General features: G+C 70.8%; 108 protein-coding genes and 9 pseudogenes (2 of these 117 cut by a window edge). 51 read left to right on the top strand and 66 right to left on the bottom strand.

Features of this window, described 5'->3' with window-relative positions:
• From KME66_RS34300 to KME66_RS32500, 16 genes and pseudogenes are all read left to right on the top strand, one after another.
• A protein-coding gene (locus KME66_RS34300; protein ID WP_253208540.1) for a hypothetical protein crosses the window boundary here: on the top strand, positions 1-423 show its end. 852 nt of this gene lie to the left of the window's left edge; only the last 423 of its 1275 coding nucleotides appear in the window; the start codon falls outside the window, past its left edge; it ends in the stop codon at positions 421-423.
• A gap of 187 nt (positions 424-610) precedes the next feature.
• A pseudogene (locus tag KME66_RS32560) lies at positions 611-2396 on the top strand (type IV secretory system conjugative DNA transfer family protein).
• 228 nt (positions 2397-2624) lie between these two features.
• Positions 2625-2882 (top strand): hypothetical protein, encoded by a 258-nt coding sequence (locus tag KME66_RS32555; protein WP_253208539.1) that lies wholly within the window; start codon positions 2625-2627, stop codon positions 2880-2882.
• A complete protein-coding gene (locus KME66_RS32550) occupies positions 2879-4048 on the top strand; it encodes a DnaB-like helicase N-terminal domain-containing protein (RefSeq protein WP_216328682.1) in 1170 nt (389 codons plus the stop codon). The genes KME66_RS32555 and KME66_RS32550 overlap by 4 nt, the downstream gene beginning before the upstream one ends.
• Before the next feature lie 39 nt (positions 4049-4087).
• Positions 4088-4669, top strand: a complete 582-nt coding sequence (locus tag KME66_RS32545) for a hypothetical protein (RefSeq protein ID WP_216328679.1) — start codon at positions 4088-4090, stop codon at positions 4667-4669.
• A 1-nt stretch (position 4670) separates the two neighbouring features.
• Positions 4671-4853 (top strand): annotated as a pseudogene (locus KME66_RS34295) (DNA cytosine methyltransferase); the annotation flags it as partial.
• Positions 4854-4974: 121 nt separating this feature from the next.
• A pseudogene (locus tag KME66_RS34290) lies at positions 4975-5199 on the top strand (DNA cytosine methyltransferase); the annotation flags it as partial.
• 441 nt (positions 5200-5640) lie between these two features.
• Positions 5641-5871 (top strand): hypothetical protein, encoded by a 231-nt coding sequence (locus KME66_RS34285; RefSeq protein WP_253208538.1) that lies wholly within the window; start codon positions 5641-5643, stop codon positions 5869-5871.
• A gap of 93 nt (positions 5872-5964) precedes the next feature.
• A complete protein-coding gene (locus KME66_RS32535) occupies positions 5965-6564 on the top strand; it encodes a DUF4913 domain-containing protein (protein WP_216328677.1) in 600 nt (199 codons plus the stop codon).
• On the top strand, positions 6561-7328 hold the full coding sequence (locus KME66_RS32530) for a glycosyl hydrolase (protein ID WP_216328675.1): 768 nt from the start codon (positions 6561-6563) through the stop codon (positions 7326-7328). The genes KME66_RS32535 and KME66_RS32530 overlap by 4 nt, the downstream gene beginning before the upstream one ends.
• On the top strand, positions 7325-7795 hold the full coding sequence (locus KME66_RS32525) for a hypothetical protein (RefSeq protein ID WP_216328674.1): 471 nt from the start codon (positions 7325-7327) through the stop codon (positions 7793-7795). The genes KME66_RS32530 and KME66_RS32525 overlap by 4 nt, the downstream gene beginning before the upstream one ends.
• A complete protein-coding gene (locus KME66_RS32520) occupies positions 7792-8460 on the top strand; it encodes a hypothetical protein (RefSeq protein ID WP_216328672.1) in 669 nt (222 codons plus the stop codon). The genes KME66_RS32525 and KME66_RS32520 overlap by 4 nt, the downstream gene beginning before the upstream one ends.
• Positions 8457-9281, top strand: a complete 825-nt coding sequence (locus KME66_RS32515) for a large ATP-binding protein (RefSeq protein WP_216328670.1) — start codon at positions 8457-8459, stop codon at positions 9279-9281. Before KME66_RS32520 ends, KME66_RS32515 begins: the two co-directional genes overlap by 4 nt.
• A gap of 23 nt (positions 9282-9304) precedes the next feature.
• Positions 9305-10147: a helix-turn-helix domain-containing protein gene (locus tag KME66_RS32510; RefSeq protein ID WP_216328668.1), complete on the top strand. Its 843-nt coding sequence runs from the start codon at positions 9305-9307 to the stop codon at positions 10145-10147.
• Positions 10148-10271: 124 nt separating this feature from the next.
• Positions 10272-11216 carry a DUF317 domain-containing protein gene (locus tag KME66_RS32505; RefSeq protein ID WP_216328666.1) on the top strand — a complete coding sequence of 315 codons (945 nt, stop codon included), beginning with the start codon at positions 10272-10274 and terminating at the stop codon, positions 11214-11216.
• Between the two features lie 59 nt (positions 11217-11275).
• Positions 11276-11767, top strand: coding sequence for a hypothetical protein (locus KME66_RS32500; RefSeq protein ID WP_216328665.1), 492 nt, complete (start codon positions 11276-11278; stop codon positions 11765-11767).
• Between the two features lie 4 nt (positions 11768-11771).
• On the opposite strand, the gene KME66_RS32495 is transcribed toward KME66_RS32500, so the two are convergent.
• Positions 11772-12062, bottom strand: a complete 291-nt coding sequence (locus KME66_RS32495; RefSeq protein ID WP_216328663.1) for a hypothetical protein — start codon at positions 12060-12062, stop codon at positions 11772-11774.
• Positions 12063-12277: 215 nt separating this feature from the next.
• Between KME66_RS32495 and KME66_RS32490 the strand changes: the two genes are divergently transcribed.
• The 5 genes and pseudogenes from KME66_RS32490 (at position 12278) to istA (ending at position 15971) form a co-directional block, all read left to right on the top strand.
• Positions 12278-12625, top strand: coding sequence for a DUF317 domain-containing protein (locus KME66_RS32490; protein ID WP_216328661.1), 348 nt, complete (start codon positions 12278-12280; stop codon positions 12623-12625).
• Positions 12626-12736: 111 nt separating this feature from the next.
• Positions 12737-13096, top strand: a complete 360-nt coding sequence (locus KME66_RS32485) for a winged helix-turn-helix domain-containing protein (RefSeq protein WP_253208537.1) — start codon at positions 12737-12739, stop codon at positions 13094-13096.
• 110 nt (positions 13097-13206) lie between these two features.
• Positions 13207-13419 (top strand): hypothetical protein, encoded by a 213-nt coding sequence (locus tag KME66_RS32480; protein WP_215103341.1) that lies wholly within the window; start codon positions 13207-13209, stop codon positions 13417-13419.
• A gap of 89 nt (positions 13420-13508) precedes the next feature.
• Positions 13509-13838 (top strand): esterase, encoded by a 330-nt coding sequence (locus KME66_RS32475; RefSeq protein ID WP_216328657.1) that lies wholly within the window; start codon positions 13509-13511, stop codon positions 13836-13838.
• Positions 13839-14490: 652 nt separating this feature from the next.
• Positions 14491-15971 (top strand): annotated as a pseudogene (gene istA / locus KME66_RS34280) (IS21 family transposase).
• On the opposite strand, the gene KME66_RS32455 reads toward istA, so the two are convergent.
• On the bottom strand, positions 15951-16241 hold the full coding sequence (locus KME66_RS32455; RefSeq protein WP_216328650.1) for a hypothetical protein: 291 nt from the start codon (positions 16239-16241) through the stop codon (positions 15951-15953). The pseudogene istA and the gene KME66_RS32455 overlap by 21 nt on opposite strands.
• A 132-nt stretch (positions 16242-16373) precedes the next feature.
• Here KME66_RS32455 and istB point away from each other — a divergent pair, with 132 nt between their 5' ends.
• Positions 16374-17165, top strand: a complete 792-nt coding sequence (gene istB / locus KME66_RS32450; protein ID WP_216329776.1) for an IS21-like element helper ATPase IstB — start codon at positions 16374-16376, stop codon at positions 17163-17165.
• A gap of 475 nt (positions 17166-17640) precedes the next feature.
• On the opposite strand, the gene KME66_RS32445 is transcribed toward istB, so the two are convergent.
• The 9 genes from KME66_RS32445 to KME66_RS32405 form a co-directional block, all read right to left on the bottom strand.
• On the bottom strand, positions 17641-18045 hold the full coding sequence (locus KME66_RS32445; RefSeq protein WP_216328648.1) for a hypothetical protein: 405 nt from the start codon (positions 18043-18045) through the stop codon (positions 17641-17643).
• A 106-nt stretch (positions 18046-18151) separates the two neighbouring features.
• Entirely contained in the window at positions 18152-19924 is a 1773-nt protein-coding gene (locus tag KME66_RS32440; protein ID WP_216328645.1) for a relaxase/mobilization nuclease domain-containing protein, read from the bottom strand.
• Positions 19924-20589 carry a MobC family plasmid mobilization relaxosome protein gene (locus KME66_RS32435; RefSeq protein WP_216328643.1) on the bottom strand — a complete coding sequence of 222 codons (666 nt, stop codon included), beginning with the start codon at positions 20587-20589 and terminating at the stop codon, positions 19924-19926. The genes KME66_RS32440 and KME66_RS32435 overlap by 1 nt, the downstream gene beginning before the upstream one ends.
• Entirely contained in the window at positions 20586-20810 is a 225-nt protein-coding gene (locus KME66_RS32430) for a hypothetical protein (RefSeq protein WP_216328641.1), read from the bottom strand. Before KME66_RS32430 ends, KME66_RS32435 begins: the two co-directional genes overlap by 4 nt.
• Before the next feature lie 102 nt (positions 20811-20912).
• Entirely contained in the window at positions 20913-21974 is a 1062-nt protein-coding gene (locus KME66_RS32425) for a DUF2637 domain-containing protein (protein WP_216328639.1), read from the bottom strand.
• A complete protein-coding gene (locus KME66_RS32420) occupies positions 21971-22537 on the bottom strand; it encodes a WhiB family transcriptional regulator (protein ID WP_216328637.1) in 567 nt (188 codons plus the stop codon). The genes KME66_RS32425 and KME66_RS32420 overlap by 4 nt, the downstream gene beginning before the upstream one ends.
• A gap of 119 nt (positions 22538-22656) precedes the next feature.
• Positions 22657-23364, bottom strand: coding sequence for an ATP-binding protein (locus tag KME66_RS32415; RefSeq protein ID WP_216328635.1), 708 nt, complete (start codon positions 23362-23364; stop codon positions 22657-22659).
• On the bottom strand, positions 23364-24383 hold the full coding sequence (locus KME66_RS32410) for a hypothetical protein (RefSeq protein WP_216328634.1): 1020 nt from the start codon (positions 24381-24383) through the stop codon (positions 23364-23366). Before KME66_RS32410 ends, KME66_RS32415 begins: the two co-directional genes overlap by 1 nt.
• 1 nt (position 24384) lies before the next feature.
• Positions 24385-24711 carry a transcriptional regulator gene (locus tag KME66_RS32405; RefSeq protein ID WP_216328632.1) on the bottom strand — a complete coding sequence of 109 codons (327 nt, stop codon included), beginning with the start codon at positions 24709-24711 and terminating at the stop codon, positions 24385-24387.
• Between the two features lie 391 nt (positions 24712-25102).
• Here KME66_RS32405 and KME66_RS32400 point away from each other — a divergent pair, with 391 nt between their 5' ends.
• A complete protein-coding gene (locus KME66_RS32400; RefSeq protein WP_216328630.1) occupies positions 25103-25996 on the top strand; it encodes a helix-turn-helix domain-containing protein in 894 nt (297 codons plus the stop codon).
• A 56-nt stretch (positions 25997-26052) separates the two neighbouring features.
• On the opposite strand, the gene KME66_RS32395 is transcribed toward KME66_RS32400, so the two are convergent.
• The 17 genes and pseudogenes from KME66_RS32395 to KME66_RS32320 all read right to left on the bottom strand — a co-directional run bounded on the left by KME66_RS32395 (position 26053) and on the right by KME66_RS32320 (position 41976).
• The gene (locus KME66_RS32395) at positions 26053-27240 is read right to left on the bottom strand and encodes an amidohydrolase family protein (protein ID WP_216328628.1); all 1188 of its coding nucleotides are present in this window, start codon (positions 27238-27240) and stop codon (positions 26053-26055) included.
• The gene (locus KME66_RS32390) at positions 27234-28382 is read right to left on the bottom strand and encodes an MAB_1171c family putative transporter (protein WP_216328626.1); all 1149 of its coding nucleotides are present in this window, start codon (positions 28380-28382) and stop codon (positions 27234-27236) included. Before KME66_RS32390 ends, KME66_RS32395 begins: the two co-directional genes overlap by 7 nt.
• Before the next feature lie 3 nt (positions 28383-28385).
• The gene (locus KME66_RS32385) at positions 28386-28889 is read right to left on the bottom strand and encodes a hypothetical protein (protein ID WP_253208536.1); all 504 of its coding nucleotides are present in this window, start codon (positions 28887-28889) and stop codon (positions 28386-28388) included.
• A gap of 1206 nt (positions 28890-30095) precedes the next feature.
• A complete protein-coding gene (locus KME66_RS32380) occupies positions 30096-30974 on the bottom strand; it encodes a glycosyltransferase family 2 protein (protein ID WP_216328622.1) in 879 nt (292 codons plus the stop codon).
• Positions 30975-31013: 39 nt separating this feature from the next.
• A complete protein-coding gene (locus KME66_RS32375) occupies positions 31014-31820 on the bottom strand; it encodes a nucleoside phosphorylase (protein ID WP_216328621.1) in 807 nt (268 codons plus the stop codon).
• On the bottom strand, positions 31817-33622 hold the full coding sequence (locus tag KME66_RS32370) for a radical SAM protein (RefSeq protein ID WP_216328619.1): 1806 nt from the start codon (positions 33620-33622) through the stop codon (positions 31817-31819). Before KME66_RS32370 ends, KME66_RS32375 begins: the two co-directional genes overlap by 4 nt.
• Complete coding sequence (locus KME66_RS32365; protein WP_216328617.1) at positions 33622-34842, bottom strand: DegT/DnrJ/EryC1/StrS aminotransferase family protein; 1221 nt, start codon at positions 34840-34842, stop codon at positions 33622-33624. The genes KME66_RS32370 and KME66_RS32365 overlap by 1 nt, the downstream gene beginning before the upstream one ends.
• 18 nt (positions 34843-34860) lie before the next feature.
• The gene (locus KME66_RS32360) at positions 34861-35388 is read right to left on the bottom strand and encodes an RpiB/LacA/LacB family sugar-phosphate isomerase (protein ID WP_253208535.1); all 528 of its coding nucleotides are present in this window, start codon (positions 35386-35388) and stop codon (positions 34861-34863) included.
• Complete coding sequence (locus tag KME66_RS32355; RefSeq protein WP_216328615.1) at positions 35385-36092, bottom strand: transferase; 708 nt, start codon at positions 36090-36092, stop codon at positions 35385-35387. Before KME66_RS32355 ends, KME66_RS32360 begins: the two co-directional genes overlap by 4 nt.
• Before the next feature lie 116 nt (positions 36093-36208).
• Positions 36209-37300 (bottom strand): NAD(P)-dependent oxidoreductase, encoded by a 1092-nt coding sequence (locus KME66_RS32350; RefSeq protein ID WP_253208534.1) that lies wholly within the window; start codon positions 37298-37300, stop codon positions 36209-36211.
• A 214-nt stretch (positions 37301-37514) separates the two neighbouring features.
• Positions 37515-37703, bottom strand: a complete 189-nt coding sequence (locus KME66_RS32345) for a hypothetical protein (RefSeq protein ID WP_073821820.1) — start codon at positions 37701-37703, stop codon at positions 37515-37517.
• An 82-nt stretch (positions 37704-37785) separates the two neighbouring features.
• Complete coding sequence (locus tag KME66_RS32340) at positions 37786-38229, bottom strand: DUF6082 family protein (RefSeq protein WP_216328611.1); 444 nt, start codon at positions 38227-38229, stop codon at positions 37786-37788.
• 339 nt (positions 38230-38568) lie between these two features.
• The gene (locus KME66_RS32335) at positions 38569-39486 is read right to left on the bottom strand and encodes an endonuclease/exonuclease/phosphatase family protein (protein WP_216328609.1); all 918 of its coding nucleotides are present in this window, start codon (positions 39484-39486) and stop codon (positions 38569-38571) included.
• 50 nt (positions 39487-39536) lie between these two features.
• Positions 39537-39962: a hypothetical protein gene (locus KME66_RS32330; protein ID WP_216328607.1), complete on the bottom strand. Its 426-nt coding sequence runs from the start codon at positions 39960-39962 to the stop codon at positions 39537-39539.
• Positions 39963-40191: 229 nt separating this feature from the next.
• Positions 40192-40554: pseudogene (locus tag KME66_RS34640) on the bottom strand (MvdC/MvdD family ATP grasp protein); the annotation flags it as partial.
• Positions 40551-40712, bottom strand: a complete 162-nt coding sequence (locus KME66_RS32325) for a hypothetical protein (RefSeq protein WP_216328605.1) — start codon at positions 40710-40712, stop codon at positions 40551-40553. The pseudogene KME66_RS34640 and the gene KME66_RS32325, both read right to left, overlap by 4 nt.
• Before the next feature lie 625 nt (positions 40713-41337).
• Positions 41338-41976 (bottom strand): ATP-binding protein, encoded by a 639-nt coding sequence (locus KME66_RS32320; RefSeq protein ID WP_216328603.1) that lies wholly within the window; start codon positions 41974-41976, stop codon positions 41338-41340.
• Between the two features lie 198 nt (positions 41977-42174).
• On the opposite strand from KME66_RS32320, the gene KME66_RS32315 reads away from it, so the two are divergent.
• From KME66_RS32315 to KME66_RS32305, 3 genes and pseudogenes are all read left to right on the top strand, one after another.
• Positions 42175-43602: a helix-turn-helix transcriptional regulator gene (locus KME66_RS32315; protein WP_216328601.1), complete on the top strand. Its 1428-nt coding sequence runs from the start codon at positions 42175-42177 to the stop codon at positions 43600-43602.
• Between the two features lie 27 nt (positions 43603-43629).
• Positions 43630-44816 (top strand): annotated as a pseudogene (locus KME66_RS32310) (dihydrofolate reductase family protein).
• Positions 44817-44881: 65 nt separating this feature from the next.
• Positions 44882-45711 (top strand): IS5 family transposase gene (locus KME66_RS32305; protein ID WP_253208629.1). Its coding sequence is split into 2 segments (ribosomal slippage): positions 44882-45221 and positions 45221-45711, totalling 831 coding nucleotides; the frame shifts between segments, so codons are not numbered across the junction.
• A gap of 27 nt (positions 45712-45738) precedes the next feature.
• Here KME66_RS32305 and KME66_RS32300 read toward each other — a convergent pair.
• The 7 genes from KME66_RS32300 to KME66_RS32270 all read right to left on the bottom strand — a co-directional run bounded on the left by KME66_RS32300 (position 45739) and on the right by KME66_RS32270 (position 52338).
• On the bottom strand, positions 45739-46872 hold the full coding sequence (locus KME66_RS32300) for an IS630 family transposase (RefSeq protein ID WP_216328599.1): 1134 nt from the start codon (positions 46870-46872) through the stop codon (positions 45739-45741).
• 76 nt (positions 46873-46948) lie between these two features.
• Positions 46949-47680, bottom strand: coding sequence for a dienelactone hydrolase family protein (locus KME66_RS32295; protein ID WP_216328597.1), 732 nt, complete (start codon positions 47678-47680; stop codon positions 46949-46951).
• Positions 47681-47932: 252 nt separating this feature from the next.
• Entirely contained in the window at positions 47933-49765 is a 1833-nt protein-coding gene (locus KME66_RS32290; RefSeq protein WP_216328595.1) for an AarF/ABC1/UbiB kinase family protein, read from the bottom strand.
• Positions 49762-50949 carry an MFS transporter gene (locus KME66_RS32285; RefSeq protein ID WP_216328593.1) on the bottom strand — a complete coding sequence of 396 codons (1188 nt, stop codon included), beginning with the start codon at positions 50947-50949 and terminating at the stop codon, positions 49762-49764. The genes KME66_RS32290 and KME66_RS32285 overlap by 4 nt, the downstream gene beginning before the upstream one ends.
• Positions 50946-51569: a TetR/AcrR family transcriptional regulator gene (locus KME66_RS32280; protein ID WP_216328591.1), complete on the bottom strand. Its 624-nt coding sequence runs from the start codon at positions 51567-51569 to the stop codon at positions 50946-50948. Before KME66_RS32280 ends, KME66_RS32285 begins: the two co-directional genes overlap by 4 nt.
• Positions 51566-51847 (bottom strand): hypothetical protein, encoded by a 282-nt coding sequence (locus KME66_RS32275; RefSeq protein WP_216328589.1) that lies wholly within the window; start codon positions 51845-51847, stop codon positions 51566-51568. Before KME66_RS32275 ends, KME66_RS32280 begins: the two co-directional genes overlap by 4 nt.
• Positions 51844-52338, bottom strand: coding sequence for a hypothetical protein (locus tag KME66_RS32270; RefSeq protein WP_216328587.1), 495 nt, complete (start codon positions 52336-52338; stop codon positions 51844-51846). The genes KME66_RS32275 and KME66_RS32270 overlap by 4 nt, the downstream gene beginning before the upstream one ends.
• Positions 52339-52388: 50 nt before the next feature.
• Here KME66_RS32270 and KME66_RS32265 point away from each other — a divergent pair, with 50 nt between their 5' ends.
• Together KME66_RS32265 and KME66_RS32260 are read left to right on the top strand one after the other, a co-directional pair.
• The gene (locus KME66_RS32265; protein WP_216328585.1) at positions 52389-53339 is read left to right on the top strand and encodes a heme A synthase; all 951 of its coding nucleotides are present in this window, start codon (positions 52389-52391) and stop codon (positions 53337-53339) included.
• Positions 53336-53704: a hypothetical protein gene (locus KME66_RS32260; protein WP_216328583.1), complete on the top strand. Its 369-nt coding sequence runs from the start codon at positions 53336-53338 to the stop codon at positions 53702-53704. The genes KME66_RS32265 and KME66_RS32260 overlap by 4 nt, the downstream gene beginning before the upstream one ends.
• A 714-nt stretch (positions 53705-54418) precedes the next feature.
• Here KME66_RS32260 and KME66_RS32255 read toward each other — a convergent pair.
• The 6 genes from KME66_RS32255 to KME66_RS32230 all read right to left on the bottom strand — a co-directional run bounded on the left by KME66_RS32255 (position 54419) and on the right by KME66_RS32230 (position 61057).
• Complete coding sequence (locus KME66_RS32255; RefSeq protein WP_216328582.1) at positions 54419-55309, bottom strand: cytochrome c biogenesis CcdA family protein; 891 nt, start codon at positions 55307-55309, stop codon at positions 54419-54421.
• 6 nt (positions 55310-55315) lie between these two features.
• Positions 55316-55900, bottom strand: coding sequence for a redoxin domain-containing protein (locus KME66_RS32250; RefSeq protein ID WP_216328580.1), 585 nt, complete (start codon positions 55898-55900; stop codon positions 55316-55318).
• A gap of 276 nt (positions 55901-56176) precedes the next feature.
• Positions 56177-56674 (bottom strand): DUF4383 domain-containing protein, encoded by a 498-nt coding sequence (locus KME66_RS32245; protein ID WP_216329765.1) that lies wholly within the window; start codon positions 56672-56674, stop codon positions 56177-56179.
• A gap of 690 nt (positions 56675-57364) precedes the next feature.
• Positions 57365-58657 (bottom strand): DUF2254 family protein, encoded by a 1293-nt coding sequence (locus KME66_RS32240; protein WP_216328570.1) that lies wholly within the window; start codon positions 58655-58657, stop codon positions 57365-57367.
• Between the two features lie 110 nt (positions 58658-58767).
• Positions 58768-59064: a DUF202 domain-containing protein gene (locus KME66_RS32235; RefSeq protein WP_216328568.1), complete on the bottom strand. Its 297-nt coding sequence runs from the start codon at positions 59062-59064 to the stop codon at positions 58768-58770.
• Positions 59065-59179: 115 nt separating this feature from the next.
• Complete coding sequence (locus KME66_RS32230; RefSeq protein WP_216328566.1) at positions 59180-61057, bottom strand: alkyl sulfatase dimerization domain-containing protein; 1878 nt, start codon at positions 61055-61057, stop codon at positions 59180-59182.
• A gap of 218 nt (positions 61058-61275) precedes the next feature.
• On the opposite strand from KME66_RS32230, the gene KME66_RS32225 reads away from it, so the two are divergent.
• Positions 61276-62400, top strand: a complete 1125-nt coding sequence (locus KME66_RS32225) for a PP2C family protein-serine/threonine phosphatase (RefSeq protein WP_216328565.1) — start codon at positions 61276-61278, stop codon at positions 62398-62400.
• A 157-nt stretch (positions 62401-62557) separates the two neighbouring features.
• A pseudogene (locus tag KME66_RS32220) lies at positions 62558-63350 on the top strand (transposase); the annotation flags it as partial.
• An 8-nt stretch (positions 63351-63358) separates the two neighbouring features.
• Here KME66_RS32220 and KME66_RS32215 read toward each other — a convergent pair.
• The gene (locus KME66_RS32215) at positions 63359-64162 is read right to left on the bottom strand and encodes a class I SAM-dependent methyltransferase (protein ID WP_216328563.1); all 804 of its coding nucleotides are present in this window, start codon (positions 64160-64162) and stop codon (positions 63359-63361) included.
• Between the two features lie 224 nt (positions 64163-64386).
• Here KME66_RS32215 and KME66_RS32210 point away from each other — a divergent pair, with 224 nt between their 5' ends.
• The 8 genes from KME66_RS32210 to KME66_RS32175 are packed head-to-tail and all read left to right on the top strand — an operon-like array spanning position 64387 to position 72823.
• Positions 64387-65796 carry an FAD-dependent oxidoreductase gene (locus KME66_RS32210; RefSeq protein WP_216328561.1) on the top strand — a complete coding sequence of 470 codons (1410 nt, stop codon included), beginning with the start codon at positions 64387-64389 and terminating at the stop codon, positions 65794-65796.
• Complete coding sequence (locus tag KME66_RS32205; protein ID WP_216328560.1) at positions 65793-66251, top strand: MauE/DoxX family redox-associated membrane protein; 459 nt, start codon at positions 65793-65795, stop codon at positions 66249-66251. Before KME66_RS32210 ends, KME66_RS32205 begins: the two co-directional genes overlap by 4 nt.
• Positions 66251-67678: a radical SAM domain-containing protein gene (locus KME66_RS32200; RefSeq protein ID WP_216328558.1), complete on the top strand. Its 1428-nt coding sequence runs from the start codon at positions 66251-66253 to the stop codon at positions 67676-67678. The genes KME66_RS32205 and KME66_RS32200 overlap by 1 nt, the downstream gene beginning before the upstream one ends.
• 26 nt (positions 67679-67704) lie before the next feature.
• Entirely contained in the window at positions 67705-68493 is a 789-nt protein-coding gene (locus tag KME66_RS32195) for an MTAP family purine nucleoside phosphorylase (RefSeq protein ID WP_216328556.1), read from the top strand.
• The gene (locus KME66_RS32190; RefSeq protein ID WP_216328554.1) at positions 68490-69167 is read left to right on the top strand and encodes a TIGR04282 family arsenosugar biosynthesis glycosyltransferase; all 678 of its coding nucleotides are present in this window, start codon (positions 68490-68492) and stop codon (positions 69165-69167) included. The genes KME66_RS32195 and KME66_RS32190 overlap by 4 nt, the downstream gene beginning before the upstream one ends.
• Positions 69164-69892, top strand: a complete 729-nt coding sequence (locus KME66_RS32185) for a TIGR04283 family arsenosugar biosynthesis glycosyltransferase (RefSeq protein ID WP_216328552.1) — start codon at positions 69164-69166, stop codon at positions 69890-69892. The genes KME66_RS32190 and KME66_RS32185 overlap by 4 nt, the downstream gene beginning before the upstream one ends.
• A gap of 46 nt (positions 69893-69938) precedes the next feature.
• Positions 69939-71615, top strand: coding sequence for a radical SAM protein (locus KME66_RS32180; protein ID WP_216328550.1), 1677 nt, complete (start codon positions 69939-69941; stop codon positions 71613-71615).
• 23 nt (positions 71616-71638) lie between these two features.
• Positions 71639-72823: an NAD(P)-binding domain-containing protein gene (locus KME66_RS32175; RefSeq protein ID WP_216328548.1), complete on the top strand. Its 1185-nt coding sequence runs from the start codon at positions 71639-71641 to the stop codon at positions 72821-72823.
• A gap of 210 nt (positions 72824-73033) precedes the next feature.
• On the opposite strand, the gene KME66_RS32170 is transcribed toward KME66_RS32175, so the two are convergent.
• Both KME66_RS32170 and KME66_RS32165 read right to left on the bottom strand, forming a co-directional pair.
• On the bottom strand, positions 73034-73396 hold the full coding sequence (locus KME66_RS32170) for a hypothetical protein (RefSeq protein ID WP_216328545.1): 363 nt from the start codon (positions 73394-73396) through the stop codon (positions 73034-73036).
• 225 nt (positions 73397-73621) lie between these two features.
• Complete coding sequence (locus tag KME66_RS32165; protein ID WP_216328543.1) at positions 73622-74008, bottom strand: metalloregulator ArsR/SmtB family transcription factor; 387 nt, start codon at positions 74006-74008, stop codon at positions 73622-73624.
• A gap of 152 nt (positions 74009-74160) precedes the next feature.
• Between KME66_RS32165 and KME66_RS32160 the strand changes: the two genes are divergently transcribed.
• The gene (locus tag KME66_RS32160; protein ID WP_253208628.1) at positions 74161-76083 is read left to right on the top strand and encodes a heavy metal translocating P-type ATPase; all 1923 of its coding nucleotides are present in this window, start codon (positions 74161-74163) and stop codon (positions 76081-76083) included.
• Positions 76084-76764: 681 nt separating this feature from the next.
• On the opposite strand, the pseudogene KME66_RS32155 reads toward KME66_RS32160, so the two are convergent.
• Positions 76765-77420: pseudogene (locus tag KME66_RS32155) on the bottom strand (fasciclin domain-containing protein).
• A 561-nt stretch (positions 77421-77981) separates the two neighbouring features.
• Between KME66_RS32155 and dhaK the strand changes: the two are divergent.
• The 4 genes from dhaK to KME66_RS32135 all read left to right on the top strand — a co-directional run bounded on the left by dhaK (position 77982) and on the right by KME66_RS32135 (position 80638).
• A complete protein-coding gene (dhaK, locus tag KME66_RS32150) occupies positions 77982-78974 on the top strand; it encodes a dihydroxyacetone kinase subunit DhaK (RefSeq protein ID WP_216328539.1) in 993 nt (330 codons plus the stop codon).
• 43 nt (positions 78975-79017) lie between these two features.
• Positions 79018-79629 (top strand): dihydroxyacetone kinase subunit DhaL, encoded by a 612-nt coding sequence (dhaL, locus tag KME66_RS32145; protein WP_073224071.1) that lies wholly within the window; start codon positions 79018-79020, stop codon positions 79627-79629.
• The gene (locus KME66_RS32140; RefSeq protein WP_073224072.1) at positions 79626-80036 is read left to right on the top strand and encodes a PTS-dependent dihydroxyacetone kinase phosphotransferase subunit DhaM; all 411 of its coding nucleotides are present in this window, start codon (positions 79626-79628) and stop codon (positions 80034-80036) included. The genes dhaL and KME66_RS32140 overlap by 4 nt, the downstream gene beginning before the upstream one ends.
• Positions 80037-80134: 98 nt before the next feature.
• Complete coding sequence (locus KME66_RS32135) at positions 80135-80638, top strand: NUDIX domain-containing protein (protein ID WP_073224073.1); 504 nt, start codon at positions 80135-80137, stop codon at positions 80636-80638.
• Here the strand turns inward: KME66_RS32135 and KME66_RS34635 are convergent.
• From KME66_RS34635 to KME66_RS32110, 6 genes and pseudogenes are all read right to left on the bottom strand, one after another.
• Positions 80572-80757: pseudogene (locus KME66_RS34635) on the bottom strand (ABC transporter ATP-binding protein); the annotation flags it as partial. The gene KME66_RS32135 and the pseudogene KME66_RS34635 overlap by 67 nt on opposite strands.
• A gap of 56 nt (positions 80758-80813) precedes the next feature.
• Positions 80814-81854, bottom strand: a complete 1041-nt coding sequence (locus KME66_RS32130; protein WP_216328537.1) for an NAD(P)-dependent alcohol dehydrogenase — start codon at positions 81852-81854, stop codon at positions 80814-80816.
• Between the two features lie 96 nt (positions 81855-81950).
• Complete coding sequence (locus tag KME66_RS32125; RefSeq protein WP_216328535.1) at positions 81951-82799, bottom strand: SDR family NAD(P)-dependent oxidoreductase; 849 nt, start codon at positions 82797-82799, stop codon at positions 81951-81953.
• The gene (locus KME66_RS32120) at positions 82796-83491 is read right to left on the bottom strand and encodes a TetR family transcriptional regulator (RefSeq protein WP_216328533.1); all 696 of its coding nucleotides are present in this window, start codon (positions 83489-83491) and stop codon (positions 82796-82798) included. The genes KME66_RS32125 and KME66_RS32120 overlap by 4 nt, the downstream gene beginning before the upstream one ends.
• A 67-nt stretch (positions 83492-83558) precedes the next feature.
• Positions 83559-84704 carry a PP2C family protein-serine/threonine phosphatase gene (locus KME66_RS32115; RefSeq protein ID WP_216329763.1) on the bottom strand — a complete coding sequence of 382 codons (1146 nt, stop codon included), beginning with the start codon at positions 84702-84704 and terminating at the stop codon, positions 83559-83561.
• Between the two features lie 210 nt (positions 84705-84914).
• Positions 84915-85658 (bottom strand): GNAT family N-acetyltransferase, encoded by a 744-nt coding sequence (locus KME66_RS32110; protein ID WP_216328531.1) that lies wholly within the window; start codon positions 85656-85658, stop codon positions 84915-84917.
• Positions 85659-86228: 570 nt separating this feature from the next.
• On the opposite strand from KME66_RS32110, the gene KME66_RS32105 reads away from it, so the two are divergent.
• The 5 genes from KME66_RS32105 (at position 86229) to KME66_RS32085 (ending at position 90889) form a co-directional block, all read left to right on the top strand.
• Positions 86229-87101: an RNA polymerase sigma factor SigF gene (locus KME66_RS32105; RefSeq protein WP_216328529.1), complete on the top strand. Its 873-nt coding sequence runs from the start codon at positions 86229-86231 to the stop codon at positions 87099-87101.
• Positions 87102-87246: 145 nt separating this feature from the next.
• Complete coding sequence (locus KME66_RS32100) at positions 87247-88248, top strand: TetR family transcriptional regulator C-terminal domain-containing protein (protein WP_216328527.1); 1002 nt, start codon at positions 87247-87249, stop codon at positions 88246-88248.
• Positions 88249-88328: 80 nt separating this feature from the next.
• On the top strand, positions 88329-89222 hold the full coding sequence (locus KME66_RS32095; protein ID WP_178379064.1) for a 3-keto-5-aminohexanoate cleavage protein: 894 nt from the start codon (positions 88329-88331) through the stop codon (positions 89220-89222).
• 54 nt (positions 89223-89276) lie between these two features.
• Positions 89277-90284 carry a 3-hydroxyacyl-CoA dehydrogenase NAD-binding domain-containing protein gene (locus tag KME66_RS32090; RefSeq protein ID WP_216328525.1) on the top strand — a complete coding sequence of 336 codons (1008 nt, stop codon included), beginning with the start codon at positions 89277-89279 and terminating at the stop codon, positions 90282-90284.
• Positions 90281-90889, top strand: a complete 609-nt coding sequence (locus KME66_RS32085) for a thioesterase family protein (protein WP_216328523.1) — start codon at positions 90281-90283, stop codon at positions 90887-90889. The genes KME66_RS32090 and KME66_RS32085 overlap by 4 nt, the downstream gene beginning before the upstream one ends.
• A gap of 69 nt (positions 90890-90958) precedes the next feature.
• On the opposite strand, the gene KME66_RS32080 is transcribed toward KME66_RS32085, so the two are convergent.
• A complete protein-coding gene (locus KME66_RS32080) occupies positions 90959-91669 on the bottom strand; it encodes an adenosylcobinamide amidohydrolase (RefSeq protein ID WP_253208533.1) in 711 nt (236 codons plus the stop codon).
• A 283-nt stretch (positions 91670-91952) separates the two neighbouring features.
• On the opposite strand from KME66_RS32080, the gene KME66_RS32075 reads away from it, so the two are divergent.
• Positions 91953-92999, top strand: a complete 1047-nt coding sequence (locus KME66_RS32075; RefSeq protein ID WP_073224083.1) for a PRC and DUF2382 domain-containing protein — start codon at positions 91953-91955, stop codon at positions 92997-92999.
• Positions 93000-93255: 256 nt separating this feature from the next.
• Here KME66_RS32075 and KME66_RS32070 read toward each other — a convergent pair whose 3' ends face one another.
• The 9 genes from KME66_RS32070 to KME66_RS32030 form a co-directional block, all read right to left on the bottom strand.
• Positions 93256-94479: a beta-ketoacyl synthase gene (locus KME66_RS32070; protein ID WP_216328521.1), complete on the bottom strand. Its 1224-nt coding sequence runs from the start codon at positions 94477-94479 to the stop codon at positions 93256-93258.
• Entirely contained in the window at positions 94476-94751 is a 276-nt protein-coding gene (locus KME66_RS32065; protein ID WP_073224085.1) for an acyl carrier protein, read from the bottom strand. The genes KME66_RS32070 and KME66_RS32065 overlap by 4 nt, the downstream gene beginning before the upstream one ends.
• 96 nt (positions 94752-94847) lie before the next feature.
• On the bottom strand, positions 94848-96872 hold the full coding sequence (locus tag KME66_RS32060; RefSeq protein WP_216328519.1) for an acyl-CoA dehydrogenase: 2025 nt from the start codon (positions 96870-96872) through the stop codon (positions 94848-94850).
• A gap of 61 nt (positions 96873-96933) precedes the next feature.
• On the bottom strand, positions 96934-98190 hold the full coding sequence (locus tag KME66_RS32055) for a beta-ketoacyl synthase (protein ID WP_216328517.1): 1257 nt from the start codon (positions 98188-98190) through the stop codon (positions 96934-96936).
• Complete coding sequence (locus tag KME66_RS32050; protein WP_216328516.1) at positions 98174-99208, bottom strand: beta-ketoacyl-ACP synthase 3; 1035 nt, start codon at positions 99206-99208, stop codon at positions 98174-98176. The genes KME66_RS32055 and KME66_RS32050 overlap by 17 nt, the downstream gene beginning before the upstream one ends.
• 181 nt (positions 99209-99389) lie before the next feature.
• A complete protein-coding gene (locus KME66_RS32045) occupies positions 99390-100322 on the bottom strand; it encodes a carbohydrate kinase (protein WP_216328513.1) in 933 nt (310 codons plus the stop codon).
• Positions 100323-100533: 211 nt separating this feature from the next.
• Positions 100534-101931, bottom strand: coding sequence for an MFS transporter (locus KME66_RS32040; protein ID WP_216328512.1), 1398 nt, complete (start codon positions 101929-101931; stop codon positions 100534-100536).
• Entirely contained in the window at positions 101928-102587 is a 660-nt protein-coding gene (locus tag KME66_RS32035) for a winged helix-turn-helix domain-containing protein (RefSeq protein ID WP_216328510.1), read from the bottom strand. Before KME66_RS32035 ends, KME66_RS32040 begins: the two co-directional genes overlap by 4 nt.
• Before the next feature lie 80 nt (positions 102588-102667).
• A complete protein-coding gene (locus KME66_RS32030) occupies positions 102668-103243 on the bottom strand; it encodes a PadR family transcriptional regulator (RefSeq protein ID WP_216328507.1) in 576 nt (191 codons plus the stop codon).
• Positions 103244-103362: 119 nt separating this feature from the next.
• Between KME66_RS32030 and KME66_RS32025 the strand changes: the two genes are divergently transcribed.
• Positions 103363-103788: a nuclear transport factor 2 family protein gene (locus tag KME66_RS32025; RefSeq protein ID WP_073224093.1), complete on the top strand. Its 426-nt coding sequence runs from the start codon at positions 103363-103365 to the stop codon at positions 103786-103788.
• A gap of 30 nt (positions 103789-103818) precedes the next feature.
• Here KME66_RS32025 and KME66_RS32020 read toward each other — a convergent pair whose 3' ends face one another.
• Complete coding sequence (locus KME66_RS32020; protein ID WP_216328505.1) at positions 103819-104691, bottom strand: ABC transporter substrate-binding protein; 873 nt, start codon at positions 104689-104691, stop codon at positions 103819-103821.
• A 219-nt stretch (positions 104692-104910) separates the two neighbouring features.
• Between KME66_RS32020 and KME66_RS32015 the strand changes: the two genes are divergently transcribed.
• A complete protein-coding gene (locus KME66_RS32015; RefSeq protein WP_216328503.1) occupies positions 104911-105759 on the top strand; it encodes a M12 family metallo-peptidase in 849 nt (282 codons plus the stop codon).
• A 24-nt stretch (positions 105760-105783) separates the two neighbouring features.
• Here KME66_RS32015 and KME66_RS32010 read toward each other — a convergent pair whose 3' ends face one another.
• From KME66_RS32010 to KME66_RS31995, 4 genes are all read right to left on the bottom strand, one after another.
• On the bottom strand, positions 105784-106761 hold the full coding sequence (locus tag KME66_RS32010) for a YihY/virulence factor BrkB family protein (protein WP_253208532.1): 978 nt from the start codon (positions 106759-106761) through the stop codon (positions 105784-105786).
• A gap of 140 nt (positions 106762-106901) precedes the next feature.
• Positions 106902-107219 (bottom strand): cupin, encoded by a 318-nt coding sequence (locus KME66_RS32005; protein WP_216328501.1) that lies wholly within the window; start codon positions 107217-107219, stop codon positions 106902-106904.
• A complete protein-coding gene (locus KME66_RS32000) occupies positions 107183-108307 on the bottom strand; it encodes a LacI family DNA-binding transcriptional regulator (protein ID WP_253208531.1) in 1125 nt (374 codons plus the stop codon). The genes KME66_RS32005 and KME66_RS32000 overlap by 37 nt, the downstream gene beginning before the upstream one ends.
• 125 nt (positions 108308-108432) lie before the next feature.
• Positions 108433-112350, bottom strand: partial view of a discoidin domain-containing protein gene (locus KME66_RS31995; RefSeq protein WP_216328500.1) — the 3' portion only. 372 nt of this gene lie beyond the right edge of the window; the window shows 3918 of its 4290 coding nt (coding positions 373-4290); its start codon lies off the right edge, out of view; the stop codon is at positions 108433-108435.

The raw sequence follows: 112350 nt of genomic DNA, 5'->3' as shown, positions 1-112350 counted from the left end.
GAACAGATCAGGTCTGCCGAGACCGGCGCCGACCTGAAGCAGGCTCTTGACCACCTCCTTGATCCCGAGCACGGCGCGCTGGAGCGCATCCGGGAGGCGCTGGAGGCGGCAGGGGAGCAGATCACCGATCTCGACGATGAGGCGTTCCAGCTCGCCGACCGGTTCGGCTTCGCCGAGGACTTCGTCCACTCGGCCATGTCGGAACTCGTGGATTCGGACGACGAGTTGCTCGGTGTCGGCCGTCCGCAACAGCCCTCGGACCAGGCGCAGACGCGCTCTCGATGGCTCCCCCAATTCCGGGGCGCCGCCGTCGCCGCTTCACCTGCAGCGGCCAAGGCTCAGGTCTCCGCGTCTCCCGACTCTCGATCGACGCAGCCCAGCGCGGCTGGCATCCCGCCGCGCGCGCCAGGCCCTCGACTGTGACTCAGGTCGTCCTGGCCGGCGTCGAGACCAGTGCCCCGGCGCCCGCCACGCCGCCCCCGTCCATTGCACGGCCTGCCGGCCACCAGCGCTGAGACGTTCCCCTCCGGCCGTCAAGGAGCAGACCCGTGAACGACACGAGAGCCGAGCGCGCCCCGCCGTCGCCCGCTCGCACCCTCAAGGAACCGCCGTGCCCCCACGTACCAGTGCGCCCTCGACCACCACTGGGTCGGACGCGCTCCTCTACCTCCTCTTCGGCGTCCTCGGCGCCGCCATATCCTTCGGCTCCCTCGCCTGGCTGACCGGCAACGTCACCAACTCCCTTGTCGGCAGCGGACCGTGGATCCCGTTCCGCGCGACGGACGCCCTGCTGCACCCCGAGATGCTGTGGCCGACCCTGAGCACCACAGCGCTGCTGGTCGGCGTGCGCCTCGTCCCCGGCCTGATCACTCTGGCCCTGGCCACCACCGGCCTCGTGCTGTGGATGCGCTGGCGCTCCGGCTCCAGGACCGGCCTCGCCCGCAAGGGCGAGCTGGCACCGCTGCTGGACAAGGAGAGCACCGCGAAGGCGAAGAGTCTCCGGCCCTCCCTCAGCGACCGGGAGCGTAAAAGAGGTCGCGCCCGCCGACCGCGGCATCCTGCTCGGCACCCTCGACCCCGGTCGCGCCGAGGTCCGGGCCTCCTGGGAGGACGTGATCGTCGCGATCATGGCCCCGCGCAGCGGGAAGACGTCCGGACTGGCGATCCCCGCGATTCTCTCGGCTCCCGGCCCGGTCCTGCTCACCAGTAACAAGGCCGCGAACGACGCCTTCACCGCGACGGTGGACGCCCGCGCCGAGGTCGGCACGGTCTGGGTCCTCGATCCGCAGCAGATCGCTCACCATCCGCGCGAGATGTGGTGGGACATCCTGGCCGACGCCCGCGACCTGGCTGGGGCGAAACGCTTGGCCGGGCACTTCGTCTCCGCGAGCGTGGACGAGTCGTCGGGCTCCGACTTCTGGTCCACCGCCGCGAGCAACACCCTCGGCGCGCTGTTCCTGGCCGCCGCCAGCCACCGGCGGCCGATCACCGACGTCCTGGCCTGGCTCGCCACCCCGGCCGACCGCACCCCGGTGGACCTGCTCACCGACGCCGGCCACGACGCGGTCGCCGCCCAGCTCCAGGGCACCGTCTCCGGCGCAACCGAAACCCGCGATGGCATCTTTGAGACCGCGAGGCAGTACGCGAGCTGCCTGCTCGACCCCGACGTCGCCGCCTGGGTCACCCCGAACGAGGACCTCCCCGAGTTCAAGCCCTTCGCCTTCGCCACGTCTCGCGACACGCTGTACCTCCTCAGCAAGGACGGCGGCGGCAGCGCGAGCGCGATCATCGCGGCGGCGGCCGACGCCGTCATGCGCGCGGCGGTCATCGTCGCCGAGCGCTCCGGCGGGCGACTCGACCCGCCTGCTCTGTGCGTGCTCGACGAGGCCGCGAACGTCTGCCGTATATCCGATCTCCCGGATCTCTACAGCCACTTGGGCAGCCGGGGCGTGATCCCGATGACGATCTTGCAGAGTTATCGGCAGGGCCAGCTGTGCTGGGGCGAGGCCGGGATGGACGCCCTGTACTCCGCCGCCACCGTCAAGATCATCGGTTCGGGCATTGATGACGCCGACTTCGCCGACCGTCTCAGCCGGCAGGTCGGTGACCACGACGTCCAGACCACCTCGGTGTCGACCAGCGAGGGTGGCAAGTCCACCTCGGTGAGCATGCGCACCGAGCGGATCCTGCCGCCCGACGCGATCCGCGCCCTCCCGAAGGGCAAGGTGCTGCTGCTGGCCACCGGGATCCGGGTCGCCATGCTCAACCTCAAGCCCTGGTACAAGGAGCCCTCCGCCAAGGTCGTCGGGCCGGCCTCCGCCCGTGCTACGAAGGCGATCACCGAGCGAGCCCTCGCCAAGGCCATCGGCCACGACGACTTCGAGCTGTCGGCATGATCGCCCCCGTCCCCGAGGCGCTGCTGCATCGCAGCCGGCGGCCTCTGGATCAGGCACCGATCGACCGGGGCACTGTCCACGAGCGGTCGGGGCGACGGTCGACGTCTTCGACGCCGTCGCGGACGCCACCCCGGAGAACGGCAAGCCGGACCGCTGTTCCCTGCCGATCCGGCGCCCTCGTCCAGGCAGTCGGGCGCCCCCCACCTCTCCGCGTTCAGGAGTCCCATCGTGTCCCCGCGCAGTAACTCATCCTCCGTGCCCTTCTCCGTGCCTCGCTCCGGACGGCTCGCCGGGTCGCCGGCCGTACGGCGTGACGGCAAGTGGTGCCTAGTCGTCGGTTCGGGTTCGGTCATCGCTACCGATCCGGCCTTCACCAGCGAACTGGACCGCTTCGCCGCGTTGATGGCCGCCGCCAACCAGTCGGTCGCCGTACTGCGCACCGCGCCGGGCGATCCGCCGGCTTCTCGTAGCCGAGGGCGACGATGAACCCGCTGTTGCGGGCGGAGCAGGCAGTCCTCGGCTCGGTACTGCTCGACCCGAACCAGCTCGCGCACCTGGACTGGCTCGCGCCCGATCACTTCGACCGTCCGGTTCACCGGGCGCTGTTCGCCGCGCTGCGGAAGCTCCGAAACGACGGTCACCCGGCGGCAGCGGCTGATGGACCGGTGCCTCTGTCGTGGGTGACCGACTCCGTCGTCGAGGCAGACCGTCATGTCCGAGGGGTGACCGCGGTGTACGCCCACACTCTGGTCTCGGCCTGCCCGCGTCCCGAGCATGCTCCGGTGTACGGCCGCATGGTGCTGGAGGGGGCGATCCACCGGACCGTTGCCGAGCACGCGATCCGTCTCCACCAGGCGGCTCGGGCCGACGTCCTGCGGGGAGAGGTCGAGGGTGCGCTGCGGTCGGCGGATGTCCTGGCCGGGGTGCTCACCGATCTCGCGCGGCGCTGGGGTACCGAACCGCGTCCGGTCGCGCCGCCCGCCCCGCCGACCACCGTTCCGACCACGCCGACGGTTCAGGCCGACCAGGTTGCCGAGGACGAGCGTTTCCTGCTCGCCGTCCTCGCCGAGCAGCCGAAGGGCATGGAGGAGGTGGTGGGCTGGTTGCGGCCGGGGGACTTCGCCGACCCGGGCAACGGGCGGCTCTACCGGTGTCTCGGTGCCCTGCACCACCGGGGCGAGCCCATCGACCGGATCACCCTGCTCTGGGAAGCCCAGCGGCGGGGCCTCCTGGCGGACGGCACGATGTCGGGCGAGCACCTGACCGCGATCTGCGACGGCGTAGGCCCCGGCAGCGCGGAATGGCTGGGTGAACGGGTCATGCGGTCCTCCGTGACCCGCACCGCAGCCGCTTCCGCGCGCGCCGTCCGAGCCTTGGCCCAGGACGAGGCCCTGGGCCCCGGGCCACTGATCAACCACGCGCTCTACGTACTCGGTCCGCTCGACGAGGTGCGCACCCGCTGGCAGTTGGCGACCGGCGACCCGCCTCCGGCGCCGAAGACCCCAGCTTCTTCGGACAACGTGCCTCGCCCCGCCCAGGTGGAGGCCGCCCTCGCCCGCAGCTCACCGAGCCTCCCCTCGCCACCCTCGGCACTCTCCCGAGGTGCGCCCAGGTCCGCCGCCGTACGACCACGGTCCCTCGGCCCCAGCTGAAGCCTTCCCCACGTCACTCCTTCTCCACTGGAACTCACCGTGAACACCACCCCCGTATCCGACGCCCGCGCCCTGCGCACCGCAGCCGAGAACTTCGACGCCCTACGCGGCAAGCTCCCCTTCCCCGGAGATCCTCACCGCGGACCGGACAGCGTGTCGGTCGCCAAGCAGATCTCGGAACTCGGTAAGAGGATCACTGCCCTGGGCGACGAGATCCTCATCCGCACCGTGTCTCCGGACCTGGACGCCCACACGGCCAGGGTCATCAGCGACTTCGCCGCCGCTGTAGAACCCGCCGGGGAGGTGGCATCCGCGCTCGGCTCGGTGGCCCACCAGCTCTCCTTCCTGGAGCGAACCGAGCACATGCGCGACCAGCCCGACGCGATGGATGCGCGCGAATCGGCCACGCTGGTGATAGGTGACGCGCTCGGTCTGGCGGACGCATCCCTCCGGGACGCCTCCTACTCCCTTTACGCTGCGGCAGCAGCGGCGTCGCCTCCGCCCCGGCAGCTCCGGGCCGCCCTCAGCCGGTCCACAACCGCAGCCCCGCTTCCCGCCGCAGCGCCCTCCACCGTTCCACCGGCTGCTGCTGCCCTGAGCCGGACCACACGGGGGCGGTGACATGCGGACCACCATCGTGCGCCCTCCGCTCATCGGGTCGCTCTGCTCGGGGTACGGGGGGCTGGACCTGGGCGTGCAGTCCGCCCTCGGCGGGACGCTGGCCTGGCACGCCGAGGTTGATCCGAACGCCTCGCGCATCCTGGCCCGCCACTGGCCGGGCATCCCGAATCTGGGCGACATCACGGCCGTCGACTGGTCCCTCGTTCCCCGGGTGTGTGTCCTGACGGCCGGTTTCCCCTGTCAAAGACGTCTCCGTTGCCGGCCGCCGGGCCGGTCTCAACGCCCAGACCCGCTCCGGGCTCTGGCTGCACGTCGCGCGTGCGGTCAAGGCCCTCCGACCCTGCCTGGTTGTGATCGAGAATGTGCGCGGCCTCCTCACCTCCCCCGCCGGTTCCCCTGGCGACGTGGAATTCTGCCCGTGGTGTCTGGGAGACACCGCAGGTCAGCCTCCTCTGCGAGCACTCGGTGCCGTACTCGGATCCCTGGCCGACCTCGGGTACGACGCGAAGTGGCTCGTGCTTCGTGCCTCCGACGTCGGGGCCCCGCACCGCCGAGAACGGACCTTCCTCGCCGCCTGGCCCACCGGAGCCCTTGCTGAAAACGCCGACCAGCAACATCGGCAAGAACGGCGGCTCCCAGCACCCGTCGAAGAGGAAGATCGGCGGCCACGGGCCGAACTTGGCCGACGAGGTCGAGTGGCTCCTACTGCCGACCCCGAAGGCGTCGGACGGGATCAAGGGCTCGCCGAACCAGCGGCACGGCAACGGGGACGTGACCCTGCCCAGTGCGGCAGCGTCGCTGCTGCCCACGCCGAGGGCCAGCGACACGGGGACTCCGGGCCGCCGCCCGGGGAAGGGGTGGCGTCCTCCCCTGTCGGCGGTGGTCCTGCCGCTCTGGACGGAGGAGTCGACGGAGTCCGCGGAGCGGACCGGCGATGGGGGCCGTATGCAGCAGCGATCACCCGATGGGAGATGCTCACCCGTCCCGTCCCCGAGCCCACCGACGCGGCCGGACGACTCCGCGCCGACTTCGTGGAATGGATGCAGGGCCTCGACGACGGCTGGGTCACCGCCACGCCGGGACTCGGACGACCGGCGCAGCTCACCGCGCTCGGCAACGGCGTCGTCCCTCAACAAGCCGCCCGTGCCTTGCAGTTGCTGGCGCCGCCCTTCCCTCGTTGTCCTTGCTGCGCGGGCGGGTAGCGCCCCACTACCGGACTTTTCCGGCCGCGCCAAACCGCGGATTCTCCGGATCCTCTCGGGCATGTCGCCGTCTCACAGATGGAGCACGCCCCGATGTCCGACACCAGCCCGACCACCCCCAGCCCCGAGCCGTTCCGCATCCCCGACGGGGATCTCGACGACCTTGCCAGCACCCTCGCCAAGACCATGGCCGAGGTCAGGCAGCACGGCGCCCTCCTCGACCGCCTCGGCTCCGACCCCGTACCCGTTGCCAGCCAGCACACGGATGACGTTCCGGAAGCCGAGGCGGCCGACGCCGCGCAGGCGGAGGGCCCCGCCTCGGTGTTCATCCTCGCCCTGGGCGGGGAAGCGTACGCCGCCGAACTCACCGCACTCAGCGACTGGGTGAACTACCTCTTCCTCCCCGTCTACGGCCGAGAGATCAGCTCCTCCCGTCCGTGGTGCGCGCGGTGGGACGAACACCCGGAGGCCGTCGCCCGGCTGCACGCGCTCTGGCTCGCGTGGCAGCAGCTCACTGATACCGAGGCCGGCCTGTCCGGCCCCTCGACCTGGCACCGCGACCACCTGGACCAAACCCTGGCGCACCTGCGTGCGCCCGACGGCCCCTTCGCCGCGTGTACGACGAGCCCGACCCGGCCGAACCACCGAGTGCTGGTCACCCCGGCGCCCGAACAGTCGGGAGCGACGGAATGAGCACGGAACTCGACTTTCACCTCGACGATCTTGCACCCGCCGACGCTGACTCCGAGTACGCGGAGCAGCAGTTCTGGTCAGGCGACCTGACGGTCCTGACCGAGCACCACACCGCTCCTCACGGCGCACACTCCTACGTCGTCGCTCACGACGGGTCGGTCACGTGGGGTGTCCCCGGCGAGCCGCAGGTAGCCGCGATCAAGGTGGCGCGGGATCTCAGCCTCAACACGTTCACCATGGAGACGGCCTACCACGCCACGGTCCCCTTCGCCCAGAACTGGTTGATCGAGCACGGCTGCCCACCCGAGCAGATAACCGAAGTAGGCGCCGGATTCTCCACTCCCGCCGACGATCTCACCGTTCGTATCGAGACACAGATCCGGGAGTCAGGCACGCGGTACGAGGTCATCGAGAGCCAGACCTCGGACGACGACCCGTGCGAAGCATGGACGTTGACCCGTGACAGTCAGGCCGCTCAGGCACCTGTTCGCCTCTTCCTCGAAGAGGGGGACTCCAACGCCCACACGTACACGCTGCGCGAGGGCACCTTCCCCGATGAGGAGACCGCTCTCCGCTGGCTGGACGACCGCAGCACCCCGCTGCCGCAGCCACCGGACCACCTCGGTGAAACTGCCGCCCTCCGGACCCGTGCCGCCCTCGCCCGCTCGGCCGGCAGCTCCGAGATACCGAAGACCGCCCCTGGAGCCCACCAGTCCGCGGCAGCCGTACCGGTACAGCGTTCGGTACAGGGGAGGCTGCTGTGAGCGCACGCTTCGCCTTCGCGGCGCATCCCGACGCCATTGAGGATCTGCGGAACCTCCCCGATCGCATCCGTGATCTGGCGCTGCTGGAGCTACAGAACCTGGTCCACGGAAGCAACGACTGCCTACCCCTGAAGGGGCGTCTCGCCGGATACCACAAGGTGTACGTGGATCCGTCCGTCGCCTACCGGATGGTCATCCAGTTCCGCCCGGCCCCGCCCAGCTCGAACCACAAGCGCGAGGTCTACCTCGTTGCCGCCGGAAGCCGGAAGGACTACGCGGTCTACCGCTCCGCTCACCTCCGTACCGGCCCTGAGCGAGGTACCGAGGCGGACTCCCGTACGGCGGCCCGGGTGCAGGCCGCCCGCGCCCGCTCGCCCCTTGCGAACCAGTCGGCGGCTGCTCCGTCGACCTCTCCAGCAGCAGTCCAGTCTCCGGCCGCTGCCTCTCGAAAGGCTCCCCAGCGATGACCCCCGATCACGCCCCGCTCACGCGTGCCGAACTGGCGAGCCTGCTCACCGATGCTGCGCACCGCGTCTCCGGGATCCTCACCGCCGACTATCCGACGGCCGCCAGCCGCTCCTACCTGCATCCCGTACTCGGTGCTCTGTCCGCCGGGCCCCAGGTGATCTGCGAGCTGAACGACCGGCTCGAAGAGTTCGTGGCCGACGATCCGCTCCCCACGACACCGGCAGGTCTCTTCACCCTGGCCTCCTACGCCTCCGCCCTGGGATGGCTCACCGAGTCCCTGGCCGAGCTGACCGCTTCGGTCGACCGGATCTGCACGCGCGTCGGCATACCCACGGAACCACCGGACTCCGCCTTCTCCGCCCCGGCCAGCATGAAGCAGGGCCATGACTTCGACTTCAGTTTCAGCGCGCTGGAGTTGGAGGCGATCCGTACTGCGGCCGACGCCGCCGGTCTCGCGCCGGACGACTACGTCGAGGTGCTCTCCGAGTCCTTGCTCGCTGCCTCCCGGATCACCGACGCCTGCATGGAAATCTCCGGCGGCCTTCTCGAAGACGCCACGTACGTCCTCGACAAGGTGACTGACCACGTCCGGCTCGGCGACGGTCCCGACAGCCTTCCCACCCTGGTCCGCTCCCTGCTCGCCCGGATGGAGACGGCCAAGTGAACCCCTACGACCCGAACACCGAGCCCGGTACGCACTTCGTCGCCGACGCGCTCGGTATCTCGAACGTCAACATGCTCAACACCACGTATCGTCCTGCCGATCCGCTATACCGAGCCTCGACTCGGGTGATCACGTCCGCGTACGAGCTGAACGAGCAGCACGACCGAGTGACGGATGCGGCCAGGGATGCCTTCCCGCTCCTCGAATCCATCGGGCGCGGCGAACTCGGCAGGGCCCGCACTTCGTACGCGTTCCTGCGGACATCGATCCCGACGCTCGGAGAACTCCTCACCAAGCAGGATCGGGCCTACGACCAGCTCATCGAGGCCGTCTCCGCGTACCAGCGCCTTCTCCCCGATCCGGATACCGAGCCCTCGGCGACGAAGACCCACGAAGAGAACCGGGAACAGCGTGCCGGCCGGGACGACGACTGGGCGATAGAGGTGAAGCGCCAGCTCAGGGCTCTCGAAGTGGTCGAACTTGGCGATCTACGCCTGTGCCGAACCGCGCTCGGCGAGGAGCCCTTCCTCTCTGACGGGACGGGCCGACGTCCCCAGGTGCTGCCCTCGACCGTCCGGCGGATGATCGCCGACGGGCTACTGCACCAGGACACCAGCGAGAGCCCGTACCGGCTGGGGCAACTCCTCTCGCTCACGTCCCGCGGCGAGGCCGCTCTTGGTGCGGCTCGTACGGCGACGTCGCGTGTGGCCGCTGCCCTCGGCCGCAGCGGTGCCCCGGCGAACCTTGGCCGCCCTGCCCACCCAGCTGCAGCCCCCTCCGCCGGTATCTCCGGCACGGCTTCCCACCCCCGCTCCCGATGACCCCTACCGGAGAGAACGCACTCATGCCCAGCCCCACGCAGCCCCCCGCCTTCTCCTTCGACTCGGTCGACCCTCAGCGCATCGACCACGCGATTGCCCGGATCGGGCCGAAGTGGACCACCTGGTCCACGATGATCCTCGCCCAGGAAAACCGCCCCATGCGGGTGCGCGAGATCTCCGCCCAGCTCCCCTTCGTCGGCGAGCAGTCAGTAAGCCAGCGGCTGATGTACATGCAGGCCGACGGCTTGATCACCCGTTCCGATGTCCGTCGTAGGGGCACCTACCAGCTCAGCGCGCTCGGCGAGTCGCTCGCCCCCGTGCACCGCACCTTGTCGGACTGGTCCCGGGCCCACCTGCCGCTCCAGACGATGGCCGAAGCCGAACGCGTCGAGGACGCTCTGGGCCGTCTAAACCTTCGGCACACGACCGGCGTTATCCAGGCCCTCGGCACTAACGGCCCTCTGCGGTTCAGTCACATCGCCGAGGAGGTCGGCGTGGACCGCCCCTCCGCCCGGCAACGGCTTCTGCGGATGCAGGCCGACGGCCTGGTCGGACGCGCCGGTTCGCACCACGGCGCCCCCTACGTCCTGACCGATGCCGGCCAGTCGCTGGGGGCCGTCTACGCAACCATCGAGCACTGGAGCGAACCCTTCACCGCGCTCAAAACCTCGTCGAGCCCCGTCCACGTCGCGGCGGCCACGCGGACTCACACGAATGTCCCGCTGACGGGGGACGGTGCCCGGACCGCAGCGGCCCTGCGCCGGAGTGCCGCCGCGCCGAACGACCTGTTCAGCCACGCGACGCGGCCCCAGCCGCGGGTGTCGGCGGCTGTCACCGCCCGGTCGGCCCCGGGCCGGGGGCGGTGAGCCGGGTGGTGGTGCTGAGAGCCAGTGCCGTCTCGCCGCTGCTACCGCGTCCGCGTGCGCCGCAGCACTTCACCCTGCCGCGCACGCGGGCGCGTTCCCCTCCTACGTGCCCGGAGTCTCGACCATGAGCGTCCAGCAGCCCAACGACAACTATCTGTACCAGGAGGTACTGGTCAGCCCGATGTACCTGGCAGGTTCCAACGGAGTCGGAGACGCCGGCTTCGCCCCTGTCGCTCACTGGCCGCACCACTACCTCGATGACGGTCCCTGCCAGCTCCTCGTCACGTCGCCCGACCAGAGGATCCGTATCGGCTGGTTCGGCGACGACTTCGAGCTGTGGAAGATCGCCGCATCCGAGGAAGCCGTCTCCTCACCCCGCTGGACAGCGACCTTCAACCATGTCACCCCGGCCGAGATCGTCGCCGGGCTGACCACCGCTCTCGCTCACGACTACGCCGAAGCCGATGCGTATGAGGGCAACGGGCGCTTTCTGGCGAGCCCGTCATACCGCTGGGCCGACGCCGTCCAGCCGCTGACCGATGCCGGCTGGACCCGCCACGGCGGGGCCGAACTCGGCACCGTCGAGATCACCGCCCCGGACGGACAGGCAGGCGTCCTCATCGACAACCGTCTCTCACGTCGTGATGACGAAGCCGTCACCCTCTGGTCGGGCCCACCCGGTTGGGGTACCCGTGCGGAGGCCATCTTCTCGGCCCGTACGCCCACCCACTTGATCGCCGCGACGGCATCCGTCATGGCCGATCCAGCCCCGGTGGTACGCGAGCGCCACCAGATCCACCGTGAGGTGGCACACCTGGTCTCGCTCACCTCTGTCACTCCGAGTACGCCCCAGGTTCCCCGGGCTCCCACTCCCCTCGACGTACGCCGCACTGCTGTCACGCAGGCCGTCCAACGCGCCGCGCGATTCCCCCGGTCGGCCGCCGACCTCCGGGTCATGGCCGCCCGAAGCCGCACGTCGGCTTCGGCCCTGAACCCGTCCGGGAGTCCCGCGCCTGCTCTCGCGGCCAGGCCGTCGGCCAGCGCGTCGACCCCGCGCCGCAGCCGCTGACCCCTGCTCCTCTTCCGGAGCACCGCCTCCACCCCCCTTCGAATACCGGGAGTTCCCCCATGCCCGACGCCACCGCACTCGACCAGGCCACGACCATGATCGAGGAAGCCTGGGGCCGTCCGATCGAAGCTCTGGAGTCGATCGCCGTCCGCCGCCCGACCGACGACCCTCTCCTACGCTCGGCCATGCACATCCGCTCGGCCCTCCTGGTCACCGCCGACAGCTCCGTGGCCGTGCACCAGGAGCGCCTGCACGCCCTCACCCGTCCCGGCCACGCACCGGCCTTCTACGACCTGCAACGGATCACCAGCTCCGCAGCCGACCTTCGCGTCGCCCAAGCCGAAAGCCGTACGGCCCTTCAGGCGATCAGCCATGTGGTCCAGGCGCGTGAAGCCGCCGCGACGGCGGACCGTGCCCCAGCAACCCGGTTGGCGCAGGCCGCTGTTGCCCGCTCCGGGCACGATCAACACGTCCTCGACCAGGTACCGGACCAGGCCGCTCCTCCGGCCGTCGTCGGGCCGCCGGCGCCTGGCCCGGGGCCAGGTCGCTGATCGATCAGTCGTGGTACTCGTCGCGGTGGGCGGCATTGCTCTGGCCCTCCGTGCGCATCCAGATGCTGGAGCCCACCGCGCGGGCCAGCTCCTCCACCGTCAACTCGACGCGATATCCGTCAGCGCTGCGGTCCAGGACCACCTCGCCGTCGTCCCACCGCGCCTCGGGCTGGACGCCGACAGCCCACTGGCCGTCGGCGACCATCGCGATGTCGCCCACCGTCCACGGTCGCCCGGCGGCGCGGACCTTGTGCTCCAGCCCGGTCCCGACCTCGTGTCTGCTCGGCTTCGCCATCCCTGCTCCCCCTTCGGCTCCGTGCGGCCCTTTGCCGCAACCCCAGTACGACAACTCCATTCGCCGTTCCATTCCCGGCGCACGGCCCTGATGGCGTCGGCCAGTTCGCCCACGGCAGACGCCACTTCCTGGGAATCGACTACGTACTCCGCCACACCCCATGTCAACGTACGGGTGTTGGGAAAACCGCAGGTCAACGAAGGGATCGTTCAACCGTGACCACCTCCGCCACCCTCCTGCCCGCCGTCGTCCGCCCGGCCCCGGAAGACCGCTGCTGGCTCTCCTCCGACCACTGCGCCGGTCCTGTTCTCGACCTTCTCGACAGCCTCGGCTGGGCCGTCGTCGACACCCCGGAGGCCAACGTCCACGCAACCAGCCCGGACGGTCACGTCTACGTCGGCTGGCTCCCCGAAGACCCCGCCGCCTGGAAGCGCGACATCGTCTGGCGCGTCCAGGTGCTGCCCGCCGACGGCGCTCCGTGGGTTCAGGAGTTCGGCATCCACACCCCCTCCGAAGCCGTCGCCGGATTCCTCGCCGCCCTCGTCGCCCACTCCTCGCGCTGACCGCCGAACGACCAGAGCGAGCCGACAACGACCCGCCCACCCCGGCAGACCCGCCGAACCTCTTGTTCCTGACCGAAAGGCGTTGAAATGACGTTCCACTCAGATGACCTCGTGAGAATCGCGAGCCACATCGTCGGCTCCGGCACCGCCGTCCTCGCGGCGTACGACGCCATCTCGGGCTCCGGCACGGCCTCGCGCGGTATCCCTCAGGTCTGCTGCGCGGTGTTGCTGCTGTACACCGCCGGGATCTTCCAGGACTATCTCCGCCGCCGCGACACCCGTGTCGTTGCCTGCCTGTCCGAGAACCCCAACGCACCCCTCTCCAAGATCAGTTCCGCTACTGGGCTGAACCACGATCGCGTCGCCAGCTCGCTTCAGCGCCTGATCACCGACGGCCTGGTCATAGCGGACTCCTCCGGTCACCGGGGCCCTGCCGTGGCACGCCAGCGGCGGCGCGACGCCTTCGCATGACGGCGCGCTCCCCACGCCTGTCGCTCCGGATGCCCGTCTACACCTCCACGAGGGCAGAACGTCCCCTCGGCATCCTGCCCCCTCATCCCGTACCGCTCTCGGAGGTCCTCTTGCCCCACTACCTGACCGTCGGACACCTGCTTCGCCAGCTCCAAGACCTGGACCCCGGCCTGCCGATCCGCCTCGCCATCAACCCCGACTTTCCTTTCGCCCACTACCTGGGAGCCGAGATCGTCGTCCGGGACGGCAAAGCGTTCATCGCCGACGACGGACAGGAGGACTACCTCCCGCCCTCCGTCAGCGATGCCCTGGCCTGGGCCTGACTGTCACACGAACCACCTTGGAGGCTCATATCCCGCCGCGATCCCACTCACCGCAGACCCTTCCGCTGCACCGCCTTGCCGTACGCCCGATGCCAGACGACGTGCGCGGTGCGCTCGTCCAACGCGTCTCCGGCCTGCCCGACGGGCCCCTCGACATCTCCTGGCTCGCCGCCGATACCCCGAGACTCCCTCAGGGCAACGTGCGCCTGCACTGGGAGCCCGCCTTCCACACAGGTTGGGACGTCACCGCCCACCTGGGCCTGGCCACCACCGAGGTGCACCTCGCTTCCTGGCCCGCCGCCCCGGACGACTGGCCGCACCTGGTCCGCCCCACCCTCCACGAGGTGCTCGGCCTCTGCGCCGCTCTCTCGGTCGCGACCGCCGCCCTCGACCTCTCGCACCGCCTCGCCCACGTTTGACCGAACCGCAGAAGGCCGCCCCACGCCGATCAGGCAGGGGCGGCCTTGCCGTACGCCCAGCCACCTGATGCGTACTCTCGTCCTGACCGACATGGAGGATCCGATGTCCGACGAAATGCGGTTCTGGGGATATCGAGGCGGCACTGCCCACCGGGGCATCAGCGTCCGCACCGCCCGGAACCGGAACAGCCTGGGCAGCCTGTCTCCCTCTGGCTCAACACCGTCTCCCGCACGAGGGACCTCGTGACCAGGCTGTTCATAGGCTCGGCACTGCTCAGCGCTGCCGGGGCGGTCACCGCCATCGTCGCCGCTGTCCAGGACAACTACGCCGTCTGCAGCGTCGCTCTGTTCGCCGTAGCGTCCGGTGGCATCGGTGCCTACGTCGTCAGCCGGTACCAGGATGCCGCGAACGACCGCGCCGTCCTCCACCGACTACGAGCGTCTCCCCACCAGCCCGTCGACGTTCTCGCGAGCGAACTGGGGCTTCGCCCTGCTGCAGTTCGGCTCAGCATCCACCGCTTGTGTCAGCGGACACGGCAGACTCCCCGCTGGCGGTCAGTTGGCCTCCCCGCTGGTGGACATGAAACCTCCCCGGTGACGGACAGCTGATCTCCCCGCAGACCCACCAAGCCCATCACGCACAGTGGGCATGGTGAAGAGCGATGAGGAGATCATGGAGATTCTTGAGGCGTACGACCTCACTGGGAGTTACCGGAAGGCGGCCGAGCTGGCCGGCTGCGACCACCACACCGTGCGCCGATACGTGCAGCTGCGCGGGCAAGGAGTCGACCCGACCGAGCGGGCGGTGCGGTCGAAGCTGATCGACGACTTCCTGCCGAAGGTCGAGGAACTGGTCGAGCGGTCCCGCGGCAGGGTCGGCGCCGACGCTGTTCACAAGAAGATCGCCGCGATGGGCTTCGGCGGTACCGACCGCACGACCCGGCGGGCCGTCGCGGCGGCGAAGGAGTCCTACCGGGCCGGGAACCGCAGGATCTTCCGGCCGTGGATACCCGAGCCGGCGATGTGGCTGCAGTGGGACTGGGGCGAAGGCCCGCGCATCGACGGCAGACGCAACAGCCTGTGGTGCGCGTGGCTGGCCTGGTCGAGGTTCCGGGTGGTCATCCCGGTTCTCGACATGACCCTGCCGACGGTGGCTGCCTGCCTGGACGCGACGTTCCGCACGCTGGGCGGGGTCCCGACCTACTGCCTGACCGACAACGAGAAGACCGTCACGGTCGAGCATGTGGCCCGGATCGCGGTCCGCAACCCCGAGCGGTGCCGATCGCCCGCTACTACGGCACGGTCGTCAGGTCGTGCATGCCGGCCGACCCGGCCTCGAAGGGAGGGACGGAGGCAACGGTCCGGATCGCGAAGCGGGACCTGGTCCCCACCGCGGTCAACCTCCGGACCGACTACGGCGACTTCGCCGAACTGCAGCAGGCCTGCGAGGACTTCATGGCCGAGGTGAACGGCCGGATCCACCGCGAGACCCGCAGGATCCCGGCCGAGCTGCTGGCCGAGGAGCGGCTGCGGCTGCACCCGGTGCCCGAGCAGCCGTTCACCGCCGCGTTCGGCGAGACCCGCCGGGTCGGCAAGGACTCCACGATCTCGGTCGAGTCGGTCCGCTACTCGGTCCCACACCGGTTCGTCGACGAGCGGGTCTGGGTCCGCTTCCACGGCGACTAGTTGATCGTCACCGCGATGGTGGCGGGCAGTGCGGTCGAGGTCGCCCGCCATCCGCGGTCGATCCCGGGCAGTCCGCGGATCGCGGACGAGCACTATCCCGACGCCCCGCGCGGCGAGCGCACGCCGAAGCCGACGAACCCGGCCGAGGCCCAGTTCCTGGCGATCGGACCCGGGGCGGCGGCCTGGCTGGTCGAGGCCGCGGCGACCGGTGTCCGCCGGATCAGGGCGAAGATGACCGACGCGGTCGCGCTCGCCAAGCTCTACGGCACCGCCGACGTCGACCGCGCGCTCGGCACCGCCGCGACGGTCGGACGGTTCGCCGAGGGCGACCTGCTGTCGCTCCTGGACCACCAGGGTGAGCACGACCACGCAGAGCCGATTCGCCGCAGCGAGACCCACAGCCTGCAGCCGGACACCTCCGCCTGGTCAGGCTTCGGCTCGACCTGAGTCCTCTTCGACCAGGCCGCAGGCGAAGGGGAAAGCCTCCAAGAACTCCCGTCGGCCCGGCTCCGTCTCCGCCTCAGCCAGGTCGGCGAGCACGGTCAGGAACCGGTCGCGCTGGTCCTGCGGCAGCCGCGTCAGCACCCAGCTCACGCTCTCCGTCATCTTCACCGCGGAGTCGGGGTCGACCTCGTCGTCCTCACAGCTGTCGAGGAACCAGACGACGTCGACGACGAGTCCGGCAAGCACAGGCACCAGCGGGTCCGTGTCAGTCATCCGGGCAACCTATCCGACCCCCACGACAGCACCACCACCTCGGCCGACGGGCAGCGCGCGTCGGCCCCGACCTGGAAAGAGCACCGTTTCATGAACGACAGTCCCGCCCAACCGGCCGCGACGCGGCCACGGATGCAAGCACCGGCCTCCGCGGTCGCCGCGACGTCCGGCGCCGCGTTCGACGAGGCGATCGCCCTGACTCGACGGCTGAAGCTGCCGCACATTCGCCGGGCGATGGCCGAGATCGTCCCGACCGCGAAGGCCCAACGCTGGGATCCCGCCGAGATCGTGCGGGCCCTGCTCGCAGAGGAAGCGGCTGGCCGCGACGCAGCCAACCTCCGCACCCGTCGCACCCGCGCGGCCTTCCCGACCGGCAAGACCTTCCACATCTGGTACGAGGAGGCGTCCTCGATTCCGATCCCGACGCAGTCCGCGCTGCGGACCCTGGAGTGGGTCGGGCGGCGCGAGAACCTCTGTGTCGTTGGCCCCTCCGGGACCGGGAAGTCGCACTTCAGCGAGGCGCTCGGCCAGTTGGCGGTCGACGCCGGGATGACGGTCGCCTGGTTCACCATCGAGGACCTCGGGGCCCTGATCCGCCGTCATCGCGTCGATGATTCCGTCTCGAAGGCGATCTCCCGGATCACCCGAACCGATTTGATCATCGTTGACGACATCGGGCTCGTGCCCGTCTCGCCGGACGCCGCCGAGGGCTTCTACCGTCTGGTCGATGCGGCCTACGAGCGGCGGAGTCTGGCGGTCAGCAGCAACCTTCACCCTTCTGGATTCGACGAGATCATGCCCAAGACCCCCGCCACTGCGACCGTCGACCGGCTCCTGCATCACGCCCATGTCGTCGTCACGCAGGGCGACAGCCACCGCCTCGCCGAGGCGACCACCGGACGAGGCGTCGTCCCGCTCGGCTGACCCCCAAGCGGGGAGATCAACTGTCCACCGGGGACTTTCAACGTCCGCCAGTGGGGAGATCAACTGTCCGCGAGCGGGGAACTCCTACTGTCCCTTGACACGCTTGACCAGTTCCGGCGAGCTTCGCTCGAACGCCGGTTCCTCTGAATAGGGGCAGGGTGGGCCTCTAGGCTCAGGGCATGACCGCCTCACCCATGCCATCGCCCCCTTCCCCTCACCGGACAGCGCCGTGCTCCGACTGGTCGTCGGCAACGCCATCGCGTCGGTCAGAAGCGGTGAAGCCTCGGTGGAGGATGCGATTCTGCATGCCGCTGTCCATGGCTGGTACGAGGGCCACATTCAGGGCGAGGACGAGTGCCCTGGCTGCAGCTTCCGGGGTCAGCTACCGAGAGACGGAATCGACAGCTGACCAGTTATGACGAGAAGGGGCGACACCCGTCGGTGTCGCCCCTTCTCGTTATGCGCTCGCGCTCGCCTAGTCGAGGTACGTGCCGGCGAAGGCCCCGTCGAACCCCAAGGCGGCCAGGCCCTGCTCGACGCTGGGGTAGATCGTTCCGTCCGGGATCGCGATCAGGGCGTCGAAGTCGGCGCGGCTGATCTCGGGTTCGAGCCACTGGTTGCTGCAGCGGCAGCAGACCCAGACGTTGCGCCCGTGGTTGATGAGCAGCCAGTCGCGCCGGGCGCGGCAGGCAGTGCACGATACCGGGATCCCGCGAAGGGCGAGTTCGCGAGGGTGGCTGAGGCAGCGCGTCGCGCCGGGGCCGCTGGGCGGCTGCGTCTCGTATGCGAGTTGCAGCAGGGGATCGGTGCCGGCGGGGAGAACCGGCTGCGCGGGTGTCGACTCCGCGGGGCGGTCGGTGGTTCTGAGCACGAGCGTCATCTCCCGTTCGAGGTCCTTCTGTTTCCATCCGTAACAGCCGGTGGAACCGGTTGTCCAGGGACTTCTCGGAGTCCGGCGGGACGATGGCCAGCCCGCCGGATCTTCGTCAGCGGCGTGGTGGGCGGTTTCGTGGAGTGGGGGCGACGGGACGAACTCCGATCGCGGGTGTCGTTCGGTTGCTGGTGCGGTTGGCCGAGGATTTCGGGTTGCTGGTGCTGTCTTTCGGGCGGCGGGGAGTTACGCCCGGGTGGGCGGGGAGCTGAGCGATGCGGCGCAGGCGCCAGACCAGGACGTCATTGACGTCTGTGGCGGTGTCGAGTTCGCGCATGTCGATGGCCTGACGAAGGAGAGCTTCGGGGTCGTGGCCTGCCTGCTCGGCCTGGGCGAGGGTGGCAGCCAGGGCGTCGGCTTTCGCCGGTACACCGTCCTCTCGTACGCCATGGTTCGGTAGGGCGGCGCGAATGGTGGTCTCGTACGCCCGCCGTTGGGCGTCGGGGAGGGCGCGGCCCTGCTCGTGCAGTGTTCGCATCGGGGTGGTGGCGGCCTGTCGATAGGCGGTGCGCAGGTGCTCGGCAGTCTGCCGGGAGGCGTGGGCCTGCTGGGCATGTCCCCGGGCGGAGTGCCAGTGGGCGGCGGCGAGGGTGACCAGGACGAGGGTGGAGAGGAGCATGGCGGTGGTGCCGCCGTCCTCGCCCCGGCCGAGCGCGCCGCCGGCCCGGATGATTCCTCGTGCGGCGGAGCGAAGTGCTCGAGTGTCGGCGCGTTCCGTCTGGACGTGGCTGCGGGTCGCCCGTTCGAAGGTTCGGGCGGCGGCAGCCAGCTCGGTGCGGGTCGCGGCCGGTGAGGTCTGTGCGACGGCGTCGAGAAGTTCTCCGACGCCGACGAGCTGGGCGGCGGCTGCTCCGTCGTCACCCTGGTCGAGGAGGACGGTGGCACGTTCGGCGATGGCGGTGGCGCTGCGTCGTTCTCGGGCAGGTGGGGACGAGTCCGCTCGTCCGCCCGAGGCCGGGGTCGCCGTGTGTTCGACGGTGCCGTCGGCCAGCCTGCGGCGGATCTTGGGGAGGGACAGGTCGGGGGAAAGTTTGGAGCCGGGGTACCAGACCGGTTCGGCGTCGCGGTTGCGGTCGCCGGGCAGGGCGACGTTGTAGCCGAGCGCGTCACCGGATGGGGCGTGGCGCACTTTCACCCGTAGGCCGGCCTCGTGGAGACGGGTGAAGAACTCCTTCTCGTCTTCAGCTCCGGCGAGGGCCCGGCGTACGGCTTCGCGGAGCGTTTCCCGGGCGGTTTCGGGGCGGCCGGTGCGTTCGGCTTTGAACTTCTCGGCGCTGGTGGGGTTCTTCGCTGCGGTGCCGTCTCCGGCGTTGAGGCGGCGCAGGCCCATCTCTTTTTCGATGCGGCGGCATTCGGCCTGGGCCTTATTGAAGTCGTAGTTCAGGCGTGGGTTGCGCAGGTCTCCTCGGACGAGGGTGGCGACGATGTGGATGTGATCTGCCGCGTGGCGTACGGCGATCCACCGGCAGCCGTCGGGATCCCCGTCCGGTGCGATGCCGGTGGCGTGGACGATGCGCTGGGCGACGGCGTTCCACTCCTCGTCGGAGAACCGCCGGTCCCCGGGGGCCGTGCGGACCGAGCAGTGCCAGACGTGCTTGGCGGGCGCTCGGTCTCCGGCCTGCTTGACCCGCAGGTCCAAGGCGGCGGTGAGCCGGGCGAGGGTGATCTTCGGATCGGGATCGGGGCTGGTGTCGCGGCCGGGGTCCGGGGCGAAGCCGTCCCACGAGCCGACGAGGTGAGCGTCGGTGTGCTCCTCCCGTCGCCCGGGGCCGTACAGGTAGACGAGCAGACCGTGGGTCCGGGAGCCGCGTCCGATGTCGGGAACCATCACAGCCGCCTGTTCACCAAGTTGTTCGCCGCGTCGTCGACGCGAGCGAGGAGTCGAAGGAGTGTGCTCAGCGCGTGGTCGAGTTCGCCGGGGCGGGGCTGCCCGCCGGCATTGAGGACGTAGGCGATCTGGTTGATGTTGTTGCCGATCCGGGCCAAGGCCGTTCGTAGGGACGCGAGTTCGTCTATGGCCGTGTCCCAGCGTTCGTTGGTGTGCAGGGCGGTCGAACCGCGGGCGGCGGCGAGGCCGGCACCAGCGAGGAAGCGGGCGACGGTGATGCCGCGCTGCGTGGCAGCGGCGGCGATCTCGGCTTTCTCGGTGTCGGAGAGGCGGGTCGTCGTCTTACGGGTGCGCTCGCTGGCGTTGCGGGTGCGGCGGCGCGGTTTACGGTCGGGGAAGGCGGGCGTGCTCGGGCTCGGCAGCGCACGCTGGTCACCGCACTCGGCTTCTTCCCCCGTGACCGGCGCCCCCTGGTGCCGGTTGCCCGGCTGGTCCCCGTGCGCCCTCGCTCGGGGACCAGCCGGGCTTCCCCCGCCCCTCTGGGCGGGGGCAAGTGCGTACGACGGGCCGTAGGACCGTCGTACGCGATAGCTTGCTCCGCCAGGAGCCGTGGTGGGGTCACGCTGCTGTCCGGCGGTGACCACCGCCGGGTCGTTGGTGTTCACCGGCTCGTCTCCGGGTCCTGCTGCTGGATTTCGCGGACGAGATCCTCGATCCAGTCCATGGCCAGGACCGGGTGGTGGAGGGTCCAGGGCCGGTCATGCTGCTCACGCTGCACGATCCAGGAGGTGTCGGGGCCGGACTGGGCGCGGTGGAGGTGGCCGCGCTGGTGCAGGACGGTCAGCCAGGAGTCGACTTCGGCGGGCGTGGCCGGGTGAATGCGCATCGGGTGCACTCCGCTTCTGCTCGGGGAGAAAGGTGGGGTGGGTGTGCGGAGCGGGTGACCTGCAGGGGCGACCTGCTCGGTCACCCGCTCCGTGGTGTCCGATCAGGTTCGGGCGGAGCTGACCGGCTGTCCGTTCTGCTTGCGGAGCTGGGCCATCAGGGTGGTCAGGGTGTCGCTGGAGAGCGTCATCTGCCGGTCTCGGATTGCCTGTCCGACCACCTTGCGGGTCAGTTTGCCCTCGGCCCTGACCGCTGACCGAGCGATCTTCAGTAGCTCCTCGGTGTCCTGGTCGGATCGCCGGTCACCGGCTGTCCGGGCCTGCCGGTCAGTGACCGACGGGGCGGTGACCGACGGAGTGACCGGCAGGACGGTGGCCGCCCCCCGGCTGTCCTCGTCGCCGGTCGCCGAGGTGGTGTCGTCGGGGCGGTCAGTGACCGGGCGCGCGGTGTCCGGCTGTCCGGGCAGGTCAGCGGCCTCGTGCCGCTGACTCCGGTCACCGGTGACCGGGGCGCTGCTGTCCGCCGAAGCCCTGCCCCCGCTCAGCGACCGGGGGGCAGAGACCGGCTTGTCCAGGGAGAGCGGCTGCCGGTCGGTCCGGGCGGTGACCGGCTGACCGGCCTCCGGCTGCTGACCGACCCGGTCGGTCCGGGTGACCTCTGCGCCGTCGCTCCGGTTGGCCTGACCGAGGTGACCGGCCTGACCGAGGTCCTCGCGATCACTGTCCTTGACCGGCCCCCGGGCGATGAGGATGTAGAGGTGGACGGCTCCGGCCAGGGCCAGCGGGGCGATGGTGGACAGCACCGCGACCACGGTGTCCCCGAGCCGGAGGCCGGTGCCGGCGACCGCGTCCTGGTTGATCCGCACCGCGTGGAGCGCGTTGGCCCAGATGCTGGCGGCGGTGGCCGTGCCGACGAGCGTCCAGACGTAGAGCCGGGCGCGCAGCGGGGCATCGCGCAGGACCAGGAGCGCGCGGACGCCGTAGGCGATGAACCCGTCGATCACCAACGGGAAGACGAAGGTCAACAGGCCCCGGACATGGATGGCGACGGCCATCTGCTGGAGGGCGTCGTACGACAGCGCGCATCCCGCGCCACCCAGGGCGATGACCACCGCGCGGTCCCAGGCGGATATGTGCGCCGTCTTCGGTGTGCTCGTAGTGGTCATGCCGCCGTCCCGAAGTCGTCGCGGACCGGGTGCTCACCGTCGACCGCGGGTGGCAGGGCGGTCTCCTTGGGCTGGTTCAGAGTTCGGTTGCGCTCGGCCCGGCGGATCTCGCGGTATCGCTTCTTGGCGTGCTCCTCGGTGACCTTCAGAAGCCAGGCCAGGCGCTGCTCGCTCACCCCGTGGCGGTAGGCAGCGTGCTCGACCGCGCGGCGCTCGGTATGGGTGAGGTGCACGTCGCGCCCGGCGATGGTGGCGTTGACGCGGCTGTAGTCGAGGCGGCTGGGGAGCTTCTCGTGCAGCGGCCCGCGCTCCTCCTCCGTCAGGCCGCCTCGGATCCCCTCGGTGTCACCTCCTTCGAGAGCGGCGTCCAGGCAGGTTCGGCGGACCGGGCACTGGCCGCACAGGGCCTTGGCCGTGGCGATCTTGGCGGTCTCGTCGGGCTCGGGGAAGAAGACTTCGGGGTCCACCGGGTTGTACTCGGTGCTCTGGCAGACGGCGTCGGCCTGCCAGGTCTGGTCGCCGAGCTGACGGTGGTGGACAGGGCTGTTCGTCGTGCTGGTCATGCGGGTTGCTCCGATCGCTCTCCGCGCGCAGGGGCGTCGGCGGAGAGGTGCGCTGGTCGTGAAGTTGCTCGTGGCGGCGCGCAGAGGGGCGCGGCCCGGACGTGGTGACCTGCGGCAGGTCAGGCTGCTGCGCGGTAGCGTCTGCGGTCGAGCGGCTCGAACTCGACCCGGGTGGTCATCTCCGCGAGTCGGGAGGCAACGCGGTCACCGAGGTAGGAGCGGAGGTCCTTGATCGCCAGGTTGGTGGTGATCAAGGTCGGGAGCATGAGGTTGTACCGGCGGTTGATCAGCCGGTACGTGATCTCCTCGACCCACTCGCTCGCCTTGGCCGCGCCGAGGTCATCGATGATCAGCAGCGGGCACCGGCTGACGGCCGCCAGCTCCCGCTCACTGTCCACCCCGGGCCGGGGGCGGAGATCGGCGTACAGGTCGGCAGCGGTGCTCGCGCGCCAGCGCACGCCGACCCCGTTCCGCACCAGCGCTCGGACCGCGCCGTACGCCTGATGCGTCTTGCCCGCGCCGACGACTCCGGCCATCAGGAGGCTGGGCCCGGTGGTGACTTGCCGCCGGGCTCCCCGGCTGGGGGCGACGGCCGCCTCGGTCACCTTCCCGACCCAGTCCAGGACCATCGGGTGGTCGGCGGCAGCCGTCTGGTAGCGCGGGGGCATCCCGGCCAGGAGGGCGTCGAGCGGGGAGAACGGCTCGGGGTCGTCGGGGAGCGCGGCGGCGGCGGCCGGGTCGATGTTGCGGGCGGCCAGGATCCGGGCCATGCGCTCCAGGGTGCCTTCGTTGCCCAGGAGCTGGGGTTCGCGGTGATGGGTGTGCATCACAGCTCCTCGGCGTAGGCGGCGGAAGCGTTGGCCGGGTTGGTCCACGCCTGGTGAGCGGGCACGTTAGGCCGGATTCCCGGCCGCGCCAAGCCGCCGGGGCGAGCGTTCATTGCCTCGTTGACCATGCTGGTCAGCACGCTCGGGTGCCTCGGGTTGGCCGCGAAGTTCGCCAGCCCGGCCCGGATGTGTCCCGGAGCGATGCCCTCGTCAAGGAGCTTCTTGGTGATCCGCCCGAGGTGTCCGATCACGTCGTTCGGGGGGCGCTGGTCGCACCCGGCGACGTACTCGCCGACGAGGTCCTTGGCGGAGACGCTGGGTGCGGGCGCTGTGCGCCCCGTAGGGACAAGAGATCCAGGATCCAAGATCCTAGATCCAGGCGCCGAGCCTTCGGAGAGGCTTCGGGCAAGGTTCGGGGAGTCCTCGGAGAATCCCGTCTGACCTGCACTCTTAGCATCAGCTCGCCCCGCTGTGCCGATCGCGCCGCCGGCAGCCTCCTCCCGGTCGGCGACGGACTCGTCTGCGTGGCCCGACGTCTGGGAGGCGGGTACGGCAGGCAGATCGAGGGCTCGGGGAGACCTCCCGGAGGTCTCGGAGAGTCCTCGGGGAGCCGTGTGCGAGCCCTCGGTCCGCCGGGTGCAGGAGCCCTTGCACGGTGCGCACCGGTCGGCAGCCTGGTGCTGCGGGCACGAGGGCAGGCGCGACTGGCTCGCCTTGTCGATCTTCTGGTGCTCGGACCAGGTCACGATGTGGAGGTAGCGGCGGCCGTCGCATCCGGTGTACCGGCAGATCAGTCCGGCGTTCGCGAGCTGGTGAAGGTCGTCTTCGACGTGGACCGAGGTGTGCTCGGCGCGCAAGGGCCAGAGGAGCCCTGCGATGATCGCGGCGTTGTCCCGGTGGCGACCGTGGTCGTCGGCCTGGGTGAGCATGCCGAAGAAGGTCCGCTCGGCCGTCACGGTCACTTCGGCGAGTGACTCGGAGGTGAACGCCTCCGGCTTGATGGTTCGGATCCTGGGCATGTCAGCGGACCCGCTCGGCGGCGATCGAGTCGCTGCGGGTGAGGGTGACGTCGGCGAGGCGGAAGGTGTGCGGGCAGGTCCAGTCCTCGTCCGGCCAGACCCTCATGATCCAGCGGGCGGCGACCCTGGATGTCGTCCGGCCCAGCTCCATCGACCGACCGGCCTCGTCCTGCACGATCGTGTGCGGGTGGGGCCACACCTGCGCCGGGTCGGTGAGGCTGACCCGGATGGCGGCTGCGCCCGGGATCATGTCGGCGAGTTGGGCGGCGAGGCGGTGTCGGCGGCTGATGTCCGGGCAGGCCGGGATTCCGCTCGGCATGGCAGGCATGCGATACTCCGTGGTTTGTAGGAGCGCGGTGCGGTGGTTCTCGTGCAAAAGCCCCGCCGCCCGCGAGATGTGAATCGGCGCCCTTCGGGGTGCCGGCCCGGCGCTTGGGAGCTGGTAACTCCCGGGCGCCGGTTCTTCGTTGCTTCGTCGCGTTACGGGCCCTTGGCGTGCATCCCCTGCCCCCTCCCTGACCCGCGTTCGGTCGGCACCCCCTCTTGCCGGGCACGCCGAAGGAGGTGTTCTCCTCCTCAGCCTCACACCCTCGGCAGGCACGCAGCCTGACCGGGAGGGATGCACGGCACCCCGTTTTTCGGTAGTCTGAAGCTATCCCGGTTCGCACGAAAGGTCAACGAGCCGATAGTTCTTCGACTCGCACGAAAAAGAGGTCTCGATGTCAGCTCGCCACTTCGACAGAACAGTGGTGCGCGCCGTACGACGGGCTGCAGAGATCCCGCAGGCCGAGGTGGGGGCTGCCGTCGACGCTGCGGACTCAACCGTGGCGGGGTGGGAGTTGGGCTCAAGCGTCCCGGACCAGGAGAAGCTGCCGGGCATCGCGCGCGTACTCCGGAAACCGTTGGATGAGCTGTTCCCCCGTAAAGGCGCGCCCGACCTGATCGACCTGCGGTGCGACGCGGGCCTCTACCGGTACGAGGTGGCGAGGTTCATCGGCACGAAGAGCGACGGCCCGGTGGCTGCGGCCGAGAACGGCGTACGGCGGCTCAAGGAGAAGTACGTGCCGAAGCTGGCAGCGGCGTACGGCGTATCGGAGAAGGCGCTGGAGCAAGCTCAGGAGCGCTCGTTCGGAAACATCGTCGAAGAGGACGGGGACGAGAGCGTCGCTGCGGCCGAGGCCGACGAGCATCCTCGTGCTCTCGGGGAGAAGATCAGCTTCCTACTGGAACACTCCTACCCGGCGGGCGCAGTTCCGGGAGATGGAGAAATCGCAGAGGCGGTGAACCGGCATGCAGGGGCGGAGGTTGTCACGGCCAAGGAGGTCGAGGCCCTCCGAACAGGTGCCGGTGACGCCGACGGCCCGGACCCCGTTGTCCTGGAGGGCCTTGCCGAGTTCTTCGGCGTCGAGCGCATGTACTTCGAGCCGGACGAGGCCGTCACCCGTCAGGTGTACCAGGGGATTCGTGTGTTGCTCGCATCCCGGAACGGGACGATCGGACGGGTTCGGGCTCGTGGCCTCGGCCCGGAGGGTCTGTCGCCCGAGGTTCTCTCGCTCCTGACGGACCTGCAGGCCGAGTTCGAGAAACAGGTCGGCTCCACGGACGACGAGTAGGGCCCTGCCCTCCGGGCCTCCGGAGGCTCCAGAGGGCAGGGCTCGGTCAGCCCCGACTACTCGACTGGTGCCTTCGGATCGTGCCGCCGACCGGAGGCGAATACGGCCGTGACGTTCTTGAGGGCGTCGAGATCCGAGAGCGGGTCTCCCCCGACAGCGATGAGATCCGCGCGGTAGCCCGGAGCGATACGGCCGGTTGTGGAGCCGAGCCCGAGGGCCGTGGCTGCGGCGGTTGTCGCCATGTTGATGATCTCGGCGTTCGCCAGGCCGAGGTGGGCGTAGAACGAGAGGGCCGGCACCAGGCCGTTGAAGGTGGCACGCTGCACTCCGGCGTCCGTGCCGGCGACCAGCTTCACACCCGCGTCTGCCATCTGACGTACCAGGTCGAACATCCCGGCGGCGCGCTCCTCGCCGAAGATCGCGGGGAGCATCCGCCAGTGAGGGCTTACCGCTGGGCAGACGGTGATGTCGCGGTCGATGATCTGCTGCACCACGTCCCGGCGGAAGTCGAGGCCGTCGCCGGTCATCCACGTGCAGTGCTCGATGGTGTCCACTCCGGCCTCCACGGCTGCGGCGATGCCGTCGGCTCCGTGTGCGTGGGCCGCGACGGGGACGCCTGCCGCGTGAGCCTCATCTACGAGAAGGCGCAGTTCCGTTTCGGAGAACTGGGATTGGTGACTTGCGGGCCCGCCCCGGGTGAGGCCGCCGCCAGTGACCATGCACTTGATGACCCCAGCACCTCGTTCGAGGTTGAGACGGATGAGGGCGCGGATCTCGGCTTCGCCCGAGACCTCACCCCCGAGGAAATGGCAGTGCCCGCCGGGGGTGGTCAGGGGCGTGCCTGCGGAGACGATCCTCGGTCCTGGCGTGCGCTGGTCGGCGATCTCCGAATCCAGGCGAAGTGCCAGTCCGTTCCGGTCTCCGAGGTCACGGGCCGTGGTGACGCCGCTGAGCAGCAGTTCCTCCGCGCGGCGGCGCATGTCCGCGAGCAGGGCCTCATCGGTCGAGGTCTGGAGAGCGGATACCGGGTCGGGGCCCCCGTCGAAGACGAGGTGTACGTGGGCGTCGATCAAGCCGGGCAGAAGCGTGCCGTCGAACACCGACCGCGGCACGTCGGCGGCGGTCTGCTCCTCGATCTCCTTGCGCGGCCCCACAGCCACGATCGAGTCGCTCTCGATCAGGACGGCGCCGTCGTCCAGATACGTGCCCGTGTCGACGAGCACACGTCGTCCGCTGATCAGCATGGTGCCTCCTTGATCGTGAGGGGGGTCGCGCGGTCTGTCACCAGCGCGTCGGACACCGCAATCAGTTGTTTCACATCTGCCGCTCGATCGCTCCCCAGCGTCATGGCGAGGGGGACCGCCCGGCGGGGCACGGGGGCCCCTTCCTTGACCCGGGCAGAAGCCCGCCGTAGCCGAGCTGCCAGCTCATCCGAGTCGACATCGGGCGCTGGGATGCCGGTGCCGTCCACCAGGAGGTACGGGCTGATGGCGACCAGGCCGTCTCGGATCTCCACGATGCGGCGGTGGTAGCGGCGGTGGACTCCCCGAGCGCGTCGTCGGTCGTGGGCGGACGAGGACGCCGGCGGTAGAACGTTGTCGGGGAACGCCTCGGCCAACAACTCCCAGAGGGCGGCGAGGCGGCGGTAATCACGTCGGTGCTGGAGCCAGAGTTTCGAAGAAGATATTCGGGCGCGGACCCCCGAGTAGGTGATCCCGGCCGTGAACAGAAGGATGGATGCGACCAACAGGAACGCGACCGCAGCCATCAGACGCTGGGGTACCTCGATGTCCGCCCAGCGGACGGCCACGATGACAGCCCTGATCGCGCAGGCCACGGCCATCGCGCCCAGACCAACAGCCGCCATCCACAGTCCTGTTGCGTGGGGGCGACGGGACATTCGGGCGTAGGTGCGGGTCCACCTGGCGGCGATGCCCAGGACGTACGTCAGGTAACACCCGGCTCCGCCGTAGAAGACAGCGATCTGCGGAACCGTCATGTCCGCGGTGCTGAAACTGCCGGCGAAGACCTCGTGCGGCACCGATACGGCAGCCAGGGTGATGACCACCACGACGGCCACGACGGCGACCGCCTCCTTGTTCGCCCTGCGACGGCTCGCCTCCTCGTCAGCCGCAGAGTAGAGGTAGAAACACATCAGGAAGTACATCGAGACGAGCAGCAGCACGTTCTGGACCAATTTTGTCGCCCCGTGCCCCGCAACCGTGTCGACGCCGGTCGCGCCTCCCGGCATAGCGATGGGGTAGGAAAGCGTGGCGCAGAGGAGGCAGAGGGTCACCGACCGCAAAGGTGCGTCGTGGGGGGTTCGCCACAGCTTGCAGAGCTTCCAGGCAAGGGCGCCCACGAGCCCCAGGAGTAGCAGTTCCACGGGTTACAGCCATCCTCGCCGGTCTCCGAGGGCCGACTGCACACGCCGCAGAGACGGGTCCTCCGAGAGGGGCGTCGAGTCGTCCAGCACTGACGCCCACTCCAGGACGATCGTCGCCGCGAGTTCGACGGAGCACTCCTCGCCGTCGTCGTACGAGCAACGACGCGCGACGCGCTTGATCGTCTTGGGGTCGAATACCGGGAGCATGGCGGCCCAGCCCTCCACGAGGACGGCCGACTCTTCTTCGGGATCGAGCACGGGGGGCTGCTCCGCCGCTTCGGCCGGCGCCTGCTCGGCGTCCTCGGCCTCCGCCACGAGAATGTGTCCTATCTCGTGGAGCTTGATGTGATCTTGATGCAGGCGGGTCGTCTCCTGCTGGTACAAGATCACGTCGTAGTCGTCGTACTCGACCCACATCCCCGTCGGTCCTGGCTTCGGCAGCGGTGCCTCCCGCAGGTAGAGGGGCCGACCACGCCGACGGCTGAGCGCCTTGCACAGCTCCTCCACGTCCAGCGGTGGATGAATACCGAGGTCTCGAAGTTCCCGACGTAGGAAGCGATGCAGGTCCTTTTCCACCGCCCGACGGCGGCCCGGTCCTCTTCGGGGCTCTCCGCCCCGGGTCGGACCCGTGGGCTCAGTGCGAAGGATCTTCCCAGACCACATGACAAATCCCTTCTACCGTTTAGCTCCCCCCGAGCTAGGCGCGACCGCGCCGCTGACTCTCAGTTCCCTCCGCGTTGGCCCGGCGAGCGGAGTTGCCCTTCGGCTGCATCCAGCGCGACACCGCCGCAGCCCAGCAAGGGCCTAAACCGCATCGACGCATCATGTCGCTCTAGCGAATGAGCAACGCATTCGCCACTCGCCTCGCCGAGGCTTCGGGAACTTCTTGGACGGTACGCGAAAGGTTGGGCAGAGATTGACCGAAAACTCAGCAGCGGTCGGTTCAGCGAGGACATTCGCGCTTCGGTCAAAATGCACAAAAAGTCCATGAGGGCCTGCCGATCACCCCCTGACGTGCGCTTTCACCTGTCACTGCCGAGCGCGCACCCCCAGGGACTGATCGGTCACCCCGTTGTCAATCCGAGATACGTCACACCAGAACCCGACATGCGGTCGGTTACAAGTAACGCAAATGGCCCAAGTGATCACACGCGGATAGCCTCACCATGAGGCATAAGGCGTTAACCGGGCTAACCGCCCGAACAGACGTGATCCAGCCAGCCTCTTGACTTCGATGGGCGGTCCGGGAGGAAGCGTCAGACGATCGACTCGCCGCCCAGCGTTCCGCCGAACACCGCCGATCCGTCCGTCACCAGTCGCAAACTTCGCCGAGCGGAGGCTCGTGAGCGCGAAGGAGCGCGGCGGCCGTCCCACGGTCTCGACTGCGGAAGGCCCACGGAGGCTCACGCTTCTTCCGCCTCTATGAACCTTCGCGCCTGTCGACGCAGGTCAGCCCAGCCGGTCATCCGCCCGGATCGCGCCACCCAGTAGGGGTGTGCCGCCAGGCGGGCCGAGAGGTATCGCAGCCTCGACTTGGCCGCCCACCCCAGGGGAGCCCGTTGCCCGTCGATCAGCTCGGGCGTACGTCCGCTCCCAGTCCGCTTGAAGGAGTACCAGGTCACGAGGGAAGGGGAGAGGTGCCATACATCTATTAGGCCATTTGTTCGATTTTTGCGGCAAGCGCGACTACCCGACCGTGGCGATTCGAGAGCGTCAGAAGACAGGCGGTCGCCCGGCCGTCGTGAGCCGGAGCACGGTTCGCCAGGACATGGGCTGCCTCGGGCCCTGTCCGCCGGCGAGCCCCTCGCGGAAGCCGGCGAGCGTGACGCGGAGGGCCTGTCGGTCGCGGATGCGCCACAGGGTGATCAGGCTCCAGGTGGCGAGGTTGAAGGGGACGAGGAGGCGGGGCAGGTTGCGGCGGGCGACCCAGACGCGGTTGCGGGCGTTGAGCCGGTAGAAGGTCTCGTGCCGGGCCGGGTTGGTGGCGGGGTGGTGGACGACGATATCGGGGACGTACCGGCCGGTGCAGCCCAGGTTCCACAGCCGCCAGGCCAGTTCGACGCCTTCGTGGAAGAGGAAGAAGTCTCCCGGCCAGCCTCCGGCGCGGTCGTAGGCGTCGCGGCGGACCATGACGACGCCCTCGGCCATGACGGTGACGATGCCGGGCCGGGTGGGGTCCGAGGCCCGGAGGCGGGGTACCCAACGGCGGAGGGTCTCACCGGTCACCGGATCGCTGATGCGCGGCTGTACGTACGCGAGCTGGGGGTCGCGGTGAAGTTCGGCGATGAGCCGGGCGAGGGTGTCGGTGTCGGGCAGGTGGGCGTCGTTGTCGAAGAAGAAGAGGTAATCGCCCTTGACGTTGTCGGCCCCCACGTTGCGGCCTTCGGGGATGCCGACGTTCTCGGGCAGCGTGATCGTGCGGACGCCTGCGGGGATCTGCTCAGGTTCGCAGCCGTTGCCGACCACGACGACGTCGAGGTCGATGCCTTCCTGCGCGAGGAGCGAGGCCATGGCCCGGGGGAACTCCTCGGGCCGGTCGTTCATGGTCAGGACGACCGCGCCGACCGTGGGACGCGAGGCGCCGGTGCTCACAAGGGTGCCCTTCTGCTTCTGTTCACGAGGAGTTCAACCCTAGTGTTCGCCGAGGGGCGGCGGTGACGCCGTCGAGGTGTGGAGCGCTTGCGCCGCTGCGGCAAGCGCTGTGTGGAGTGCGTGTTCGGTGTCCGGCGAGTGCTGGCGTGGGCGGCGGTCGAGGAGGGAGTCCGCGATGGCGAGGACGGTGGCGACGGCGACCGTACGGCAGTGGCCCACGGCGAAGACCGCGGCGGCTTCCATGTCGGCGGCGAGGATGCCTTCGGCTTCGTACCGGGTGACTTCTGCCGTCGTCTCGCGGTACGGGGCGTCCGTGGTCCAGATCGGCCCGCGCGTGACCGGTGGGTCGTACGAGGCCAGCGCTTCGGTCAGGTGCTGGGTGAGGGCGGGCGAGGGTGAGGCCGTACGGCCGGGCGCGAGGTAGTGGTGGGAGAGCCCTTCGTCGCGCAGCGCGCTCCTAGCCACGACGAGGGAGCCGGGGCGGAGGTCGCGCTGGAGGGAAGCGGCGGTGCCGACGGTGATGATCCGCTGGGTGCCGAGCGCGGCGAGCTGCTCGACGACGAGGGCGGCGGCCGGGGCGCCGAGGCCGAAGCCGCCGCACAGGGCAAATCCGCGGCCCTGGGCCTCGACCAGGTGCAGGCCGCCACGCACCCAGCCCGGCCGGGGACTGGTGCGGTACGTACGCAGAGCGTGCTCCAGAAGCCGCCCCTGGTAGAGGAGGACCACCCCGTCGAACGTGGAGAGGTCCGCATCGGAGTCGGTGGTGCGGACGTACGCGGCGTGCTCGGCCGGGTCGGGTACGGCGGGCAGGGCGTGCTTGCCCGGGTGGAGAGGGAATCCGTTCACCCGAGGGTACTCTCGCGCTCGTACAGGGCGGTGGCCAGTTGCTTCTCGGCGGTGGTGTTGACGTGGTTGAGGGTGTGCCAGGGCAGGACGGGCTCGTCCATGTGCCGCAGGTGGCGGTCGTACGACAGACCGCGGCGGGCGAGGGCCTCGACGAGCTGGTCCTTGGTCACCGTGCGCAGGTCGACGTTCGCGTCGTAGAGGTCCTCTAGGACCAGCCCGATCCGGCGGTCGCCTCGCGAGCAGATGACTTCGAGGTGCATGTGGCTGGCGCCGAGGTCGAGGACCCGGAAGTGCTGTTCGAACTTCTCGTCGCCGACGAGGGCGCGCAGGCGGTCCTCGATCTGCGCGGTGTAGGTGTGGACGAGGTCGGGGTCGCTCATCCGCAGGCGCTGGCTGGCGGTGCCGGGCTTGGGCATGAACTGGTGGAGCTTGACGATCACCGTGCCGTCGGGGTGCCCGAGCCGGTCCAGGACGTCCTGGGCGTAGTCGGCGATGTCGAGGCGGTCCGCGTCGCGCTCGCCCGGTGCGCCGACGATGAAATAGAGCATGACGGTGTTGACGTCCTTGCTCTTGCGGCACAGTTCGATGGCGTTGTCGACGCGTTCGCGGCGCTGGGTCTTGCCGTACATCGCGACGAGGTCCGGGGAGGCCCACTCGGGGGCGATGGTGATGATGCCCCGGGCCTGGTCCAGGTTCAGCTCGGTGAACAGGTGCCCGAACTCTTCGAGTTCGGTGACCGACTCCAGGTAGCCCGCGGTGAGTTCGTCCGCCCGGATGGAGCCGATGATGGTGGTAACCGTCTCCCCTTCGGCTGCCGCCCCGCGGGCGTAAGCGCTGATGTGGTCCAGGAGTTCGCGGCGGTGTCGGTACTGGGTGAACGTGGGCGAGCTGATGATGATCCGCCGGATCTTCTGCGCTTCGAGCCGGTCGATGTAGTCCTTGAGCATGCCGATGGGTGCGTGGCGGAACGGGGGTACGCCGAGGTTGCAGAAGTCACAGGAGTGCCGGCAGCCGAGGGTGGGGTGGATGCCGGCGGCGGTGCCGTCGCTCTTGGGGTAGACGAAGTGGGCGGGGTGCAGCTCACGTACGGGGAGGTAGGCGGGGCTGGCCTTCGCGGGGACGGTGAGCTTCTTCGGGGTGACCGCGGCGACGCCGCCGCCGGGCAGGTACTCGCAGGTGTACAGCGACGGCACGTACAGGCCGGGGATGCGGGCCAGCTTCTCGTACAGGCTGACGCCGCTTCCGGGCTCCTCACGGTGGGCGTGGACGACGCGCAGCAGTTCGAGCAGGGATTCTTCGGCTTCGCCGAGGGCGATGACGTCGAGGTAGTCGGCCATGGGCTCGGGGTCGGCGAGGCCGGAGTTGCCGCCGACGACGAGTGGGTGCTCGCCGGGGATCCGGTCGGCGCTGCGGCGGGGTACTCCGGCGAGGTCGAGCTGCTGGAAGACGGAGTGCAGGCTGCCGGAGTTGATGACGGAGACGCCGATCACGTCCGCCGTGCCGACGGGTAAGGGCGACTCGATGCTGCGGTAGACCTCCCCGTCCGGCGTGGTCACGCGATTCCCCTCGTGGACCAGGCACTCGTAGTGCAGGGCGCGTTCGGCGACGGCGGGGACGTCCTTCGTACGGTTGATGAGGTCGTGCAGGCCCATGGGGCCGTTGCCCATCAGGCTGAAGGCGTGGCCGTACGGGATCATGAAGACCATCCGCAGCAGTCCGCCAAGGTCCTTGGGTTCGTACGGGTCCACCAGGTGGATCTCCCGGTCGCGGATGCCGTCGATTTCGACTCGGATCTGGGACATCAGTCGTTCTCCTTGGCGGTTGCGGGGTGGAGCTGGGCGATGCTGGCGGTGGCCCGGCGGATCGCGTCGTGGACCTGGGCCTCTTCGTCCTCGGTCATCTGCGGGTGGAGGCAGGGGCAGAGCAGGCGGGCGGCGAGGCGCTCGGCGCGCGGACAGTGCTGGCCGGCGGTGTGGGCGCGGATGAGGTCGTGGCCGAGGTAGGTGACGGGGTCGGAGACGATGCTGCCGACCCCGTACCGGTCGGCGAGTACGTCCATCAGCTCGTCGCGGCCACGGCCCGCCCACGCTTCGGGGACCAGGAGGTTGTGCCGGTAGTAGAGGTGCAGGTCCTTGTCGAGCGTCGGAGGCAGGGTCAGCTCGGGAATATCGGCGAGGGCCGCCGTACGCTCGTGAGCCCGGGTGACGCGGGCGGCGTTCATCTCGTCCAGGCGCGCGAGCTGGATCAGCCCGACCGCGGCCTGGGCTTTGGTGAGCAGCTGGTTGGTGCCCCAGCCCGCGCGTCCGCCGTACGTCCGCAGCCCGCGCAGCCGCTCGGCCAGGACGTGGTCGTCGGTGGTGACCATGCCGCCCTGGCCGAAGGTGGTCATCAGCTTCTTCGACTCGAAGGAGAACGCCGTCGCCCAGCCCTCAGCACCGACGCGGGCTCCGGACGGGGTCTGGCCGCCGCAGGCGCGGGCGGCGTCCACGATCACGACCGGCGGCCCGTGCACCGGGTGCGGGTGGCGGGCGGCCAGCTCGACGAAGCGGCCGATGTCGGCGCTCGCGCCGTTCCAGTGGGTGACCAGGATCGCCCTCGTCTGCGGGCCGATCCGCTGCTCGGTGTCGGCGAGGTCGAGGTTGAGGGTGACCGGGTCCGGCTCGGCCAGGACGAGTCGCCCGCCCTGCCCGATGACGGCGATGTGCGGTCCGACGAAGTTGATCGCGCAGGAGATCACCTCGTCCCCCGGCTGCAGCTCCAGGGCTCGGAGCACCATCTCCATAGCGGTGCCGCCCGAGTTGAACGCAAGGGCGTGACTCGCCCCGGTGTACTGGGCGAAGGCGTCCTCGAAGCTGGTGACGTACTCGGCGCCGCGCCAGCCCGTACGCCAGCTCTCCGAACCGGAGACGGCCATGCGGATGGCGTCGTGCTCGGCTCCCGTGTACCAGCCGCCCTGGGCCGGCTCGAACGGGATCGTCAACGCTGCGGTGGTGCGGGGAACGGTGCTGCGATTGGTCGGCATTGGCGCTCCTCGTACGGGTCAGGGAACGGGCGGGAAGATGATGCGGCCGGTGCACTCCAGGTCGCGGATCATCTGGACCTTGCGAGCGGCGGACGCGGTCGGGTCGAAGCGGTGGGCAAGCCATTCCTCGGCGAGCTGCTTGGCTAGGGCCAGGCCGATGATTCCGGCGCCGAAGGTGAGGACCTGGGCGTTGTTGGAGAGCACGGAGGCCCGCACGGACAGGGAGTCGTGGGCGGTGACGGCGCGGACGCCGGGCACCTTGTTCGCCGCGATGGCGACCCCGAGGCCGGTGTGGCAGATGAGCAGGGCCCTGTCGACGGTAGCCTCAGCGACGTGCCGAGCAGCCTCCTCAGCGATCTGCGGGTACGTGCCTTCGGAACGAAGGTGTGCGCCGACGTCGAGCACCGTCGCGACGAGGGGGTGATTTCGTAGGTGTTCGCCGAGCGCGTCCTTGTACGCCTGGCCGGCGCGATCGGCGCCGATGACCAGGTGCAGGGGAGGCAGAGCGTCGGGGCCAGCATCGGGATCCCTGCGGGGCGCGGTCACGGGAGCATTTCCTCGACGCCCGCGTTGCGGCTGCGGATGCGGGTCTGTGCGGTGTGCGGGGCCGTGACGACGGAATGCTCGGGCACGGCGCGGATGGCAAGGGTGACGCCGCTGTCGATCTGGCTGCTGCGGCCGACGAGGACGCCGGGGCCGAGGCTGATGTTGTTGCCGGTCTGCACCTTGTCGCCGATGACCGCGCCGAACTGCGCGGTCCCGCACCGGTACGCGCCGCCTTCGGTGCGCAGGCGGATCTCGCGGTCCGGCGCGGACATGTCGGCGCTCACCGCGATAGCGGCCACCGTTACCCCGGCCGACAGGTGCGCTCGGTTGCCGACGATGGTGCGGTTGATGCCGATGCGATGGCCCAGGACCGCGCCCTCGCCGACGAATGCGGAGGTGACCTCGCAGTTGAAGCCGATGGAGGCTCCGGCGCACAGCACGCTGCCCTTGCGTACGGTGGAGAACTCGTGCACCTTCACGTCCGGGCCGATGATGACGTCGTCCCCGACGATGGCCTGCGGGTGCACGCACGCCGTCGGGTGGATGCGGTCGTCGCCGAGCAGGGCGAGGGCCTCTTCGTGCAGCTCCGGCCACCGGGCGAGGAAGTCGGCCAGGTCGTAGGTGTGCAGGCGCCCGTACGGGGTGGCGGCGAGCTGTCCGTAGGCGGGCGCGGTGACGTATTCGCCGAGCGGGAGCGGCTTCATGGAGTTTCGGCTTTCCTTGAGTTGGTCGCGGCGGAAGGTCTTGAGGGGTTTCGCCCTCGGGAGGGCGGGGCGGCGGTCGACGCCGTACGGCGCTGCGGGGTCTAAACTCGGTGTTCCTAGAGGGGTGTTGCCTGCAAGAGCCAGTCCGGGGCCGCTTGCGGCGTGGCCTGCAGCCACCGCACGTAGCGCTCCACCCCGTCCGTGAGCGGCACCTTGGGCGTCCAGCCCAGGACGTTCTCCATGTGGCGGACCGAGGCGTAGCCGCCGAGCGGGTCGCCGGCCGGCAGGGGCGTTTCCAGGAGTTCGGTGTCCGGGTAGTGGGCCTGGACCAGTTCCGCCACGGCCCGGATGCTGGTGGCGACGCCGGTGCCGATGTTGATCGTCTCGTTGTGGGCCCCGGGGCTGACCAGGGCGCGCAACGTGCCCTCGGCGATGTCCTCAACGTGGGTCAGGTCTCTCACCTGGCCGCCGCCTCCGTTCAGATGGAGCGGCAGGCCGAACGAGGCGCGGGCTGCGAACCAGGCGACGACCCAGGAGTGGCTGTTCGGCTTGATCGTCTGCGGCTCCCCGTACACGGAGAAGTACCGCACGATGCTGTACGAGATGCCGACCTGGCCCAGCACGATCGCGGTCTGCTGCTCGCCCCACGCCTTCGTGGCGCCGTACACCGATACCGGGCGCATGGAGTCGAACTCATGGAACTGGCGCGGGATCCGGCCATGGACGCTCTCCAGGAGCTGCCGCATGGCGAGCAGGTCACGGCTCTCCGTCTCCTCCGGTTCTCCGTCTCCGTAGACGCTGGCCGAGGAGACGAAGACCATGCGGCGCACGCGGTGGCTCGCGGCGACGGCGTCCAAGACGGCCTGGGTGCCGGCGATGTTGACGTCGATCGCGTCCGCCGGCTCCCGGGTACAGGCGGCGACGTCCGCGAGGGCGGCGGCGTGGATGACGTAGTCCGACTCGGCGACCAGCTTCCGCACCAGGGCGGTCTCCCGTACATCTCCGATCACCGTGTCGGGGTGGCTGGTGTCGACGCCGAACACGTCAGAGTAGACGTGCTCGGGATAGGCGTTCATGTTGCACAGGGCGATCGGGCGGGCTCCGAGCTGCTTGAGCCGAGCCGTGATCCGGGAGCCGATGAGCCCGGCGCCCCCGGTCACCAGGACCGTGGCGCCGTTGAGTTCGGACAGGGCGGAGCGGTTCTGCACGATGCCTCCTGAACGATGCGGGATGGAGCGCGATGGTCGGGCCGGTCGGCCGCCGACTTCAGGTCGACGGCCGACCGGGGCTCCGCGCGGCCTGATCCGCAGCGGTGCCACGCCCCTCCTGTCGTCGCGCTCCGCAGGGATCATCTGCGGAGCCGGAGAGGCCCCTTCGGAAGGTCGTATCTGCCGGGCGGGGGGCTGGGCAGATACGACCGGGTCAAATGAGGAGGGGAAGGATCATGCTGGCCACCCACGTCGCGACCAGGCCGCTGAAGCCGAGAACCACGATCAGAAGTCCCAGGCCGCAGCCCGTGGCGTCGACCGTCTTGTGGTTGTTGCGGCGAGTCGTTCGGACGGGATGGCGGACAGCGTGGCGTAGGAGGAAGCCCAGGCTCGGCGTCGTCACTGGCCCTGCCCCCACTTCGCGCCGAAGAGCACGAGGAAGCCGAAGGCCGCGACGACAATCAAGCCGATGACGATGCCGGCCACTACGCCACCATCGTGGCCCGGGTGAACGCCTCGTTCATGACCCGGGTGAACTGTTCGTCGGTCTTCTTGCCCAGGGCCTCGGCCTCGCGGTGCTCGCCGAACCGCGCCCAGTAGGCGCAGGCAGCAGCGCTCTCCATCAACTTGTCTGCATACAGGACCAGTTGCCGGTCGGTGACCAGGCCGAGCCTGAAACGGAGACTGAGCTGGCAGAACATCCGGTTGCCGGACAGCATCGGCAGGTACTGCTCCGGCTCCACCCCTTCGGGTGCCCAGTACGCGGCCTCCTTCTCGTCGCTGGAGGCACGCGACAGCCACTCGATCTGGATGAGTGAGAGCGCCAGGTCGTTGCGCTGCTTGTGCTGCCGGCTCCTCTGGACGAGCTGGGCGACGCCCACGGCGGCGATGGATACGCCTGCCGCGAGCACGGCGGTACTGATCTTCATGTGCATCCTTCGTTCGATTTCGGTTGGCCGCTCCGGCAGAGCGGAGTACAGGGGCGCTGGTGGGTGGTGCCGCCGGCCCTCGATCGAGAACGGGCGGCGGATTTCGCTGCCGGGGCCGCTCGTCTCCGCCCCAGACCCTCAGCTGAGGCGGAGACGAGCGGTCGGGCCGGTCGAGCCGGGTTGTTCAAGCCCGCATCGACCGGGGCGCGGAGGAGGCGCCGTTTCCTCAGTTCGCGGTCCTGCGTGACCGTGCAGCACGCGGACTCTGCTCCCTGGGAACCCCGGCTTGGTCCGCTGTACCGCCTGCATGGGCAAGCGCGTGCGGCGGAGTTCAGAAGGTCAAGTGCGGGCCAAGGTGCAGGGGTAGCTGGTGAGCAGGTCGGCGAAGACGCTCCTGTCGACGGTTACGACGGGGATGTGGTGGTCGGACACGCGGAGGGGGACCTCGTGCGCCTCGAAGCCGGTCACGGCGGGGAGGAGGCCGGTGGTGACATACACGCGGTCGATCCGGCTGTCGGGGCCATGAGTCGCGATGGAGTTGACGGTGCGGGCCAGCGCGGTCGGGTTGCCGCCCGCGGCCGTGGCCCAGTGGCGGGCGACGTCCTCAAGGCCCGCGGTGCGCAGCGTGTGGTCGGGCTCGATGTCAGGTACGCGGACACCGCCGGGGCCTCGGCGCGACCAGTGGAGTCGGTGAGGCCGGTCCTGGATAGCGGTGAGGTCGGGCAGGGGCAGGTCGCCCGCCGTCCCCGGCTCCGGGAAACTGTTGCCGTCGCCGCCGAAGATAGCCGGCAGCACGAGGGGGCTGCCGTCAGGAGCCTGCCACCCCTTGTCGGCCCAAGTCGTCGTCCACTCGGCCTCCAGCTGGCGCTGTTCCGCGCTGGCGTAGGCGAAGTGAAAGCTGACCGCGTTGAAGGGCGACGCGTCGGGTCCGGCCTCCGGGAAGCTCAGAGTGATCGCGGTGGGCGGAAGCACGAAGTGCGGGCCTCGGTCGCCCGACCAGTCACGTAGGAGGTGGAACCGCCGGGGGTTGAAGAGGATGGCGGTGCACGCCCCGGGGCCGAGGACGCCCTGCATGTCCAGCTCGCGGCACTGCTCGTTGAAGATCGTGTGCCCGCGCTCGTCGGCACGGCACACTTCCTGCTGGAAAACGATGTCCGGCTGGAGGCGGCGCAGCGTCTCGGCGGCGTCCCGCCGAATCTCCGGGTCACCCGCTTCGTTTCTCTCCAGGTTCCAGCAGACGAACCTCAGCCGTGCCATCGAATGCCTTTCAGACGGTGTGCGGGACGTGCCCGGTTGAAGGTGAGTTGTTACGCCGCTGCGGTGAGGCCGTTCCGCCTGGGACGTTCGGAATCTCCGGCCAACAGCTGTGCCAGCGCCTGGGTGATGCCGAGGTCTGGCAGTTCGTTCTCCAGCCACCGGTACTGGCCGGCCGGGTTGCAGTCGACGAAGTACCACCTGCCGTGGCTGTCCACGAGGAGGTCGCTGGCCGCGTAGGAGAGTCCGTAGCCCTGCACCAGTGCGTTCAGCGCGTCCTCGACCGCGGTGGGGAGGGTGATCGGCGTGTAGGTCAGGGACTCGGGGGTGGCTCGCCAGTCCGTCCGGCCCGCCGTGGTGTGCGCGTCGATCCGGACCGCGATGGTCCGGGGTGCCGATGGTGTGGACGCGCACGGCGTAGTCGGAGACGACGCGGTGCTGGAGGTGGGTGATACCGGTCGCGGCGGCGTCCAGGTCACTGTCCACCACCGGCATGGTATAGAGCGGGCGGACGTAACGGTCGCCCTCCGTGATCTGCGGGACGGTGAGGGTCTTGGTGACGATGCCGTCCGGGGAACCGAGGTAGAACCGGCGAGCGCCGGACGGGAGGCTCCCGATCCAGGTGGGCGGTACGGTCAGCCCGGCCCGTTCAGCGGCAGCGACCACACCAGCCTTGATCTGTGCCCGTCGCGTGTCCGACGGGTGGTTGACGTGCAGGCAGCCCAGGGTGCCGAGCACTCCGGCCAGTCCGGCAAGCGCCTCCTGGGAGGCCCACTGCGTCTGCGCCTCGGTCATGCCGTCGACCCAGACCCGTGGGGGCTTCGGGTGGCACCAGAACACGGACCGTACGTCGCGCAGTCTGGTGGCACGGGATCTGACGGTGAGCAATCCCTGCCACTGGCCACCGTCGCACCGCGCGCTCACGCTGACCGTGCGGCTTAGGTCGGCGAGGTCGAAGCGGACAGTGCGGACACCGAGGTCCTGGAGGGCCAAGGTGACCGCGTCCCCGGTATCAGAGTCACGGGCGGTGATGACCAGGACGGTGTCGTCGTTGGTCCGAATCGGGCTCACGCCGCACCGTCCACATCGCTGACGACCCAGTCCCCGGGCCGCAGATGCGTAAAACTGACCCCGGTGTTGGATGCTCGGTACTGGTCGCTCTGGATCACCGGGCTTCCGTCACGGTCGACGCGGACCTGGAGGCCGGCGTCGAAGCGCTCCCCCGGCATCGAACGGGATCGAACCATCGGCCGGGGCGCCCCGCTCACCTTCAAGGCCAACGGCAACGGCGGTACGTGAGCGGAATCGAGAACGTCGGGTGCGGAATTCACGACAGGTCCTTTGAGGAGTGGCTCGTCGGTCGGCTGGCCAGGGCACGTCACAAGGACCGCCTGGCAAGGACACCGTGCGGTGGGGCGGGGTCTGCTGGTTGTCCGACAGCAGCGCGCCGGTTTACGTCGAGCCGCACCACCCCGTTGCACAGGCAGCAACCCCCTGCTCGTGGGAGGCAACGGCAACGCAAGCGGCCCGGCGGTCGGCCGCCTCAGCCCTGGGACACGGGGGGTACGAGGGCACATCAAACACGCCGTCCTCCCCTACATGCTCGGTGTTTGGGTCCTCTCCGATGGCGGGCGTCACGGGGAACCCCGCCCGGCACCGGAGAGGGGTCTTGTGGGAATCAGGCATCCGGGGGCCGGCGATCAACCCCGCCCTCGTTGAAGCCCCAGGAGCCGGGCACTTTGCGTCCGGCCGATGGCGGAAGATAGCGGCTACCGCTTCCCGTTCGACCGGGCTCACTATCCGCACTCCCGTGAACAACTGGCGCTCCCAGGAGGACAGCTCCCTTGCCACGGCTCAGAACTCCCTGACCCCGACGAGCACGCGACCGAGCAGGGTCGGGTCCGCAGGTGCCGCCCTAGGCGCTTCGGAGTCACTTCCCGCCGGCCGACTGGGAGGATTCACAGCTTCCTCGTCCGCGACGACATGGCCGACAAGGGGAAGTCCGACCTCCGCCCAGACCACCTTCCCGGACGCGTTCACCGCCGGGCGGCTACCCCAGGTCCTGCTCATCATGGCGACGATGAAGACCCCCCGGCCACCCTCCGCCTCGACTCCGACTTTCTTGAGGAGGGGTGGCCTCGGGTCGCGATCCCAGACCGTTACCCGCACCCCGTCCCGGAGCCTCTCCAGCGTCAGCTCGAAGGTCCGTGCCGCGTTCCGCATGGCGAGGACCGAGTCCTGCGTCTCGTCATCCTGCGGGTGCTGCACGGCATTGGTGACCAGCTCCGAGACCAGCAGCCGCACCGTCTCCACGGTGCCGGATGGCACGCCCCACTTCGGGAGAAGGTCCTCCGTGTGCAGCCGCGCCAGACGCACGGCATTGGGTGTGTCGGCCAAGGTGAGTGTGTTGCGCAGGTGTGGTGCCTGGGACACGGTGTGCCTCCCGAGTCGGGAGAGGAGCGCGGGGTGCGTTCGCTGGCTCTCGCGTTTCATGGCGTGAATCCGAGTCGTCACACGGACCGTTCGGATACCGTGTGGCCAACTCATGCCAACGATGAAAACGGCTGGGCGCCCCAGCCGGGAGTCCTTGGATGGAGCCCCGCACGCTGGCTCCACAGGCCCCATCGAGAGCTGGCCGACTTCGTTGGATCAATCCGTGGCACGAGGGACGTTCGCGGGTGAGGAGGAAGCGTGGGGCAGCAACCGAACGACCTGACTCCGGGTGCAGGCCCGTGGCATCGCTGGGGGTACGAGCTACGCCAGTTCCGCGAGGCCCGCCGGCTGTCCCAGCAGGCACTCGCTCGCAAGGCGTTGATCGACCGCTCGCATCTCGGGCGCTTCGAGCGCGCCGAGCGCCCCGTGCCTCGGCCTGCGGCCGTCGTCCTTGACCGGGTCCTGGATGCCGCCGGCGCGTTGGTTCGCTACTGGGACGAGGCGGAATACGAGTCCCCACAGGACGGCTCGGCCATGACGTCCAGAGCCGAGACGGAGGTTCATGAGGCCAATACACGAAGCCATGGGGCCAGCGGCCTGGGACCTCTGGCATTGAGCGGCCCCGGGCAGGCAGTCTCACTCGGAGACGACATGGACTTGGTCGTCGTCCCCGCACGAATCAACGGAAGGATCCATTTCGTGCCCGTGCCTCGCCGTGTCGTTCTCGCCTCCGGGCTCGCCGGACTGGCTGCGGCTGCCGTTCCGGCCACGACGGCGACGGCCGAGAGCGATTTGGCCGACATGGGCTCGCCTTTCGAGCACTTCGCACAGCTCCGCCGAGTAATAATTCAGACCGACAACCTCATCGGTCCTCGGCACGTTCTGCCCGCCCTGCAGCAAAATCTCCTCTCCCTTGCCGCAAGGCGTCGAGCAGCCCGTGGTGCCGACGCCGTCGAACTCCTCGCGCTGGAGACCCGCTACGAAGAGTTGGCAGGCTGGTTCGCCCAGGACATCGGCGACGAACGCGCTGCGCACGGTCACACCGCGAAAGCGCTGGACGCTTCCCATATCACCGGCGACACCGACCTCACGGCCTACATTCTCGGCCGGAAGGCCCAACTCGCCGTTGACACAGGACATCCCGCCGATGCCCTCGGGCTCGCCAGCGCTGCCCGACGCACCGCCCGGCCCGGGAGCCGCCTGGAGGTCATCGCTGTTCTGCACGAGGCTCACGCACATGCCGTGCTCGGGGAAGCCAGTGAAACCCATAAGGCATACGACACCGCGCTCACCCTTCTCGACCGTGCGGACTCCGACGGCGTCTGGGGTTCCTGGCTCGATACCGCGTACGTCAGCACAGCCCGAGCCCGCTCCCTCGCTGCGCTCGGTGACTACGAGCGGGCCGCGGCAGGCTTCGACAACGCCATCGCGATGCTTCCACCCGCGTACCGCCGAGACAGGGGCGTCTACCTCGCTCGCGCCGCTCGTGCCCATGCGGGGGCGGGCAACAACGTCCTGGCCGCCCGAATCGGTACGCAGGCTGTAGGCATCGCTACCGAGACCGGCTCCGCACGGATCGTCTACCAGCTCGACCGTCTCGACCAGGCGCTGGCCCCCGCAGCCAGCGAGAACTGCGTCGCAGAGTTCCGAGCCTCGCTCGATCGCATCGTCCTGCACCCCGCCTGACCCACCAACACACCTTCTGGAGATAGCGTGCCCCGCCCTCATGTTTTGCTGTCCGCAGCTGTCTCGATAGATGGCTACCTCGACACCCGCCCGGGCGAGGCCCGGCTCCTGCTCTCCAACAGGGAAGACTTCGACCGCGTCGACTCCGTACGGGCCGGCGTCGACGCCATCCTCGTGGGAGCCGGCACACTCCGAGCCGACAACCCCCGACTTCTGGTCAACTCAGAGGATCGCAGGGCCTCCCGAATCGCAGCCGGTCAGCCGGAGTACCCACTGAAGGTCACCATCACCGGTACGGGAGACCTCGACCCCGACTGGAAGTTCTGGCACCACGGCGGGGACAAGCTCGTCCTGGCCGTCGGCGACGCGGCCACGGCGAAAGCTCGCTCCAACCTCGGTGACCTGGCCACCGTTCAGAGCATCCCTGCAGAGGGCACGTGGCCCTCCGCTCTCGATGTCCTCGGTGATGCCTACGCCGTCAACCGGCTCATGGTCGAAGGCGGCGGCACCATTCACACACAGCTCCTCGAAGCAGGGCTCGCCGACGAACTCCAGCTCGTCGTCGCCCCGCTCCTGGTCGGCCAGCCGGACGCGGTACGGATGCTCGGCTCAGCCAGCTACCCCGGCGGCCCGACCTCCCGGCTCCGACTCCTGGAAGCTCGTCAGATCGGCGACGTGGTACTTCTGACGTACGCACCCAAAGACACCTCCACGGAGCCTCGATGAACCCCACCCTTTCGGCCAGCACCCCCGGCACCGGCCGTACCGCCAACACCGCGGACCGGAACTGGCTCGCACTCGCCTGCGAACTGGCCGCCCTCTGCCCGCCCTCGGCGACCGCCTTCAGCGTGGGAGCCGTCATCGTCGCGGCCGACGGAACCGAACTCGCCCGCGGCTACTCGCGTGAGAGCGATCCCCGCGACCACGCAGAAGAAGGAGCCCTCGCCAAGCTCTCAGCTGGTGACGCCAGGCTCAGCACCGCCACGATCTACAGCTCCCTGGAGCCCTGCGCCAAACGGGCTTCCCGCCCCCGCCCTTGCGCCCAGCTCATCCAGGACGCTGGCCTCCGCCGCGTCGTCACCGCGTGGAGCGAGCCCGACACCTTCGTCACGGCTGCCGCGGGTACCAAGGTCCTGGAAGCCGTCGGCGTAACCGTCATTGCGCTGGCCGAGTACGCGAATGCTGCGCAGGCGCCCAACCTCCACCTGCTCTGATAGGGATCGTCAGTCTTCTAGGCAGTGTCTTCAAATGATCATCGCTGGTGGATCATGGTGTCGTGATACGTCGCCATGAACTGTCCGATGCTGAGTGGGAGTTCGTCCGGCCGTTGCTGCCCGTGTCGTCGCGGGGGCGGAAGCGGCTGGACGACCGCAGGGTCCTGAACGGGATCGTGTGGAAGTTCCGGACCGGGACGGCCTGGCGGGACGTGCCCGAGCGCTATGGTCCGTGGGCCACGCTGCATACCCGTTTCCGCAGGTGGGCGGCGGACGGGACGTTCGACCGAATGCTGCGGGCCGCCCAGGCGAAAGCGGACGCGGCGGGCGACATCGAGTGGCTGGCGTCGGTCGATTCCACGATCGTCCGGGCCCACCAGCATGGGGCGGGGGCTCGAAAAGGGGGCTCCGCGACCCGGCCCTCGGGCGGTCCAGGGGCGGCCTGACCAGCAAGATTCATCTTGCCTGTGACGGCAGAGGCCGTCCGCTCGGCTTCGTCGTCACGGGCGGCAACACCAACGACTGCACCCGGTTCACCGCCGTGATGGAAGCGATCCGGGTGCCCCGGATCGGACCGGGGCGACCCCGCACCCGGCCCGATCACGTCCTGGGCGACAAGGGCTACAGCTCGAAAGCGATCCGCGCCTGGCTCCGCCGCCGCGGCATCCCTCACACGATTCCCGAGCGTGCCGACCAGGTCGGCAACCGGGCCAGGCGGGGCAGTCGCGGTGGCCGCCCGCCGGCCTTCGACCGCGAGGCCTACAAGCACCGCAACGTCGTGGAACGGTGCTTCAACCGCCTGAAGCAGTGGCGCGGCATCGCCACCCGCTACGACAAAACCGCCCAGTCCTACGAAGCGGCCGTCACGCTCGCGTCACTCCTGATGTGGGCGTGACATTTGACGACAGAACCTAGTGCCCCGTCAGGCAACGTTCGCCCTGTCGACGACCTCCTGTAGGCGTTGGTCGTCGGCGTGGCGGTTCCGCCAAATGATGTAGCGGCGGATCATGCTGCCCTGCTCCTTGTGGGTGGTGTGGTCGGTGCCGTCGAGGGTGAAGTAGCGCAGGGCGGTGAACTGGGCCTCGATGCGATTGAGCCAGGAGCTGTTCGTCGGCGTGTACGCGATCTCGACGTTGTTCGCGGTGGCCCAGTCGCCGACGCGCTGGCACTTCCTCGTGGTCAGGTGCGGGGAGAAGTTGTCACACACGATCGCGATCCGGACCTGGGCAGGGTAGAGGGTGCGCAGGTAGCGGCAGAACTCCAGGAACTGGGTACGCTTCTTGATCGGCTTGATGTGGCCGTAGAGCTTGTCCCGGGCCAGGTCCAGGGCGGCGAACAGGTGGCGCACGCCGCCGTAGCGGTTGTAGGTGGCCCGCCGCCTGCGGCGCGGTTCCCGGGCGGGATCCTTGTGCTTGCCCCCGCGTTCTGCCCACTGACGGCCGGGGGGTGGCATCAGGTTGAACGGCCCGAACTCGTCCATGCAGAAGACCACTTCGGGCTCGCCGTCCTCCGGTATGACCTCGCCGTCAACGATCGCGTAGAGGTGCTCGACCCGGGCCTTCTTTGCTGCGTAGTCCGGATCGCGGGAGGTCTTCCAGGTCTTCAGGCGTTGAAAGGAGACGCCTTCCTCGCGGAGCAGGATGCGCAGGCCCTCGTGGCTGATGTCGTCGACCACCCCCTCGGCAACCGGGAAGTCCGCCAGCTTGGTCAGACTCCAGGTGGAAAACGGCAGGTCGTGCTCGGTCGGCTTCGACTTCGCGATCTTCTTGATCTCGCGCCGCTCGGGCAGCGTGAAGGTCTTCGGCCAGCCGCCTTTGTACTTCGGGTACAGCGAGTCGAAGCCGTCCGCGTTGAAGTTGTGGATCACATCCCTCACCCGGTCCGCGCTGGTGAACGACGCCTCCGCGATCTTCGCTACCGGCATGCCCTGCGCGGACAGCAGGACCATCTGGGCCCGCCGCCATGTCACCACTGCCCCGGTGCCTCTGCGGATGATCCGCAGCAGGCGCTGCCCCTCGTCATCGTCGATCTGTCGAACCTGAACTCTGTCGGCCACGCCGACCAGTTTCAGTGAACGCACCGATCGGGATCCGGTTCCCGATCGGCGCGTCGCGGGACTGCGGTCGGCGGTATCAGCCGAGGTGCCGGGCGAAGAACCTCAGCGTGCTCTCCAGCTCGAATGCCGGGATCTCCCCGTGCTTGCCGGGATTGGCGTGCAACGTTTTCTCAGCCGAGGCCAAGGCGTCGAACAGCGCCAAGCTCTGAACCCGCGGCACCCGCTCATCGTCCCACTGCACCAAGAACTCCACTGGGACCGTGATCCGCGCGGCGGCCTCGGCCGACGCCAACACCCCGCCCAATCCCAGTACCGCCGCGCGGACCCGCGGTTCAGCAGCGACGAACGGAACACCGAGTCCGCATCCCAGCGAAACCCCCCAGTAGCCCACCGGGCCGGCGCCAACGTGCTCAAGTTGCTGAACCGCGCCCAGGACCGCCCGCCATTCCGGCACAGTCTGGCGGGCCACGAGCGCCTGGAAGCCGGCGATCAGCGGGGCCAACTCTTCACCGGCTTCCACGCGAGCCTGGTTCTCAGTCGCGATCCGGTCGTACTGCTCAACCTTCGGCCGGTCGCCATGGGCGGGAACGTCGACCGCCACGACCGCGAACCCGCATTCGGTCACGAAGCGGCGTGCCCGAGTCAGAACGTCAGGGGCCTTCTTGTGCTGACCGCCACCGTGTCCCATCAAGACGAGCGGACGAGTGGCGACGGCACCTTCCGGCGTCCACAACACGCCAGGAATCTCGCCGAGGGTGAAGAGCTGTTCGCGGGCGCCGTCGGACGACGTCTCAGAGATGAAGCGCATAGCGTTTCATGCCTTTCGGGATGCCTCTGCGGGCACTCCCTAGGCCATGCGAGGGAGGGAGGCCCGACCTGTCAAAGCGTTGATCGGTCTCACCTCCTCAGTTCGCAGTGGTGCACGGTGGCAGGAACGTATCACGAAGGACTCCACCCTGGCCCGGGCAGGGATGCCGACAGGGCTAACGTTGTCTGATGCGGCACTAGACCGAGCGTCACGGACCCGGGAGCGGGGGCTGAGCTGCTTGGTCCGTGGGGTTCAGGCGGAGTCGTGGGTCCCTGGGTGGGGGCGGATGGCGTGCACGACGACGCGCATCAGGAGGGCTGCGGCGGCGGCCAGGCCGAGGGAGCCGATGGCTTCCAGCAAGTGCAGGCCGTCGGCGATCTCGGGGCCGCTTTGGCGGGTGAGCAGGGTGGTGGAGATGCCGCCGGTGGTCGCAGCGACCAGGGTGAGGACACCTAGTTCCGCGGTGCGCTGCTGCCATCCGCGGTTGCCTGGTCGGCGTAGGTCCTGTGCCGGCTGTGGGAGGGCGGGAAAGCCGAAGAGGTTTGCGAGTTGAGTGATCGTCTCGTGGCCTGGGCGGATGTGGTGGCCGAGGTGGGCGGTGAGGTCGAAGTCGGCGTCCAGGCGCAGGCAGGTGGATTCGAGGACAGCGAGTCCGCGCAGAACGGTGGGGAAGGCCGGTGGAAGCAGGAGTCCGGTGCTTCGGGTGAGAGTGGCGAGGGCGGTGAGGGTGTCGGTGTCGGTGTTGGATGCGCGGTGGCCGGGTGAGGGAAGGGTGAGCAGGAGCTGGGCGCAGGCGCGTTCGAGGGTTCGTTCGTCAACGGGGTCTTCGGCGGCGTCGTTGAGGGCGCGGGCGAGGTTGGTGGGGTTGCCGAGGGCGGTGGCGGTGAGGATGCGCTGCAGGGCGGCGAGCTGAAGGGTGTCGAGGCGGGCGGCGTGTCCGAAGTCGAGGAGGGCGGGCGGCTTGTTGGGGTGGAGGTGGACGTTTCCGGGGTGGGGGTCGGCGTGCGCGATGCCGTGGCGCATGAGGAGAGTGAGGTAGCCGCCGGCGATGGTGTGGGCGGTGGTGCGTGCGGTGTGGTCGTCGAGGTCGGGCGCGGCACGGTGAGCGGGGAGGCCGTCGGCGAAGTCTTGGACAAGGACGTACCGCCCGGACAGGCCGGGGTGTACGGCGGGCACGATGACGGGGCCGCGGTGAGCCGCTGTGTGGGCGGCTGCGAGCGTGCGGGCCTCGATACGCAGGTCGAGTTCGGCCCGGACGGCGGTGGCGAAGTCGTCGGCGAGGCGGGTGACGCGGATGGCGCGGCCCCAGGCGGTGCGTTTCTCCATGGTCCGGGCTAGGCGGGCCAGGACGTCGAGGTCGGTGGACAGGCGGCCGGGGATGCCAGGTCGCAGTATCTTGACCGCGACGCGAGTGCCGTCGTGGAGCGTGGCTCGGTGGACTTGTGCCATGGATGCTGCGGCCAGTGGTTCATGGTCGAAGGAGGCGAAGACCTCGTCCAGGGGGCTGCCGTAGTGCTCCGTAAGGAGTCGCTCGACCTGTTCCGCAGGGGCGGGCGGGACGGTGTCGTGCAGGTCGAAGAGCGGTCGGGCGACGTCGTCTGGCAGGAGGCCGGGCCGGGCGGCGAGGACTTGGCCGGCTTTGACGAACAGGGGCCCGGCTTCGGCGAGGCAGTCACGCAGAGCTTCCCCGAGCGCTGTGCCGCGCGGTCCGCCGGGCCGGCGGGCGAGTGAGAGACCGTGCCGGGATGCCAGGTGCGTCAGTTGGCCGTAGCGGCGGCTGCGACGGACCCAGCCGGTCAGTGACCGTGCCAGGGTGAGAGGGCCGGGTGGACGGATTCCGCCGAGGAGTTCCAGGCCGACCGCGGTGGCCATCGCCGCGAGGACGGCGACCATGAGGAGCAGGCCGGGGTCGACGAAGGCGCCGGGTTCTGCCCGGTTGGCGAGGACGGCGATCGCGAGGGCGGCTGTGGTGCCCGCCGCGGCGCACCAGGCGCTCGACATCGGCCGGGCGAGGGTGCCCAGCAGGCGCGGTGCGGTCCAGGCGACGGTGGCGGCCAGCAGTCCGGTCAGTACCAGGCCCGTCATGCGGAAATCTCCTTCGCGACCGGTTCGTCCGCCCTCCTTGCCTGGCCGGGCAGGGCTCGGATGCAGGCCGCAGCCACCACGGCCAGGACCAGGGCGCTCAGGTAGGGCAGGAGGGGGCGCAGGTCGTAGGTGATGCCGGCCACGGCGGGAGCGCTGGCGCGGGCCAGGGCCATCGCCGACTGGACGGCCCCCATGGCCGCGCCCGTACGGTCAGGTGCGGCGTCGGCGACGAGGGTGCTCAGCGCGGGGGCCAGCAGCCCTTGGCCGATGCTGGCGACCATGAGCGCGGTGACGGTGCCCCAGGCGGGCAGCAGCGGAAGGCATGCCAGTCCCGTGCCGAGGACGAGCGCACCGGCCGCGGCGACGGTTCTGGTGCCGAACCGGGCGGCCAGTGGTGCGGCAATGGCGCCCTGGGCTGCAGCCATGGCGACGCCGGCTGCGGCCAGCATCCAGCCCAGCGCCTGCGGTCCGAACCCGTACCGGTCTGCCCCCAGCAGGGCGAGCGTGGCTTCCATCGCGCAGAAGGCGGCCGTCGTGCAGAACGCCGCCACCAGCAGGACCCGCGGCGCCGCCGGGGCCGTACGGTGCACTCCCCTCTGCTGGTGAACATGCTGTCGCGCGGCACCGATTCCCCGGGCGTCGGGTAGTGCGGCGGCGGCGAGACACAGGGCGGCCGCGGCCACGCAGGCTGAGACGATGCCGGCGCCGGACAGTCCCTGGTGGGCGAGCATGGCGCCGATGGCGGGGCCAGCGACGAATCCGAGGCCGACGGCCGCACCCAGCATGCCGAGGCTGTGAGTACGCCGTTCGGGTGGGGCGAGGTCGGCGGCGAAGGCGTGCGCGACCGCGATCGACCCCCCGCACGCGCCCGCCACCACCCGTGCCACCAGCAGGCCGCTCAGGGAAGTGGCGTTCGCCATGAACAGCGCCGAGAGGACCGACCCGGACAGGGCGAGCAACAGGACAGGCTTGCGGCCGAAGCGGTCCGAGGCCCGGCCCAGCAACGGCGCGGACACCAGCTGCGCGATCGAGTAGGCGGCGAACAGCAGGCCGATCATGCTGGGGCTGCCCCCGAAGGTGTCGGCGGCGTAGGGCAGCAGCGGCAGGATGATGCCGAAGCCCATGAGGTCGGTGAAGACGACCAAGCAGAGCGCCGGTATCACCAGGCGAGAAGACAGTCTCACGGGCTGTCCGCCCAACGATCCCCGGGTACGCCGAGGGCGCGCATCACGAACGGCAGGGTGCGCTGGACGGCGGTGTGCACCTTGTCGCCCGCCAGGAGTGCGGTGCGCTGGGTTTCCAGGCACGCCATGATCATCTGACCGGTGGCGGCCGTGTCAGCGCGGACGAACACGCCCTCCCGCATGCCGTCCTCCAGCAGGCCGCCCACGAGCGCGGCGAGCGGCGCTACGTGTTCCAGGAACCTCGCACGGTCCTCCGGCGGCAGCATCGCGGCGACGGAGGCACCCGTGCCGCTCTCCAGGGCGAACTCGGTCAGGACCAGCTTGACGAGGATCTGCAGCCGGTCGACCGGATCGGTGCGATCGGCCAGCTCCCGCTCGGCCAGTGCCATGAAGCGGCTCATCTCCCGCTCCGACCAGGCGAGCAGGAGCGCGGTCCTGTCGGGAAAGTAGTTGTAGACCGCGGTACGGGCGACACCGACCTGCTTGGCGACCTCCTGGAGCTTGAGGTCCTGCCATCCGACCTCACGCAGCAGCGCGGCGAAGGCGTCGATCATCGCCTCCCGTGTGGCCGCCCGGTGCTCGGCGAGAGTGGCGCCTCCGGTCAGCTTCGGACTCATCATGCTCCCTCGATAAGACGCGGTGCCGGCAGACCGTGGAGTTCGGCCGCCACCCGCGGATCGCCGTCCCATGCTGCCAGCGGGGTGAGAACGAGCCGGGAGGCAAGGCGGCGCAGCGCCGCCGCCACCTCCGCGCGCTCCATAGACGTCAGGTCCGTACGGCGGTCCAGCCGGCGCAGCTCCTCGGCCACCAGCAGCGAGGCATGCTGCTGGACCGCGGTGGACAGTCCACGTCTGCCCGCAGAGGTCACGGGCGCCTCGGTTCCCGCGGGCAGGCTCATCGGCCCGAGGCGGCGAACAGGGCGGAGGATGCCTCCACCGAAGCCACCTCGTCCAGCTGACGCTTCACAGCCCGTACCGTCACCCACGCCAGCGCGATCATCACGAGGGCGTTCGCCGCGTGCAGCGCACCGAGCAGCGGGATACCGGTGCCGTGCTTCTGCAGAACGGGCTGCACCAGCATCGCGAGGAACAGTCCCAGTCCGGCCCCCACGGCCCGTCCGGAAGGACGGCCGACGATCAGCAGGACGACCAGGACCACGCCCACGACCTCCGAGGCGTAGCCGAGCATCCGGTGCGCGTCCAGGCTGGACGCCTCGCCGACCGGCAGCCGCTCCAACGCGAACAGCCCGAACCCGGCGGTCACGATCTGCGCGCACGCGGCCCCGATCACCGCCCACGCCGATGCCCGCACGCCCCGGATGCCGAACTTCCGCACCCCGGTCAGCGGCCTGATCCTGACCGGTACCACCTCGGCCGTCGTTGGACTCACAACAAACCCCTTTCATGACGACGTGTCGTCATGAAGTTAGCATGGTGGCCATGACCACCTCCCCGCCCCCGTCCCCGCACCCGGACTCACGGAAAGGCGGCCTGACGGCACCGCCCTGTCTGCGCCGTGCCACTACGGCGGCTCTGGTGGTGTCGGTGGTCATCGTCGCCACGGGGGGAGCGGCACGTCTGAACGACTCCGGCCTGGGGTGCCCGACCTGGCCCACCTGCACCGGCGAGAGTCTGAACGCCACGGCCCGGGCGGGCTGGCGCGGCATCATCGAGCTCGGCAACCACCTGCTCACCTATGTCCTCGCCACCGCCGTCGGCTGGGTCATCCTCGCCGCCCGACACGCCGGACCAGGACGGCGCGACGTTCTGCTCCTGGGCTGGGGACAGTTCGCGGTCATCGTTGCCGGCGCCCTGCTCGGAGGCGTCACCGCCTTCACGGGCCTCACCCCCTACGCGGTCGTCGGACACTTCCTGCTCTCCACCGCGCTGATCACTCTCGCCTGCCTGACCCGCAGCCGCACCGCGCTGCCTCCCGCGCCCGCGGCAGCGGCCAGCGCCCCATCACGGACCCCCGCCCGCACCCTGCTCACCACGGGCATCCTGCTGACGGCTTGGGGAACAGCGGTCACCGGCCTGCACGCCGGGCCCTGGGGCACCATGCCCCACCTGTCCGTCGACTGGGCAACGGCGACACGTATGCATTCCGTTCTCGGATGGACCGTCCTCGCCCTGGCCCTCCTCCTGCATCTGCACCTGCACCGGACTCGCGCCCCGGGCTGGATCGTCGGCCGCACCCGCCTGCTTCTCGCCGCTCTGGCGGGACAGGGAGCCCTCCGCTACGCACAGAGCACGCTGGGAGTTCCCGAACAGCCCCTTGCTCTGCCCCTGCTCGGTTCGTGCCTGACAGCAATCGCCGTCCTTCACGCAACTGTCCATCTCACCAGAGCACCCGGCCCCCCGACCGGTGGGAAAGGCGGGGCAGAAGCTTGATCGGCGCGCTGACCCTGGCCACGGGTGTGACCGCCGCTCTGCTCGCCCTCTGGTGCGCACACGCGGCGTGGCGGGACCAGCCGACCAAGGACTGGCACTTCGCGGGAATGGCCATCGTCACCCTCCTGGCCCTCGCTCAGATGCTGGTGGGCATCTGGTGTCTGGCCGCAGGCGAGCAGCCGCAGGGCGACGCAGTCACGTTCATCGCCTATCTCCTCGGAGTCCTCGTGGCCGTACCCGCTGCGGGGATTCTCTCCCTGGCCGAGCGGACGCGCTGGGGCTCGCTCACCGTAGCGGCGGGGTCCCTCGTCCTTGCCTTCCTCCAAGTGCGTCTCCACGACATCTGGACCACTACCGGAAGCTGAAAGCTGAGTCCGGATTCACCGGTCTCCCTGGGCTCGCAAAGAATCACCACGCTGCCTTGGGCACCGTGGAGCCGTTGTTCGCGACGGACATGGCAACGCCGACAGTCGTGCGGAACCTGGCTGCCGAGGGCGACCGTGTGGCCGTGCCTGGCCAGGAGTGCTGGACGTTGGTGCATGGCTCTGGTGATGGTGCCGCCATGGACCCCGAAGAACTGGGCGACCAGATCTCGCGTACTGAACCGCTCGGGGAGTGACGGCCTCCACCCTCATTGGACCTCGGCCCCCTGGCAGGCCAGGAGGTGTGCGTCGCGGGTGCGCCGTCCAGGAAGTCGAGGAGCCGCACGCGAAGGTCATGGCAGCGACGAGAACCTGCCAGCGGCCGGTGTTACGCCCGCAGTGCTCCAGCAGGGTCTCGGGTACCTGGCGGACAAGGACCTCATCGGCACGGACCTGGGGCAGATGCTCCAGAGTGTGATGGCGGGGCTCGATCCGGGCTCTGGTCTCGGAGCTGAAGAGGGTCTCGCCGGCGGCGGCAAGAAGTACGAGCCCGGACTGAGGGACGGCACGGGGGCGTCGGGGTGGTGCGCGAACGCGTCGTCGCCGAGCAGCGTCAGCACACACAGCCTCGGCACAAGGGCACCGGGCGTCGGCCGCACCGCGGGGAGAGTCCTGGGACAGGGCACGGCTCGTCCGCCGTCGTGCGCCGTCGTCGCTTCAGTCGGTGTGCTCCGAGGCCGAGGCGGTCCGGTCTTGCTGAGGGGAGGAGCGGCGCCTGTTCCTTCGGTGGATTGCCCAGGCTGCCAGGAGGAGCGCGGCCAGGAGTCCGGTGAGGGTGGCGGGCCCTGCTGTGTCGAGGAGGTCGGAGAGGACACGCTGGACGGTGCCGGCTGCATCGATGACGGGGTCGGTGGTGGCGGGGTCGCTCTGGACCCGGATCTCGTACCAGCCGTAGTAGGCGACGTAGGCGCCGACGAGGAGGAGGAGTCCGCCGCCGATCCGGGGTGCGAGGGTGCCAGCGCGGCGAAGACGGCTGACTGCGGCGCTGCGGGTGAGAGCGACGGTCAGGGACGCGACACCGACGATGAGTCCCATGCCGACCGCGTACGCGGCGAACAGGATGACTCCCTCACCGGGGGAGCCGCTGCGGAAGGCGGAGACGACGATGGCGAGGAACGGGGCGATGGTGCAGCCCAGGGAGGCGGTGGCGTAGGCCATGCCGAACAGGGCCATGGACGGTACGGACCGGGTGACGGTGGGAGCTCGCCGGACTTTCGGCATGAGGGCGGGCAGCTGACGGCCGGCGAGCAGCCAGGCTCCGGCTCCGGTCATGAGGATGCCGAAGGTGATGGTGAACCAGGGGAGGTGTTCCTGGACCTGTCCGGCGACGGGCTGGACGGCCAGGCCGAATATGCCGAAGAGGGCGGCGAAGCCGAGGGTGATCGAGGCGGTCGCGGTCAGGGCCCGGCCGACGGCGACGGATCGGGTGGGGCTGTCGTCGCCGAGGACGAGGAGGGAGAGGTAGGCGGGGAGCAGGGCGAAGCCGCAGGGGTTGACGGCGGCGAGGATGCCGGCGGTGAGCGCGAGGGCGAGGGGAAGGTCGGACATCGTGGTTCAGCCGGTCAGTCCGGAGACCTTGTCGGCCAGCCCCTCGCCGCCGGGCAGTACGCCTTCGTAGACGGTCTCGCCGTCCTTGTCGAGGATGACGTAGCGGCTCTGCTCGGTGACCTCGAACCGCTTCCAGATGTCGCCCTTCTCGTCGGAGAGGTGGGGGAATCCGCTGGTTCCCGTGTCGGCGACGAAGTCCTGCATGGCGGCGTTCTTGTCCAGGCCCGCGACGCCGACGACGTTCACCTCGCCCGCGGTCTCGGCTGCCACCTTCGCGGTCTCGGCTGCCTGGGCCTTGCACTTGGGGCACCAGGGAGCCCAGAACCAGAGCACGGTCGGCTTGCCCGCCAGAGTGCTGCCGTCGAACGGCTTACCGTCCACCGTGGTCGCGGTGAACCGCAGCGCCTCCGGCACCGCCGGCCCGGAGGCAGTGTCGCCGCTGGGGTCGGAGGGGGACGGCTGCACAGGGGGCGAGGAGGACGAGGGGGACACGCCCGCCGCATCACCGTCGGAGCCACTGTCGGCTCCGCATCCCGTGAGAGTGAGCAGGGTGACGGTGATGGCAGCGGGCAAAACAGTACGGGCGCGCATGGAGGACTCCGGTGTGGTCGGGATGAGAGCGACTCTAGAACCGCCTCTCAGCTCCGCGAGCCCGCCAGAGCTTACGCTTCGATGACGTGAGCCGGATACGGCCCTGCGGGCCGGCCCGCGAGCCTGGCCGCGTGGGGGCAGCTGTCCCGAAGCCGAAACCCATACCGCGGGAGCCGACATGCCCGGGGCACAGTTACGGACGTGCAGCAGCCCTGCCCTGCGCTGTCCCACCAAGCACCGCAGCACGCCGGGGTCGTGGTCCGGCGTGGTGCAGTACTACTGATGGCGGGCGCGCCAGTACGGGTTGTTATGTGGGAGGGTCGCGCTGACCCGCCCGTACATGCCGAAGGTCATCAGGAGTACGCCCACCACGAAGCTGAACAGGACGTTCTGCAGCTCGAAGGCGAGGAAGTTGTAGTCGCTCTCCAGTAGGGACAGGTTGGCGAACCCGCTGACGATGAAGGCCACTCCGGTGACCATGTTGAGCGTGGAGGCGAGGTTCCCGCCGATGACCGCACCGGCGAGGAGGACGACGCCGATCATGATGGAGAGGCTGCTCAGCGCACCGTTGGTGTTCAGCCCGAGGACTGTGTCACCACCGGTGCTGAAGAAACCGATCCGGTCGACCAGCCCGAGTACGCCGAATGTCACCAGGAATGCTCCGAAGAAGCCGGCGCCGACACGGTAGACGCGACTGAGCCGGTGATCCACCGGCAGGTGTTCGTCCAGACGGACACCACGCAGAGGCACTCGGGGCAGATGAATGACTGACATCAGAGCCTCCTCGGTTTCTGTTGCCCCGCCCATGTGTAATTCGGTGCAGACTCGTCGAAGGATGGGGTGGGGAACTGCGGAATCCTGCCGATAGTCCTTCCGGTCGCCGAACTTCGGGCGCTGGAGCAGATGGAGGCTGCCGAGCTGCCCGGCTCCTTCCCGAAGCCCCGGGTCCTTGATCACCGTCTCGTCCAGGACGAGGTCCTGCCCCGCGCCCGCCACGGCGACCTGTCTGCTGCCCGATGGCACGAAGGAGAACGTCGACGCGCGGTCGCTGGCCATCGGGCACATGATCCTGGTACGTCCCGGTGAGCACGTGGAGCCGACGGCTGGGTCATCGGCGGGACGAGCGACGTCGACCGGGCCACCATCACCGGTGAGCCGCTGCAGTGGCCTCGCCGTGTGCGGTGGTGCTCCAACGCCGGACAGCGCGGGGTGTCGGCCGAGTCCGCCGTCGTCATGGAAGGCCTCGGGCAGATCGACACCGTGGCCTGGACGAGACCGGTACCCCGCTCCTCCCACTCGGAGTCGCCGGACACGAAGGCGCCACCGTCATCGTGGCCCTCAACGGCCGGCGCCTTCTGCACGAAGCCGCCTGGCCCCACCTCGCCCAGGGCGTCGCGTGATCCTCCCTCGTCGTGTCCAGGACAGCCGCTTTTGCCGTCGGCGGGGGCAGTCGGATGCCGGTGCTCAGCCGTGCGGTGTGTCCGGTGCGGATCCGCTGCCGTCGGGGCCGGGTTCCGGGAGGCCGAAGGGCATGGCGGGCGCTCCCAGTCCCTGGGGGTCGGGTTGGCCTGCCAGGGCGGTGAGCGCCGGGGTGGGGAAGGTGCGGGCGGTGTGTGCCAGGGCGTCTTGGTAGAGGGTGAGGGATTCCAGGCGGTCGGGTGGAAGGTGCTTGGTGAGGGTGGCGAGCAGGAAGCTGAGGCGTCGGTGGACCTGCAGTGAGGTTGCTCCCCGGATGGTGATTTCGGCCAGGGCGAGTTCCAGGAGATCCGTCCACCGGGGATGGTTGATGGTTGCTCGGGGTACGCCTGTGCGGTCGTGGTGGGTCGTGGGGCCGAGGGGGCACCTGGCCAGGCGCAGGAGGGCCGATTCGATCCGGTCGATCGCCTGGATCGCGGTGGTGGGGTCATTGACCGCCGGGGACAAGGCGCGCAGGGCGATGTCGACAAGGAGGCGCAGGCCGTAGGCGGGGTCGTGGTCCAGGCGGCGCGAGGGGCCGATGTGCAGGGCGCTGAGAAGTCGTGCGGTGTCGAGCTGGCCGGCGGGCGCTGCGGTGATGATCTGGAGCGCTGGGGTACCGGGTTCCACGAAGGTTCCGGTGGAGATGAGGCACACCACGTGGGCGTCGATGCGCTCCGCTGCCGCTGCGAGAGCGGCGCTGTCGATGCGTCGCACCACCCCTCGGCGCTGTACTGCCAGTTCGATGCTTTCGTCCGGCTGGAAGAGGGAGGCGGTGGCCGGTCCGTGTGTCCCATGGGTGGTCCATTCGCTGTCGAGCACGGCGTGGAGTTGCTGGGCGACGGCGCGGACGAGACCGCCTCCGGTGATCATTTCCCGCAGACCTGCGAGGCTGCGCAGGATGGCGGCGGAGGAGAGCAGGACGAAGACGACGGCGAGCGTGACGGAGAGGTTCGGAGCGAAGTCCGGGCGGATCTGGGTGAGGACGATCAGCGCGTACAGCGCGGTTCCGGCCAGGGCGCCGAACAGCATCAGGGAGCGCTCGAAATAGCCGAGGACTCCGGTGAGGCGCGGGGAAGCGGCCTGGACGGATTGGACGACGATGGTGGTGGCGGCCAGGACGAGTCCGAACAGGGTGATGACGCCGGTTGAGATGGCGCTGAGGGTGGCGAGCGCGGTGGCGGAGTCGTAGGTGAACCCTCCCAGGCTGGGATGGGTGCGCTCCAGCCGGGGCAGCCACCACCCGAGCATCGCTCCTCCGCCGGCGAGGGCGACGGCGGCGCTCCGGTTGGCCCATGACACGCGCTGTGTGCGGCTGAGCGGTGCGGGGGCTCGTCCCGGAGACGATGGGGGCACGGTGACTCGCCTTCGCGGTCGGCGGGTGGGGGCGGAATGTGCGGGCCTTGCCGCTTTCAGGGGGCGAGGACGATCACGGTGATGACGAGAGCGGCGAGCAGGAGCATGGCAAGCGTCAGGGCTCCGCCCGCAGCCGGTAGACGTCCCCGGGGTGCCGCGATGCCGTTCTCGCGGTCGCGCCACTGGGCGTAGCCGGCGGTGATGCTGCCGATCGACAGCGCGACGAGGTAGCCGCCCAGTGCGAGGCGCAGGCCCCGGGGGGTGATGTCGATCAGTTTGACGACGGCGAAGGAGGCGGCGAGAAGTGCCAGGGCGGTGCGCAGCCATGCCAGCAGGGTGCGTTCGTTGGCCATGGAGGTGCGGGCGGCCGCGCCTGCGGGAGGCCGTGGGGGCGGGGGCCGGCCTGCGGGCGGTGCTGGGGGGCGGTTCTCTCCTGGGGCGCCGGGTCGCCCGTCGGGTGGGCCGGGCTCAGGGGAGGACAATGGCGAAGTCGGGGTCGGGAGTGGTGAGGTGCCCGAGGAGCCGGGTGAAGGTGCTGGAGTCGCCGGTGATCCGGGCCTGGTCCTGGCCGGTGAGAGTCGCGAGATCGGTGGTGCCCAGCAGAAGATCCCGGAGGTCGGCCTCGGTGAGGGTGACCTCGGCGTCGGGGTCGGGGACCGAGGGGTCGGGGGGGCCGATGGTGTGGGTGAGTACCCCGTTGTGGAGGCGCAGGGTGACGGGGCGGTCCGGGGTGATGAAACGGATGGTGAGTTCGGTGTCCCAGCTGCCGGGACCGTCGACGCGGATCGCCAGCGCGTCGCAGAGCTGTTCGAGTGTGAGGGCCGACATGAGGTCGGGAGAGGCGGTGACGGTCGGGGTGCCGACGGGGCGGGAACGCAGCTCCAGAGCGCCGGTGAGGTAGACGTTGCGCCACGTCCCGTTCTCGCAGCCGTAGCCGAGTTGCTCCAGGGCGTCGGCCTGGAGAGACCGGGCACGGCTGTTGGCGGGGTCGGTGAACAGAACGTGGTTCACGACCTGCGCGACCCACCGGTAGTCGCCGCGGGCGAAGGACTCCTGGGCTTTGTCCAGGACTGTGTCGCATCCGCCCATGAAGTCGACGTACCGTGCCGCTGCCTCGGCCGGCGGGTGTTCCCACAGGTGGGCGGGGTTGCCGTCGAACCACCCGAGGTAACGTTGGTAGATCGCCTTGGTGTTGTGACTGACGGAACCGTAGTAGCCATGGGTGTGCCAGGCGCGTTCCAGAGCGGGCGGCATCCGCATCGTTTCGGCGATCTCCAGCGGGGTGAGCCCCTCGTTGATCATGCGCAGCGTCTGGTCGTGGAGATAGGCGTAGAGATCGCGCTGCTCGGTCAGGAAGCGGACGATGTTCTCGCGCCCCCACGTGGGCCAGTGGTGTGAGGCGAAGGCGACGTCGACGTCGCCGACGAACAGACGGACTGCTTCGGTGAGGTACTGGGCCCACACCCGGGGGTCTCGGACCTCGGCACCGCGCAGGGTGAGCAGGTTGTGCTGGTTGTGGGTGGCGTTCTCAGCCATGCACAGCGCGGCGTGACCGGGGAAATGGATGTTGAGCTCGGCAGGTGCCTCCGTGCCGGGCGTGAGCTGGAAGACCATGGTGATGCCGTCGACGGTCTCGCGCTGTCCGGTGGCGGTGACGTCGAGGGTGGGGGCGATGAGTCCGCTCGTGCCCGTGGAGGTCGTCTGTCCCAGGCCGGCGCCAATCTGTCCGCGTTCCCCCGGCGGGAGGGCGGGACCGTACATGTAGGCGGTGCGGCGTGCCATGGCCGTACCTGCGTAGACGTTCTCGCTGGCGGCGTGATGCATGAAGCCCTGGGGCGCGATGACCGGGACACCCGCGTCGAGGTCCGCCTGGCCGATCACGCCACGCACGCCCCCGAAATGGTCGATGTGGCTGTGCGTGTAGAGCACACCGCTCACAGGGCGCTCGCCGCGGTGACGTCGGTACAGAGCAAGGGCTGCGGCGGCGGTCTCGGCGCAGATGAGGGGATCGATCACCAGCACTCCGTGATCGCCCTCGACCAGAGTCATGTTCGACAGGTCGAAGCCCCGGACCTGGTAGATGCCCTTGGTCACCTCGAACAGCCCGTGGCGGGCGACCAGCCGGCTCTGCCGCCACAGACTCGGGTTCGCCGTGTCAGGACAGTCACCGTCGAGGAACTCGTAGGCGGAGAGGTCCCACACCGTCCTGCCCTCGGCATCGGTGACCACGGGGTCCTCGGCAGTGGCGATGAAGCCGCGCCGCGCGTCGTCGAAGTCGCGCATGTCGTCGAACGGGAACCGGCCGTAGGTCTTCGCGTTGGCTTCGGCGACGGACGGCTCAGCCATCCGCGACCGGCATTCCTCGGTCACACGCTCCTCCTTCACCGTGCGCCACAGACAGCGCTCACGTACAGCAGCCTCACCCCGCGCCGCGCCCGCCGCACGGCCATAGGCCCCGTTCGGGTACAGGCCCCAGCACACCAGGGAGAAGCAGACACTCTCCACGCCACCAGCCCGGCCCCGGCACTCACGGCACAGCCGAACTGTCCGTAACATGACGATTCATGCCGATTGAGGAAGTAGGTGAGTCCTCGCTGCCGGAGGTACGCCGGATGAGAAGGCCCGAGCGATCGACGATCCGCAGCTCGCCGAACCTGCTTCCCGTAGCCACCATGCTGGGCATCGCCGCCGTGGACGCTGCCACAGGATCGATGTACGTCCTGCTGCCCGTCTACGCGGCCGGTCCGGCCATCGCCTCCGCCCGGGGAACGGTGCGCAGTGTCACCCTCATGGGGGCAGCTGCTGCCGTGCTGTGCCTGCTCTCCGCCTGGAAAACGGGCCGCTACGACGATCTGCGTCTCCCGGTCGCCCTGACGGCGATCGCCTACGTGACCCTGGCCTCCGCCTACGCTGCGCGGTCACGCAGAAAGATCGAACAGCGCCTGGTCGATGTCCGAGAAGTGGCCTGCACCCTTGAGGACGTTCTCTTCACACCGGTCCCCCCGACGATCGGCCCCGTCCGCATCGGGGCCTCCTACGTCTCCGCCAACCACGCCACCCGCATCGGAGGAGACCTCTACGACGTAGAGCCCTTCCCCGGGGGCCTACGCCTCGTCATCGCCGACGTACAGGGAAAGGGGCTGGGCACCGTCCGCTGTGCCTCGGTCGCCCTTGCCGCCTTCAGGGAATCCGCCCCCTCAGCCCACGCTCTGACCGACGTCGGCCTGCGCATCGAGCAGGCCCTGGAACGCAGAACCGACGGTGAGCGCTTCGTGACAGGCATTCTCGCGCAGATCGGCACGGACGGCAGCCTCCTCGTCTTCAACCACGGCCATCCCCCGCCCCTCCTGCTCCCGCGCGCCGGACGCCCCATGCCCGTCGAGTCCGACGAACCAGTGCCGCCCTTCGGACTCGCGGTACTGACAGGCACCACCGACCTTCGGGACAGCGTCACCCGACTCACCCTCAACCCCGGTGACAGACTCTTCTTCTACACCGACGGCCTGAGCGAGGCGCGCAACAGTACGGGACACTTCTACCCGGTGCATGAACGTGTACCTCGGCTGCTGAAAAGCGGCACCCCTGAAGAAGCCCTCGACCTGCTCCGCGCGGACGTCGCCACGTTCACCAGCGGACCGCCGGATGACGACTCGGCCCTTCTCCTGTTGGAGTTCCAGAGCCCGAGCTAGCGGCGCGCCCGCCCACGGGGGCGGACTCTTGCCGTTGCAGAAGCCGGATACCAGCGGTCGGAGCGGCGATCCGTTCGGCTCCGTCATGCAGTTCAGGGGCCGATGAGGGCTGGAGGAGCAGCGCGCGTGCTTGCGGTCCGGAGGGTAGACGCACCTGCTGGCCGCCGACCTTGCGCTGCTGACCGCCCATCGCTCCGACCAGGTGCGGATGATCAACCGCTTGCGGCACGTACTGACCGGCATCTTTCCCGCGCTGGAGCGGGCCTTCGACTACTGCGCCCACAAGGGTGCGTTGGTGTTGCTGACCGGTTGCCAGACGCCGGTTGTGATCCGTCGCCGCGGCAGGGCCCGGCTGACGGCCTGGCTGGCCAACCGCAGTTCCGGGGGCCGACACGGTCGCCGCAACCGCGCTGGAAGCCGCGCAGGCCCCGCAGACCGCACTGCCCGGTGAAGATTTCAGATCGTCGCCGACCTGGCGACTCAGATCCTGGATCTCGACGACCGGCTGAAGCGCATCGACAAGCAGGTCTGCGAGACGTTCCGCAGCCACCCCAGGCAGAGATCATCGAGATCTTTGCCCAGTATGGGCCCGATACTCGGAGCCGAGTTCGTCGCGGCGGCGACCTGTCGGCTTACGTCGACGCCGGCCACCTCGCCTCGGCGGCCGGTTCTGGTTGCCCGTGCCGCGTGATTCGGGCCGCCGCACCGGCAACCTGCACCGGCCCAAGCGCTTCAGCCGCCGCCTGCGGCGGGTCTTCTACATGTCCGCACAGACCAGCATCATCCGCGAGGGCCCGAACCGGGACTTCTACCTCAAGAAGCGGGGTGAGGGCTGCAAGCACGTCCAGGCCGTCATGGCCTTGGCCCGCCGACGAGCGAGCGTGTTGTGGGCCCTGCTGCGTGACGGAAGGGTATTCACCTCCGCCCCGCCGGTCACACAGACGGCTTGACTTCGTCATCAATTCTCCTGTGACAGCTGTTCGGTAGGAAGGTCGGCCACGACGCGACGCAGTGGCAGTTCCAGACGCCGCCCCGGGATCGCCCATCTCGCGAGGGAGCGCTTGGCGGCCCGAGCCCGGTGGGCGGTGAGGCCGGGCAGGTAGAGGGCATCGGCCAGCAGGGCAGCCGCGCCAGCCGAGTCGATCGCGAGGGTGAAGACGTGTCGCTCGTCGCGACGGACGCGGAATCCCGCTGTGCGCAGCAGTGCGGGAAGTCCGTCGCGGGCCTGCGGGTTGGGCCACGGCTGGCGTACGGCGCGCAGGGCCGCCATCACCCGGACCCAGCCGAGCATGCCGGACGGGGAGAGCCCGGACTGGGAGGGCACCAGCGCCGCGAGCACTCCTCCGGGCCGCAAGACCCGCCGGATCTCCCCCAGCGTCTGCGGCAGGGGCGTGACCACCGGCAGGCACATGGCCGCGCAGACCGCCCCCACGCTCGCCGAAGCAGCCGGGAGCGCGTCCACTGCGGCCCGCACCAGCGGCCCGCGACCCCGCCGAGCCGCCTCGGCGAGCTCCTCGGCCGAAAAGTCGACCCCGACCCAGTCGGCGTCCGGCAACTCCTGTCGGGTGGGTGCCGAACCGCAGGCCAGGTCGAGGATCGTGCCCTCGATACCCCGCAGCGGTTCGGCCAGCCAGGCGTAGGGGGAGGTGTCGGCCAGGGAGAACAGTTGCTCGGTGATGCCGGCGTGCTCCTGGTGGTACGCGGTGATGAAGCGCCGCCAGTCCGGTTCGTCCATCCAGCCCTCGCCCCTCCTGTGGCTCATGGTGGCTGCTCGCGCCCGTGTGCTTCCCTCGGGAACCCTGCCGGGCTGTTCACGCATTCCGTTTCGGACACGCCGCAGGCGCGCGGATGAAGCGGGAGGGCCATCGTGACCGTGATTGTGGGGGCGGGGAAGGGAAGGAACCGACTGCGTCAACGGGTTCCCTTCACGTCCCACGCCCGCGCGCCGGCCGTCCCACGACGGCGCACCGACAGAGAGTTCGCGCCATGAAGAGGTATGACCTGGTGGTCATCGGCGGCGGCAGTGCCGGTCTGACCGCGGCCCGCACCGCCGGACGCCTCGGCGCCCGCACGCTGCTCGTCGAACGCGACCGGCTGGGCGGGGACTGCCTGTGGACAGGGTGCGTACCGAGCAAGGCACTGCTGCATGTCGCCGCCGACGTCCAGGCCGCCCGCCGCGCCGCTTCCTACGGGCTCCCGCCTGTGTCCGGCCCGGCCGACCTCACAGCGGCCATGTCGGAAGTGAAACGGGCGATCGGCGCGATCGAACCCCACGACTCGGCCGAGGCACTCGCCCCAAACGGGGTCCACGTGGCACACGGCGCCGCCTCCTTCACCGGCCCGGGAACCTTGACCGCGGGCGAGCGGGAGGTCTCCTTCCGGTACGCGCTGATCGCCACGGGCTCCTCGCCGGCCCTGGTGCCGATCCCCGGCCTGGTCGAGAGCGGGCCGTTGACCAGCGACACGGTCTGGGAGCTGTCCGAACTCCCGCGCCGCCTGGTGGTGCTCGGCGGCGGGCCGATCGGCTGCGAGCTGGGGCAGGCGTTCGCCCGGCTAGGGTCGCAGGTCACTCTCGTGGAGGCGATGGACCGCCTGGTGCCGCGCGAAGAACCCCGGGCCTCCCAAGTCCTGCGCGAACGGCTCCAGTCCGAGGGCGCCACCGTACTGACCGACTACCGCGCCGAGAGAGTCGATGCCCACGCCGTTCACGGGCCCGGTGGTCCTCTCCCCTACGACGCTCTGCTGGCCGTCACGGGGCGCCGTTCCCACACCCGCGGGCTCGGCCTGGAGGCGGCCGGCGTGGAACTCACCGATGCCGGTCATATCCGCACCGACGGGCGACTGCGCACCACGAACCACCGGATCTACGCCGCCGGAGATGTCACCGGCCGCTCGGCCTTCACCCACCTGGGCGGCACGCAGGGTGGAGCAGCCGCCGTCGACGCTCTGCTGGGGGTGCGCCGCCCCATCGACTACCGGGCGGTGCCCCGGGTGACGTACACCGATCCCGAGATCGCCCGCGTCGGCCTCACCTCCGACGAGGCACACGCGAAGTACGGCGACCACGCGAGCGTCCACACCCTGGACAACGACCGGGTGGACCGGGCGGTGGCCGACGGCCGCACCGAGGGCTTCACCACCCTGGTGCTGGGCCCGCGCGGGAAGATCGTCGGAGCCACGGTCGTGTCACCGAGGGCCGGCGAGACCATCGCCCATCTCGCGGCGGCGGTGCGCCTGGGCTGGACACCCTCCGACTACGCCCGCACCGTGCACCCCTACCCCACCTACGCCAACGGCCCCTGGCACACCGCGCTGGCCGACGTCTACGCCCGTCTCGCCCGGGGCGGCGGCCCCATCGGCGCGCTGCTGAAACTCCGCAGAGGAGTGATCAGGTGATCCTTCGTCTCGTCCTGGGCCTGCTCCTCGCGGCGATGGCGCTCGGCCAGGCCGCTTCGTTCGACGCGATGCCCGCCATCCTGACCACGTACGGTCTGACATCCGGTGCGGCCTCGACCGCCCTGGCCGTGGCGTTGATCAGCGCCGAGGCCGTAACGGCCCTCTGGTTCCTCGCCCGGCCCCGCTCCCGCGCCACCACGCCCGTGTGGCTCTACACCGCTGTCGCGGTGGCGTGGTCGGTACTGGCCTCCCAGGCGTTCGCCCGCGGGCTCGTCCTGGACAACTGCGGCTGCTTCGGTACCTACCTTGCCCAGCCGCTGCGCTGGTACGTCCTCGTGGAGGATGCCCTGATGCTGTTGTACGCCGGGTTGCTGTGGCGCGGCCTGCGCCGGGCCGGGCCCACGTCCTCGCCCGCCACATCTCGTACGGATCGAACCCCGCAGGAGAAGCCCTGATGCGGATCACCGCGAAACTGCGCGCCCTCGAACGTGCCACCCGCCCCTACGACACCGAGTTCGCCGCGGCGATGGAGCGCCGCTGGAAGGAGCTCCCCGACACCGCCCGGAGCCCCGGCCAGATCCTCGGCCGGCACGGCGTCGGCTGCGAGGGCACCCACGGCGTCTTCCCCAAGTGCAACCTCAAGTGCACCCCCTGCTACCACTCCAGAGACGCCAACCAGGTACGCGTCGACGGCCCGCACACCCACGAACAGATCACGGCACAGATGCGCCTGCTGCGCGACCTGCGTGGCCCACGTGCCCACACCCAGCTCATCGGCGGCGAGGTCAGCCTGCTCACCCCCGACGACCACGCCGCCGCGCTCGCCATCATGCGGGACCACGGCCGGGAACCGATGAGCTTCACCCACGGCGACTTCGACGACGACTACCTCACCCGCCTCGCGCTCGGCCCGGACGGCACACGGCGCTTGGACCGGCTGTCCTTCGCCGCGCACTTCGACAAGTTCATGTACGGCCGGCGCGGCATCGAGCGCCCGCCGGATGAGAAGTCGCTCAATCCCTACCGCGCCCGGTTCGCCGCCATGTTCCGCCGCCTCCGGCGCGAGCACGGTGTGCGGTTCTTCCTCGCCCACAACATGACCGTCACCCCCGGCAACCTCGACGAGGTCGCGAGCATGATCCGCGACTGCCACGCCATGGGCTACGGCATGTTCTCCTTCCAGCCCGCCGCCTTCCTCGGCGACGAACGCCGCTGGAAGGAGAAGTTCCGCGAGGCGACCCCGGACGCCGTGTGGGCGGAGATCGAGCGCGGCGCCGGAACCCGCCTGGACTACCGGGTCCTCGAAAACGGCGACGTGCGCTGCAACCGCACCGCCTACGGCTTCTACGTCGGCCGCCGCTGGTATCCGTTCCTCGACGGCGACGACCCGCGCGACCTCGCCGTACGCGACGCGTTCTTCCGCTACTTCGGGAAGGTGACCTTCACCGGCACCCCGCCCGCCCTCCTCGCGGCAAGGATCGTGCGGGTGGCGGTCCGCCATCCGTCCACCGTGGTGACAAGTTTTCGCTGGCTGGGCCGTACCGCCCGCCGCGTCGGCCTGCTGCGGCTGGTCCGCCACCGGATGCGGGTGCGTACGGTCACCTTCGTCATGCACCAGTTCATGGACGCCGACGTCGTCGCCCCGGCCTGGGAGATGATGCAGCGCGGCGAACAGGCAGAAGAGCCCCGGCTGCGCGAGACCCAGGAGCGGCTGGCCGCCTGCCACTACGCCATGGCCCACCCCGAGAACGGCACCCTCGTCCCCGCCTGCGCACAGCACGCCGTCCTCGACCCCGCCGAGAACGCCGCTCTGCGCACCCTGCTGCCGATCGTCGAGGTCCGCACCCCCACACGCCGCTCGCCCGGCACATCCGGCACGTAACCGAAGAACCGAAGGAGAAGCAGTCCATGCGCATAGGTGTCATCACCGGCTCCGGCAGCTACGACTGGCCCCACCTGGAGGGTGCGGCCGAGCGGACCGTCGTCACCGAACACGGCGCGGTCACCGTCACCGAGGGGCGCCTCGGGGGCGCGGAGATCGTGCAGCTGTCCCGGCACGGCACCGGCCACCACCGCCTGTCCAGCCAGGTCGACCACAAGGCGAACCTCGCCGCTCTGCTGGCCGTCGAGACGGAGGCCGTGGTGTCCTTCACCGTCTGCGGCTCCCTCGACCCGGACCTGCGGCCGGGCTCGCTGGTGGTCTTCGACGACCTGCACTTCCCCGCCAACCGGTTGCCCGACGGCACCCCCTGCACCTGGTACGACACCCCCGGCGGAGCCGGACGCGGCCACTGGATCTTCGACCGGCCCTTCAGCGAGCCCCTGCGCCAGGCGCTGATCACCGCCGCCGACCAGACCGGGGTGCCCGTCGCGACACAGGGCGTGTACGGACACGTCGACGGTCCCCGGTTCAACTCGCGCTCGGAGGTGGCCGCGCTGGCCGCAGCCGGGGTCAGTGCGATCAGCCAGACCGCGGGCCCGGAGGCCGTCCTGGCCGGTGAGGCCGAACTGCCCATGGCCCTGGTCGGGTTCGTCACCGACTACGCCAACGGCGTCGGCCCCCAGCCGGAACCTGTACAGGCGCTCCTGGACCGCATGGCGGCCAGCAAGGAGGTCTTCGCAACACTGGCCGGGCACGCACTGCCATCCCTGGACAGCGTGAGCACGGCAGGCTTCGTCTACCGGTTCGACACGTGAACGCCACCGCTCACCGCGGCATCCCCGCGATCCTGATCATGGCCAAGGAGCCCCGCCCCAGCACCGTCAAGACCCGGCTGCATCCCCTGCTCGGCCCGCAGCGCTGCGCCGAACTCCAGGCCGGGCTCATCCGCCACACCGTGGAACTGACCACCGTCCACGCTCCGCGGACCTACCTCGCCTACGCCCCGGCCGACGGCGGCGACGCGATCGGCACCACGACACCGGCAGGCGTCCGGCTGCGCCTCCAGCGCGGCGAAGACCTCGGCGGGCGCCTGGCTGCTACCGTCACCGACGCCTCCACCGACGGCGCGGGCCCGCTCCTGGTCATCGGCACCGACGCGCCGCTTCTCACCGGCGACCACCTGACCGCCGCCTTCACCGCCCTGGAAAGCCACGACGTGGTGCTGGGCCCCGCGCTCGACAGCGGCTACTACCTGATCGGCCTGCGCGCCCCCCACACCACCACACTCTTCGCCCTCGACGCGGACGTCTGGAGCACGGACCGGGTACTGACGGCGACCCGCAGAGCCGCCCGGCGCGAAGGGCTGAGCGTGGAGCCGCTGTGCCCACTGCGGGACCTGGACACCCCCGCAGACGCGACCGCCCTCCTCTCCGATCCGGCGCTGCCCGCGCCGATCACCGCTCTGATCCAGCCGGTGGAGGGCCCATGACACAGGTGTCGATCATCGTCCCGGCGCTCAACGAGGAAGCCGCGATTCACCGTGCGGTGAGCCGCCTGTGCCGTGACTTCCCCGACTGCGAGCTGATCGTCGTGGACGGCGGTTCCACCGACAGAACCGCCGAACTCGCCGCCGTCCACGCCACCGTGATCACCAGTGAGCGAGGACGGGCCCGACAGATGAACGAGGGCGCACGGCACGCCTCCGGCGACATCCTCTGGTTCGTCCACGCCGACACCGACATCGACCCCGACGCGCTGGACCAGATCCGGGCCGCACTCACCGACCCGGCCGCGGTCGGAGGCGGCCTCACCCTCCGCTTCGACCGCAGAACACCCGCCCTGAACTACCTCGCGTGGACATCCAACGCCCGGGCCCGCCGCCTCCACCACATCTTCGGCGACCAGGCCATGTTCATCCGCCGCACCGTCTTCGACGAACTCGGAGGCTTCCCCGACCTGGCCATCATGGAGGACCTGGAGATGTCACGGCGCCTGCACCGCCACGGCCCGCTGCGCCTGCTGCCCGCCACCTCGACGGCCTCCTCCCGACGCCTGACCGCCCACGGCACCTGGCGCATGATCGCCTTCATGCAGTACCTGAAACTGCTGTACTTCGCCGGCGCAGACCCCGAAGCCATCCGCGCCCGCTACACCGCCGGCCCCCGCCTCTTCCCGAAGAGAACCCCGGCCGTGCCACGCACCGGCCGTCCCTGAGCCTCTCGTCCCGCACCATCTGCACCCCTCCCTGGAGACCGACCTCATGCGCATCGCAGTCTGCGGAGGGCCCTACGGAAACCCGTACGCCCTCCAGGCATTCGTCGACGACGCCCGCGCCCGGGGCGCCGAGCGCCTCTTCTGTCTGGGCGATCTCGGCGGCTTCGGCGCCGACGTCGATGCCCTGCGGCCGATCCTCACCGACAACACCGTCGAGTGCGTCGCCGGAAACTACGACGTGGCCATCGCCCGCGGCGACACCGACTGCGGCTGCGGCTACCGCGACCCCAAGGACAACGAGTACGCCCAACTGATCTACGACCACACCCTCGCCACCACCAGCCGCGACTTCGCCGCGTGGATGGACACCCTGCCCACCGAACGACGGGAGACCATCGACGGCGTCGACGTCCACATGGTCCACGGCTCGACCCTCGCCCTGAACGACTTCTGGTGGGAGTCACTGCCCGAGGAGCAGCACCGCCTGCGCGCCGAGACATCCGGTGCCGACGTCGTCCTGTGCACCCACAGCGGCCTGCCCTGGCAGCGGCGCATCGGCGACACCCTCGCCGTCAACGTCGGCGTGCTCGGCAAACCCGCCAACGACGGCCGCCGCGACGTCTGGTACGCGATGCTCGACCTGTCCGACGGGCACGTCACCGCCGAGCTGATCCCGCTCACGTACGATTGGCGGGCACAGGCCCGCTCGATGCGCGCCGCGGGGCTGCCCGAGATCTTCGCCGAGACCATCGAGACCGGCTGGTGGACCACCTGCCTGGAAATCCTGCCGCCACGCGAGCGCTCCCGGGGCCGCTACCACCTCTACCGCTCCACCCTGCCCTCCGGCTTCCGCCCGGCGGACGACGGCTGGGGAGAGACCACGCCCCAGGCCCTTCGGAGCGACCGGCCGGTGGTCCCGCTGTTCGGCACCCCGTACTTCCCCTCCCGGTTGTGGATCTACACCAACTTCCACTGCAACCTGGCCTGCGACTACTGCGCGGTCGCCTCCTCCCCGAAGGCGCTCGCCCGCACCCTGCCCACCGATGCCTTCCGTGCCCTGGTCGACGAGGCCGCACAGGACGGGTTCACCGAGCTGTACCTCACCGGCGGTGAGCCCTTCCTGCACCCTGACATCGTCAGCCTCCTCGACTACGCCTCCGCCGTACTGCCCACCGTCGTGATGACCAACGCGATGCTGCTCCGCGGCCGCCGCGCCGACGGCCTCGCGGACCTGGCCGACCGCAGACTCACCGTCCAGACCTCCCTGGACGGCGCCACCGCCCACACTCATGATCTTCATCGCGGCTCGGGCTCATGGCAGCGCACCATCGACGGCATCCGCCACCTGATCGACCTCGGCCTGCCGCCGCGCGTGGCCCTCACCGAGACACCGGACAACACGCACGAGGTCCCCGCGGTCGCCGAGCTGCTGGCCGAAATCGGTCTGCCTGCCGACCACTTCGCGGTACGCCCGCTGCTGCGACGCGGCCTGTCCGACACCGGCGTCGAGATCGGCGAGGACTCCAGCATCCCCGAACTCACCGCCACCGCCGACGGACTGCACTGGCACCCCGCCGGAGCCGACCTCACCACCAGCCCCGACATGCACCTCGCGCCCGCCGGCACCGCGCTCGCCGTGGGCCAACAGCTCGTTACCGAGCGGTTCTTCACCGCCCGCCTCACCGACGGCACCCTGCCCCGCCCCGTCCACTGCGCCATCTGACCCGTACGGAAAGGGAGTGCACCATGCAGCGACACGTCGCGATCCTCGGCGCCGGGCCCGTCGGTCTCGACGCAGCACTTGCCTGCGCCGACGCCGGATGGCCCTTCACCGTCTACGAAGCCGCGGACACCACCGCCGCGCACGTGCGGGCCTGGGGCCACGTCCGGCTCTTCACCCCATGGGACCTCAACGTCTCCCGCAGGATGCGGGCCCACCTGCCGTCCGCCCCGACCGGCGACGACTGCCCCACGGGCACCGACCTGGCCACCCAGCTCCTCGGCCCGGTCGCCGCGCTCCCCGCTCTCGAAGGCCGCATTCGGTACAGCAGCCGCGTCGCAGCCATCGCCCGCACCGGCCTCCTCAAACATGAAGAGATCGGCACCGACACCCGCGCCGCCGCCCCCTTCACCCTCCTGCTCGACACCCCCGGCGGCGAGGACACGGCGGAGGCCGACCTCGTCCTGGACTGCACCGGCACCTACTCCCACCCCAACACCCTCGGGCCCGGCGGCATCCCCGCCCCCGGCGAACGCGCCCTCGCCTACCGCATCACCCGTACCCTCCCGGACACCGAAGAGCCCGACCGCTGGGCCGGAACCGTCCTCCTCGTCGGCGCGGGAAAATCTGCCCAGACCGCGGCCCGCGACCTGGCCGGCCTGCCCGGCACCCGCGTCGAGTGGGCGGTGCGCAAACCAACACCCGACTGGGGCGCCGTACCCGACGACACCCTGCCCGGCCGCCAGCACCTCGTCGACACCTCCCAGGCCTTCGCCAACGGTGTCAACGACCGCGTCACCGTCCACACCGGTGCCCATGTCCGGGCCCTGCACCCCGCCGACGACCGGGTACGCGCCATACTCGCCACCGACGACGGCCCTCGCACGGTCGTCTGCGACCACGTCGTAGCGCTGACCGGGTACACCGGCGACACCTCCCTCTACCGGCAGTTGCAGGTCCACGAGTGCTACGCCACCGGCGCCCCCATGAACCTCTCCGCCGCCCTCCTCGGCTCCGCGGGCGGCGACTGCCTCGCCCAGCCGGCCGTCGGGATCGAGGCCCTGCGCAACCCCGAACCGCACTTCTTCATCCTGGGCGCCAAGTCCTTCGGCCGCCTCAACACCTTCCTGCTGCGAACCGGATACCGGCAGATCGACCAGTTCGTCGCTGCCTACGCCGACGCCCCGAAACTTCTGTCCACCAGTACGTGAGGGAGGCATGGTGAGGGCCTTCATCAGGTCGTCGGCCGTATGCCTCCACCTGGACCGGCACGTTCCTCCTGCCCGGGCCAGATCCTGAGGATCAGCCACGACGCCCGCATCCGGGTAGTCAGGGTCCTGCTGGTGCAGCTGACAGCGTGGTCCTGCGGAAAGTGTGAGAGCCGTACCGGCGAGAAGTGTTCGCCGGTACCGCTGCTCCGATCATGCCGTGTGACCGACCTCGCCAAGGGCGGTCGGCAGTCCCGACGCGCGCTCGGGCGTGCAGCTGTGCACCTGGTCCATGATCCAGGTGCACAGCTGCTCGGTGATGGCTGTGTGCGCGGTGGTCGTGGTGGAGCAGACGAAACTGTCCAGTGCGCTTTCCTCCGCGTCGGCTTCGCCGATGCTGCGGCACAGGTTCTCCTGCCTGTCGATGTCGCGGACCGCGACCGCGCTGACCGAGGGGACGAAGCACACGTCCTCGTGCCTCAGCTCGGGGCAAGGGCGCACCGAAGTCCTACAGAGCCCCGCGAACGCGAGGCTGATGAAGTGGGTGCGAACGGTCGGATCCCAGAGCGCGGCCAACGACAACTCCTCAAGGTCGAGTACGTCCGCGGCGCCGACCCGCCTGCCCGGCCTCACTGCCCACACACCACTGCCCGGAAAGCCGACCCGGCCTGCACCCCGTCGGCGGGCGCTCACGCCCGGCGTGCAGCTGCTGAGCACTGACGGCCCCGGCTTTCACTGTTCACCGAAGCCACTCGCCACAGCGGCCCGAGCTGTTGCCCGTTCCCGGTTCGGGAAGCAGTGTCAGCGGGCAAGGCCCGGCCCGGCCGCCTCCGCAGGCGTATCGGGAACACCCAGGCGCAGGTGTTCGACGTGGTAAAGGGCCTGCTCCAGCAGCTCGGCCACGTGGTGGTCGTACAGGGCGTAGATGATCGACCGGCCACGGCGCTCCCCGGTGACCAGGCCGAGGTTGCGCAGCAGGCGCAGCTGGTGGGAGCAGGCGGAGGCTTCCATGCCGACGGCGTCTGCGAGGTCGCCCACGGAGCTCGGGCCTTCCTGGAGCCGGGCGAGGATGTGCAGCCGGGAGGGTGTGGCGAGGGCCTGGAGGGTGGCAGCTACGTCGGTGGCGCCGACCGTGTCGAGCCGCTCGCGGGTAGTGGCACTGCTCCTGGCGTCTGCTCCGTGGCCCATGGCGTCATCATACGCGCAATACATGAAGACCTGTTCACATACTCATGTATGGTGAGCGCGTTGCCCGTCGTCTGCCCGTGAAGGGTTGTTCTGTCATGTCTTCTGTCGCGGGTCAAAGGCCCGAGTCGGCGATCGCCGAGGTGTCGCGCGCGATGGCACCGAGGCGGCGTACGCGCCTGCTGGCGCTGCCGGAGGCGCGGTGGGCCCTGGCCTCCGTGGTGCTGTTCCTGCTCGCGCTTCCCGTTTACCTGCTGGACGCCTCGGTCTGGGTGTGGGGCCCGCTTTTCGCCGCGACCTACGTCACCGGGGGCTGGGAGCCGGGATGGGAGGGCCTCAAGGCCCTGCGGGACAGAACGCTGGACGTGGACCTGCTGATGGTCGTCGCGGCGCTCGGCGCCGCAGCCATCGGGCAGGTCATGGACGGCGCGCTGCTGATCGTCATCTTCGCCACCTCCGGCGCCCTGGAGGCTGTCGCGACCGCCCGCACTGCGGATTCCGTACGCGGGCTGCTCGACCTCGCCCCCGCAACTGCGACCCGGCTGCGCGAGGACGGGACCGAGGAGACGGTGGACGCGGAACGCCTCGCAGTAGGTGACGTGGTCCTGGTGCGCCCCGGCGAGCGGGTCGGCGCCGATGGACAGGTCCTGGAAGGGGCGAGCGATGTCGACCAGGCCACCATCACCGGTGAACCCCTGCCAGTCGCCAAGCACGCGGGCGACGAGGTCTTCGCCGGCACGGTGAACGGCACCGGCGCCCTGCGGGTGCGCGTCCATCGCGACCCGGCTGACTCGGTGATCGCCCGGATCGTGAAGATGGTCGAGGAAGCCTCCCGGACCAAGGCTCCGACCCAGCTGTTCATCGAGAAGATCGAGCAGCGGTACTCGATCGGCATGGTCGTCGCGACCCTGGCCGTCTTCGGTGTTCCGCTCGCCTTCGGCGACAGTCTCCAGTCGGCACTGCTGCGCGCGATGACGTTCATGATCGTCGCCTCCCCATGCGCGGTGGTCCTCTCGACGATGCCACCGGTGCTGTCCGCGATCGCCAACGCCGGCCGCCACGGCGTGCTCGCCAAATCCGCTGTGGTGATGGAACGCCTGGGCCAGGCCGACATGGTGGCACTGGACAAGACCGGTACCGTGACCGAGGGCACCCCACGCGTCACCGACATCCGTCCAACGCCCGCCTCTGGCCTGGACGAGGACACGCTGCTGGCGCTGGCGGCCGCAGCCGAACACCCCAGCGAGCACCCACTGGCCCGTTCCGTGGTCCAGGCCGCCCGCGAGCGCGGCCTCACCATCGCCGAGGCGACCGACTTCGCCTCCGCCCCCGGCGCAGGTGTGAGCGCCACCATCGTGGGCTCCACCGTCCAGGTGGGGTCCCCGGCCCACCTGGACGCCACCGGCCGACCGGGAGTGGCCGCCGACGTGCGGGCCCTGGAGGACCAGGGCCGCACTGCCGTCCTGGCCCTGCGCGACGGCGCTCCGGCCGGCGTGCTGGGCATCGCCGACCGGCTGCGCCCGGACGCGAAGGCCACGCTGGCGGCGCTCACCGAACTGACCGGCCGGACCCCCGCCCTCCTGACCGGTGACAACGAACGTGCCGCGCGCCAACTGGCCGCCGAACTCGGCATCACCGACGTGCGCGCCGGCCTCCTCCCGCAGGACAAGGTCGCCGCCATACGGAAGTGGGAAGCGCAGGGTCTGCGCGTGCTGGTCGTCGGCGACGGCGTCAACGACGCCCCCGCCCTGGCCGCCGCGCACGTCGGCATCGCCATGGGCAAGGCCGGCTCCGACCTCGCACTGGAGACCGCCGACGCCGTCGTCGTACGCGACGAACTCGCCGCCATCCCCGCCGTCGTGGCCCTGTCCCGCAGGGCCCGCCGCCTCGTTCTGCAGAACCTGGCCATCGCCGGGACCTTCATCGCCGCCCTGGTCGCCTGGGACCTGATCGGCACCCTCCCGCTGCCGCTCGGTGTCGCCGGACACGAGGGATCCACCGTCATCGTCGCACTCAACGGCCTGCGCCTCCTGCGCGAAGCAGCCTGGCCCGGCGAGGCCGGGAGGGGAACCCTGTGACTATCCGTACGGCAGGAACAGCGGCAGACTACCCGGCGCGGCGTGTCTCGCAGTGGACGGCAATCCAGCCCTGGATCTTTGTTTCCCGCCACGTGATTCGCTCGGGGTTGACCGGCCGGGCAGTGCCGGACCACCACGGGTAGACAGGTCGCGGCAACACTGTTGACGGAAGAGGTGTGAAGCCATCGTTCATGGGCGTCGTGCCGATGTCCGGCGGGGCCGTCGCCACTGCGGCAGGAGCGGCCATGTACGTCCTTCCGGGCCCCGGCCTCCCTGTTGTCGTCGGAGGTCTGACAGCACTCGGCTTGGGAGCCGCCGCCCGGGCGGCCGACGGGCCGAAGGGCCGGAGCGCTCGTCGGCCCGGGTGAGCTTCCCGGCCTCCGGCACGGCCCACAGACCGAGGCCGGCCACCCGGCCCACCCCCAGGCAGCCACCGCCGAACCGCAGCCGACCCATCGCCAGAGCAACGCCACTCGGCCGGAGCCGCTCCCACCGCGCAGCGGCGCCCTCGAGGCCTTCCCCAGCGCACGAGGGCCCCGAGCCGGGGAGGGGGAGACGGCTCGGGATCGGTTGCTGGAGCATGCGGCTCCAGCGGGCGGCGGCGCGCGGCAAGCCCGCCATTCCAGGTTCACGGAAGGGAGCGTTGCCGCGTCGTCGCATGGCAGGTGCGGAATACGACGGTCAGGCCTTGGGCATCAGGACGGTGTCGACGATGTAGACGGTGGCGTTGGCGGTGGGGACGTTGCCGCAGACGACCTTGGAGGTGTCGTTGACCGTGTACTCCTCGCCGGAGCCCTTGGTGGTCAAGGTGGACTTCTGGAGGGTTTCGAAGGTGCCGCTCTCCAGCGCCTGCGGAGAGAGCCTCTCGCCGACGACGTGGTAGGTGAGGATGTTGGTGAGCGTCTCCTTGTCGGCCAGGGCCTTGTCCAGGTCGGCCTTCGGGATCTTGGCGAACGCCTCGTTCATCGGCGCGAACACGGTGATGTTCTGCGCGTTGTTGAGGGTGTCGACGAGACCGGCCTTCTTCACGGCGGTGACCAGGGTGGACAGTGCGGGGTTGTTGGAGGCGGCGGTGGCGACCGAGTCCTGGGCCATTCCGTCGAAGGATCCCGCCCCGTCCTGCGGAACGGACGCGCACGCCGGGCCGAACGGCCCATCCATGGCCGTGCTCTCCTCCGCCGCCGGGCTCGACTTCTCCTCGGCGGGCGCGGAGCTGCTGGCGTTGTCCGCAGCCGCGTCGGAGGAGCTGTCGTCTCCGCCGCAGGCGGCCAGAGTGAGGGCAGGGTGACGGCCGCGGTGACGGCGATGGCGGCACGGCGGAAGCGGAAGGCGTTCACGGGAGCTCTCCTGCGCCTTCGGATACACCTCGGCTGCCCCACTCGGTCAGGATCCGGTCCGGGACGCCGAATCTGGATGTCCCGTCGTGGTGATGTTGCCGCCGGCGCAGTCTCCTCATCACCCGCATGACCTTTCCGCGTGGAGAAGTCCGGCCCGCCCCGCGATACCCCACCTGCCGCAAGAGCACCTCAGTGCTGCGTCCAGCTTGACCCGCACCACTCAGCAGCCTCGGACTCAGACGCCCACGATCACCCACCTCCTCCTGGGTCCAAGCCAACTGCCTCAAGCTCCGACGTTTGCAGGCCGCCTTTGCGGTGGCATCGGACACGCCACGTTGGCATCATCACGTTGGAGCACCCGGGAGCCTCCTCCTCAAGATCGAAAAGCGCCCACCCAGAGTTGACGACCAGTCAGGAAACTCAGCAAGCAGTCAGCATCAGTACCGCCACGAGGCGCAGCAAGCCGCCACGGACCGCCAAGATCCACAACCGGCCACACCCTTGCTGACCTGGAAAAACGCAGGTCACGAAGCCCTCTGCTACGCTCACCAGGAGACCGGCATGAAAATGCTTATCAACGTTCCCGAGACCGTGGTCGCCGATGCGCTGCGGGGCATCGCGGCCGCGCATCCCGAGCTCACCGTCGATGTGGAGAACCGTGTGGTCGCCCGGCGGGACGCGCCCGTGGCGGGGAAGGTGGGGCTCGTCTCCGGGGGCGGTTCCGGGCACGAGCCGCTGCATGCCGGGTTCGTCGGACCCGGCATGCTGTCGGCCGCCTGTCCCGGGGAGGTGTTCACCTCCCCGGTTCCGGACCAGATGGTGCGGGCGGCCGCGGCCGTCGACAGTGGAGCGGGGGTGCTGTTCGTCGTCAAGAACTACACCGGTGACGTGCTGAACTTCGAGATGGCCGCCGAGCTCGCCGAGGAGGAGGGGGTCCAGGTCGCCCAGGTGGTGGTGGACGACGACGTGGCCGTGAGCGACAGTACGTTCACGGCCGGGCGGCGCGGTACGGGAGCGACGCTGTTCGTCGAGAAGATCGCCGGCGCACTGGCGGACGAGGGCGCTCCGCTGGACCGGGTGGCCGCGGTCGCCCGGCAGGTGAACGGGGCCTCGCGCAGCTTCGGGGTGGCGCTCGGCGCCGTCACCACTCCGGCGAAGGGCAGCCCCACCTTCGACCTGCCCGCCGGCGAGCTGGAGCTGGGGATCGGCATCCATGGGGAGCCGGGGCGTGAGCGGCGCCCGATGATGACCTCCGGGGAGATCGCCGACTTCGCCGTGAACGCGGTCCTGGAGGACCTGCGGCCCACCGGCCCGGTGCTGGCGCTGGTCAACGGCATGGGGGCGACGCCGCTGCTGGAGCTGTACGGCTTCAACGCCGAGGTCCATCGTGCGCTGTCGGAGCGAGGGGTCGCGGTGGCTCGTACGCTCGTGGGGAACTACGTGACGTCGCTCGACATGGCAGGCTGCTCGGTGACACTGTGCCAGGTCGACGAGGAACTGCTGCGCCTGTGGGACGCGCCCGTGCAGACGGCCGCGCTCCGCTGGGGCCGCTGAGCCGCCGACGGGATGCGTGCCCGGTAGAGGAACAGGAGATCATGTGCTCGACACCGACTTCTTCCGCCGCTGGATGACCGCTGCCGCGGCGTCCGTGGAGCGTGAGGCGAACCATCTGACCGAGCTCGACTCGGCGATCGGGGACGCCGATCACGGCAGCAACCTCCAGCGCGGCTTCGCGGCGGTCACGGAGGTGCTGGAGAAGGACGCCCCCGCCACCCCGGGTGCGGTGCTCACCCTGGCGGGACGGCAGCTCATCTCCACGGTCGGCGGCGCCTCGGGTCCGCTGTACGGAACGCTGCTGCGCCGTACGGGCAAGGCGCTCGGGGACGATGGCGAGGTGACGCCGGCGCAGTTCGCCCAGGCGTTCGCGGCGGGGGTGGCAGCGGTGGGGCAGCTGGGCGGCGCGCAGGCCGGTGACAAGACGATGCTCGACGCGCTGCTGCCCGCGGCGGAGGCCCTCGCCACCTCGTTCGACGGCGCCGCCGAAGCGGCCCGCGCGGGTGCCGTGGCGACGGTGCCGATGCGGGCGCGCAAGGGCCGGGCCAGCTATCTCGGCGACCGCAGCATCGGGCATCAGGACCCGGGAGCGACCTCGGCGGCGCTGCTGGTCGAGACCCTGGCGGCCACGGCGACGGACGGAGTGGACGGGTGAGCGGCGAACAGCAGGTGGGCATCGTGCTGGTCTCCCACAGCGGTCCGGTCGCCGAGTCGGTCGCCGAGCTGGCCCGGGGGCTTGCCGCCGGTGGGGTGACCGCGCCGGTCGCCCCGGCCGGGGGTCTGCCCAACGGGGGGCTCGGGACGAGCGCGGAGCTGATCGGGCGGGCAGCCGCATCGGTCGACCGGGGTGCCGGGGTCGCGGTCCTGGTGGATCTGGGGAGCGCGGTCCTCACGGTGAAGTCCATGCTCGCCGAGGGAGATGAGCTGCCCGGGAACACCCGGCTCGTGGACGCGCCGTTCGTGGAGGGTGCGGTGGCCGCCGTCGTGACGGCCTCGGCCGGTGGCGACCTCGCGGCCGTGGAGGCGGCGGCCTCGGAGGCGTACGGCTACCGCAAGACGTAGGGGATGCGCGCAGGGGCCTGGCGGGGCGCCGCACGGGTGTACGGGGCTCCCCCGCACCCCGGTGGCGCCCCGTTCCCCGTCGCCGCAGACTTGTCGGCATGTCGACAGGCAGGCGCAGTGCGGGACTCCTGGTCTTCCGGGTCACCGAGGACGCGGGCGAGCGGGATGTCGAGGTGCTGATCGGGCACATGGGCGGACCGTTCTGGGCGGGGAGGGAGACGGCCGCGTGGTCGGTGCCGAAGGGTGAGTACGGGCCGGACGAGGGTCCGGAGGCGGCCGCCGGGCGGGAGTTCGCGGAAGAGCTGGGGGTGCCCGTCCCGCCGGGTGAGTGGATCTCCCTGGGCGAGGCGCGGCAGCGCAGCGGCAAGACGGTGACCGTGTGGGCCCTGGAGGCCGAAGTGGACCTCGCGTCCGTCGTGCCCGGGACGTTCACGATGGAGTGGCCGCGGGGGTCCGGCGTGCAGCAGGAGTTCCCGGAGATGGACCGGTTCGCCTGGTGCACGCCGGAAGAGGCCGTCGAACGGCTGGTCGCCGGTCAGCGGGTGTTCGTCGACCGGCTGCGCGATCGGGTGCGCGGGACGGCCGTCTCCCCCGATGCGTAGGCCGGGGCCGTGCTCACCTGGCGTCCTGCTCGCAGTTCTCGGATGTCGCCGGTGAAGCGGGCCCGGAAGCTGCGGTCGTGCGAGACGGCGACGACCGCGCCCCGGTACTGGTCGGGAGCCGGCCCCGCCCTCGGCGGCCCGCCCCGGGCCGGGGCGGTGACCGGCGACGGGGAGTTCAGCCGTTGGGCAGGATGACGGCCCTGCCGTTGATCCTGCCGTCGTGGAGGCGCTCGTACGCGAGCGGAGCCTCGTCGAGGGAGTACGTCTCCACGTGCACGTCCACCGCTCCGGCGTGGGCCAGGTCGAGGACCTCGGCGAGCTCCTTGCGCGAGCCCCAGTAGGGAGCGCAGACGTTGGTCCCGTACGGCAGTGTCCCGAAGCCGACCGGGAGGGCGCCGCCGCCGATGCCGACCACGGTGACGTCGCCGTCCACGCGGGCGACGGCTCCGGCGGTCCGCACGGTGGGCGGCGCTCCGACGAAGTCGAGGACCACGTGGGCGCCGAGGCCGCCGGTCAGTTCCCTGACCCGGTCGGCCGCCTTCTCGTCGGAGAGGACCACCTCGTGCGCACCGACGGTCCTGGCCAGGGCGAGCTTGTCCTCGGTGACGTCGAGGGCGATCACCCGGGCGGCCGTCATGGCGCGGAGCAGCTGGATCGCGACGTGACCGAGGCCGCCGGTGCCGATGACGACGGCGGTGGAACCGGGCACGAGCTTCGCCAGGGAGCGCATGATCGCGTGGTACGGGGTGAGGCCGGCGTCCGTGAGGGGCACCGTCCTCACCGGGTCGAGGTCGCCGATCGGGACGAGATGGCGGGGGTCGTCGACGATCATGTATTCGGCCATGGCGCCCGGAGCGCCGAGACCGGGCGGCAGGATGCCGAGTTCCTTGGCGCGCAGGCAGTAGTTCTCCTTGCCCTCGGCGCAGTTCACGCAGGTGCCGCAGCCCCAGGGGCCGTACACCGCGACGGAGTCGCCGACCGCGAAGCCGTCGACGCCGTCACCGAGTGCGGCGACCGTGCCGACGCCCTCGTGCCCCAGGGTGAGGGGCAGGGGGAAGGGGATCTGGTCGGCGGGCCAGCTCATCACGGCGATGTCGGAGTGGCAGACGCCGGCGGCGGTGACCTTCAGCAGGACCTGGCCGGGGCCGGGCTCGGGATCCGGGACCGTGACCACCTCGGGGGCGGCGCCGGCGGATCGGTACTGAACGGCTTTCATGGGTCTCCTCGCTTCGTTCTCGCTCTTGCCCGGTCTCTTCGGTACCCGTGCTCCCTTTGTCGCCCGCGCGTCCCCCGCCCGCCAGTCGGGCCCCGGTCACGGGGCGGAATAGCCGCCGTCCACCAGGTGGTAGCTGCCGTGGATGAAGGAGGCCTTGTCGGAGAGCAGGAAGGCGGTGAGTTCGGCGACCTCCTCGGCGGTTCCGAGGCGTCCGGCCGGGTGAAGGGAGATCAGGTGCTCGCGGGCGGCCGGGTCGGCGTTCCGCAGGAGCGGGGTGTCGATGAAGCCGGGGCCGACCGCGTTGATCCGGACGTTCTGGGCGGCGTATTCGAGTGCCGCGGTCTTGGTGAGGCCGACGACGCCGTGCTTGGCCGCGACGTAGGCGGGCGAGCCCGCGAAGCCGTTGGTGCCGAGGATGGACGACATGTTGACGATCGCGCCGCCGCCCGCCGCGACGATGGCGGGCAGTTCGTAGCGCATCGAGTGGAAGACACCGCTGAGGTTGGTGGCGACGACGCGGTTCCAGTCCTCGACCGGGTACTCACCGGTGGGGCTGCTGGGACCCGCGATACCCGCGTTGTTCACGGCCAGGTGGAGGGCTCCGAAGGTGTCCACCGCGAACCGTACGCCCGCCTCGACGGAGGCCGGGGCCGTGACGTCCATCGCGACGGCGGCGGCCCGGACTCCGGTGCTCTCCAGTTCGGCGGCGGCCTTGCGCGCGCTCTCCTCGTCGTAGTCGGCGACGACGACCGCCGCACCGCCCGCGGCGAGCCGCCGGGCCAGGGCGAGGCCGATGCCGGAGGCGCCGCCGGTGACGAGGGCCGTGCGGCCCGCGAACTCGGCCGAGGCCGAGGCCGGGTCGGTGCCCGTGCCCGTGTCCGTGTCCGTGTTCGTGTTCGTGTTCGTGTCCGTGTGCGCGGGGGTGGAGCTGTGGTCGGTGCTCATGGGCTTGCCTCTGTTTCCGCTGCTGCTTCTGTTGCTTCTGTTGCTCGTGCCGCCTGCGCCGCTTCCGCCGACTCGGCCGCTCCGACTGTTTCCGCCAGTGCGTCGAAGGCCTCGACGACCCGCTCGGGCAGGGCGTCCGGGCGGCCCCCGCGCACCCAGGCGGCCTGGGCCGCGAGCAGCGCGCCCGCTCCGGCGGCGACGGTCACGGCGGGACGGATGTCCTGCCGTGGATCGACGCCGAGCCGGTCCGCGACGATGGCGATGGAGTCCTCCTGGGCGTCCACCCGGATGTGGTGGAAGACGGCGTAGAGCGTCGGTTCCTCCTCCGCGACCACCAGCAGCTCGAAGATCCGGGGGCGGCGGTGCCAGGCCTCCGCCCCGGGGTCGGCGAGCCAGTCGAGGACGGCCCGCCGGTACGCGAGGAGCGGGGGTTCCGGGGCCGGGCGGGCGCGCAGGGCCGCGTTGATGCGGTCGCCGTCGCCCCGCAGGGAGTCGAGGGCGGCGGCCTCCTTGCTCGGGAAGTACCGGCTGAACGTACGGCGGTCGACATCCGCGGCTTCCGCGATCTCCTCGACCGTCACGTTCCGCAGCCCCCGGTCGAGCACGAGCTCGAACGCGGCCTGCGCCAGGGTGTCGCGGGTGCGGCGCGCCTTACGGCTGCGCCGTTCCGGGATCTTCCGTTCCGGAGTCATAGGTGCACCGTACACCTGAAAATGTCCCCACGCGACATTCGTCTCGCAGGGACATCAGGTGGGTGCGTCAGAGGGCGGCCGCGGGGGCGCGGTGCAGCGCCAGTGCGGCGACGTCGTCGCGCCGGATGCCGCCCGAGAACGTCTCCAGGTCGCCATGGAGGGCGTCGAGCAGCTCGCGCGGGCCGTGCCCGGCCCAGGGCGCGACCCGCTCGTCCAACGGGTAGAAGGCACCGTCGGCGTCGCGGGCCTCGGTCACCCCGTCGGTGACGGCGAGCAGCGTCGCGCCCCGCGGGAAGTCGAAGGACTCGGCCGTACGCGCTTCCCGGCTCAGTCCGGCGAGGCCGAGCGGGACGGAGGTCCGGTGGAGCGTGACGGCCGAGGCCCGGCCGTCGTGCAGCAGGCGCGGCGGCAGGTGTCCGCAGTTCACCGTCTCCACCCGGCGGCCCCCGTCGAACCCGAGGACGAGCGCGGTCACGAAGCGTTCGGCCTCGCCGGTCTGGGCGGAGAACTCGTTGTGCCGGACGACCGCGTCCTCCAGCGCCTGGACCACTCCGGTGAGCGCGGGTTCGCGGATGGCCGCCTCACGGAACGCGGAAATGGCCGCGAATCCGGCGCCGATGGCCGCGAGCCCCTTGCCCTGGACGTCCCCGATGATCACCCGGGTCCCGTGCGGCGACTCGACGACCTCGTAGATGTCTCCGCCGACGAAGCGGTCCTCCTCGATCGGCTCGTAGAGCCCGTACGCCAACACGTGGTCGGTGACGACGGGCAGCGGCCGCAGGATCTGACGCTGGAGGGTCACGGCGGCGGACCGCAGTCGCGCCATCTCGGTGGCGTGCCGGATACGCGCCGCGCAGGCGGCGACCCCGAGGGCGCAGGCCAGTACCGCGAAGCCGATGCCGAAGACGAAGTCCCAGAAGGTGCCGTCCGCGCCGGCCCGGAAGCCCACGACGACCGTCGTGATCCACACCGCGACCCAGATGGTCTGGCGGAGGCTGCAGTACACCGATGCCAGCGCCGGAACCACCACGAGCAGCGGGACGACCCGCAGGTCGTTGCCCGTCGTGTTGTCGAGGAGGACGACCAGCAGGGTCAGCAGAGCCAGCCCGCCGAACAGCGCCCCGTTGCCGATGCGGCCCCGGGACGCCGCCGCGATGCCCGCGTCCGGGCCCGGCAGGGCCCCGCCCCGGTGCCGTACACCGCGCTGCCGCATCCGTGTCCGTGGCTTCTGTGCCCTGTCCAGCAACCTCATGGGCACGGCCTGTCCTCCCGGGGTGCCTCGGTGCCGCCCGCAGTTTCGGCCGGTCTTTTCCAGTTGACCGGGAGGCGGGCCCGCGCGCAGGAGGCCTTAGGACCCGAGCGGGTGCCGAAGGTCCCGTCCGGGGCGTTCGGCCCGGGACCTCGGCCCCGGGCCGGGGGTGTCTCAGGTCCCGTGGGCCGAGGGGATCGCGGCGGGGGCGAGGGCGGAGAGGAATTCCGTACGCCGGCGGAGCCGGAAGCCGAGGGACTCGTAGAGCCGGACGGCACGCGTGTTGGAGGCGGAGGCATGCAGGAACGGCGTCTCGCCGCGCTCCCGGATCCCGTGCGCGACCGCCAGGACCAGCCGGCTCGCCAGCCCCTGCCCCCGTACGGACGCGTCGGTGCAGACGCCGCTGATCTCGGTCCAGCCGGGTGGGCGCAGCCGCTCCCCCGCCATCGCCACCAGGGCGCCGCCCCGCCGGATCCCCAGATACGCACCGAGTTCGACCGTGCGCGGCAGGAAGGGGCCGGGGCGGGTACGCGCCACCAGGTCCAGCATGTCCGGCACGTCCCGCGGGCCCAGCGGGACCGCCTCCGGGTCGGGCGCGGCGTCCACCGACGCGTCGACCAGCTGAACGCCGCCGGCCCGGAAGACGATCTCCCAGTCCCTCGGCGGCGGTGCCTGGAACGCGGCCAGGGCGACGGGGCGGCCCGGCCCGGCGAGCGCCGCGACATCGGCCCAGTCCCGGGCGTCCGGGGTGTCGGGGAGCGCGATCCACGGGGTGACGTCGACGGGATAGCGCAGAACCCGTCCACGGCTCTCGGCGAAGTGGGCGTGCGGACCGGTGAGCGAGGACCGGGCGGGGTTGTCCAGCGGGTGGAGCCGGGACGGGGCGTCCGTCCGGGGCAGGGCGTCGTTCTGGGACATGGCCTCCTCGGTCTCGTTCCGGCCAACACGCGAGTTCCCCGGCTGCGGGTACCCGGCTTCCGGCTTCCGGCTTCCGGCTTCCGGCTTCCGGCGCAGCGCACCCGCCGGAGGAAAGGCCAGTGGATACGGCGGGTGCTCCGCCGGGCACATCCGTGCGGGAATCCGCAGCCGTCGACAGTCCGCGGGGAGCCGCAGGGAGGCGTGCCGCACGCGGACGAGCGGCGAAAACGACTCATCCCCAGGCCAATACGTGCCGGTGCGGCCCCAACAGCCGCTCGCCTGTGGCAGTCTGGTGGCGACCGCCCCACCGGGCTCCCCCGTACCGGTGGGGCGGTTCTCCGTGCCGCAGCGCCCACACCCCTCGGGGGCGGCCGTGACGCGCGCCCGCCTCTCACCCCTGCCGGACGGCCCAGCGTGACGGTTCCTCAGCGCTGAACCGGGCGCGTTTCCGCCCCACTCGATCCGGGTGGCCAGAACAACTCCCTCCGCGACGCATGAGAGCCGAACGGCCGGGAAGGCGAACAGACCTCAGGGCCTACGGAAACCAGGAACCAGGGAGCGTGAAGGAACATGACCGTGCAGACCGCGCAGACCGCCGGTGCGGAGCGGACGGACACCACCGAAGAGCTTCCGTGGATCGAGGATCCCGGGAAGGTCGCCCCGCTGGACGCCCGTCGGCTCTCGCGTCTCTTCTTCGACCGCCTCCAGGTCCTGGAGGAAGGCACGCACGAGTACCAGTACGCGCGCAACACGCTCATCGAGATGAACCTGTCCCTGGTCCGCTTCGCCGCCAACCGCTTCCGCAACCGGGGCAGCGGCGACATGGAGGACATCGTCCAGGTCGGCACCATCGGGCTGATCAAGGCGATCGACCGCTTCGACCTCTCCCGGGAGGTCGAGTTCACGTCGTTCGCGGTGCCGTACATCGTCGGGGAGATCAAGCGCTTCTTCCGCGACACGAGCTGGGCGGTCCACGTGCCGCGACGCCTCCAGGAGCTGCGGGTCGACCTCGCCAAGGCCAAGGAGTCCCTGGCCGGCGAACTCGACCGCGACCCCACGGTGAAGGAGCTGGCGGAGTACCTGGGGATGGAGGAGTCCGAGGTCACGGAGGGCATCGTCGCCTCCAACGGGTATACGGCGGGCTCCCTGGACATGCCCACCGACACCGCGGAGTCCGGGCCCGGCCAGAGCGCCGGACGGACCTTCGCCGATGTGCTGGGAGATCCGGACCCCGCCATGGAGATCGTGGAGAATCTCCACGCCCTCGCGCCGCTGCTGGAGGAGCTGGACGAGCGGGAGCGCCGGATCATCGACATGCGCTTCGTTCAGGAGCTGACCCAGGCGCAGATCGGCGCGGAGCTCGGGATATCGCAGATGCACGTGTCCCGGCTGCTGAGCCGGATGCTGGGCAAGCTGCGCAGCGGCATGCTCGTCGAGGAGTGACCGCCGGGGCGAACCCCGGGCAGGAGGTGTTGCGGTTCTGACTGATGCATCAGTCAGAACCGCAACACCCCTTCTTGTGCGGAGGCCTCGGGAAGACATCTGCTCATGTTGAGATTTTCTCAACACGTCGTTACGGTGGCTGACCATGCAGCAGCACGAGGTGGCCGCACGGGTCCGGCAGGTGATCGACGCGGCGGGTGTCAGCGCGCGCGAGTTCGCGCGGCGGATCGTCATCGATCCGTCGAAGCTGTCCCGGTCCCTGAACGGGACACGCCGTTTCACCGCCGCCGAACTGGCCCGGATCGCGGACATCGGCGGCGTCGACGTCGGCTGGCTGCTCGGCTCGGTGTCAGGTGCGGCAACGGGCCCGGACACGGCGGACCGCGCGTGGTCCGGCGCGGCAGCGAGCGCGGACACGGCCTCCGGTGCGGCGGCGACGTCCCCGCCCGGACGCTCTCCGTCACTCCCCCGCCCGCAGGCGCCCTCGCCGGAAGGCGGCAGACCTCTGCAGATCGTGCGCGAAACCGTCCGGCTCATCGCCGAGCGCGGATTCCACGCGGTCCGGGTCGCGGACATCGCCGCGGCCTGCCACACCAGCACGGCGGCGATCCACTACCACTTCCCCGGCCGTGACGAACTGCTCGAAGCAGCGGTCCGCTGGTGCATGGACGAGGACACCCGTCGCCGTGCCGACGCCACGGCCGGTACGCGTCACGCCGGGGACGAACTCCGCCTGCTGATCGAGCTCCAGACGCCCCGCACCGAGCAGCAGCGGCGGCAGTGGTCCGTCTGGCTCGACCTGTGGGCCGAGGCCGCCCGGTCCACCACGGTCGGGCGGCTCCACGTGGAGTACTACCGGCAGTGGCGGGAAACGGTCGCCGACGTGATCCGGCGCGGCGTCGAGCAGGGGGTGTTCCGCCCGGTCGACGCGGACGGCGCGGCCCTCGCCCTCACCGCGCTGATCGACGGGCTGGCGTCCCAGGTCCTGGCCACCGGGCCCGGCGAACCGGACAGCGGCGCTCCCGGCCGCGGCACCCCGGACAGCGGCCTGCCCGGCCGGGACCTTCCGGGCACCGGCGCACAGGTCATGCACGACACGCTGATCGCCCATGTGGACGCCTGCCTGACCGCCACCACGGCCTGCTGACACCCGCGCACCGAACACCCGAACCCCCACAGCCCGCAGATTTCCAGCCCAGCCGACTCCCCCACAGGAGAAGTTTCCGCATGCCCGTGAACCAAGACGTCATCATCACCTGCGCCCTCACCGGCGCGGGCGACACCGTCGGCCGCAGCCCCCACGTCCCGGTGACGCCCGAGCAGATCGCCGCCTCCGCCGTCGAGGCCGCCGGGGCCGGGGCGGCCGTGGTCCACATCCACGTCCGTGAGCCGGAGACCGGCGCCCCTTCCCGCGACCCCCGGCTCTACCGGGAGGTCGTCGAGCGGATCCGGGAGACCGGCACCGACGTCGTCATCAACCTGACCGCCGGAATGGGCGGGGACCTGGTCATCGACCCGGCGGCCCCGCTCCGGCAGCTGCCGGGCACCGACCTGGTCAGCGGGCTCGACCGGCTGCCGCACGTGGAGGAGCTGCTGCCGGACATCTGCACCCTCGACTGCGGCTCGCTGAACTTCGGCGACGGCAGCAACCTCTACGTCTCCACCCCCGACATGCTGCGCACCGGCGCGAAGCGCATCCAGGAACTCGGCGTCAGGCCCGAGCTGGAGATCTTCGACACCGGGCAGCTGTGGTTCGCCAAGCAGCTCCTCGCCGAGGGCCTGCTCGACGATCCCACGGTCTTCCAGCTCTGCATGGGCATCCCGTGGGGCGCGCCCGCCGACCCGGGCGTCCTCCAGGCGATGGTCACCATGCTCCCGCCGAACGCCCGGTGGGCGAGCTTCGCCCTCGGCCGGATGCAGATGCCCTGGGTCGCCCAGTCGATCCTGCTCGGCGGACACGTGCGGGTCGGCCTGGAGGACAACCTCTATCTGGGCAAGGGCGTCAAGGCCACCAACGGCCAGCTGGTGGAGCGGGCCGTGCGGATCACCGAATCCCTGGGCTCCCGGGTCGCCACACCCGACGAGGCCCGCGAGCAGCTCGGCCTGCGTCCGCGTGCCTGACACCTCAAGGCCCCGAACCCCTTCCCCCCTCACCGTTCCCCCGGAGTGTCGCCCGTGACCGTCATCCCCTCCCCCGCATCGTCCCCCGGCCCCCTCTCCCTCTGTGCCCCCGAGGACGTACGCCGTGTCGCGTGCGTCGGGGCCGGGGTGATCGGCGGCGGCTGGGCCGCCCACTTCCTCGCCCGGGGTTACGACGTCACCGCCTGGGACCCGGCCCCCGACGCGGCTGTCCGGCTGCGCCGGCTCGTCGCCGCGGCCTGGCCCGCGCTGGAGCGGATCGGCCTGGCCGACGGTGCCTCGCAGGACCGGCTGACCGTCACCGCGACGCTCGAAGAGGCGGTGGCCGAAGCCCAGTTCGTCCAGGAGAGCGCGCCCGAGCAGCTCGACCTCAAGCGCGATCTGCTGGCCCGCCTCGACGCCGCCGCACCTGCCGACACGGTGATCGCCTCGTCGACCTCCGGTTATCCGATGACGGACATGCAGACCGGGGCCGCCGGTCCCGGGCGGCTCGTCGTCGGGCACCCCTTCAACCCGCCCTACCTCATCCCCCTGGTGGAGGTCGTCGGCGGTGAACGGACCGACCCCGCCGCGGTCACGTGGGCCGCACGTTTCTACGAGGTCGCGGGCAAGTCCGTGATCACCATGGACCGCGAGGTGCCCGGCTTCATCGCCAACCGGCTCCAGGAGGCCCTGTGGCGCGAGGCGCTGCACATGGTCGCCAACGGCGAGGCGACGGTGGCGGAGATCGACGCGTCGATCACCGAGGGGCCGGGGCTCCGCTGGGCCGTGATGGGCCCGATGCTCACCTTCGCGCTCGCGGGCGGCGAGGGCGGGATGGCCCACATGCTCGACCACTTCGGCCCGTCCCTGAAATCTCCCTGGACCCGGCTGGAGGCACCCGAACTGGACCGGGCCCTCTACGAGGCGGTGGTGGCCGGCTGCGACGAGGCCGCTGACGGCCGGAGCATCGCGGACCTGGTCGCCGAACGCGACCGGGGCGTCATCGACATCCTGCGGGCGACGGGCCGCCTGCCCCGTTCCGCCGAGGAGGCGACCCGATGAGCGAGCGGCACACGCACGAGGAGACGGCCCCGACCGGGCCGGCGGCCGTACCCGAACAGGTCACCGAGGCGGAGCAGACCGGCGTACCCGAGCAGATCGCCGTGCCTGCGGAGGACGGCGCATCGCTCCCGCTGTTCCACCGGACCGTACGGCCCGAGTGGATCGACTACAACGGCCATATGAGCGAGGCGTTCTACGTCCTGGTCTTCGGGTACGCCACCGATGCGATGATGATCGAGACGGGTCTGCACGCCGGATACCGCGAGAGCACCGGCTGCTCGCTCCACACCGTCGAGTCGCATCTGCGCTATCTGCGCGAAGTGGCCTCGGGAGCCCATCTCGCCGTCCGCACCCGGATGCTGGGCGTGGACGCGAAGAAGGCGCGCTTCTGCCACGAGCTGTACGTGGTCGGCGCCCCCGACGACGTACCGGAGCCGGAGGCCGCCCCGGTGGCGACGACCGAGCTGCTGGCGCTCCATGTGGACCAACGGGCCGGCCGCACCACGCCGTTCCCGGACTCCGTGCGGGAACGGCTGGCCTCGCTCGTCGAGCCCGCACCCGCATGGGCGGGTCGTTCGATCGCCGTGGTCCCGGCGGTCGGCTGATCCCGCACGCCTCGGCCGTCCGTCCGGCACGGGGGGGGTGCGGCACCCGGTGGCGGCGCGCGGGCCCGGTCACCGTGCCGGGCGGGCTCCGGCCAGGACGGCGCCGTGCACGGCGCGGGCGATGCGCGCACCCCAGAGGGAGCGGGGGCCGGCGAAGGATGCGCCGCCGTCGGCCCCAGGCTCCGGCGCGGCCACGCACACGGCGTCGGTCGGAGTGCCCGAACAGTCGAGGCCGGCGTCCAGGAGCGCCTGGACCTTGGCCTCGGTGGCGGTGGCGACGGCGTTGACGAGGGCGGCGTCGGAGAGCGCGGCGGGCAGGGTGACGACGATGTTGATCGTGCCGGGCCGGAACGGAACCGCCGCGGCGGTTCCGGAGCGCTCCGGGGCCGCCACGGGCCCCAGCGGTGCGGCGTCGGGGGCCGCCGCCCAGCCCCGCACACCGAGGCCCGCCGTCACGGTCGCCGTGACGCCGGCGTCCTCGGCGGTCGTGTACGCGGCGACGTCGGCCGCGGTCATCAGCCCGGCCCCCGGGCCCGTGAGCCCTTCCGCCGCCGCGATCTCGGCGAGGTGGCGGTCCGGGTCGAGGCGGGGGTATCCGCCGGGGACCTGGGCGTTGAGGATCCAGGACCGGGTGCCGATGCCGCCTCCGAGGACCGCGCTGCTGCACAGCCGCACGCCCGGCCCCAGCCGCCACAGAAGGTGATGGAGGCGGTGCCCGTCCTCGCGCCGGTCGCGCAGTTCGCCGCGTTGCGCGGGCAGCCCGGGGCGTACGGAGGACATGGCGCACCCCTGGTGGCTCGGCGGTTCGGCGGGTGGTCCGCCCTGCGGCCGCCATGGTCCGCCGATCCTATGCGAGCCGCGGCTGCTCACCCGATTGGCCTAACGCTGTCCGCAGGGGGCCGGTGCCGCCGCACGGGGCCAAGGCCCCGCACCGGGCTTCCGGCAGCCGCGATCGGGGTGGGCGGGCGGTTGCAGCGTCCATGCGGGTGAGGCGCGATGGAAGCCGGACGCGCCACCTCCGGTGGAGCCAGCCACAGGGCGTGCCCGGGAGGAGGAATCGGTTATGGGAGCCGCTGACGGTTTCACGGATTCCGGGGAACTCGACGGTCTGACCGTGTACGACAACGACGGCGAGAAGGTCGGCAGCGTGGGCCGGGTGTACGTCGACGACGACACCGGCAAGCCCGACTGGATCACGGTCAAGACCGGCATGTTCGGAATGAAGGAGAGCTTCGTCCCGCTCGCCGGAGCCCGTCGAGTGGGCTCCGACCTGCACGTCGCCCATCCCAAGGAGAGCGTCAAGGACGCACCCCGGGTGGACGCGGACGCGCACCTCTCCGTGGCCGAGGAGGAGGAGCTGTACCGGCACTACGGCCTGAGCAGGAAGTCCGGCAGCCCCGGTGAGAACCGTCCGGCCGGCATGGACGCGCCGACCGTCGCCGGAACCGGGGCGATGGGCGCGGCGGGTGCCGCGGGCACGGCCCAGGGCACCGCTGCGCCCCCCGGCGCCAAGGCCACCGGGAAGGCGACCACGGCCGGGACCAGCGCCGGAACAGCCGGCGCGGCGACGACAGGAGCTGCGGGCATGGCAGGAGCAGGCAGCGGTACGGGCAGGCACCGCGACACGGACGCCTCCACCACGGCACGCCCGCTCGCGGGCGCCGGTGCGGGCACGTCCCGGGCGGCCGACATGAGCGGCAAGGACGAGATGATCCGCTCCGAGGAGCAGCTGCACGTCGGCAAGGAGGAGTACGAGAGCGGCAGGGCGCGGCTGCACAAGTACGTGGTGACCGAGGAGGTCACCCGGACCGTGCCGGTCTCCCACGAAGAGGTACGGGTGGTGCGCGAACCGCTCCGGCCCGGCGAGAAGACCACCGGGACCACGGACTTCGGCGAGCAGGACGTCGAGGTCACGCTGCACGCGGAGCGCGCCACCGTACGCAAGGAGGCCGTGCCGGTGGAGCGGGTCCGGCTGGAGACCAACCGGGTCACCGAGCAGAAGGAGGTCTCCGCCGAGGTGCGCAAGGAGAGGATCGACTACGCGGACGGCAAGGACATGGGCCCCGGCAAGGACGCCGGCGGGGAGTTCGGCCAGGGGCGACGCCGCTGACCTTCACGACCCCAGGTGGCCGGAAGGCCGCTCCCACGTCCTCGGCCGCCGGGCGGGCCCGTTCCACGGGTCCGCCCGGCGGGCTGTTCCGCGTCGTATCGCGGCGGGCTGTTCCGCGTCGTTCGCGGGGGTGACGAGGATGCCGGTCGGACCGGGCCGGTGCCGGCCTCCTCCGTCCGGCGGGAACGGTCCGCAGGGCCGGTGCGGCGCGGGATCGACCCGCCGTACCGGCCGCGCGGATTCGGCCACCGGACGTCTACGGGGCCTGAAGGGCGATCACCGCGTTCTGCCCGCCGAAGCCGAAGGAGTGACTGACGGCCCGCCGTACGGGGACCTCGCGCGGCGTTTTGGTGACGCAGTCGACGGCGAACCCGGGCTCGGGGGCGTCCAGGTTCGCGATCGGCGGGATCACCCCGTGCTGGAGCGTGAGGATCGTCAGGCCCGCCTCGATGGCCCCGGCGGCCCCCATGCAGTGGCCCAGTACGCCCTTGGGTGCGGTGACGGGCGGCCGGTGCGGGTAGGCCCGGCCGATGAGGGCGGCTTCGGTGGCGTCACCCTGGGGGGTAGACGTGCCGTGCGCGTTGACGTGGTCGACGTCCTCGGCCCGCCAGCCCGCGTCGCGCAGCGCGGCGTCGACGGCCGCCCGCGCGACCTCTCCGGAGGGGTGCGGGCTGGTGGGGTGGTGGGCGTCGGTGGTGGCCCCGGTTCCCGCGATCAGCGCTCGGAGTGCGGCTCCTCGGGCGCGGGCCTCCTCGGCCCGCTCCAGGACCATGATCGCCGCACCCTCTCCCATGACGATCCCGGCCCGGTCGGCGGCGAAGGGGCGGCAGAGGCGGGCGGGGTCGCCGTCCCGCGGTGCCGCCGCGCCGGAGCGGGCGAAGCCGGTCATGGCGACGGGGAACACGATCGACTCGGTGGCCCCGGCGATGGCGATGTCGCACTGGCCCAGGGTCAGCATGTCCCGGGCCACCGACAGCGCGGTCACCCCGGACGAGCAGGCCGTGCACGGGGCCAGGCTGGGTCCGGTGGCCTTCATCGCAATGGCGATCTCGGCCGCGGGCATGTTCGGGATGGTCAGCAGGATGCCCGACGGCGAGGTGGCCTCGGGGCCCCGTCGCTCCAGGGCGACGGCCTGTTCGGTGAGTCCGGCGGATCCTCCGCTGCTGGTGCCGACCACGACGGCGACCCGGGCTCCGTCCCAGTGCGCCGGGTCGAGACCGGCGTCGGCGACCGCCTCCCGGGCGGCCAGGAGGGCGAACTTCACGTACCGGCCCATCCGGAACGCGGACCGGCCGCCGACCGCTTCGTCGAGGTCGATCCCGGAGACCGTACAGGCGAAGTCGACCGCGCAGCCTCGCAGTTCGGGGACGGTGCGGGCGGGTGAGACGCCGGCGCGGACTCCGTCCCAGGTGGTGTCGGTGGTGTGGCCGACCGGGGTGATCATCCCCAGTCCTGTCACGGCGATGGCGGGTCGCTTCATCGGGTGTTGCTCACCGGCACCGTCGCCTCGGCCGCGGCGCCGCCGACGGCCTCGTCGATGTACGCGGAGATGTCGGCCAGCGTGGCGTCCTTGTAGAGCTTCTCGGAGTCGGCGTCGACGCCCAGTGTCTCCTTGATGATGACGGCGAACTCGGCGACCGCCAGAGAGTCCATCTCCAGGCTGTCCATGGTGGATTCGGGCAGGACCTCGTGGGCGGGCACCTTGAACGTCCCGGTCAGCACCTCGGTGATCTTGGGGTGAATGGTCTTCATGACGGTTCCTCTCGTCGGGTTCATCGAGTTCGTCCCAGCGGCGGGGACAGAACGGTGTCGCCCACCGCTCGAAATAACTGGATGACAATCTTCCGGTTACGCCTTCCGGCGAACCGATTCATCTACGCTCACCTGCGGCTTCTCGAACCATCGGGAGAGCACCGATGTGGTTCCCCAGTACGCCAGGAGGACCCCTCGGGTGCCGAGGGCCGCGACCTTCTCGCGCAGCGGGCGCCTCCTGCTGCCGCAGACGGGCTGCCGGAAATCCGCCGCGCGGCCCCGGATCCCCGTCCTGCGGCTCCGGTGCCAGGGCCCCTCCGGGTCGTCGTAGACGTCCGCGTACCGGGGTCCGGCGATCGGCCAGTCCGACATCAGCCGCTCGGGCAGGGCGAAGGTCGCCACCAGTGCGGGGGTGTGCGCTGCGACGACGGCGGTCGCCTCGTCCACCGCGTCGGGCAGCAGGGTGACCTGATCGGCGGACAGCCGTCCGGAGGCGAGCAGGTCACCGCTGTTGCGGACGATCCACCGGAGAGCGAAGAGCCGGCGCAGCTCGGCCAGCCGGTCGCGCGCGTCCCCCTCGGGCAGGGCGGCGACGGCCTCGGCGTACGCTTCCTCCGCCTGCCGGCAGGCGTACGCCTCGACGCCGCGCAGTGCGGCCGACGACGCGGCGTTCCAGCGGCCCAGCGGGTCGCCGGGCGGTGCGGCGCTCATCCGTGCGCGGGCGCGGGCGAACCAGAGGTCCTCGACGGCCGCGAAGAGCCGCCCGAGGAAGGCGGGGTCGTCCAGGTCGCCGGGTCCGTCCTGCTCGGCCGCGCCCCGGTCGGTGGCGCTGAAGAGCATCTCGGCGGCGGCCTTGGCGTGCACGGCGAGGTTGTCGCCCTCGGCGGTGATCGCGCCCTCGATGCCGGTGACCAGCTCGGTCATGCCGTTGTTCTCCAGCAGCCCCTGGGCACCGCACCGTTCGCGGCATTCGACGATGACGTCGCGAGCCTGCCAGGTGATCCACCCCTTGGCGACGGCGACCAGGCGTTCGGCCTCGTCCCGGTCGGCCCCGGAGGCCGACTCCCAGCCGTCCAGGGCCCTGCGGTGCAGCAGGCTCATCGCGTAGACGGTGGCCATCGCTCCGGCCAGCGGGCCGTGGTGGGTGCGGTGCGCGTACACCGGGATCCGCCGGGCGGCGCGCGATCCGGAGATCATCCGGTGGCCGGCGTACCGGACGGCGATGGCCAGGGTGACCCGGGCGGAGCCGACCGCGCAGGCGCTCATGGAGAGCTTGCCGGGGGTGACGCGGCCGATGGAGGCGAGGAACCGCCTTCTGCGGTTGGGGACTTCACTGTGGAACCGGCCGTCGTCGCCGATCCGCCCCTGCTGTCCGGCCAGGAGCGCATCGCGCGGGACGAAGCAGCGGTCGAAGGAGGTCAGGCAGTGGTCGACCGGAGAGCCCATCCGGGCCGGCAGCCGCCGCACCCGGACACCGGGCAGGGAGCGGTGGGCGTCGGTGAGCGGGGTGAGGAAGAGGAAGACCCCGTGGTCGGCGCCGTCGGCGAGCAACCGGGCCGCCACCACACCGGACTTGGGGCCGCCGGCGGGGCTGGTGTTGGGCATGAACTTCTGCGCCCCGGCGTGCGGGGTGTGCAGGACGAAGCCGTCGCGTTCGCGGTCGTACGTTGCGGTCGTCTCGATGGCCGCCGCGTCGTTGCCGTGCGCCACCTCCGTACAGAGGAAGGTGCCCACGCGCCGCAGGGCGAGGAAGTCCGACAGGTCGCGCCGGGTGTCCGCGTCGTGGTCGAGGAGGCTGCCGAGGAAGAGGTTGTAGTGGATGCCCGCCACGGTGGTCAGGGCCGGGTCGACGGGACCGAGCCATTCATGGAGGGCGCTCAGCGCCCGGGGGTCGGCGGCCAGCCGGGCGCCGCTGTCGAGGGCGTTGTTCAGGATGCGCAGCCGGTGGTAGGAGAGCGCCAGCCGTTCGTCGGGGGTGCCGCCACCGGGACGGCGAAACGGTTCTGTTGTCAGCAGGCGGCGCCAGAAGCCGTGCTCCTGGCGGAAGTTCGGCCCGAAGAGCACAGCGGTCAGCAGGTCGTTCGTGGACGGCGAGGCCGCGTCGTTCGAGGTTACGGTCACGACAAGGTAACGATCAAGGAACGGCGAGGACACCCTCGCCGTCCCGAAATACCCCCGTTCGTCAAGCGCGTTGGAAGGCCAGCGCGACGTTGTGGCCGCCGAAGCCGAAGGAGTGGCTCAGAGCTGTCTCGACCCGCTGGTGACGGGGCTCCTTCGTCACGCAGTCGAGGGGGAAGGCGTCGGGGAGTGCGTCCAGGTTGGCGATCGGCGGCACGGCGGAACGTTCCAGCGTCAGGACGGTCGCCACGGCCTCGATCGCGCCCGCCGCCGCCAGGGTGTGTCCGGTGACTCCCTTGGGCGCGGTGACCGACGGCCGGTGCGGGAAGAGCCGGGAGACGAGGGTGGTCTCCATGGCGTCGTTGAGGGGGGTGGAGGTGCCGTGGGCGTTGATGTGGTCCACGTCCCCCGGTGTCCAGCCCGCCTGGTCGAGCGCCGCCCGCACGGCCCGCTGGGCTCCGAGTCCGTCGGGGGCCGGGGCGGTGGGGTGGTGGGCGTCGGTGCTGGCGCCGGCCCCGGTGAGCAGGGCGCGCGTCCGGCCGCCCCGGGCCCGTACCCCCTCTTCGCGCTCCAGGACGAGCATGGCGGCGCCCTCACCGATGACGAAGCCGTCCCGGTCGGCGGCGAACGGGCGGGAGGCGGCGGCCGGTTCGCCGGTGCGGGTGGACAGCGCGCCCATCCGGGCGAACGCGGTGACCACCAGCGGGGTCAGCACCGACTCCGCGCCGCCCGCGACCACCACGTCGCAGCTTCCCCCGAGCAGCAGATCGCGGGCGACGGCGACGGCCGTGGCCCCGGAGGCACAGGCGGTGGCGGGGGCGAGGCTCGGGCCGCCCGCCTTGAGTGCGATGGCGACCTCGCCGGCCGCCGCGTTGGGGATCATCATCGGCACGAGGAGCGGAGAGACCGCCTCGGGGCCCGAAGCCGCCAGCCTGGCCGCGTTGTCGACGAGTACGGAGACGCCGCCGACACCCACGCCGAGCACCACGCCGACCCGGGTACCGTCCCACCGGGCCGGGTCGAGGCCGGCGTCGGCGACGGCCTGCCGGGCGGCCACCAGCGCGAGCTTCACGAACCGGGCCATCCGCCACACCGACCGGCCGCCCACCGCCGCGTCCAGGTCGATGCCGTCGACCGGACAGGCGAAGTCGACCGGCAGGCCAGCGAGTTCCTCGATCCGCCGGGCGGTGGACCGCCCGGAGCACAGCCCCTCCCAGAAGCTGTGCTCGTCCGCCCCTGCGGGTGTCACGAGGCCGACCCCCGTCACCGCGACGGCGGTGCCGGCCCGGGCCTCGGTGCCCTGATCAGCGGGGAGCGACATGCTGTGTTCCTTCCCTAGAGTCCATGCACGTGGTCTGCGGGGTCCCGGGCCAGCGGAGTGCCGCCGAACCCCAGGTCAGTCCGCCCCCGAAGGCGGTGAGCAGCACCCGGTCGCCGGGGTGCAGGCGTCCTTCGTCCGCCGCGTCGGCCAGGGCCAGCGGGATGGAGGCGGCGCCGGTGTTGCCGACCCGCTCCAGATGGGTCGCGCAGCGCTGCGGCGCGATGCCGACCCGCTCGGCGACCGCGCGCAGGATCCGGGCGTTCGCCTGGTGCGGTACGAAGCGGTCGACGTCGGCCGGGTCCCAGCCGACCCGGTCCAGGAGCGTCCGGCAGGAGCCGGTCATCCGCTCCACGGCGTGCTGGTAGACGGTGCCGCCCTGCATCCGGAAGAACGCGTCGGCCGGGCCCGGCGGCTTCCCGCCCGCCCGCGCGCGGGACCCGCCGCCGGGGACGGTGATCAGATCGTAGCCCGTACCGTCGCTGCCCAGGTCGAAGGCCAGCAGCTCCCCCGGATCGCCGTGGCGTCCGGCCGCCACCAGGGCGGCGCCGGCCCCGTCGCCGAAGACGACGCCCGCCGAACGGTCGGCGGGGTCGAGCCAGGTCGAGTAGACGTCGGCCCCGACGAGGAGGATCCGGCCGTAGAGGCCCGAGCTGACCAGACCGTGGCAGACGGCGAGTCCGTAGACGAACCCGCTGCACACGGCGGCGATGTCCAGCGCCGGTACGGTCCCGAGCCCCAGCCGGGCCGTGAGCGCGGGGGCGGTGCCGGGACAGAGGTGGTCGGGAGTGGCGGTGGCGAGGACCACCGCGTCCACCCCGCCCGCCGCCTGAGGGCGGGCCAGCAGCCGGGAGGCCGCCTCGAACGCGAGGTCGCCGGTGGCGACGCCCGGTCCGGCCCGGTGCCGGCCGCCGATGCCGGTGCGGCGGCGTACCCAGGCGTCGTCCACGCCCCAGTCGGCGGGCAGCCGTTCGTTGCCGACCGGCTCACCCGGCACCCAGCCCGCAACGTCCCGCAGCACCGCCGTGCGCGCACCGGCCGCTAAGACGCCCGCCCGCGCCCCCGGCTCCGTCCCGCTGCCGGCCGCCCGTCTCCTCGCCACCCGTCGCCCCGATCCCGTTGTCGTACTGCATCGGGTTGACGAACGGCGGAACGTCTCACGAGGGTGCGTTCGACTGAGCCGAACGGGTCATGACGTGGCGTCAGTTGACGTCGAGCGCCGTGCGGAGCTCGTTCGGAGCGGGCGGATTGGCCCCGGCGCGGGCGACGGTGACGGCGGCGGAGGCGACCGCGTGGCGCAGGACGTCGGCGACGGCGTCCCGGTCCACGGCGTGCAGCCGCTCCCGGGCGTCGGGGCCCAAGAGCCCGTGCACGGCGAGGGCATGGAGGGTCCCCGACATGAACGCGTCGCCCGCGCCGACGGTGTCGGCGACCTCGACCGCCGGGGCCCCGAGGGTGATCCGGCCGCCGGGGAACAGGGCGAACGCCCCCGCCTCGCCCCGGGTGACGAGAACGAGTGCGGGTCCGGCGGCGAGCCACCGTCCGGCGATCCGCTCCGGCTCCTCACCCGGATGCAGCCACCGCAGATCCTCGTCGCTGGCCTTGACCACGTCGCTCAGCGCGACACAGCGTTCGACACGGGCCACGGCCCCGCTGCGCTCGCCCATCAACTGGGGCCGGACGTTGGGGTCGTAGCTGACGGTGGCCGCTCCCCGCAGCGATTCGACGGCGGCCAGGACCGTCGCGGCCCCGGGGTCGACAACGGCCGCGACGGAGCCGGTGTGCACGTGCCCCGGCACCCGGTCGAGCGGGACCGGGTCCAGGGTCCAGCCGATGTCGAAGGCGTACGTGGCGTGCCCCCGGCCGTCCAGGGTGACGACGGCCGACGGGGTCGGCGCGGTGGCGTCGTCGGTGCGGACCTCGACCCCGGCGGCGGTCAGACGGTCCCGGATGAGCCGTCCGTGGCCGTCGGCGCCCAACTGGGTGAGCAGAGTGGGGTGATGGCCGAGCCTGGCCAAACCGTACGCGACGTTCGCGGGGCTGCCGCCCGGGTGGACCCGGTCGCCCTGGTCCGGCAGCCGGACGATGTCGGCGACGCATTCGCCGATGACCAGCGGGGCGAGTCGGTCGAGCATGGGGATGGATCTCCTGGGTGGCCGGTGCGGGGTGGTGCCGTGTGGCGGCGGCTGCCGCTGGGGGACGGCGGTCCGGGGTTCGGGGACGGTCGTGGCCCGGAGGGCGGTCGCTCGCTCCGATGCGTTGTCCGCACTCTGCCCGCGTCGTGCGAATTCCGCAAAGAACGCTGTCCGCCCGGGGGCGGGGCACGCCACTCCCACGACGCGGTGCTCAGGGCGCCGCGTCTGCCGTGACCGGCCCGGCGTCCGGGAGCCCGGGGGCATCCGGGCGGGGCGGCGCTTCCGGGAGCCTCGCCGCCGGGGCGGTCCGGCGGACCCAGAGCAGCGCGCCGGCCAGCACGGCGGTGGCGGCCAGCAGCCAGGGGAGCGGCCCCGGGGGCAGGACGCCCGCGCCCAGTCCGGCGCCGGCCGCGACCAGTTGCAGGGAGAGCGACTGGACGGACAGGGCGGTGGCGCGGCCGGAGGCGTCGACCCGGCGGTGCAGCAGATCGTTCTCGTTGGGGCCCGCGGCTCCGAGGCCCAGGTAGACGAGCCCGTAGCCGGTGACGGCGACCGTCGTGGCGAGGGGGCTCATCGAGTGCGCGGTGAGGCCGAGCAGGGCCAGCCCCAGTGCCATCAGCCCGAGGCTCGCGAGCACCGCGCGCTCGCTGCTTCCGGTGATCCGGGCGACGAGCGGGGCGAGTTGACTGCCGAGGGCGGAGAGCAGGAATCCGGCACAGGCGAGATGGGCGAAGACCAGGGCTCCGGATTCGGCGGTGCCCATGAGGGCGGCGGCCCGGCCCGGGGTGAGCAGTTCGAGGGCGGCGAGGGCGGCCCCGGCGGCACTCGCGGTCAGCAGGATGCGCCGGATCAGGGCGTCCCGGGCGCCGAGCCGGAGTCCGTCGGTGATGGCGGCGGGCACACCGCCCGCGACCCGGCGCAGCGTGGTCCGGGGCCGGGGCGGTTCGGGCAGGGCGCCCAGCACGTAGAGCACGAAGGCGCCTGCGACCAGGGCGCCGAGCAGGGCGGGCACGGAGAGCGGGATGACCAGGCCGCCGGTCGCACCGGCCGGCCACTCCCCCACGCCCGGGGCGAGGCCGAGCAGCCAGGGCAGCCCGCCGCCGATCAGGGTGCCGAGCGCGAGAGCGGCCGAGGTGGCGGAGCTGCCGCGCGCCAGGCCGGTACGCAGATCGGCGTCGGGGCCGGCGTGGGCGTGGACGGTGTCGACGTACCAGGCCTCGGCGGGCCCGCTGGACAGGGCGCGGGCGAGGCCCATCAGGCCCATGCCGAGCGCGATGGCCCAGCCTGCCGCGCCGAGGCCGATGAGGGTGAAGGCGGTGAGGTTGAGCAGGCCGGCGAGGGCGAGGACGGGGCGCCGTCCGATGACGTCGGAGAGACCGCCGGTGGGCAGCTCCATCGCGGCGGCCGTGAGGGAGTGCACGGCGTAGAAGGCGGCGATGGCCGCGAGGCCCATGCCGCGTTCGGTGAAGAGGAGAACGCCTGTCGCGATGGACATGCCGATGGGGAGCCAGAAGAGGAAGGAGACCGTGGCGTAGCGGCGGCGCGCGGTCCCGCCGTCCAGGCCGCCGAGGGCGACGGGGGCCGGACCGCCGGTCGTTTCGCCGGTCATGAGGCGTCCGCGGCGCCGGTCGCGTCCGTCACGCCGGGGCCGGCGGAGGCGTCCGTCCGCTGATCCGCCACCGGGTCCGGGGCCAGCGCGAGCCCGGCGGTGAAGAGCACGACCTGCTCGGCACGGGGGTCCTCCGCGTCACGGGCGGTCAGCTCGGCCGTCTTCGCCCGGAACGCCTCCCACAGCTCGGCGAGCGATTCGGGGGTCAGCCGGGGCATGGCGTCGCTGACACCGGACGGCTCCTGCCAGTCCCGGCTCAGCCGGCCGCTCTCCAGGTCGGCCTCGTGCCGCTCCAGCGACCGCTGGAGGTGCTCGATCTGACGGCGGTGCAGGACGCCGAGGATCGTGCTGCCGCCGGGAGTGCGGCGCATCGCCTCGTTGCTCCACGAGGTCATGTCGTGCACGGACTTCCAGCGCCGTTCCCGGCTGTCGCGGTGGTCGGCCTCGGCGACGAACGCGTACTTGGCGAGGACACGCAGGTGGTAGCTGGTGGCGGCGGAGGATTCCCCCGTCCTGGCCGCGAGCTCGCTGGCGGTGGCCGGGCCGTGCTGCCGCAGCAGTCCGAGCAGGGTGAGGCGCAGGGGGTGGGTGAGGGCTTTGAGGGCGGCCCCGTCCTGTGCCGGGTCGAGTACGCGACGCCTGTCTTCGCTGTCCATGGCGGCAGCGTAGGACGGCGGGAGCACTTTCCCCAATAGTTTTTGCAGAATTTTTTTGGGGAAGTGGGGCGTCGCAGGCGTCAGACGTCCTCCCGGGCCCCTGTCCGCCGCGCCCGCAGCACCTCCATCACATCCCGGCACCAGTCACGGTTGGCGCGCTCGAAGTCCCGCCCCCGGCGACAGGTGAGATACGGGCCGATGCGCGACGCGCCGCGGAGCAGGAACTCCGCCTCGTCCAGCCCCCCGCGCATCCTGCGCAACTGCTCCTCGAAGAGCGCGGCCTTGGCCTCGGCGAACGCGTACCGCTCGGTCAGCCGCTCGATCAGCACGGCGGCGTCGAGATGGTCGGCCGCCTGGACCTGGACCAGCAGATCCTCCCGGAGGAAGGCGGGCTTGGCGGCGGCGGACGCGAAGCTCTCCAATTCGGCCAGCCCCTCCCCGGTGACGCGGAACAGCCGCTTGTTGGGGCGCCCCTCCTGGACGACCTCGCGTCCGGCGACCCTGCCCTCCCTCTCCAGCTTCGCCAGCTCCGCGTAGACCTGCTGCGGCAGGGCGTGCCAGAAGTTCGCGACGCCCGCCGCGAAGGCCTTCGTCACCTGATAGCCGCTCAGCTCCTCGTCGAGCAGCGCCGCCAGCACCGCGTGGCGCAACGCCATCGGACCGCCTCCCTCTCGGCACGACCGGGACGGACCCCCGCCCCGCCCCTGTCCGGAACACCGGCACCCATGATAGTCATGCATCTGACTAGTCACTTTCATGACTATGAGGAGGGCACATGACCACCGCAGTGGACCGCTTCCGCGCCGCCGTCGACAACCGCGACCTCGGCGCCCTGGACGATCTGTTCACCGAGGACATCCGGCTCTACAGCCCGGTGAAGTTCACCCCGTTCGAGGGCAGGCCGGCGGTGCTGGGGCTCTTCGGCGTCCTGCTGCGCACTTTCGAGGACTTCCGCTACGTCGGCGAGTTCGCGGGCGCCGCGCAGACGAGCGCCGACGGGACCGAGGCCCCGTCGGCGGTCCTGCTCTTCCGGGCGACGGTCGGAGGCAAGGAGATCCACGGCATCGACCTGCTGCACCTGGCCGAGGACGGCCGCATCAAGGAGTTCACCGTGATGGTCCGCCCGGCCTCGGCGGTCCAGGCCCTGGGCGAGGCGGTCCTCGCCGGGCTGGTCGCCGACGGCCTCGCCCCTGCCCCGTAGAACCCGGGAACACCTCGCCGAAGCCGGGACTCAGCCCGCCCGCACCGCCTCCAGGGCGTCCGCGACCAGGCCCAGGAAGCGGGCGTGGTCGCGGGGGCCGTAGAGGGGTTCGGGGTTCCAGGGGACGGCGGGTATCGAGGCGCCCCCACTCCCCCGCAACTCCTCCAGGGGCGCGGCGTGGGCGCGGATGTCGGTCAGGATCACTTCGGGGCGCAGCGCGAAGGCGCCGGAGCGGTCGAGCGTGGACCAGTTGGCACCCGGGCCCTCGGCGGGCTCGATGAGCCGGACGCCGAGTTCGGCGAGAACCCGCAGTTCGGGCCACATCCCGGGGCGCGCGACATGCGCCTGGTCCGGGCCCGCCGGGGAGAGGGCGAGCACCCGGGGCCCGCCGCCCGGCGTGGCTGCGGCGACGGCACGCAGCCGCTCCCGGGCGGCGTCGAGGTCGTGCTCCGCGCCCGGCCGCCCGGGGGCGCCGAGCGACCGGGCCAGTTCGGCGAACCGCTCACCGATCTCACCGAACGTGCGGGCCTGGCTGACGTCGAGGACGACCACGGGCACCCGCTCCTCCAGGGGCTTGGCCGTCTCGGGGGCCAGCCCGTAGACCTGGCCGTCGCCGTAGCTCACGGCCACCACGAGGTCCGGCTCGGCGCGCATGAGCCGCTCGACGTCCAGGGCACTGCCCGCACCCACGTACTCGACGGAGTCGAGCGGCAGGGTCCCGGTCTTGGCCGTGTCGGGGCCGGGTCCGTCGTGGCCGGAGCCGAAGATGCCCACCGGCCGGACTCCGAGGCCCCACAGGGTCGCCCCGGCCTGGACGTAGGCCAGCACCCGCGCGGGCGGCCGGGACGCCGTCGACTGCCGGCCCCGGTCGTCGGAGAACCGCCATCCGCTCTGTTCCGTCACGTCACACACGCCCTTCTGCCGCCGACTGCCGTTCCGTTCGTGCGAGTTCGCACACGTGTACCTGCCCACCTCCTCGCCGCCGCACCCCTCCGACCGGCGGAGAACCGGCCGCCCGGCCAGGCGGCACAACAGGCGCGCACCATCACCGGGTGTTAGAAGTGAGTAACTTTCAGCTATCGGGCGGCGCCCCGCCGGCCCCTCCGGACGGAGTCGACTCCCATGCGCGCCCATCTCGCGAAGGCGGTCCTGGCCGCCGGCATCGCCGCGTCGCTCTGCGCGGCCGCGGCGGACGCACCGGCCACCGCCACCACGGCAGGCCCTGCGGCGGAATCCGCGGGGACGGCATCGTGTCCCGTGGTCGACGTCCTGGTGCTCTACACGCCGAAGGCCGCGCGGCGGGTCGGCGGCGCGCACCGGGTGCCCGCCTCGGCCCAGCGCATCGCCACCCGGATGAACCGGTCCCTGGCGGGTGGCGGGCTCTGCGGTGTCATCCGTGTCGTCCACCCGCGGACGGTCACCGGCTACGAGGGGCCGGAGGAGTTCCGTGCCGCGCACGCCCTCCTCAAGGACCACGCGTCGGCGGGGATCGGACGCCGGGCGCACGAAGAGCGGGCCCGGTACGGAGCCGATCTGGTCACGCTGGTCGTGGACCGGCCGGAGCGGGGCGGCGGAACGGCGGACTACACGCCCGCACTGGACAGCTCCACGGACGAGTACGCCTACGCGGTCGTCGACGTCGACGGGATCGACCTGGACTCGGCGAGCCACGAGATCGGACACAACCTCGGCCTCGCCCACGACCGCAGGACGCTGGCGGGCAACCCGGACGGCTCGATGAGCGTGAGCCGGAACCGCCCGTACAACACCGGCTGGATCACCCGGGACGGCACCCGGTACACGATCATGGCGTACCGCTCCGCGTGCGGCAGCCACTGCCGCCGCGTCAGCCGGTTCTCCAGCGCGACGGGGACATGGCAGGGGCAACGGCTGGGCGACGCGGACAGTGACGGCGTCCGGGTGCTGCGCGAGACCATGCCGATCGTCGCCGGGTACCGCACCAAGGGGTGAGCCGGGCGAGGCCCCCGGCCCGCTTCACTCCGCGGCCGTCGCCGACCTGTCGGCGTCCGCGCCGGAGCCGCTGCCGGATCCCTCGGTCTTCTCCGCGCCCGTGCCGGGGACCCGCCCCGGTGCGGACCGCCGCAGCTCGACGTTGAACTGGGCTCCGGACAGCAGTGAGAGGTTGGCGAACCAGATCCAGATCAGGAAGACGACGAGCCCCGCGAGCGATCCGTACAGCCTGCTGTAGCTGCCGATCCGGGTCGCGTACAGGGCGAACAGCGCCGAGACGGTGAGCCAGCAGAACGCGGCGAGTATCCCTCCGGGCAGCCCTCGGCGGACCCCCCGCGCGGAGCGGGGTCCGGTGCTGAAGAGGACCATGATCAGACAGGCGACGAGAAGGACCAGCAGCGGCCACTTCAGCACCGCCCAGAGCGTCTCCCCCTCGTGCGGCAGGCCGATGCGACGGCCGAGCCAGCGGGCCAGCGGCCCGGTCATCACGAGGACGAAGGCGCTGGTCATCAGCAGGAGGAGCAGGCCGATCGCCGAGACGACGATGAGGTGCGCCTGGCGCAGGGGCGGGCGGTTGTCCCGGACGCCGTGCATGGCGTGCATCGCGCGGCGGAAGACCGCGAGGTAGCTGCACGCGGACCAGACGGCACTCACCGACCCGGTCGCGACGAGCAGCCAGACGGCGGAGCGCCGCTCGGTCGCCGCCTCCAGCGGCCTGCGCAGCGCCTCCCCGGACTCGGCGGGCGCGAACGCCGTGATGTCGGAGATCAGGGCGCTGGTCGCGTCGGGGTTGGCGAGGCCGATCACGGACACGGTGACCAGGAGCGCCGGGAGCAGGGCGAGGATGGCGTAGTACGTCAGGGCGGCGGCCCAGTCGGTGATGTCGTCGTTCCACAGCGAGACCGGGGTGCGGCGCAGAGCGGTGAGCCAGGAGTGGTGCGGTGCGGCACGCCCTTCGGCGGGGGCGGCGCTGTCCGCGGCGGAGGCGGTCTCGGTGGGCAAGCTGGTGCTCCGGGGACGTGGGTGGCTGTGGTGACGGGGGTGGCCCGCTCGTTCCCGGACGGACCTGCCCCGCTCGATCCTCTCCTGCCACGTCGCGGCCGGGCCATACCTGCCGAGGTGTCCCGGCGACCGCCGGCCGGTCAGTCGTTGACGGCGGTGAGGAGGACGACCGCGTCGCTGAGCGCCAGCAGCCCGTGCCGTTCCCTCGGGATCGGGTGCAGGGCTCCGGCGGACAGTTCCGTGTCGCCGGAGCCGGCGGTGAGGCGGACGCTGCCGCGCAGGACGAGGAGCGAGGCGGCGGGCGGCGCGTTGTGCTCGTCGAGTGCGGTCCCCTCCGTGAGGGCGATCACCGTCTGCCGCAAGGGGGGCTGCTGGAGCACGAGGTGGGCGCTGCGGCCGTGTGCGGAGGCGCGGGCGGCGGTCAGGTGGTCCTCGGCGAGGGCGTTGATGTCGTCCATGTGCCCCACTGTGCCGCAGCCGCACGCGCTCCGCGATCCTGGTGTGCCCCGACGACGGCGGACGGACCGGCGGTCCGGGCCCGGCGGGGCGCCTGCGCGGTGGACCCCCGGACCACCAGCTCCGGCTCGAACAGCAGCTCGTCCGGCGGGAGCGCTCCGCCCTGGATGCCCGCGCAGAGCAGTTCGACGGCGGCGCGCCCCATGGCCTCGATGGGCTGGCGGATGGTGGTGAGCGGGGGTTCGGTGCAGTTCATGAACGCCGAGTCGTCGTAGCCGACGACGGAGATGTCGGACGGAACGCCGAGGCCGCGCCGGCGAGCCGCGCGGACGGCGCCGAGCGCCAGGGGGTCGCTGGCGCAGATGATGCCGGTGACGTCCCGCTCCAGCAGCCGGGAGGCCGCCGCCTGGCCGCCCTCCAGGGAGAACATCGACCGTTCGACGTGTGCTTCGGTCAGCTCACCGCCGGTGGCCGACGCGACGGCCCGGGCCGAGGCGAGTTTCCGGCGGGAGGGCACATGGTCCGAGGGGCCCATCACCACACCGATGCGCTGGTGGCCGAGGGAGGCCAGGTGGCGCCAGGCCCGCTCGATCGCGACGGCGTCGTCGCAGGAGACGCACGGGAAGTCCAGTCCTTCTATGGGAGCGTTGATCAGCACGACGGGGATGCGGCGCTCGGCGAGCCGGTGGTAGTGCTCGTGGGCCTCGTCGGCCTGGGCGAACAGCCCGCCGGCGAAGACCACCCCGGAGACCTGCTGCTGGAGCAGGAGGTCCACGTAGTCCGCCTCGGAGACCCCGCCCTTGGTCTGGGTGCACAGCACGGGGGTGAGCCCCTGCTGGGCGAGGGCGCCGCCGATCACCTCGGCGAAGGCGGGGAAGATCGGGTTCTGCAGTTCGGGCAGGACGAGGCCGACGAGCCGGGCGCGCTCGCCGCGCAGCTGGGTGGGGCGCTCGTAGCCGAGGACGTCCAGCGCCGTCAGCACGGACTGCCGGGTGGCCCGGGACACCCCGGGCTTGCCGTTCAGCACCCGGCTCACCGTGGCCTCGCTGACCCCGACCTTCTTGGCAACCTGAGCAAGTCGTCGCGTCATGCCGCAAGGTTAGCGCAAGTTGCGCAAACAATTGACTTATCAATGCAAAGACTGCACGCACAGGGGGTGCTTCCCAGCCACTGGGAAGCACCCCCTTGCGATCACTCCGCCGCCCCTCTTCTCGCCTACGGGTTGATGTTGATCCTGAAGCCGGGTGTCGTGTTCTTGACGTCCTGAGCGTTGTCGCTGAACTTCAGCCCGTTGAAGGTGACTTCACCGACGGCCGGGCCCTGCCCCGCCTCCGGCATCTCGTTGGCCCACAGGCCGAAGCCGGACTTGGCGTCGAACGCGTCACCGCTCTTGCGCGCCCCCGAGATGGAGATGTCGCTGAGCACGGTGTCCTTGATCGGGAACTGCGGCTGTCCCCCGACATAGTTCGTCTGGAACATGATCCCGCTGTACGTGGGGTCGACGATGTCCACGTTGTTGATGCGGATGCCCTGGAACACCTTCGACGCCGAGAAGAGCCAGATACCGGGGAACGTCTGCGATCCCCAGAAGTGACCGCCCGCGCGCACGATCGAGACGTTCTCGATCGTCGTCGGTCCGGTCCCGAATCCGTTCATCGGATAGCCGAAGTCCAGCGAGCTGACCGTGATCCCGGAGTACACCAGGGTGTCGGCGATGTGGATGTTGCGGAAGGTGTTGTCGTACCCGCCGTAGACGGCGACGCCCGCCGCACGCCAGGTGAGGATCGAGGTCAGGTTCTCGTAGACGTTGTTCTTCATGTCGGCTCCCCCGGCGTCGATCGCCGAGAAGAGCGCGAAGCTGTCGTCACCGGTGGCCCGCGCCTCGTTGTTGGTCACGAGGTTGTCGGTCGACCCGTTGGTCATGTTGACGCCGTCGGCGAACATGTTGCGGATACGGGAGTTCTTGATGGTGACGTTGTCGGTGTTGGCGCCCCAGTAGAGGCACACCATGTGCTCGTTCCAGATGTTGTCGATCACGATGTCCGAGACGTTCGAGAAGTCGAAGACCTTGCCGGGCCCGTCGATCCGTGATGTGTAGTTGCCGAAGTACGCGAAGTTCGCGAACGACGACCCCTTGGCACTGGCTTCGGCCCGGAAGCCGACATCGGTGTTGTCCTGCGTGGCCGGGGCGTTGAACCGGGTGTACCAGGGCCCCGCCCCGACGACCTTCACGGCCTTGCCGTAGACCTGGAATTTGCCGGCCGTGCTGTACTCCCCCGCCGGGAGGTAGACGCCCACCAGGGTGCCGGTGGTGTCCATGCGGACCTTGTCCAGGGCGTTCTGGACGTCCTGGTGGGTGAAGCCGGCAGGCACGGTGTACGTCGCGGGGTTCGGGTTGGCGACCGGGGCGACCTGCTCCAGGCTGACGAAGTCGATCGCGTACGTGGAGGTGTTGGCGCTGTCCTTCTGGAGCCGGATCTTCGACCCTGCCGGGACGGTCCTGCCCAGCATCATGTTCGCCTCGTCGTAGATGTGGCGGGGCGCCCCGGAGCCCGGGGAGTTGCCGGGAGCGGTCTCGTTCCCGTACAGCCAGGCGTACTTCGAGGTGAGGTCGATCGCCTTGAGGAAGACGCCGTCGACGTAGACGTTCAGCGTGGAGTCGATGCCGCCGCCGCCCGGGGCGTCCGGGACGGAGAACCGGGTGACCAGGGTGTTGGTGGCGGCCCTGGTGGTGAACTCGACGTAGTTCCCGGTGTTGTTGAGGGTGACGGCCTTGCGACCGGAGGCCTCGCCCGCGATGTCGCCGACGGTCCGGTTCGGGCCGACGACCCGGGCGCCGCCGCCGGTCGTGCCGTCCTCCGCCTCGTACATGTCGTACGGCATGTCGGCGCCGCGTCCGACGAAGAGGGCCTGGGTGGCGGTGTTGTTCTCGCGCTTGACCGGGAGCTCGTTGGCGTCGGCCGCGATCACGGTCCGTACGGTGTACGAGCCGTTGGCCGCGGTCCAGGTGCCCAGCGGGACGGGTGCGGTCGTGGCGCCCGCCGCGATGGCCCCGTCGTGGGCGCCGGTGAGGGTCTTCACCGTGGCGCCCTTACTGTCGACGAGGGTCAGCGTGATGCCGTGCGCGCCGCCCGCCGAGGCCACCGTGCCCTGGTTCTTCAGGGCGACGGAGAAGGTGACCGTGTCGCCCGCCGACGCGGCCGACGGCGAGGTGGTGACCGCGGCGGCCACCAGGTCGGAGCTGGAGACCGGCTTCACGACCAGGGGGGAGGCGCTGGTGTAGGTGTTGTCGGTCTCGTTCTCCTCGATGATCTCGTCCGCCGGGTCGGCGACCGCGCTCAGTTCGTAACTGCCCGCGTTCCGCGCCCCGATGGAGGCGCTGACCTGGGTGGAGGCGCCCGACGCGAGGGCGCCGGCCGAGGCGGTGGCGACCTTGGTGGAGCCGAGCCGCAGCTCGACCTTGCTCGCCGGAGCGGCGAGCGCTCCGGAGTTGCGGACCGTCGCGGTCAGGGTGATCTCGTCCGTCTCGACCGGGGTGGCGGGCGCGGCGGTGATGCCGGTGACCTGGAGGTCGGGGTTGGCCGCCGGGGCGCCCAGGACCTGGAACTCGGCGACCTGGCCGGCGCCCGCGCCGCTGTTGGCGGTGAACCTCAGCCGGACGTCCGCGACGCGGGCGGAGACCGGGATGGTCACCGTGTTGCCGGACGCGGGGCTGAAGGCGTAGTCCTTCGCGGCGGACAGGGAGTTGAAGGAGGAGGAGCTCTGCTCCCGGCCGAGTACCTCGATGCGCTGGGTGCGCGGCCCCCAGCTGCTGTCGGGGTTGAGCTTGACGACGACGCTCTCGGTGTCGGCGTTGGAGCCGAGCCGCACGGTGAGCGTGTTGGGGTAACTGCCTCCCGCGCCCTCCCAGTAGGTGGAGGTGCTGTTGTCGTTGGCGTTCGCGGCGACGTAGGTGTGGACCACGGAGGAGGCCGTGATCGGCTTGTTCACGGCGAGGTTGGACACGGAGCCGCTCTGCCCGTTGCGGGTGACGGTGTTGCTGTCCCCGGAGACGTTGCCCGCCGCGTCCTTGGCCCGTACGAAGTAGCTGACCGTGGTGGACGCCGACGGGGTGTCGGTGTAGGTCAGCACATCGCCCGCGACGCTGCCGCGCAGCACGTTGTTGGCGTAGATGTCGTAGCCGGTCACGCCCTTGTTGTCGGTGGACGCCTGCCAGGTCAGCTTCACCGGACCGCCGGCCGGTTCGGTGAACGCCAGGGCTGCGGGGGCGGTGGGGGCCTGGGTGTCGCCGCTGTCGCCGTCACGGGTGACGGTGTTGCTGTCGGCCGAGACGTTGCCCGCCGCGTCCTTGGCGCGGACGAAGTAGCTGACGCTCTGCCCGGCCGGACGGGTGTCGGTGTACGTGGTGACGTCACCGCTCACGCTGGTGAGCAGCGTGTTGTTCGCGTAGACGTCGTAGCCCGTGACGCCCGTGTCGTCCGTCGAGGCCTTCCAGGTGAGCCGGATCTGGCCGGTGGCGGGCTCCGTGAAGGCGAGGTTCTTCGGCGCGGTCGGGGCCTGCGTGTCCCCGGTGGTGGGCCCGTAGATCTCCAGCTCCGCCAACTGGGCAGCTTGTGCACCGGTGTTGGCGGTGAACAGGACACGGACGTACCGGGTGGTCGCGGCGTCGAAGCTGATCGTCGCCGACTGTCCGCCCGCCGCGTCGAAGCGGTAGGCCTTGGACGCGGTCAGGTCGGTGAAGTCCGTGCCGTTGGCGCTGCCCTGGAGCTTCAGGGTCTGGCTGCGTGCCGCCCAGCCGTCGGGCAGTCGCAGCACCACCCGGTCCACACCCAGCGACGCGCCCAGGTCGGCCTGGATCCACTGCGGGAACTGGTCGTTCCTGCTCGCCCAGTGGCTGTCGCGGTTGCCGTCGTTGGCGTTGGCCGGGATCTGTGAGCCGTTGCTGCTGCTGGCGGTGAGGGTCTTTCCCCTGGCGAGGTCGGGCGAGGAGTCCCCGGCGCCCCGGACTTCCAGTTCGGAGAGCTGGGCGGCCGGCCAGCCGGTGTTGGCGGTGATGTCGACGCGCACGAAGCGGGTCAGGGTGGCCGGGAACGCGATGGTGACCTCGTTCGCGGCGCCGGGGGCGAAGGTGTA

Origin of the sequence: Streptomyces sp. YPW6 (assembly GCF_018866325.1) — a bacterium.
Classification (GTDB): domain Bacteria; phylum Actinomycetota; class Actinomycetes; order Streptomycetales; family Streptomycetaceae; genus Streptomyces.
This window is presented reverse-complemented; position numbering and strand designations above follow the sequence as displayed.

What these genes read in the sequence shown, in the direction of transcription:
- KME66_RS32550 (WP_216328682.1), top strand. Translation starts at nt 2,879, where the DNA reads ATGAACCCGCTGTTGCGGGCGGAGCAGGCAGTCCTCGGCTCGGTACTG.
- KME66_RS34285 (WP_253208538.1), top strand. Translation starts at nt 5,641, where the DNA reads ATGCTCACCCGTCCCGTCCCCGAGCCCACCGACGCGGCCGGACGACTC.
- KME66_RS32535 (WP_216328677.1), top strand. Translation starts at nt 5,965, where the DNA reads ATGTCCGACACCAGCCCGACCACCCCCAGCCCCGAGCCGTTCCGCATC.
- KME66_RS32530 (WP_216328675.1), top strand. Translation starts at nt 6,561, where the DNA reads ATGAGCACGGAACTCGACTTTCACCTCGACGATCTTGCACCCGCCGAC.
- KME66_RS32520 (WP_216328672.1), top strand. Translation starts at nt 7,792, where the DNA reads ATGACCCCCGATCACGCCCCGCTCACGCGTGCCGAACTGGCGAGCCTG.
- KME66_RS32510 (WP_216328668.1), top strand. Translation starts at nt 9,305, where the DNA reads ATGCCCAGCCCCACGCAGCCCCCCGCCTTCTCCTTCGACTCGGTCGAC.
- KME66_RS32505 (WP_216328666.1), top strand. Translation starts at nt 10,272, where the DNA reads ATGAGCGTCCAGCAGCCCAACGACAACTATCTGTACCAGGAGGTACTG.
- KME66_RS32500 (WP_216328665.1), top strand. Translation starts at nt 11,276, where the DNA reads ATGCCCGACGCCACCGCACTCGACCAGGCCACGACCATGATCGAGGAA.
- KME66_RS32495 (WP_216328663.1), bottom strand. Translation starts at nt 12,062, where the DNA reads ATGGCGAAGCCGAGCAGACACGAGGTCGGGACCGGGCTGGAGCACAAG.
- KME66_RS32475 (WP_216328657.1), top strand. Translation starts at nt 13,509, where the DNA reads ATGCCAGACGACGTGCGCGGTGCGCTCGTCCAACGCGTCTCCGGCCTG.
- KME66_RS32455 (WP_216328650.1), bottom strand. Translation starts at nt 16,241, where the DNA reads ATGACTGACACGGACCCGCTGGTGCCTGTGCTTGCCGGACTCGTCGTC.
- istB (WP_216329776.1), top strand. Translation starts at nt 16,374, where the DNA reads ATGCAAGCACCGGCCTCCGCGGTCGCCGCGACGTCCGGCGCCGCGTTC.
- KME66_RS32445 (WP_216328648.1), bottom strand. Translation starts at nt 18,045, where the DNA reads ATGACGCTCGTGCTCAGAACCACCGACCGCCCCGCGGAGTCGACACCC.
- KME66_RS32440 (WP_216328645.1), bottom strand. Translation starts at nt 19,924, where the DNA reads ATGGTTCCCGACATCGGACGCGGCTCCCGGACCCACGGTCTGCTCGTC.
- KME66_RS32430 (WP_216328641.1), bottom strand. Translation starts at nt 20,810, where the DNA reads ATGCGCATTCACCCGGCCACGCCCGCCGAAGTCGACTCCTGGCTGACC.
- KME66_RS32425 (WP_216328639.1), bottom strand. Translation starts at nt 21,974, where the DNA reads ATGACCACTACGAGCACACCGAAGACGGCGCACATATCCGCCTGGGAC.
- KME66_RS32420 (WP_216328637.1), bottom strand. Translation starts at nt 22,537, where the DNA reads ATGACCAGCACGACGAACAGCCCTGTCCACCACCGTCAGCTCGGCGAC.
- KME66_RS32415 (WP_216328635.1), bottom strand. Translation starts at nt 23,364, where the DNA reads ATGCACACCCATCACCGCGAACCCCAGCTCCTGGGCAACGAAGGCACC.
- KME66_RS32410 (WP_216328634.1), bottom strand. Translation starts at nt 24,383, where the DNA reads ATGCCCAGGATCCGAACCATCAAGCCGGAGGCGTTCACCTCCGAGTCA.
- KME66_RS32405 (WP_216328632.1), bottom strand. Translation starts at nt 24,711, where the DNA reads ATGCCTGCCATGCCGAGCGGAATCCCGGCCTGCCCGGACATCAGCCGC.
- KME66_RS32400 (WP_216328630.1), top strand. Translation starts at nt 25,103, where the DNA reads ATGTCAGCTCGCCACTTCGACAGAACAGTGGTGCGCGCCGTACGACGG.
- KME66_RS32395 (WP_216328628.1), bottom strand. Translation starts at nt 27,240, where the DNA reads ATGCTGATCAGCGGACGACGTGTGCTCGTCGACACGGGCACGTATCTG.
- KME66_RS32370 (WP_216328619.1), bottom strand. Translation starts at nt 33,622, where the DNA reads ATGTCCCAGATCCGAGTCGAAATCGACGGCATCCGCGACCGGGAGATC.
- KME66_RS32365 (WP_216328617.1), bottom strand. Translation starts at nt 34,842, where the DNA reads ATGCCGACCAATCGCAGCACCGTTCCCCGCACCACCGCAGCGTTGACG.
- KME66_RS32355 (WP_216328615.1), bottom strand. Translation starts at nt 36,092, where the DNA reads ATGAAGCCGCTCCCGCTCGGCGAATACGTCACCGCGCCCGCCTACGGA.
- KME66_RS32340 (WP_216328611.1), bottom strand. Translation starts at nt 38,229, where the DNA reads ATGAAGATCAGTACCGCCGTGCTCGCGGCAGGCGTATCCATCGCCGCC.
- KME66_RS32335 (WP_216328609.1), bottom strand. Translation starts at nt 39,486, where the DNA reads ATGGCACGGCTGAGGTTCGTCTGCTGGAACCTGGAGAGAAACGAAGCG.
- KME66_RS32325 (WP_216328605.1), bottom strand. Translation starts at nt 40,712, where the DNA reads ATGCCGGGGGAGCGCTTCGACGCCGGCCTCCAGGTCCGCGTCGACCGT.
- KME66_RS32320 (WP_216328603.1), bottom strand. Translation starts at nt 41,976, where the DNA reads ATGAAACGCGAGAGCCAGCGAACGCACCCCGCGCTCCTCTCCCGACTC.
- KME66_RS32295 (WP_216328597.1), bottom strand. Translation starts at nt 47,680, where the DNA reads ATGCGCTTCATCTCTGAGACGTCGTCCGACGGCGCCCGCGAACAGCTC.
- KME66_RS32290 (WP_216328595.1), bottom strand. Translation starts at nt 49,765, where the DNA reads ATGACGGGCCTGGTACTGACCGGACTGCTGGCCGCCACCGTCGCCTGG.
- KME66_RS32280 (WP_216328591.1), bottom strand. Translation starts at nt 51,569, where the DNA reads ATGATGAGTCCGAAGCTGACCGGAGGCGCCACTCTCGCCGAGCACCGG.
- KME66_RS32275 (WP_216328589.1), bottom strand. Translation starts at nt 51,847, where the DNA reads ATGAGCCTGCCCGCGGGAACCGAGGCGCCCGTGACCTCTGCGGGCAGA.
- KME66_RS32265 (WP_216328585.1), top strand. Translation starts at nt 52,389, where the DNA reads ATGACCACCTCCCCGCCCCCGTCCCCGCACCCGGACTCACGGAAAGGC.
- KME66_RS32255 (WP_216328582.1), bottom strand. Translation starts at nt 55,309, where the DNA reads ATGTCCGACCTTCCCCTCGCCCTCGCGCTCACCGCCGGCATCCTCGCC.
- KME66_RS32250 (WP_216328580.1), bottom strand. Translation starts at nt 55,900, where the DNA reads ATGCGCGCCCGTACTGTTTTGCCCGCTGCCATCACCGTCACCCTGCTC.
- KME66_RS32245 (WP_216329765.1), bottom strand. Translation starts at nt 56,674, where the DNA reads ATGTCAGTCATTCATCTGCCCCGAGTGCCTCTGCGTGGTGTCCGTCTG.
- KME66_RS32235 (WP_216328568.1), bottom strand. Translation starts at nt 59,064, where the DNA reads ATGGCCAACGAACGCACCCTGCTGGCATGGCTGCGCACCGCCCTGGCA.
- KME66_RS32230 (WP_216328566.1), bottom strand. Translation starts at nt 61,057, where the DNA reads ATGGCTGAGCCGTCCGTCGCCGAAGCCAACGCGAAGACCTACGGCCGG.
- KME66_RS32225 (WP_216328565.1), top strand. Translation starts at nt 61,276, where the DNA reads ATGCCGATTGAGGAAGTAGGTGAGTCCTCGCTGCCGGAGGTACGCCGG.
- KME66_RS32215 (WP_216328563.1), bottom strand. Translation starts at nt 64,162, where the DNA reads ATGAGCCACAGGAGGGGCGAGGGCTGGATGGACGAACCGGACTGGCGG.
- KME66_RS32210 (WP_216328561.1), top strand. Translation starts at nt 64,387, where the DNA reads ATGAAGAGGTATGACCTGGTGGTCATCGGCGGCGGCAGTGCCGGTCTG.
- KME66_RS32200 (WP_216328558.1), top strand. Translation starts at nt 66,251, where the DNA reads ATGCGGATCACCGCGAAACTGCGCGCCCTCGAACGTGCCACCCGCCCC.
- KME66_RS32195 (WP_216328556.1), top strand. Translation starts at nt 67,705, where the DNA reads ATGCGCATAGGTGTCATCACCGGCTCCGGCAGCTACGACTGGCCCCAC.
- KME66_RS32185 (WP_216328552.1), top strand. Translation starts at nt 69,164, where the DNA reads ATGACACAGGTGTCGATCATCGTCCCGGCGCTCAACGAGGAAGCCGCG.
- KME66_RS32180 (WP_216328550.1), top strand. Translation starts at nt 69,939, where the DNA reads ATGCGCATCGCAGTCTGCGGAGGGCCCTACGGAAACCCGTACGCCCTC.
- KME66_RS32175 (WP_216328548.1), top strand. Translation starts at nt 71,639, where the DNA reads ATGCAGCGACACGTCGCGATCCTCGGCGCCGGGCCCGTCGGTCTCGAC.
- KME66_RS32165 (WP_216328543.1), bottom strand. Translation starts at nt 74,008, where the DNA reads ATGGGCCACGGAGCAGACGCCAGGAGCAGTGCCACTACCCGCGAGCGG.
- KME66_RS32160 (WP_253208628.1), top strand. Translation starts at nt 74,161, where the DNA reads ATGGCACCGAGGCGGCGTACGCGCCTGCTGGCGCTGCCGGAGGCGCGG.
- dhaK (WP_216328539.1), top strand. Translation starts at nt 77,982, where the DNA reads ATGAAAATGCTTATCAACGTTCCCGAGACCGTGGTCGCCGATGCGCTG.
- KME66_RS32135 (WP_073224073.1), top strand. Translation starts at nt 80,135, where the DNA reads ATGTCGACAGGCAGGCGCAGTGCGGGACTCCTGGTCTTCCGGGTCACC.
- KME66_RS32130 (WP_216328537.1), bottom strand. Translation starts at nt 81,854, where the DNA reads ATGAAAGCCGTTCAGTACCGATCCGCCGGCGCCGCCCCCGAGGTGGTC.
- KME66_RS32125 (WP_216328535.1), bottom strand. Translation starts at nt 82,799, where the DNA reads ATGAGCACCGACCACAGCTCCACCCCCGCGCACACGGACACGAACACG.
- KME66_RS32120 (WP_216328533.1), bottom strand. Translation starts at nt 83,491, where the DNA reads ATGACTCCGGAACGGAAGATCCCGGAACGGCGCAGCCGTAAGGCGCGC.
- KME66_RS32115 (WP_216329763.1), bottom strand. Translation starts at nt 84,704, where the DNA reads ATGCGGCAGCGCGGTGTACGGCACCGGGGCGGGGCCCTGCCGGGCCCG.
- KME66_RS32110 (WP_216328531.1), bottom strand. Translation starts at nt 85,658, where the DNA reads ATGTCCCAGAACGACGCCCTGCCCCGGACGGACGCCCCGTCCCGGCTC.
- KME66_RS32105 (WP_216328529.1), top strand. Translation starts at nt 86,229, where the DNA reads ATGACCGTGCAGACCGCGCAGACCGCCGGTGCGGAGCGGACGGACACC.
- KME66_RS32100 (WP_216328527.1), top strand. Translation starts at nt 87,247, where the DNA reads ATGCAGCAGCACGAGGTGGCCGCACGGGTCCGGCAGGTGATCGACGCG.
- KME66_RS32095 (WP_178379064.1), top strand. Translation starts at nt 88,329, where the DNA reads ATGCCCGTGAACCAAGACGTCATCATCACCTGCGCCCTCACCGGCGCG.
- KME66_RS32085 (WP_216328523.1), top strand. Translation starts at nt 90,281, where the DNA reads ATGAGCGAGCGGCACACGCACGAGGAGACGGCCCCGACCGGGCCGGCG.
- KME66_RS32080 (WP_253208533.1), bottom strand. Translation starts at nt 91,669, where the DNA reads ATGTCCTCCGTACGCCCCGGGCTGCCCGCGCAACGCGGCGAACTGCGC.
- KME66_RS32075 (WP_073224083.1), top strand. Translation starts at nt 91,953, where the DNA reads ATGGGAGCCGCTGACGGTTTCACGGATTCCGGGGAACTCGACGGTCTG.
- KME66_RS32070 (WP_216328521.1), bottom strand. Translation starts at nt 94,479, where the DNA reads ATGAAGCGACCCGCCATCGCCGTGACAGGACTGGGGATGATCACCCCG.
- KME66_RS32065 (WP_073224085.1), bottom strand. Translation starts at nt 94,751, where the DNA reads ATGAAGACCATTCACCCCAAGATCACCGAGGTGCTGACCGGGACGTTC.
- KME66_RS32055 (WP_216328517.1), bottom strand. Translation starts at nt 98,190, where the DNA reads ATGTCGCTCCCCGCTGATCAGGGCACCGAGGCCCGGGCCGGCACCGCC.
- KME66_RS32045 (WP_216328513.1), bottom strand. Translation starts at nt 100,322, where the DNA reads ATGCTCGACCGACTCGCCCCGCTGGTCATCGGCGAATGCGTCGCCGAC.
- KME66_RS32040 (WP_216328512.1), bottom strand. Translation starts at nt 101,931, where the DNA reads ATGACCGGCGAAACGACCGGCGGTCCGGCCCCCGTCGCCCTCGGCGGC.
- KME66_RS32035 (WP_216328510.1), bottom strand. Translation starts at nt 102,587, where the DNA reads ATGGACAGCGAAGACAGGCGTCGCGTACTCGACCCGGCACAGGACGGG.
- KME66_RS32030 (WP_216328507.1), bottom strand. Translation starts at nt 103,243, where the DNA reads ATGGCGTTGCGCCACGCGGTGCTGGCGGCGCTGCTCGACGAGGAGCTG.
- KME66_RS32025 (WP_073224093.1), top strand. Translation starts at nt 103,363, where the DNA reads ATGACCACCGCAGTGGACCGCTTCCGCGCCGCCGTCGACAACCGCGAC.
- KME66_RS32015 (WP_216328503.1), top strand. Translation starts at nt 104,911, where the DNA reads ATGCGCGCCCATCTCGCGAAGGCGGTCCTGGCCGCCGGCATCGCCGCG.
- KME66_RS32005 (WP_216328501.1), bottom strand. Translation starts at nt 107,219, where the DNA reads ATGGACGACATCAACGCCCTCGCCGAGGACCACCTGACCGCCGCCCGC.
- KME66_RS32000 (WP_253208531.1), bottom strand. Translation starts at nt 108,307, where the DNA reads ATGACGCGACGACTTGCTCAGGTTGCCAAGAAGGTCGGGGTCAGCGAG.